The organism is Chitinophagales bacterium (genome assembly GCA_040877935.1).
Lineage (GTDB): Bacteria > Bacteroidota > Bacteroidia > Chitinophagales > CAIOSU01 > JBBDNB01.
In genome coordinates this window covers 1-115343 of record JBBDNB010000021.1, presented here as the reverse complement: position 1 = coordinate 115343, position 115343 = coordinate 1, and the positions used below count along the sequence as shown (strand labels likewise).

Sequence of the window (115343 nt, the reverse complement as noted above, 5' to 3'; positions counted from 1 at the left end):
TTTGACTATGAGCGCCCCATTGGCATTCAAATATTTGGGGGCAATCTCGATTCAATGCGCAAAACAGCCGAAATTGTAGAAGCTGCCCAGCCAGATATTCTTGATATCAATTATGGCTGCCCGGTAAAAAAAGTAGTGTGCAAAGATGCAGGGGCAGGAATACTAAAAGATATTCCAAAAATGGTAAGGCTTACAGAAGCGGTAGTGAAATCCACAAAACTGCCCGTGACTGTGAAAACCAGATTGGGCTGGGATGACAATAGCATTTTAATAGAAGAAGTAGCAGAACGCTTGCAAGATGTTGGCATTAAAGCTATATCTATACATGGACGTACACGCAAGCAGATGTATAAAGGGGAGGCAAACTGGGAACCGATTGCACGAGTGAAGGATAATCCAAGATTGCACATTCCTGTTTTTGGAAACGGTGATGTTAACAGCCCTGAAAAAGCACTGGAAATGAAAAACAAATATGGTGTGGATGGCATTATGATTGGCCGTGCAGCCATTGGCTATCCCTGGATATTCAGGGAAATAAAACACTTTTTAGAAACAGGAACACATCTTGCGGCACCTACTGTTGAGGAAAGGGTTGAAGCAGCCAGAAAACATCTGGAAATGTCGCTGGAATGGAAAGGAGAAAAGCTGGGAGTGCTGGAAATGCGCAGGCATTATACCAATTATTTCAGGGGATTTCCAAATATTAAACCTTTTAGAACTAAGCTTGTCACTGAAGATAACCCGATATTGCTTTTTGAGCTTTTAGAACAAGTCAAAATGACCTATTCTCCCCTGCTGACAGAACAAAATGTCACTTGTTGAATTGGGCAAGGATTTTGATAAGCTTCCATTGAAAAACAAAATAAATAAACGAAGATGAGTATTGGATATATAGTATTAATGGTAGTGATTTTTGCCGCCAGTATGGGCGCAAGCTGGAAACTGAAAAGTAAGTTTAAAAAGTATTCTCAGGAACCGCTTAGAAATGGAATGAGTGGAAAAGAAATTGCCGAGCGTATGCTCCATGACAATGGTATTGGCAATGTCCAGGTAGTTTCTGTTCCCGGGAAATTGACAGACCACTACAATCCAATGAATAAAACCGTAAACCTGAGCCCTGATGTTTACAGCGGAAGAAATGTAGCTGCTGCGGCAGTTGCCGCGCACGAATGTGGCCATGCTGTTCAGCACGCACAAGCTTATGCATGGCTCACTTTGCGCAGTAAATTGGTTCCGGTTCAGGCAGCCAGTGGAAAAATCCTCAATGCAGTTATGTTGATGATGATCTTTGGTGGTTTTTTCCTTTTTAGTGCTTTCCCAATTGATCTGGTTCTACTGGTATTGATTGCTTGTTATGGCGTATTGACAACCTTCAGTTTTGTCACACTCCCTGTTGAGTTTGATGCTTCAAATCGCGCATTGGCATGGCTGGAAAACACTGGAATCACAAGCGGGCAAGAGCAGAGTAGTGCCAAAGACGCACTCAAATGGGCTGCTATGACCTATGTAGTTGCTGCACTTGGTTCTTTGGCCACATTGCTGTATTACCTTTCTATTTTCTTGGGTAGGAGAGATTGATTTTTAGAAATAGCCTAAAAAAAGAGAACCCTTACGCAAATAAAGGTTCTCTTTGGCTGTTGAATTTCAGTTATATAACCCGTCAGAACCACTCATTGTTCATTTGCTGTCTTAGGAGGTATGCTTAATGCTTTAATGGAATTACATGTAAAGGTTTTTGCTGAATAAATCAGTTCACTAAAATCTAGTAAATCATTACAAACTATTGTTTTATAAATTCATATATTTATGCGGTAGCCTAATTTTTATAAGTAATTAGGTAAGGGAGTGTCCACTCCTTAAAATCTATTTTGGTAACTGCCTTAAATGCATAAATAGTTTGTTGTATGCTGTCTCTCTTGAAGAAAAGCATTCTCTGCATTATACTTTATTTGAGTTGTATTTTCCAAGTATCAAGTCAAAATTTCTCTACGCTTGGGGATCGGTTTTGGCTTGGGTTTATGGAAAATTACTCAGGTCCAACGCTCTATGTTTACATCAGTTCTGATGTAAACACTACGGGCACTATATCTATTCCTTTGCAGGGCTGGACACAAAATTTCAATGTTACGGCTGGAACAACCACCGAAATTCAAGTTCCCACAGGGCAGGGTCAAACCATTGGCTCAGGAATATTTCCCAATGGTATTCTTGTAGAAACAGAAGAAAATGTAGCTGTTTTTGCTTTAAATTATGAGGGTTATACATCAGATGCTACTGTGGTTGCTCCGGTAAATACTTTGGGGAACCATTATTATGTGATGGCATATAAAGACAATCAAACCTTTTCCAGCTCTTCAGAATTTTTGATAGTAGCAGCCTATGACAATACCACTATTGAAATTGTTCCGAGTGTAAATACACTCAATGGAAATGCAGCAAACGTACCTTTTCAGGTGACATTAAATGCCGGACAAGTTTATCAGGTGCAGTCAAATGGAGATTTAAGTGGTTCTCTTGTTACTTCATTCGATTCAGGTGATGGCTGTAAAGACTTTGCATTATTTGCCGGAAATATTTGCACAGGTGTTATTTGTCCATACTGTGACCATTTAAATGAACAAATGTTTCCAACATCTACATGGGGCATGACCTATGTGCTTCCCCCGCTGCTCACTAGGGCAAATGACCGCTACAGGGTTCAGGCTTCTGTTAATGGCACACAAATTTCTATCAATGGTGGTGCAGCCATTAATTTAAATGCCGGACAACATCATCAATTTAACACCGGGCAAGCTACTGTTGTTACTTCAAACAATCCCATTTCTGTGTATCAGTTCAGTATGGGAAGTGATTGTGATGGCACCAATTCCGATCCATTTACCATAAACCTCAGCCCTGTAGAACAAACACTTAAAGTCATTACATTCAATGCTTTTACTTCAAATGTTATTACAAATTACTACCTGAATGTTGTGACCACAACAGCCAATACAAATCTGGCTACTTTAGACGGCAATAATATTGGTGGCCAATTTACTCCATTCCCTTCTAACCCTACCTATTCCTATGCCCGCTTAAACATTACCCAGGGCAACCACACGCTTGCATCTGACAGTGGTGTTGTTGGATATGTTTATGGGTACGGCAATGATGAATCCTATGGTTATTCGGCAGGTGCAAATCTCAGTGACCTGAGGGCGTTGATCAGGTATCAGGTGGGGGAATACACTGAGCAGGATAGTATAGTATTTATTTGCCCGGGAGATACCATTAATTTTATTGGGGAAGGCGACAGCTCAATTATTTCCTGGGAATGGTTTATGGGGGATAGTCTAAACACCTATTATACAGAGGACACTATTTCGCATGTATATGATGATTACGGTATTTATGAAGTCAAACTCATAGTAGAACGACTGAATATGTGTTCTAAAGATACAGTGACACAAGTAATGGAAGTCACAGGCCCAAGGGTTCATATAGTAGAACAGGACAGTTTCTGTTATGGAGCTGGTATTAATATCAATGTCAGTGGAGGCGAAACATACGAATGGAGTACGGGAGACACTACGGATAATATTTTTGTAAATCCGGAAAACGATACCCTGTATTGGGTTTATGCCATTGACAGCTTATGCCCGGGAATGCCGGACACCGTTCATATAAGTGTTGTGAATACAGCAACAGACTTTTACCAGGCTCCGGTCTGCCCCGGTGAGGTAACATCATTTACAGACCTGTCAATTTTGGGAAATGACACAATATCAAATTGGTATTGGGATTTTGGAAACAACAATACAGATACGGTTCAGAATCCAACTTTTACGTTTGATTCAAATGGAGTTTATCCCATAAAACTTGTGATAGAAAGTGGAATTGGTTGTAAAGACAGTATAGAAAAAACATTGGACTACAACCCGCTACCAATTGCCGCTATGCAACTGGACAGTGCCTGCCGAAATGAAGATTTGGTGTTTCTGGATTCCAGCCGTGTAGATTCAGGCAGTATAATTGCCTGGCAGTGGGATTTGGGGGACAATACAATTTCAACTGATCAAAATCCGGTTTACAGTTATGACAGTGCCGGATATTTCGATATACAACTTGTTGTATGGACCGACAGTGCCTGCACTGATACGGCTTTTGGCCAGCTTAGGATTTATGAATTGCCCGATGCAGGATTTTATGCCGATCCTGTTTGTTTTGGCCTTGAAAGCATTTTTACAGATACCTCAAGCAGCAATGACGGAACACTGGATTACTGGCAATGGAGCTTTGGAGATGGTGATACACTTACCGGGCAACAACAGCAGCATTTATACGATAGTGCAGGGATTTATAATGTGCAATTGATTGTAAACAATTCTTTTCTTTGTGCTGACACCATACTCCAGCAGGTAGAAGTTTTTGCTCGTCCTGATGCTGATTTCAATGCAAGTGATGTTTGTTTGAACGACAGCACTGTTTTTAACAGCCTCTCAAGCATTGATATTGGCACTTTGGCCAACTGTACTTACAATTTGGGTGACGGCAATTCTTCAAATGACTGTGATTTCAGCTATGCTTATCTTTCACCGGACATATACGATGTGGAGCTAATTACCGTATCTGACAGCGGCTGTGCTGATACTACAGTTAAAGCGGTGGAAGTATTTCATTTGCCCGAGGCTGCTTTTGGTTTTGACGATCACTGTTTTAATGATACAACACAATTCAGCGACAGCTCCCAAATTCAAAGCGGTAGTATCCTTGACTGGTATTGGGAATTTGGAGATAACTCCACTTCAATATCAAGCTCACCCGATCATTTTTATGCAGCACCCGACACCTATTCTGTAAATCTTGTTGTCAGCAGCAATCATTTGTGCACCGATACAGCTACTGAAGAAATCGTAATATTCCCATTGCCTGTAGCCGATTTTGAAGTTGACCCGGTTTGTTTTGGAGATACTTCCATATTCAATAACCTTTCATCAATCAGCAGCGGCAGTATTATTGCCAATGAATGGGATTTTTCTGAGGGCAATGCTTCAAGCCAAAGCGACCCCAATCACAATTTCACAGAACATGGCACCTACCCCGTGACATTGCAAATTGAGAGCGATCAGGGATGTCGGGATACCATTAGCAAAGACGCAGTAGTTTATAGTCTGCCCGATGTAAATTTTACTTTTAATAATGTTTGCCTTGAAGATTCTGCCTTCTTTATCAGTGAAAGCGCTGTAGAAGACGGGCAAATCATTTCTTATGAATGGGACAATTCGGGAATGCATTTTTCTTCTCAAACCGATTATTCATATCTGTTCCCTGATTCAGGGCTTTACAATATTAAACTTAGAGCCCAAAGCAGTTTTGGTTGTGTGGACTCCAGTGAAGCCGATATAGAAATTTATCCTTTACCTAAGTTTAGTCACTATATAGAGCCTGCCTGTTTTGGGGAAAATGATGGTGAGATTATTATTATTCCAAAAGGAGGCACTTTCCCATATGAAATTAATTGGACCGATGGGGAAAATATCTTTGTCCGGGAAGAATTGTATTCTGGCACCTATAGTTTTACCATATCAGATAAATATTCCTGCGCTACGGACAGCAGCCTTTATGTTGATCAGCCCGATCACCCTGTAATTCTACAGGTAGAACCCGACAGCACTGAAATTATTTTTGGAACTGAGGTGGAGCTTTACGTTTCAGGCAATTACGACCCCCATCTTAATTACGAATGGCTTAATCCAGAGAGATTGACCTGCAGCGACTGCCAGGATCCTGTTGCCGATCCCCTGGAATACATTCTATATACAGTAGAAGCCACCGACACACAGGGCTGCAAGGGAATAGCCAAAGCAGAGGTTTTTGTCAAATTTGATTATATCTTTTTTGCGCCAACAGCTTTTACTCCTAATGGAGATGGCAACAATGATACTTTTAAGGTATACGCCCGGGGGGTTAAAAATATTGAGTTAAACATCTTCAACAGATGGGGGGAGTTGCTTTTCGAAACCCATGATATCGAAAATGGATGGAATGGCTTATATCGTGGTGAATTATTAAATCCGGATGTATTTGTTTATCACGTTGTTATTGAATACCTCAATGGCTATAAAAAATCTCACAGAGGCAGTTTTACATTGATAAGATAAATGTATTTAATATAATACGCTGCTAAAAAACAATAGCATAAGCCCGATTTAACAGTATTTATGCATATTAGACCTGTTCAAAACTGATAAATTACTTCCTCAGTCTTGTTTTTTAAATTCTTTTTGCTACATTATAGGCCTAACCAAAATTTTATAAACCAATGGCTAATTGTTTTGCATTAATGGGATGGAGCCTCCCTGTGATTGAAAGCGTTCAAAAATTAAACAAACCCTATGTAGTTGTATCCTTTCCGGATTTTGAATCCTATGCGAAGGAACACGATATTCCCTTTCTACCCTATCAGCTTGATGAATGGAGCGATCGTTCAAATGCAAGAGACTTAGAAGAAAAGCTAAAAGCTTTTGGTGTTGATGTGGCTGTTCCGCTGTTTGAAGAAACTGTAGAATGGGCTGGAGCTTTAAATTCAATCTACCGGGACGATCCTCGTGTTTTAAACCGCGCAATGTTGTTTCGCGACAAAGCTATGATGAAAAGAAAAGCCCTGATAGAAGGTCTGCGCGTAGGTTATTTTGAAATCGTTTACAACAATGAAGATGTACACCGCTTTATTGATCGCCTGAATGTAGCACAGCTTCAATTGCCCAATGAGGAAGATGCATGGGCGCACATGAAACCATTTAGTGCTGCCGGTACAGTTGGGCACCGCTTTATTAAAACCCATGCTGATGTTGAGGAAAAAGTTAAACCTGAAGATTATCCTTGCCTGATTGAAAGCCATCTGGCGGGTAAGGAATTTTCCTGTGAAGCATTTATTCATGGCGGTGAATTGCGCTTCTTGAACATCACGGAATATGTAAAATTGGGCTATTCTAATTTTATTCCTGCCGGTCCCGAATTACAAGCCAAAAGACCTTTGATAGAAGATGCCATAAACCGACTGATCAAAGCATTTGGAATAGAATACGGAATGATCCACCCAGAGTGGTTTCTCAATGAAAAAGACGAATTGTTCTTTGGAGAAGTGGCCTGTAGAATTCCCGGAGGGCATATTCTCGAACTGGCTTCCAAAGCCTATAATTTTGATGCACTGGCTGCCTTTGTATTATGTCATGATCCCAATGCTACTGAGCAAGAATTAGCAGCAATATTTCCTCCTAAAGATTTTGAAATAGATGATTATGTGGGAAATGTAATGGTATTTCCAAAAAGGGGAAACATTTCAAAACTTGAAATTCCTGAAGAACTATTGGAAGAATCCTATTTTGAAGACCACAACCTTCAGCCTCCTTATGCTTCACAAAAAGTTAGTGATCGGGAAGGATTTGGAAACCATTTTGGAACTATAAATTTTAGAGGTAAAAACCCAGAAAAAATCAAAACACTACTTGAACATTACCAGGACGTTCCGTTTTATGTGTAGTATTGCCAGAATAAAAAGAAGTGAAAGTATTTATGAATGAAGTATTAGAGAAAGGGCAAAAGTTGCTTGACAAACACTTGAAAGCCCTAGAGGAAGCCAGTTCGCTTACCAAAAAAGATAAGGCGCTGAAATTGCTGAGCCAAGCCGACAGGCTGATGCGCTCAGAAAAAGGTGTCGCGTATATCTACGAACAAATAGACCGCATTGTAGCTGCCGGAGTTTTTGCCGATACAGCTTGGGAAAAGACAGATCAGCTCGTTCCCAAACTGGTAGCAGGCACTTTAAAAGCCGGAGCCCCGCTTACTGATTATGAATTATTGAGTGAATTGAAAATTCTGGCTATTAGCAAAGGTGTTTTTTCTGACTCAGGAATTTCATCTGAAGAAGCAGAGTTTTTTCTTGAAACAGTGATCGTTGATAATCTCGATTTGATCTATGGCCAGCTGAATGAAGACCAGCGTATCAGAATTACACCCGAAGAATTGGGTAAAATCCAATTGGTATTTCGCTTTATTCTGGAACGACTCTCTGTTGAAGGTATAAAAAAACAATTGGCGGAAGAGCTGAAATTGCTCACAGCACAAAGACCCGTTTTCACAGGGCATATCCGCGATATTATACGCCTGCTCAGCGACAGTGTAAAGCTCGATGAAAGTGACACCAAAAACAGAGCGCTGCTTAGCTACCTGTATGCAGTGAAAGGACCAACAGAAGCAGCTTTTGAGCGAAATGCAAGTGAGTACAAAAGCTTTCTCGAAAATTTAAGCGAAGAAGATTTGGGCGAAGAAGCAGAAACTTTTGGCAAAAGCCTGGATTCAAAAGGTCTGGTATCGGAACATCATGTTGAATTGATTAAGTTTCTGATAAAAGGGGATCACAAAAAATTTCTAAACCTTTCGCTTGCACTCAATAAAATTGGCAAAGCAGAAATCGATGCACACCGAACCTTTGTCTATCAGCTTATTAATGAGCATTTTGAGCACTATTACAGCCAGGCAGTTTACGGCCTGTCTTCTATGCTCAACCGCTCACTTTTATCCAGACCGGCAGTTAAAAATGCCCTGGAGCATCTGTGCCAAATGAAGTTGCACCCCACTATTTCCAAAAGGCTTGTGAAAACTGCAGCTACAAAAGCTACAAATGCCGATGCATTGAAATTATTGATCGGAGGCACTCTAAACACACTGGGACAACCGCTTGGTGTCGGACAGGGCATGAATCCCACCTGTCAGTCTGCACGAGGTATAAGTTTGTGGAGCGACCATGCCCCTGCAAAACTGATCAATATGATCATTTCAGTAGCGGCATCCAATAATCTTGAAATGCGCTTTGAAGGTGATATAATTGCTTCAAAAGACATTTTAGATGGATTAACCCAGGAGTTTGACTATAAAATGGATCCGCTCTCCGTAGTACTGGTTCCGCATCTCGATAAAATCTACAATGAAATGATGAAGCGCGCATCTATGCGCACAGATGATCCACATAAATGGGTGAATCCTGCATTTTATGGACACTGGATCCCTACCGGTTTTTCATCAGCCTACAGCTACATTATGCTGTCAATTCATCAATACGACAACTTCACAGCATGCTTTTTTGCAGCTTTTCACCCCGATTATAATGAAAACAGAAAGGTTGCCTATCCTATTCCAATCGGGCTTTTCATTACTTCATCGAAAGCAGAAATGCTGGGTTTTCATGCCGTTTCGCTTTTGCGTGTAGCTAAAGATGAAGAGGGTGTGGTACGCATTTATTTCCTGAATCCCAATAATGAGGGTCGGCAAGACTGGGGACAGGAAATTATCCCTTCGGTGCATGGAAAAGGCGAAGAAGCGGGAGAATCTTCTTTGCCTTTTGAGGAATTTGCATCCAGGGTATATGCCTATCATTATATTCCCACGGGAATTGAAGAACGCATGAAAAAAGTACCCAAAAAATTGCTGGAAAAAGTTAAAAAACTGGCAGAAGAAAGCTGGGGTAAAAAATATATCTGGACTTAAAACAAAAAAAATGGTACGACACTCATCCCGAATAGAGCTGAGTCAATCTGCACTGAAAAAAAACATCAATTTTATTCACAAAAAGATCGGTCAGAAACCACGAATTTGTTCTGTGGTAAAAGCCAATGCTTATGGCCACGGCACACATGAATTTGTGCCCATGGCTGAAAAATGTGGCATCGATTATTTTGCCACTTCTTCCTCATTTGAAGCGGAAGAAGTCCTGGAGGTTAAAAACGAAAAGTCCGATATCATCATCATGGGTATTTTGCACGATGAGGACATTGACTGGACATTGGAAAACGGCATTGAGTTTTATGTTTTTGATTACAATCGCCTTGCTTTGATTTTACAAGAATCAAAAAAAACCGGAAAAAAAGCCAAAATACACCTGGAAGTTGAAACAGGAACCAATCGCACCGGAATGAATCCGGAGGATGTGGGCAAGTCCATTACTTTTCTAAAAAAACACAGCAAGCATTTCGAGTTGATAGGAGTTTGTTCACATCTTGGAGGTGCCGAAAGTTTTGCCAATCGCTTTAGGATCGATCGGCAAATTAAAGTGTTCAACGATTTTAAAAGACTTTTTAAAAAGCGGAAATATTTGCCAAAATATTTCCATTTGGCTTGTTCTGCTGCTGCGCTGGCCTGGCCTGAAACCATACTGGATATGGTGCGCATCGGAATTTCGCAATATGGTTTTTGGCCCAGTCCCGAAATCTATTATGATCATTTGAGTAAAAATGGCAAGAAAAAAGACAGTCCGCTTTTCAGAGTCATTACCTGGAAAACCAATGTGATGGATATAAAGCAGGTGCGAAAAGACGATTTTGTAGGCTATGGCACTGCTTTTCAGGCATACCAGGATATGCAAATTGCAGTACTGCCTTTGGGCTATACCAATGGGTATTCCCGCAACTTGTCCAACAAAGGTTTTGTGCTGATAAAAGGCAAAAAATCCCCTATTGTGGGACTGGTAAATATGAACCTTTTTATGGTGGACGTCAGCCATATTAAAAATGTGGTAATAGGTGATGAAGTGGTCCTGATCGGCAAACAGCAAAACAACACCATTACGGTCAGTTCATTTTCAAGTTCCGCCAATTTGATCAACAATGAAATGATCGCACGGCTACCGGCAGCGATACCGAGAAAGCCGGTGAGGTGATTTTGGTTAGATGGTAGAGGCCCTTCTCAACCTATCGTTCACAGCCCTGCCAATTCCTTCCTCGGGCAAATATTCGGCAAGAATTAAATCCACATGGGCAGCATCCAGATTGCGCAGTGCAGAAAAGAAATTTGCAGCCGCTTCAGATAAATTTTCTTTACTGCTTAAAATCTCCTGATGTAAAATATTTTCAGCAGTATATTTTTCCGAATAAGACAAAATGCCCAGTTTTTTATCGCTGTATTTTTCAATTAAATCAGCAATATTTCCGATCAAAATTTTACTATTTGGCGCATAGTGTGTAGCTAGCATTCCCGGTGCTTCGGGTTTTTCATTGTCCGTTTTTACTTTTTCAGCTTTGATACCGGTACAGGCCTCTATTTCTTCTGCTTGGATTTTTCCTTCGCGCAAAAGCAGGATTTTATCGTCCAGGCATTTTACAATGGTACTTTCCACACCTACTTTGCAAGCACCGCCATCGAGGATATAGCTGACTTTATCGCCCATTTGTGCCGCTACATGTTCGGCAGTAGTGGGGCTGATGTACTTAAAGGGATTGGCACTTGGTGCTGCCAACGGGAATTTTAAGGATTGTAACAATTCAAGTGTCATTGCATGATTGGGCATTCGTACTGCTACCGTATCCAGTCCACCGCTTACAATATCGGGTACTTTGTTGGATTTGGGCAAAACCAATGTCAAAGGCCCTGGCCAAAAGTCCTCGATCAATTTATCTACGTAGGCGGGTTTTGAATTGGTGAGCTCATCCAAATTTTCCGCCAAACCAATGTGTACGATCAGCGGATTGAAAAAAGGACGATTTTTGGCTTCGAATATTTTCACCACCGATTTTGAATCCAGCGCATTTGCTGCCAGACCATAAACCGTTTCTGTGGGAATGGCCACCAATTCGCCAGCTTCCAATGCTGCCTTTGCTACCGCAATGTTTTTGCCTATCTTCAATTCGGGATTTTATGCAAAAATAACCTTTGAACGGCACAAAAATGGGTTTTCAAAATCAAGTCGGTAAATACGGACTTTACATCGCCATGTTCGGTGCGCTTTTGGGCGGCATAGGCGATGTGTTGCTCTTGTATCATCCCGATGGGAATTACGAAGCGGGCGATTATCTTTTTCTGGCAGACATACCTCCGCATAGGCTTTTGATAGGGGCGTATTTGGGCATTTTATTTATTCCCTTTCAGGTATTTGGCTTGGCAGTTTTGTATCAAAAACTCAAGCCCGCTATAGAAGGGAAAAGCTGGCTCTTTTTCTTTGCCATTATTTTAACTTTGTTTCCCGGCATTGCCTACCATGCCACATGTGCTTTCACGGGCATGTACTTGCGCATAGCCCAGGATTTACCTGCCGATCAATCGGACTACATGTTTCAGCAATTTGACTTTATTAAATTACTATTTGAGCCATTGGGCGCTTTTTTGGCCCTTGGTTTTTTTGTGCTTTCTTTTTTATATTCTTTCCTGATTTGGAAAAGGGAAACCCAACTGGAGAAATGGAAAGCATGGTTTAATCCGGCCTTGATTTATACATTTTGCATTGTTGTTTATCTTGTTTTTCCACTTATTGGAAATGTATTGGCACCCGCAGGATTCAATCTTTCCTTATTTTTGTTTTTTGCAATCATCGCTTATGAAAGAAAAAAATAAACCACATATTATTGGCAGGAATGACATTATAGACCTGCCCGATCTGGGTCTCTATGATTTGCCTGCAAAGGTTGATACAGGGGCGTACACCAGTGCACTGAGCTATAAGAATTGGGAAATAAAAGACGGTGAACTGCACATTGTTTTCGAGGTAGAAAAGGGCAAAACCAGTACTTTTAAAACGCGGGAATATTATCAAAAAGTCATTCGCAACAGTTTTGGTCAGGCGGAAAAGCGCTACATCATAAAGACTACGGTAAAAATATTTGGCGATAATTACCCCACAGAATTTTCGCTGAGCAAGAGAAAAGCCCTAAGGTTTCCCGTATTGCTGGGCAGAAAATTTTTAAAGGAAAATTTCATGGTGGATGTGAACCGCTATAAATTGTCTTATAAGAAGAAGATGAGAATTAGTTAAATTCAAGAATCAAGTGCAATTTTTAGAGAAGCGAAGTTTTCTTTGACAATCTATTAAGGACAGATTCCCAATCCTCGGTTTCTCCATTTTCAACTTGCTTTCTTGCAATTTCAATTTCTAATTTTTGATTGTTTGTTAACTGGAACAAGAAATCCTCCTTTTCCCCATACTTTATAGCGGTATAGATTTTAGCTTCTTTCATTTGCATTTGTCAAAATTAAACCCAAATTCAATTCCATTAAATGTTAGCGCATGACAATTTAATGCTTCTGTTCTAAAATTTTAAAAACACTAACTTTAATCTTTGGTGAAAAGATCTACAGTATCTAATTTAAATATCTTTTCCCAGGTCAAAATTTCAATTTAACGAAACCAAAGCACATAAATGAAACTCGGAATATTATCAAGAGACGCTACTTTATACTCCACCAGAAAACTGGCCGAAGTAGCTGAAGAAAAAGGACATGAAGTACAAATAATCGATCACCTGAAATGCAACTTGATCATGCAGGAAGACAGGCCCCAGGTGCATTATAAAAATGAAAATTTAGAGGGTTTTGACGCCATCATCCCCAGAATCGGTACTTCGGTAACATTTTTCGGTGCGGCAGTGGTGCGCCAATTTGAAATGATGAATACCTTTTCCGCTGCCGATTCCAATGCCATATTGCGCTCACGGGACAAATTGCGTAGCCTACAGGTGCTTTCCCGCGAGGGTTTGGGCTTGCCAAAAACGGTTTTTACCAATTTCTCCAAAGAAAAAGACGATGTGATAAAATCCGTGGGGGGTGCGCCATTGATCATTAAATTATTGGAAGGTACGCAAGGTTTGGGCGTGGTTTTGGCAGAAACCAAGAAAGCGGCCGAATCGGTATTGGATGCATTCAATGGATTGAAAGCCCGTGTGATCGTTCAGGAATACATCAAGGAAAGTAAGGGCTCTGATATCCGTGTATTTGTAGTGGGCGGAAAAGTGGTAGGTGCCATGAAACGCACCGGAAAGGAAGGCGAATTTCGCTCCAATTTACACCGGGGCGGCAGTGCACAGGTCATTAAACTGAGCAAAGAAGAAAGACTGGCGGCTATAAAAGCCGTAAAGGCCATGGGACTGGATATAGCAGGTGTGGACCTTTTGCAATCGGAGCGAGGGCCGCTAATTCTTGAGGTGAACTCCTCACCCGGATTGGAGGGCATTGAAAAAGCCACGGGCAAAAATGTAGCCGGAGCCATTATCGAGTTTATAGAAAATGCCATTAGCAAAAGAGCTGTTTCAGGAAAATTTAAGGGTTAGATCGCATGTATCCCAAAAGAAAAGTAATGCACATTTACGGGCAGGAAATCCTTCCCGGTGAGCAAAAGCAGATCAATCTGGAAATTGCAAAACTGCCGAGCAGAACACCCATTAGTATTCCCGTATTTGTAAATCGTTCTACCGAGCCTGGGCCATCCCTATTAATTATGGCCGGGATGCACGGGGACGAGATCAACGGGGTGGAAATTGTACGCAGGATTATGAAGCAAAACCTGCACATTCCCGAACGCGGCAGCATCATTTGTATTCCCATTTTGAATGTTTACGGTTTTATCAGCCAAGCGCGCGAACTGCCCGATGGCAAGGATATGAACCGTTCCTTTCCCGGTTCTGAAAAAGGCTCTTTGGCTTCCAGGGTGGCCTATATTATGATGCACGAAATTATACCCAATATCGATTTGGGGATTGATTTTCACACGGGTGGGGGCATTAAAACCAATTTCCCACAAGTTCGCTGCAAGCTGGAAGATGAGCAAAACAAGGAACTGGCGAAAGCCTTTAATGCACCTTTTACGCTGAATAGTCCTTTTAGGGCTGCCTCCCTGAGAAGTTCAGCGGCCAAAAAGGGCATTTCTATTTTGGTCTATGAGGGAGGCGAATCCTTAAGGCTCGATTCCTTTGCGATAGAACAGGGCATCAAAGGTTATCAAAAGGTTTTGTGCCATTTAAAAATGGGCAATGTCCATATGAACCCGGATGATAAAAACATAGTGCTTATGAACAGTTCCTGGATCAGGGCCAGGGGTTCGGGCATATTTCAATCCAATGTTAAGACCGGGGATTATGTCAGCAAAGGACAGTTTTTGGGCAGGATTTGTTCGCCCTATACCGAATTTGAAATAAAAGTAAAAAGCAGCAAAACGGGACATGTCATAGCCCTCAATCACCAAGCGGTGGTCAACCAAGGCGATGCGCTGATGCATATTGGGTTTGAGGAGTAGGGGATTAATCACAACTTTGTAAGTAATATTATATATCCTCCGCTCTAACAAGAATAAGCGCAGCGGTTCTTGTTCGCCAAAATTTAAAACAGGCAACATAAACAATCTTTGGAACAGTTCATTTTTATAAGTTATATTTACCAAAGGGGTACAAATTTACACAGTATGTTTTTTGGAAAATATAAATAAGTACTATGGATAATAAACTGAAACGATATAATCAAAAACTTCTTGCAATTATTGGCACACTTGTTCTTGTTGGGATTGGAATGATATTCTTGACTGGTGGATACTTCCTTGTTGACAGGGTAATCCGAGATACTCAGAGAAGAAACGCACAAGACAATGCTTTGACTGTTGACGGCCAAGTGGAAACAGATGGAACAACTACTAAGATCAGAAAACAAGAAATAAGCTTTGCCAAGCCTCGGCTGATCGACACATTACAAAGCATTTATCTTATCCCTGTATCTCAAGTCAATCTGGAAAATCCTGAAATTATTGAAAATGAAGGGTTTAAGAAGGGGTCAAATGCTTACGGTTCTAGAAAATATTCCTATTACAGATATTCCGGCTCCTATAATAACATCATTATCTACAATCAGAAAAACAATCAGAAGACGCCAGTATTTGAAGTAAAAGTGAATATTAATTCATTCCAGAATTACATAATCCAAAATAAGCAATATCTATTTATAAGCGGAACAACTTATGACTCGAACAAGGACGGAAAGCTGAAAGATTCAGACTTGCAATCTTTTTTCATCTACGACATCCATGAAGACAAACTTGAAACCGTTGAATTTGAAAAAATGGGACTTGTGGACTACTATATACTTTATAACACAGATGAAATAATTCTGCGATTCGGTAAGGACAAGGACGAAAATGGAGAATTTGACAGATACAAAGAACCGATATACATGAAAAAATATTCCATTTCAGAAAACAAAACTATTGATCTTATAAACAAAGAATTAACTAATAAGCTACAAAAGCTGATTGAATAGAAATATATTGGACACAATCAGGTTAGATGATGATTAATATTCTCGCTTTTGCAAAAATAAGCACAGCGGTTCTTATTCACCCTAAGAAAATGCCCCAGAATTATTTCAGAAAATTTCTAATATTGACATTATAAATGACTTCCGAAAAATTCAAAGACTTACTGCAAAAAGGTGAAGGCATAGAAGTCGAGTTCAAAAGGTCTCAGTTTGAACTGAACAAAAATGCCTTTGAATCCATTTGTGCCTTTCTCAATCGCAGGGGCGGTCATTTAATGCTGGGTGTGAAGGATGATGGGACAGTGGAGGGCATTTTGGAAAATCATGTTCAGGATATCGTCAATAATATTGTCACCAATGCCAATAATCCGCAAAAGCTCAGTCCTCCATTTTACCTTTCAACACAAGTAATCGACTTTGAAGGCAAGAAAGTAATTTACGTGTATGTACCGGAAAGCTCGCAGGTACACAGCACCAAGGGAAAGATTTTCGACCGGAATGAAGATGGGGATTTTGACATTACCCGGCAAACCGAACAGGTCACGCAAATGTACCTTCGAAAACAAACCACCTATTCCGAAAACCGGATTTATCCCTATCTGAAACTTTCGGACTTTAAGCCAGAATTATTCAGCCGTATCCGCACCTTGGCCAAAAACGAGCGAGCAGATCATCCCTGGCAAAACATGACAGATAAAGAGCTGCTGCGCTCAGCAGGATTGTTCAAACACGACCACCAAACTGGAAAAGACGGCTATACGCTGGCTGCAGTGTTGTTGCTCGGAAAAGATGAAGTGATTCAAAGTGTGCTGCCGCATCATAAGACGGATGCTATTCTCAGGGTGGAAAATATGAATCGCTATGATGACCGGGATGATATTAGAACCAACCTGATAGAAAGTTACGACCGGCTGATGGCATTTATGCGAAAACACTTGCCCGACAAATTTTATCAGGAAGGCGAACAACGCATCAGTCTGCGCGACCGTATTTTCAGGGAAGTAATTGGGAATTTGATTATTCACAGAGAATTCGCCAATGCTTTTCCAGCTAAATTCATTATCGAAAAGGACAGGGTATTGGCCGAAAACTGGAACCGCCCACATGATGGTGGAATAATTGACCCTTCTAATTTTTCTCCTTATCCCAAGAATCCTGTAATCGCCAAGTTCTTCAAAGAAATCGGTCGTGTGGACGAGCTGGGGTCAGGGGTTCGGGTTACCTTTAAATACTGTGGCATATATACGCCCGGTACCAAACCAGAGTTTATTGAATCGGATGTTTTCAAGATAATTATTCCGCTTAAAAGCGAAATGTCATTGATAAACAAAAATGATTATGATGCCGTAAGTGATGCTGTAAATGATGCTGTAAATCCAGGAATAACTTCATCAGTTAAGTCAAGATTAGTTGGTATTGTTAAGTATATTTCATCAAATAAAGGAACAAAAGTTAATGATTTAGCGAGTTATTTTGATGTATCAGAAAGAACAATAAAAGAGAACTTAAAATTATTAACAGAAGGAAATTTGATAGTTTATTCTGGAAGTAAAAAGACAGGTTTTTATTTTCTCACCAAGGATTTGCACGATAAACTGCACGATAAACTGCACGATAAACTGCACGATAAAAAGTAAGTGATGTGACTGAAACAGAAACAAAAGCTTAACTAATGTATTCCCCACCCAAGCAAGAATAAGCGCAACGGTTCTTGTTCACAAAAAACAAACCCGCCTAATCCATCTTTTTGAAAAAATTTAATGGAAACTTTAAAACTTTTTGCAGTTTCCATAGTTTTTGTGTTTAACTTTGCACATCAATTATGGATCAGAAACAAAAAATATTTTGCCAGGCCGAAGAGCTGTTCCTAAGATATGGCGTAAAAAGCGTTACCATGGACGACCTGGCTTCGCATCTTGGTGTTTCCAAAAAAACACTGTACCAGCATTTTGACAATAAATCCGACTTGGTTGAAAAAACACTTTCAGCGCATTTGGATTTAGAAAAAGAAGCTGTACTTGCTATTAAAGAACAATCTGCCAATGCCATAGAAGAGATTTTCAAATTGGGGCAACATGTCAGCGGGCATCTGCAAACAATGAACCCTTCCATTTTATTTGATCTTAAACGCTATTATCCAAAGGCATGGGCAATTATGGAAGCGCACAAAAATGTGTTTATCTACCAGCATATTCTCAATAATATTAAAAGAGGGAAATCAGAAAACCTTTATAGACAGGACATTGACCCTGAGATAATTGCCCGTATTTATCTCAACATGATCAATATGATTATTCAGCCCGAACTTCAGGTCGAGCAGCAGGAAGTTGTTCGGCATTATGAAGAATATTTGAGCTATCACGTGCGGGGCATTGCCTCAAAAGAGGGTTTTAAAGTTTTAGAAGCATTAAATCAACAACAGTCATGAGTATATTAAAAAACAGTATTGCTCTCTGTGTTTTAGTTTTTATCGCTGTATTAGCTGTAGCACAGGAATATCCCGAGCAAAAAGACATACAAACATTTTCACTGAAGGAAGCACAGGAATATGCCTTAAAGCACTCCAACCTGATGAAAAATGCAGAACTCGATTATCAGATCAGCAAAAAACAAACCCTGGAAGTGATCACTGAAGGGCTGCCAAAAATATTGGGAGAGTTCAATTACCAGAACAATTTCAACTTGCCCGAAACGGTAATTCCTGCCGGAGCCTTTCCCGGTCTGGACGAAGAATTTGTCACCTTTTTTGGTGTGCAGCATCAAGCTACTGCAGATATTTCTGTAAACCAATTAATAGTAGATGGGCGCTATTTTATTGGTTTGAAAGCCAATAAGGCTATTTTAAGTGTTGCCGATGGGCAGGTGCAGTTGAAGGAAATAGATTTAAAAAACACCATTGCGTCCACTTATTATTCAACATTGGTGGCCATTGAAAGCAAAGCACTTTTAGACAGCAATTTTCAAACACTGGAACAATTGCTTGCAGAAACAGAGGAATTATACAAAGAAGGTTTTTCAGAAGAATTGGACGTAGATCGCCTGAGGCTTAACCTGGCCAATCTCGAATCGGCAAAAACCAAAGCCGATCTTCAGGCACAACTCAGTTTGAATGTGCTGAAATATCAAATGGGAATGGAATTAAACAGTGAAATCGAATTGACAGACAATTTAGAGGAGTTGCTTTCTGAAACTGAGGCAATAGAAGTTAACGCACCATTTGACCATACGCAACGCGTTGAACACAATTTATTGCAAACACAACACGAGCTCAGGGGCTATGAGGCAAAAAGTATCCGGGCTGGCTATTTCCCTTCCGTATATTTTTTCGGAGGCTATAGCTATTTCAATCAGCGCAGTAGTTTTGAAGAGATCTATCAGGAAGACTGGTTTGAAAGCGGCTTCTACGGGTTAAATATTAAAGTCCCTATTTTTGATTCTTATAAAAGAGGTGCTCAAGTTCAACAGAAAAAACTCGATCAGCTAAAAATCAAAAACAACCTTGAAAACTTTGAGCAGCAGGCAAAATTGGAAGTAAAGCAGGCTCGCACCAATTACAGCAATGCCCTGAATGAATACAACAACCAGACGCAAAACCTGGAATTGGCAAACAAGATTTACAATAAGGTACAGGAGAAATACAAAGAAGGGGTGAGTTCAAGTATGGAACTGGCCAATTCTGAAACAGACCTGACAGATACTCAGACCAATTATATCAATGCATTATACAATTTGCTTTTGAGAAAAACAGAATTAGACAAAGCTTTAGGAGAATTATAAATACATAAAACAATGAAAAAATTTATTTGGATCAGCAGTATCCTTTCAATTTTAATTTTTTTGCAGGCTTGCTCTTCACCTAAAAAAGGCAGCGAACTCGATCAAAAAAAAGCTGAATTAGAAAAGCTAAAGAAAGATCGTGGCGACCTCAGTACCAAGATATTTAACCTGGAAGAAGAAATCAGGGAAATTGACCCAGGTTATTTTGACCAGGGAAAAGGAAAACCGGTGACAGTAATCCCAGTAAAGCAAACCACTTTCAATCATTACTTTGAAGTGCAAGGTACAGCAGAATCTGAAAACAGTATTGCTGTAAGTACCGATATGGGCGGCCTTGTTACAAAAGTTCTTGTAGATGAAGGTGATAAAGTCAATGAAGGCCAGCTCCTTGTTCAGCTTGATAATTCAGTGGTTGTCAAAAATATAGATGAACTGGAAACCTCTTTGGAATTGGCCAAAAAGCTATACGAAAAACAAAAAAGGCTTTGGGAAAAAAATATCGGTTCAGAAGTGGATTATCTACAAAGCAAAAATCGCAAAGAGCAGCTGGAGGGACAGTTGGCTTCTGCGCAGGCGCAATTGAACAAAACCAAAATAAAAGCACCATTTTCCGGTACAGTTGACAGAATTTATGTGAAAGTGGGCGAAGTAGCCAGCCCGGGAATGCCTGCGGTGCGTGTAATGAATTTAGAGCAAATAAAAATTGAAGCCGATGTATCTGAAAATTATCTTGGCAGCATGGTTGAGGGGGATAGCGTAGATGTCCATTTTCCTGCTATAAAAACTTCCAGAAAGGGAATCATAAAATCTGTAGGTCAATATATTGATCCTGCCAACAGAAGCTTTAAAATATATGTGCGCATTCCCAATACAGACCGTGTTATTAAGGCAAATTTATTGGCCACCGTTTCTATCAATGATTATACAAAGAAAGATGCCCTGGTGATTCCTACCCGGTTAATTCAGTTTAGCAGAGATGGAGAATACATTTATGTGGAGTCTGAAAATGAGCACGGACATAAGATTGCCAAAAAAGTATTTATCCAAAAAGGCAAAACCTATAAAGGACATTCAGTAATAGAAAAAGGACTGAATCCAAATGATAAAGTAGTTGATGAAGGCCACAGAGACCTGGCCAATGGCGATAAAATTGAGATCGTAGAATAAGAAAAGCAGAAGCAATGACAAAAGATCCTAATAAAAAGAAAAAGGGCATAATTCGCGAATTTGGTTTATCCAGCCTATCGGTTGACAATCAGACAAGTGTTGTCGTGTTGCTCTTTATTATTCTTGTTATGGGCATTAGCTCCTACAAGAATATGCCTAAAGAAAATTTCCCTGAGGTGAATATTCCTACCATTTATGTAGGTACGCCCTATCCCGGGAACTCACCACTGGATATAGAAAATTTGATCACACGCCCGCTTGAAAAAGAAATAAAAACCATTACTGGGATCAAAGAACTTACTTCTACTTCTATCCAGGATCATTCCACTATTGTAGTAGAGTTTGGTTTTGATGTAGATGTACAGGTCGCCCTTAGTGAAGTGAAAGATGCCGTGGACAAAGCAAATAGCGAATTGCCCACAGATTTAGACAAAGAGCCGAATGTATTTGAGATGGATTTCTCTGAAATGCCGGTAATGAATGTCAATCTCAGCGGTGAAGATTTTTCGGCAGAAGATCTAAAGTACTATGCCGAATATTTGCAGGAAAAATTTGAAGATGTCAATGAAATATCAAAAGCAGATATCAAAGGCGCTCACGATAAAGAAGTGAAAATCAATGTAGATCGCTTCAAAATGGAGGCCATGGAAATTTCCTTTAAAGATATTGAGGATGCTATTGGCTATGAGAACCGCACTATTTCCGGAGGTGATCTTTTAGTTGACGATTTCAGGAGAAGTATCAGAATAATTGGTGAGTTTAAAAACACTGAAGAAATTGGAAAAATTGTTGTCAAAAACAGAGATCAAAAAATAGTTTACCTCAAGGATTTTGCAGAAATAAGCTTTGCGTATGAGGAGCCCGAAAGCTATTCCAGATCCTATTCCAATGATGTAGTTACACTCGAAATCAAAAAGAGAAGTGGCGAAAACCTGTTGATCGCTACCGATAAAATCAAGGAAATACTTCAAAAAAATATTGATACCAAACTTCCGAATAATTTAAAAGTAGATATTACCAACGACACTTCCAGGATGACCAGACTGCAAGTATCCAACCTTGAAAACAGCATTATTTCAGGGGTAATACTGGTGGTTTTGGTACTCTTGTTTTTCCTCGGTCTGCGCAATGCCATCTTTGTAGGAATTGCCATTCCTATTTCAATTTTGTTGGGAATATTTGTGCTCCACGCAATGGACATTACCCTCAATATGATGGTATTGTTCTCACTGGTACTTGCACTGGGAATGCTGGTGGACAATGGCATAGTAGTAGTAGAGAATATCTACCGGCTGATGCAGGAAGGCAAAAGCCCTGTTCGGGCAGCCAAAGAAGGTGTTGGTGAAGTGGCCTGGCCCATTATTAGTTCTACGGCTACTACCCTGGCCGCTTTTATGCCCCTGCTTTTTTGGGATGATATCATGGGAGAATTCATGCAATACCTCCCGCTCACGTTAATCATAGTTCTGTCCTCTTCCCTTTTTGTAGCATTGGTGATCAACCCGGTGCTGACTTCGCTATTTATGAAAGTGCAGGAAAGTGAAGAAGATGAATTAAAAACAGTAAAAAAGCGAAAATCAAGAAGAAAATTACTGTTGGCCTTGGCCCTCGGGTTTGTAGCGGCTATTGGGCTTTATTTTATGAAAAACATTTTGTTTGGAAATATATTGATGGCAGTAGTGCTGTTGGTATTGCTCAATCTTTATGTTTTGACCCCGCTTTCAGTCCGTTTTCAGGATGTGTTTTTGCCAAGACTGGAACGTTTGTACCACAGAACCATCACTTTTGCCCTTGATGGTTGGAAACCGGCTTTCTTTTTAATCGCTACTTTTTTAGTGATGATTGGCTCTATGATTTTCTATTTCTCCAAAGATCCCAATGTGATCACTTTCCCGGAGAACATTCCCAATTATGTCAATATTTTCATTGAAATGCCAACGGGTACTGATATTGAAAAAACGAATGCACTTACCAAAAAAATAGAAAAAAGAGTTTTTGATTATTTGGAGCAATACAAAGATGAAACACTCATAGAATCTGTGGTGAGCAATGTTGGAAAAGGCACATCCGATCCAAATAGCGGAAAAATAGAAAGAGGGGCATCGCCCAACAAGTCGAGAATTACAGTATCATTTGTAGAGTATCAGCACCGAACTGTAGTTCCAAATACCCAAGTCGTTTTAGAAGATTTGCGAAATTTAGTGGAAGATGTACCTGGTGCGCAAATTACGGTAGATAAAGATGCCAATGGCCCACCACTTGGCCCGCCAATATCAGTGGAGGTGAGTGGTGAAAATTTCGATGAATTGATTGCACTCTCAAAAGATGTGATGCAACATATAGAAGATGCCAATATCCCGGGAATTGAAGAACTAAAAACGGATTTGGATGTGGGGAAACCTGAATTGATCGTAGATATCGACCGTGCTGCAGCTAGGCGCTACGGCTTGAGCACAGCACAAATTGCATCAACTATAAGGACAGCACTTTTTGGAAAGGAAGTGAGCAAATACAAAGAAGGAGAAGATGATTTTCCCATCATGTTGCGCCTGAGCGATAAATACAGGTACAACCTTGAAGACCTAATCAATCAAAAGATTACCTATCGCAACCAAAACAACGGTAAAATTGTACAGGTGCCCATTTCTGCCGTTGCTGATGTGCGTTATTCTTCTACTTATGGTGCTGTAAACAGAAAGGATGCCGACAGGGTCATCACCATTTATTCAAATGTAATAACCGGGTATAACCCCAATAAAATAATTGCCCAATTGGGTGAAATTTTTATGGATTATAAATTGCCCGATGGATACACGATCAAATACACTGGAGAAATAGAAGAACAGCAAAAATCTATGGACTTCCTCACACGAGCGTTTATGATTGCGCTTTTTGTGATCTTCCTAATTTTGATCACACAGTTTAACTCTATTACTGCTCCATTGATTATTATGCTCTCGGTACTTTTCAGTACTACCGGTGTTTTTCTCGGCCTGGGTATTTTCAACATGGATTTTGTGGTCATTATGACCGGTATTGGTATTATTTCGCTTGCCGGAGTAGTGGTCAACAATGCCATTGTACTCATTGATTACACCGACCTTGTGCGACAACGCAGGCGCAAGGAACTGGGCTTAAATAGTAAAAGGTTGCCCAAAGATGAATTGGTTTCGAGTATTATTATTGCGGGTGAAACGCGTTTGCGTCCGGTGTTACTCACCGCCATTACTACAGTACTGGGACTTATACCGCTTGCCATAGGTTTTAATATCAATTTCAATACGCTGTTTAGCAATTTCGATCCCCAGATATTTATAGGGGGCGACAATGTTGTATTCTGGGGGCCTATGTCATGGACCATTATTTTCGGATTGACTTTTGCCACTTTCCTCACGCTGGTAATAGTTCCGGTGATGTACCTGACTTTCGATTTTGCAAAATACAAACTGGGCAAGTTGTTTGGGAAGGTTTAATAGACTTGTAGCCAATGTATATTATGCGGAGATGAATTTTTCCCGGCAAAAAGCGTTTTTCTTCCCAAATAAAAAATTATCTTTGCCACTCCAATTTAATAGGAGCTAATGGTACCATAGCTCAGTTGGTAGAGCAAAGGACTGAAAATCCTTGTGTCGCTGGTTCGATTCCAGCTGGTACCACAAGAAAGCTGGCTGAAAGGTCAGCTTTTTTTGTTTTGATCGATGAGCTGGTATGTTTACATATTGCAGAACCCATCAGGCCGACTATACAAAGGTATGGCACAGGATTCCGATGCACGATTGGGAGATCACAATGCCGGAAAGGTAAAATCCACTAAAGCTTTCGTCCCATGGAAAATAATTTATGTTGAGGAAATGGAAAGTAGGACGGCTGCCCGGGAAAGGGAAAAATATTTCAAGAGCGGAGCGGGAAGGAGGTATATCAAAAAGTATATTTTGGACTGAAAATCCTTGTGTCGCTGGTTCCCTGCCCGATCTGGGACAGGCGGGGATTCCAGCTGGTACCACAAGAAAGCTGGCTGAAAGGTCAGCTTTTTTTGTTTGAATTTATCTCTCGCAAAGACGAAAGGGAGGTTGTTTCTCGCAAAGCCGCAGTGGCACTAAGTTTTTTCTTTGCTACTTAGCGACTTTGCGAGCAATTTGTTGCGGTCTGCAAATTATCTGACTTCAAATTAACATTTTATAGCCACTTGCTGTTAACTTATTTCTGTAATAACGCAACCTGAATTTGTTCAATTCCGGGAAATAAGTTATTATATGTAATCTCTGCAAACAAGCGTATTTTTGCCTATTCCCTATGGCTCCAAGAAAATTATTTAAAGGTCTACTAATACTGCTCCTGGGCATAATTTTGCTCTCAGGGATTGCATTGATTAGTTTCCTGGCTTCTGAAGATTTTCAAAAATGGACAGCCATAAAAGCGAGCAGTTTACTTTCAAAAGAATTGGATACGGAGTTCAGCTTGCAATCGCTTAAAATAGATTGGGGAGCCGAAATAGAACTTTCTGAAATTCTGATTAGAGATCAGGAGAACGACACTTTGCTCTATATCGAAAAACTCAATTTAGATGCCGGCCTGCTCAGTCTTTTAGAAAAGGAAATTCATGTAGAAGCACTGCTGCTGCAAAATATCAAATTGAATTTGCGGCAAATCGATTCAAGCATCTATAATTTTTCATTTCTATTTCCTCCTCCCGATACCAGCAAAAAAAACAGTTTCGACTGGCCTATTTATTTGGACCAGGCTGAGCTCAACACAATTGATTTTAGCCTTGTTAGCGAGCAAAGCAATATAAAAATCAGCAATAAAAACCTATTGCTTGATGGCAGCTTACTCTTAAAAGAAAGAAAAATAACTGCCGGAAATTTATCACTGCTTCAGCCCGATGTGTACATAAATGTATTCCCGGACAGCACTGAAACCACAGTAAATAATGATTCAATTGCCAACATCCTGATGCCCGATATTGGTTGGCACATAACAAATGAAACACTTGAATTGACCGAAGGGCATTTTGTGCTCAACTCAGTTGGAACATCCAGAACTGAAGGGAAATTTGATCCAAAACACATGAATTTCTCAGACATCAATATCAATATTAATTCTGTAAATTGGGAAAAATCTGCACTACAGGCTGATATTGAAAAAGTGGCATTTGCCGAGCACAGCGGCATAGCAATGCATCATTTAAAAACCCGGGCAGAACTTTCAGACACCGCCATCAGGCTTCAAAATTTCGAAACCAAAACTGCACATTCTGAACTTTCACTCAACGCACATGCTCAATTTTATTCACCGGCAGACCTTTATCAATTGCACAAAGACAATGCATTTCAGATTGAGCTCATCAACTCGCATGCGGGTATAAATGACCTCAGCCTTTTTATAGACAGCGCAATATTAGATCAATTGCCGGATTATAAAATTGATGGAAAAATAAACGGCACCCTCGCAGCACTCAATACTGAAAACCTAAAAATTAAAATCGGTAAAAAAAGCCATCTACACTTAAACGGCAAACTGAAAAATCTACTCCATACTGATTCCATAAGCTGGGAAGTAAACAGCATTGATCTTGCTGCATACAAAAGCGATATAAACACTTATCTCAAAAATCAACTGGGGGAAGAAATCTTTTACTACACCCACTATACTCTAAAAGGCAGGGCTTCTGGAAATCTGAGTACTGTGAATTTGCAAAATACCGTGCTGCAGGCCGGCAACGCACTTTGGCTGAAATTGGACGGAAACTATACCCACTCTGCAACAAGCACAGGACGCAGCGGAAATATCTCATTGGATCTCAGGCAATTGACCAATGCTGCTTTTCGCCCTTTTGCAGGAGAAAATGAATGGCTCAGCGCTTTGGAAAAATTCAGGCTGAAAGGCAATATTGAACTGCAGAATGACAAAAGCAACACCGACCTCACCTTACAAAGCAGTGCCGGAATTCTCAACATAAAAGGCAATGCATTGATCAATGATGCTTTTATGCCTGAAGAATATGCGTTTTCATTAGACAGTGAAAATTTTGACCTGGCTAAACTGCCACTCGATACCGCATTGAAAAATATAAGTTTCTCGGCAAAACTCAATGGAAAAGGTTTGCACCCAGATACCCTCGCAGCAGATTTGCAAATGGCCATTCATCAATTGCACTACAAAAACCACAAGTGGAAGCAAATCGACCTGGAAGCCAAATGGCAAAACAATCAACTGCAGAGCAAGCTGAATGTAAACGATACTATGGCCGGGCTGCAACTTACTGCCTTTTGGAAACCTGGAGAATTGGACAGTATTGCCCTCAACTGGAATGTTGATTCTTTCTTAGTTGCTTCTGTGAGTGAGGCTTACGACAAAATGCGGGTTGCAAGCAAAGGCGAAATCAGCTACAGTGGTGATTTCAATCAAAAGCATGCAGCAAGGGGAAATATCCAAAACTTTTCTATTGAGGACAGCGCCATTACACTCCATCAAAAAGACACAAAATTCTGGTTTGAGCAGACCGATAGCAGTCGTAGCAAAGGCAATATTAATAGCGAAATTCTGAGTGCCAACTGGGATGGCCCCGGAACGCCCTACTGGAAAAAATTGCCAAATATGGCCATAGCAATGGCAGATAAATATTTTCCCATAAGGGATTTGCTCGGGGTTAAAAGGGTGGTTTTTGATAAACAAATACTGGATGCGCCTTTGCAGCTCAAGCTCACTTTCAGCCAGCCAGCCAAATGGGCTTCATTGTTTTTGCCCGAACTCAATCAATTAGACACTTTAGGCCTTGAAATGAATTGGCAGCCGGGAGATACAGCATTTACACTGAATTTATTCACCCCTGATTTGGACTATTCGGGTATGGGCTGGCAGCAAATGAGCATTAGAAGTCTGGGACAAAAAACTGATTTCAATTTTTTACTTCGTTTAGACTCCGTTTTTGTCAAAGACAAGATCAGCCTGAATCGTTTTGAATTTGAATCAAATGTGTTGAACGACTCTCTTTTCAGTGCCATAAATATATGGGACGACAGCAGCAACAACACCCTTAGTATTAATAATCTTTATACCAAAGAAAAAGAAAGCAATCGTTTCAAACTTTATTTCCGAGAACCTTTTGTGTTAAATCAAAAGGAATGGAATGTAGATCCGGGCAATTTTATTTACCTCGGTGCAGAAGATTTTGATTTTGAACCTTTAATACTGAGCAGAGAAAACCAGCAATTTAGTATTGGCAAACAAAAAGGCAAGTCCAATGCATTAAACATGAACATGCAAAACATTTCAATTCGGGAGATTACAAAGATATTGTCCTTTGAAGAACCCGATCTGCAAGGCAATATCAATGCATCTGTGGTATTCACCTTCAGTCCGGAAATAGAAGTGGATGGAGATATTAATATCACCAATTTATTCATTGAAAACAGCGATGCAGGAAGCCTGGATATAACGGCTTCACTCATTGATAATCTCGCGACTTTCGATGCCTCACTTCGGGGGCCAAATGGCCAAATGCAGGCTTTTGGGGAGTACAATGTTTTAGACAATACAATTAATGCCTCAGCAGATGTACCAAAATTACCTGTGGCTTTTATTACCGCATTTTTACCTGAATATGTTGACAGCAGCTCTGGCCATCTCTCTGCCAAAGCAAAAATAAAAGGCAGTATTACTAAACCTGTATTTTCGGGCAAATTGGATTTGAATGAAGTGAGAAGTTGGATAGTGCCTCTGCAAACTTATTATACATTGGATGGAAAAGGCATTGAAATAGACAACAAGCAATTTCTTGTAAAAAACCTGGATTTAAAAGACCGTTACGGATCTACAGGAAGTATTCAGGGCAGTGTTCTGCACCAGAATTTTTCAAAGCTGGAGCTGTTCTTGCAAATGAAAGCCAAAGATTTTACCTTCTTTGAAATTCCCAAAAATGACAAAGAATTTTTGAGTGGCACCTTGCGGCTTGATTTGGATGCCAAAGTGCGGGGAAGCCTGGAACAACCCGTTGTAAATCTCAATGCCAAAACCCGTGAAACAACCGATCTGCTCGTCAGTCTGATTGATGAACAGCAGGCCATTGCCCAGGAAGATTATGTGTTTTATTACGATCCTGAGCGGGTGGATTCCACCACAAAAGAAAAACTGCTTTTCAGCGAAACCGGATTTAGCCTTTTTATGAATTTACAGGCTACCAATGAAGCCCAATTGCAAATCATTGTTGACCCGATAAGCGGTGATTATCTCGAACTCAATGGAAATTCAAATTTAAGCGTTGAAATTGAACCCAATAAAACACCTGTAGTTACCGGCACATACACTGTGAAATCCGGTTCGTATCGATTCAGCTACGAGCAGGTTCTGAAAAAACGTTTTAATATCCAGGAAGACAGCAAGATCAATTTTACAGGAGACCCGATGGAAGCCCAACTGGATATCAATGCGATATATAGCACCGAAACCACTACCTATGAGCTTATAGAGGATCAAAGTGCTACGCTCAGTAGTTCGGAAAATGAAGCTGCGCGTAAAAAAAGCAAAGTGAATGTGTTCCTAAAAATTGGGGGCGTATTATCCAAACCAGAACTGTCTTTTGACATTCAAATACCCGGGGGACAATCAAATATTGCCAGTGCTGTTACCCGTAGATTGACTCAACTCCGCGAAGATGAAGCAGAGCTCAACAAGCAGGTTTTTGGGTTGTTGTTGTTTAACAGCTTTATCAGCAGTGGTGGGGGTGGAGATATCGGCAGCTCCGGGGAAGCAGCAGCATTAAATAGTGTGAGCAAATTGATCAATAATCAGCTGAACAACCTGGCCGGAAAACACGTGAAAGCCATTGATATTTCCTTTGCATTTGATGCCTATAAAGACAGATTTGCCGAAACAGACAAAACCATTGCCGAGGTCGGTCTTGATCTTTCAAAAAGCTTTCTGGACAATCGCTTGTCTGTAAAAATTGGGGGAAATTTAAACTTGGAAAATGAATCGGTTTCAGCCGAGGAAGCACAAGCCATGCAGCAGGTCAGCAATGATTTTGTGGTAGAATATAAACTCACCGAAAATGGGCGATACAGAGTAAAAGTATTTCAGACTGCTAATTATGATTTAATCAACAACAACAATGTTTTCCGTACCGGTGCCGGTGTTAGTTTCCACGAAACTTTCGGAAAAATTTTCAGGGACGAGCAGGAAAAAGAGGCTAAAAAAAAGACAAAGGAAAAGGAGGAAGCGGATGAGGAAGATTAGAATTTCAATTTTAGCAGCATTCTGCCTTGCCCTGTTTTTTGCATCCTGCAATGTGACAAAAAACCTGCCTGAAAATGAACGGCTCTATACCGGTGCAGACCTGGAAATCAAGCGAGAAAGTGCTATTCCTCAAAGGCAGGAACTCTATGCTCAATTACAAAATCAGCTGAGACCTGCGCCAAATAAAAAATTTCTCGGCATCACTTATACACGGCTTTGGTTTAGGCAGAATATAAGGGAGCCTAAAAAAGAAAAAGGCCTGCGCAGATGGATTAAATACAAATTAGGTAAAGCCCCGGTACTTTATTCATCGGTAAAACCACAACAAATTACTTTACTATTGAAGAAAAAACTTCAGGACAATGGCCATTTTCATGCTGAGGTCAACTATGAAGAAATAGAAAAGGGGAAGAAAACCCATTTACAATATAATATTGATCTGAAATCGCCTTATAGAATTCGCTCGGTAGTAGCACCTGAACCCACACAGCCCATAGATAGCCTGATTGGATTGTTTCACAAAGAGGAAAAACTTGATAGTGAAAAAGGAAAGGTCTATCGATTGGAAGAATGGGATGAAAAGCGCAGTGAATTGATGGCTTTTATTCGAAATCGGGGCTATTACAATTTCTCCAAACGCTACCTTTATTTTTATGTAGATACCAGCCTTGGCAGCCGACAGGTAGATATACATATCAGAAGTTCTGCCTCGTTGGATTCCACAGCATTTATCAAATATTACTTGCGCAATATTTCTGTAAACGCAAATTACCGGGTAGGAAAAAACGGGGAACAAAAACCCGAAATATACAATGACATCACATTTTATCAGGATCGAAAATATATCAAACCAGGAGCATTGGCACCATTTATTGCTCTTGAAAAAGGAGCTGTTTTCAGTCAGAAAGACCACAGCTATACACTCAATCAACTTTTGCAGCTTAATATATTCAAGTTTGTAAACATTCAATACGACAAAACAGGTAGCGACTCACTGGATGTTAAGATATTGCTTTCACCCACTCAATATCAGGATGTAGAGCTAAACCTGGAAGCAAGTACCACAAACACTAATTTTCTGGGCACCAATTTTCAAGTCAAATACCTGAACCGACATCTTTTTAAGAGGGCCCATCAATTTGAATTGGTATTAAATGCAGGTTCTGAATTTCAGATTACCGGAGAGCGTTCACTGCTCAATATTTTAGACCTTTCAGGACAGCTCAATTATTATTTGCCGAAAATGCTGGGTTTGCCGGGCTGGCAAAAACGCAGGCAATTGCTATCGCCCAGAACCAGGTTTAGTTTCACCAATAATTATCAAAGATGGTTTGAGTTGTACACGCTCAATAGTGTTAAACTGGGCTATTCCTACGATTGGACAGGAAAGAACAAATGGCGGCATCGCCTTTCTCCATTTACATTTACCCGGGTAAATTTGCTTAATTCTGATGAAGAATTGGACGAATTGCTGGAATCTAATCCGATTTTGCGAGCCGGATTTGAAGAAGTGTTGATTGTGGGACAGGAATATTCATTTCAGTTTGATACCAAAGATCCCAAACGTGCCTTAAGAGAATACTGGTGGCTGAATTTAAAACTGGAAAGTGCAGGCAATCTGTTGTATGGTGCCTATTCAGCTTTTGGATCTGGCGAAAAACCATATAAACCTGTCAATGCGCCATTTTCTCAATTTGCACTTGCAGATATGGACATAAGACATTACTGGATTATCAATGAAAACAATTCTTTTGTAAGTCGCTTCAATGGCGGAATAGGTGCGGCCTATGGCAATAGCGAGGTTTTGCCTTATATCAAGCAATTCTACCTGGGCGGCCCCTCTACTTTGCGCGCATTTCGTTTTAGAGGTATTGGGCCGGGCAGGTATAGAAATGAAAGCCTTGACAACATCAATTCCATCGATCATGCCGGAGATATAAAATTACTGCTCAATCTTGAATACCGCTTTACACTTTATCGTTTTTTCAAAGCCGCAGTATTCGCTGATATTGGAAATGTTTGGTTGCTGAGAGCTGATCCCGATAGACAGGATGGCACATTCCAGGCCAATGAATTTTACCGACAATTGGCTGTTGGCTCCGGGCTTGGCTTGCGTCTTGATTTTGATATTTTCGTAATTCGACTTGATATAGGCGTGCCATTGAGAAAACCCTTTTTGCCGGAAGGACAGGAATGGATCAATGATTTTCCTGAAACAGGATTCAAAGACTGGCGAAAGAAAAACCTGGTTTGGAATATCGCTATTGGTTATCCTTTTTAACTCATGTGGAGTTTATAAACCGAAATAATTTTCAAATCGGATTTTACTCCACCACCACACACCTGGAAAGCTCTATATCTATCATTTCAATGCCCATTTCATCCATCTTATTGACTCCGTTTAGTCTTCCTTTGATGGTTACTTCATCACCGGATTTTAAATCTGCTGCCTTACCTGCCGATTCTTTTTGAAGGCCTGCTTTTACATTGCCCATACTCGTTCCGCTACTGGCAAATAGAATAGTGATCCCACCATCATCGGATTTATTGATTCCCTGAACTGTTCCGTTAACTTGAAGCAATTTGTCTTTGTATTTTTCTTTTGCTTCTTCTTCTGTGGTTTCAAATTCTGCCATCAGATCGTCAGTGCTGAGCGTATAGGTGGCTTTTTTATTTTCAATATTTTCATGTGGTTTATTGTACATGTAATAGCCAATGGCGCCACCGCCAATGCCAAGAATGATCAGCACGATTAAAATTTTGATTTTATTGTTCATAGCTCTGGTGTTTAATATTGGAAACTTACAATTTTTTTTCTTAAAATTTAATTTTTATCAATGCTAAGTTAATCAATGTTCTATTGATGTTTTTATTTTATACGTAATAAAAAACCCGGCATAAAAACCGGGCTTTAATAAATTTCATACGAAAAAACTTATTGTACCATAATTTTTTGAAAATAAGTGTCTTCCTCTACTTGAATACGCACAAGATAAATACCACTGTTCAATGATTCACCGATATTGAATTGTTGATTGTAGGTTCCAGGTGCCATATCAGTTTCAAAAAGCCTGCTTACAGTAGCCCCTTTTAAGTCAACAATATCTGCACTTGTGCGGCCACCTTTGTTTAGGTTAAATTGCAAATTCAGTTCGCTTTGCACTGGATTGGGGAAAATATTGATCTCGCTTACATCGGCTGCGTTGATGGCGATACTAACGGGGTCTTCATTAATGCCAAAATCATTTTTTGAAAGGCGGTATTGGGCGATATAGATATCATCAGCTGAACTTGCAATAGAATCATCATTACCCCCATTAGCAGCAATATAAAAAATGATGTCCCGATCTATTGTTTGTGGGAGCTCATATTGAAAGAACCAATTTGGTGTACTGGTTGCATTCTTGTGTCCAACATATTGTCTGCTGCCCGATGATTGAGTACTAACATTGCTTTGATTGCTTGAAAAGCTACCTGCAGGTGTACCGTTTTCAAACAATGCTGTCATAGAAAACCCATATACATTGTATGTTGGGGAAGTTTGTTTGAAAGCTACACTCAAACCAAAACTTTGTCCTTCATTATTAGAATAACCATTTGCAAAAGTAGTTGGTGATAGTTCTCGTAACTCAATTTTAGGATTTTGAGTTGTTACATCAATAGTCCCTGTACCATGGCAACCGGATCCATTGGCACAAGTTAGATCATTAGGAGCGCCCGTAAAACCTGTCTGAGGCTGGATGATATTTGTGTAAACATCACTTTGCTGAAAGACGAGGATGAATAGAGTTACAATAAAAAACAGGCTTAAGGATAAGTGTTTCATGGTTTTTTTAAGGTTTGATTTTAAAAGTCGATAAAATTGAAAAAAAATTCGCAGTAAACAAAAAAATAGAGGCTGCGAAAAAATTTAAAATTAACAATTCAATTTTGCCATACCAGTTAGGCAGATTTAATTAGAGCCTGTCTATAAAGTCGAGGGTCTGCTTCAGAATGTTCGAGTTCGAGGCTTGTGCAGTACTGAAATCAGGAGTTTACTTATGTAAATGACGGTTTTCAGGACAAGCATAACGAAGAAATCGGACATTATGGACAGATACTAATTAAGAACCCTCAAGCGCAGCAGCACCACTTACAATCTCTGTAAGCTCTGTGGTAATGGCCGCCTGACGTGCCCTATTGTAAGATATCTTAAGGTCTTTGAGCAGTTCTTCTGCATTTTCAGTGGCATTGTCCATCGCTGTCATTCGGGCACCGTGCTGTGAGGCATTGGTGTCCAACATGGCTTTGAAAAACTGTGTTTTCAAAATTTTGGGAACCAGTGTTTTGACAATACTTGTTCTGTCCGGCTCAAAAATAAAGTCCACACTTGTAGCACTTTTTTCGTCTTCAGGTGCTTCAGCAGGCATTACAGGCAAAAATTGCTCGGAAATAAAAAACTGAACAGCGGGATTTCTAAACTGTGAATAAACCAGTTCAACTTTGTCGTATTGCTTTTCTTCAAAGGCAGTCATCACTTTCTGCGCTACTTTCGAAACACTTTCAAAATCAAAGTCAGTGATCAGTGGGGCGTGTTTGTCGATCAGTTTATAATCCGTTTTGGCAAAAGCCTGTGCTGCTTTTTTGCCCATGGCCATCACGGTGACATCAGAATTGGCATATTGTTCAGCAATAAGGGCTTTGGCTTTTTTTATAATATTGGTATTAAAAGCTCCGCACAAGCCCCTGTCGGAAGTAAAAACTACCACAAGCACTTTTTCATCTCCTCTTTGATCTGCCAGCTTCATTTCCATTTCATCTGAAGCAGAAGCACCGAGGATATTACCAAGTATTACAGAAAGTTTTTCGGAATAAGGGCGCATTTGCACAATAGCATCAGTAGCTCTTTTGAGCTTGGCAGCAGAAACCATTTTCATGGCCTTGGTAATCTGTTGCGTGGATTTTACCGAGCCTATTCTTTCTCTTACTTCCTTTAACTGTCCTGACATGCGCTTTAATTTTTAAGCTTTATACTGTGCAGCTATTTCAGCAGCTACTTTTTCCAAAGTGGCAGTTACTTCATCTGTTAATTTACCGTCTGCCAATAATTTCATCATATCGCTATGATTGGAATTCATTTCTGTAAGGAAAAGCGATTCAAATTCCTTGATCTTATTTACGGGCACAGCTTTAAGCAATCCTTTTGTACCGCAGTAAATAATAGCAATTTGATCTTCTACAGAAAGTGGTGAGTTCAAACCCTGTTTCAGGATTTCCACGTTTTTGGCACCCTTGTCCAAAACTGCTTTGGTTGCATCATCAAGGTCGGAACCAAATTTAGAGAATGCTTCCAATTCGCGATATTGTGCCTGGTCCAGTTTCAATGTACCTGCAACTTTTTTCATAGACTTGATCTGTGCATTACCGCCTACACGTGATACAGAAATACCAACATTAATCGCAGGACGTACACCTGAGTTGAACAGGTTGTTGTCCAGGAATATCTGTCCGTCTGTAATAGAAATTACGTTGGTAGGAATATAAGCGGAAACGTCACCGGCCTGTGTTTCAATAATTGGCAGTGCAGTTAAAGAACCGCCACCTTTTACTTTTCCTTTAAGCGAATCGGGCAAATCGTTCATTTGCTGTGCAATTTCATCCTTGTCGATGATTTTTGCAGCGCGCTCCAATAGACGAGAGTGCAAATAGAAAACATCACCGGGATATGCTTCACGGCCCGGAGGTCTTCTGAGCAAAAGCGAAACTTCACGATAAGCTACGGCTTGTTTTGAAAGATCATCGTAAATGATCAATGCCGGACGTCCTGTGTCGCGGAAAAATTCGCCAATAGCAGCTCCTGTAAAAGGAGAGTAGAACTGAAGTGGTGCCGGGTCAGCAGCCGAAGCTGAAACGATTACAGTATAATCCAGTGCGCCTTTTGCTTCAAGTGTTTTGGCCACTTGTGCCACTGTAGAAGCTTTTTGACCCGATGCTACATAAATGCAGAAAACGGGCTCGCCTCTGTCGTAAAATTCTTTTTGATTGAGAATAGTATCAATGGCAATGGATGTTTTACCTGTTTGACGGTCGCCAATGATCAGCTCACGCTGTCCTCTACCGATTGGAATCATCGCGTCAATTGCCTTGATTCCTGTTTGCAGCGGCTCATCTACCGGCTGACGGTAAATTACACCCGGTGCTTTTCTTTCGATAGGCATTTCAAACATTTCGCCTTCTATCGGTCCTTTTCCGTCAATAGGAATACCCAAACCATTTACAATGCGTCCCAGCATTCCTTCACCTACTTTTACAGAGGCAATTTTTCCTGTTCTTTTTACCGTATCGCCTTCTTTTATTTCATCAGAGGCTCCCATCAAAACCACGCCCACATTGTCTTCTTCAAGGTTAAGGGCAATGGCTTTTACACCGCTGGGGAATTCTACCAATTCACCGTAACGGACTTTGTTCAATCCGTAAACACGGGCAATTCCGTCACCTACCTGGAGCACGGTACCTACTTCTTCAAGTTCGGCAGCTGTTTTAAAATTGGTGAGTTGTTCTCTTAATATTGCTGATATTTCATCAGGTTTTACATCAACCATTTTCTGTGAAATTTATAAGGTTTTAATAAATTCTTTATCGTCAATCAAAAGCTTGAGCTCTTGCAATCTGTTAGATATACTTGCATCAAATAGCTTGTCTTCGTATTGCAGCACAAACCCGCCTATTAGGTCTGAGTCTATTTGTTTTTCTACTGTTGTATTTTCCAAACTTGCCACTTCTTTCAATTTGGAGATCAGTTCCTCTGTTACTTTATCGCTGAGTGCCACTGCTGATTTTATTTTCACAGGAGTGATTTTATTCAGCGTATTGTATTGCTCCGTATAAGCTTTAACCACATCGACCAGGTAGGGTTCTCTTCCTTTCCTGATAAGGATTTCAATAAAGCTGTCAGTGAGTTTGTCCAATTTTCCGCTAAATACGGCATTGAAAATTTTCTGCTTTTTAACGGCATTGATCACCGGGCTTTTAAAAACCAGCTCAAGTTCGCGCACAGCTTTAATACTGGAACCGAGATATTGCATATCCTCATAAATGCGGTCGAGCTTGTTTTGCTCTTGTGCAAGAACGATTATTGCTTTGGCGTAGCGGGAAGAAAGACGTGATGCTGACATGCTTAGTTCAATTTAAAGTCTTCAACCAATTTAGATGCGAGTTCTTCCTGCGCACCTTTGTTTTCCAATTCTTTGCGCAACAATTTTTCTGCTATTTCCAGGGCCATAGTTCCCACTTCTTTCTTCAGTTCAGCTTTTGCAGCATCTTTCTGATTTTCAATTTCGCGTTTGGCGTTTTCTATATTGCGCTGACTTTCCAGGCTGGCTTTTTCTTTGGCTTCGCTAATGATTTTTTCACCGGCAGCTTTTGCCTCCTGTATCATCCTGGTTTTATCCTCGCGGGCTTCTGCCAGTATGGTTTCATTTTTAGCATTGAGCTTTTCCATTTCTGCTTTGGCTTGCTCGGCAGATTTCAATGCGTTTTCTATGGATTCTTCTCTTTCTTCTACAGCTTTGAGAATGGGTTTCCATGCAAAAACCCTCAAAACGATCAGTAGAAGTATAAAGACTACCGTAGTCCAAAACACAAGACCAATGGCGGGAGTTACTAATTCCATTTGGTTATTTTTTTATTTAGTTATTTATTCATTTTGCTTTAAAATCAATTTTTGGGAAAAACCGGGCCTGCAGCCAACCGCTACATGACCCGGTTTAAAGCTTTGTAAAGCTGGGCTTTACGATTAGCCTCCAAAGAAAGCAGCAGCAACAACACCGAAAAGAGCCACACCTTCAACCAATGCTGCAGCAATAATCATTGCAGTTTGGATTTTGCCTGAGGCCTCAGGTTGTCTTGCCATTGCTTCTACTGCAGAACCACCGATTCTACCAATACCTAATCCGGCACCGATTACCGCTAGTCCTACTCCGATTGCACCTACTGTACCTGTCATAATTGAAACAATTTGATGAAAAAAAATATTTTAGTGGTGCGCCTCTTCCGTGGCCATACCTATAAACAATGCTGAAAGCAAAGTAAAGATATAAGCCTGCAAAGCCGCTACCAGTAATTCCAAACAATTCATAAATAGCATAAATCCCGCAGATATCGGAGATACTGCTACTGATTCAAAAATAAATATCAATGAAACCAAACTCAGAATAATGATGTGTCCTGCCGTGATATTGGCAAACAGACGAATCATCAATGCAAAGGGTTTGGTGAAAATTCCTATAATTTCAACCGGAATCATAATAGGCCAGAGCGCTACAGGCACAGGTGGCATTAAGGTATGTTTCCAGTAATGTTTATTGCCGTTCAAGTTGGTGATCAAAAGCGTGAAGGCGGCCAAAACCAGTGTAAAGGAAATGTTTCCGGTCAGGTTGGCTCCACCAGGGAAAAAAGGCACCAGCCCGAGTAAGTTGTTCAACCAAATGAAAAAGAACACCGTAAGTAAATAGGGCATGTATTTTTCAGGGTTGTTGGAAATATTTGGCCTTGCAATATCATCGCGTACGAATAATATTAATGGCTCCATAAAAGAAGCCAGCCCTTTGGGCTTTGATGGCCCTCGTTTGTAGTTGGAAGCAACTCCTACAAAAATCAATATTGTAAGAAAGGCTGAAAAGAAAAGGCTGAATACATTTTTAGTAATGGAAAAATCCATCACGTACAATCCGTTGAGTTCTTTAACATGGCCGTGATCCAGGGCGTATTCCCTGTCGCCTTTTGTAACAGTACTTTTACCATGATCGAATTCAGAGGACATAAAGATATCCAGATTGCCTTCTGTGTAAAGGATTACCGGTAATGGAATGGATACTGCGTGTTTTTTGCCGTCTTCCCCTGTCACATCCCAAAGATGCCATTCATGTGCATCGGCAATGTGGTGCATAATCATACTCACCGGATCAAAACCGGATTCTTTGGCTTCTTCATTTTTATGATCTCCGTTCCCATGCCCTTCTTGAGCCTGTATAGGAGCAATCATAAACAGAAAAAACAGCGAAGAAATTGTTAGAATTTTACCCAATTGAAAAGCAGCACCCATTTATAAAGCGTTTAAAGCTTCTTTTAGAAAATCGGTGCAAAGCTACTCACTTTTAATTTTATAGAAAAGAAAAAAAGAGTTTTGTTTCGCTCAGTTATCTGATGACTATGCTTCATTGGCTGCACAGGTAAGCCTGGGGTTGCACAAATTCCACAAACAGCAGTCATTGGGTGACTTGTGTTTTCTCGTTTTCAAAGAGGTATAGCGGTCAGACGGTTTTCTCACAGACTGCAAAACAGATTCAAGCATATCAACAAATTGATAAACAAACCGTCAGACCGCTTTTCAAAGCCAGACTAAACTTTATTCAATTGACAGCCATCCCTTTTTCCTGGACAGGAGTTGCTTTGCTCAGTCATCCGATGACTATGTTCATTGGCTTCACATGTAAGCTTGGAGTTGCACAAATACCGCAAACAGCAAGTCATCGGATGACTTGCCTGGCATAGAGATGCATCCCACACTTGTCGCATGAAGCCAGGCTACCTCAAATGCCTTTTTGTGCCTTCCAACTTCTCTACCTAAGGCTCCAAAACCACTTTAAAAACCTTCTGCTCTTCTTTTGAAATCAACTGAAGAAAATACAGGCCCGTGGCATAGTTGCTTACATCCAAACTGTTGGTGCCTTCCTTAAGCCTAAGGCTTTGAAGGAGCTTGCCTTCTAAGGAGTAAATACCTCCCGACACATCCCCACTCAAAAGGGGTGTTTTGATTTGTACAATCAAGACATCTTTTGCTGGATTTGGAAAAATGCTTACAAAATCAAATAAACTTTTTGCCTTGATGCCGATGCAATTGTCTAAACTTACGCTAAGCGTGTGGACGCTATCGCAGGTGTATCTATTTGTTTCGCTGAATACAAACACGCCCGTGTCTGATGGAGTACAGGTTACTCGTGTTTCAAAAGTTGAATCAACAGGATTTACCGTTAAATCTACCGTAAACGAAATACTATCACAGCCGCTTAGGTAAAAAAGTGTGTCCTTATAAACACCTGTTTGGTTATAGTCAAAGCCTTGCACAACATATACATCTCCTTCACAGATAGTGCCTGTATAATTTTCTATATCTGCTTCTTTTACAGTTAAATCCACAGTAAATACAATACTATCACATCCACTTTGATAATTAAGCGTGTCATAATAAACGCCTGTTTGGTTGTAATCATAGCCGTGCACAGAATATACATCGCCTCCACAAATGGTGTCCGTGAAATTTTCTGCTGTTGCACTATCAACCGTTAAGTCAACTGTAAACCTTATGCTATCACATCCGCTTTGGTAGAAGAGCGTGTCTTTATAAACACCTGATTGATCATAATCAAAGCCATGCACGGAAAATACATCGCCTTCACAGATGGTTTCTGTATAAGTTAGTTCTGTTGCACTATCCACTGTTAAGTTTACGGTGTACCTTATGCTATCACATCCGCTTTGATAGAAAAGTGTATCATTATAAATACCTGTTTGATCGTAAGTAAAGCCATGCACAGCATATACATCTCCTTCACAAATGGTTTCGATATAGCTTTCAGTTGATGAACTGTAAACTGTTAAGTTCAGTGTTATGATACTATCACAACCTTGCTCATTTTGTAAAGTATGTGTAGCGGTGTTATTATTGGCATAATAGGTATTTTCATCTATCCAAATAAGACTATCGCAGGCGATAATGCTGTCTGTACCACTTGTGGAGGTGTTGAAACTCAGCCTTAGCCTTACTATACTGTCAATGCCGGAAGCTGCTGCTCCGGGCAATGTGTAGGTAGCGGAAGTATTATTGGTATAATAGGTATTGCCATCTATCCAGGTGTATTCTGAGCTATCGCAGAGCAAAATTTCATCAATGCCAATAGGTAGTAGATTAAATTCACTAATGGTATGAGCTGAAGTATTGGTAATAACCGGAGCTTCAAAATCAAAATAAATGCCTGCCCTATTTTTCAAAACAGTACCGAGTGGCAAATCAGGGTTTTGCTCTACCTTGAACATCACAAAACCGTTTGAATTTGGCTGGTCTATAGTGCTGTCGGGCAACATGATATTGTTAAATCTCCAGGTTAATTCTCTTTGACCTGAAATGCTAAATTCATAGGGGTGGCTACTGACCCCACTTTGTAAGGTGAAAATATTAAAGTCTTCGCTTAAGGTATCTTTGATTACGATGTTAACAGCCGTATCTGTTCCTACATTCTGAAAGCGAATCATATACTCCAGATTCTGATTGGCGCGAATAATTTTTTGTTCACCCACGCCCAGGGGAAAGCCGCGTTTGTCATTTGGATCGAGTGGAGCGGTAACCTGACCGCAGAAAACATCCACAACAGGGTCAATATCATCTGTGGGCATTTGAGGGATAATACCGGGAGTCCAGGTGCCATTGCCACAGTTTTCTATATGGGCATTGGGACGGGAATGTCCAGGATGAAGCGGATGTTGATCTACTTCTATGCTAAAAGTTTCACCTGTTCCTGCATAAGCAAGTGTGGTAGTTTCCTGCCCTTGCAGCATTACCGAATCAAATTTGACGAGAATACCGTCAATATAAAATCGCATGGGTGAATAACAATCCATATCACCGCTCCCAATATCTCCTGTATTGCTAATGATAAAATACACCGAATCCTGATCGCACCAAGCTTCTATGCTAATGCTTGATTTGTCCCAGGGGAGTGTACAGGGCGTAAAAGTAGTGTCGATAATATAAGGTGTTTCTGTGCTGTCAAATACGCATTCGGACTGAGGAAAAAGCTCTGCTTCCAGACAAAGTGTTTGTAGAGCCTGAGCACTTAGCTCAACCGTAACATTAAAATAAAAATTGACACATTCCCCGGGCAATAAATCACCCAATTGCACTTCAAAAATATTATTACCCAAATTGGTATAGACCAATGAAGCATTCTGTACCGAAATATTGGAGTCAAGTTCTAATAATGCATAAGCACTAGTGAGGGAATCTGTTGCAGAATTTAGATTACAAGCCTGTACATAAATTTCTTGATCAGAAAAACCGCGCCTGATTTGCGGCATAGCAATGCTAATATTGGGTGCAGGGCAGGGATATTTTGCTACAAAACCAAAATCGGGTACCAGGGTACAGCTATCGGGATGCACTACTGTAAAACTTTGCGTGGGAGGGCAGGTCAACCAATTGGCATTACTTGTATCAATAGTAGCCGTATAATTGCCCGTAGGTAGAGAATCTATTTCCCAACGCCCATTGGCTGCTGTTTGGACAGTATAATCACCTGGCTGAATGCTTATTAAAAGCGTGTGCGTTAAAGTTGTTTCCCCTGCATCTTTGATACAATTTTCATTTACATCCCAAAACACTTCTCCTCTTGCTCGTGAAATACATTGGCTCATTTTATGCACAAAAATATCATGAAATAATCCTGAAGTAAGGTTAAATGTGTCCGACCCCGGGTCAAAATCGGCTGTACCCCTAAAATGTCCGGTGGTATAAACAGCGCCTCTGTTGTCTATGGTGATCGAGTTTCCATAATCATATTGTGCGCCTCCCATAGATTTTATCCATAGAAAATTGCCATTGACGTCCAATTTGGATATAAAAATATCATAGCCTACCGAACTAATGATAAATGTGTCCGACCCCGGATCAAAATCGGCTGTACCTAGAAAATACCCAGTGGTATAGACATTGCCACTGTCGTCTATGGCAATGGAGTTTCCTTCATCCCGACTTGTACCGCCCATAGCTTTTGCCCATATAAAGTCACCATTGGCATCCAATTTGGAAATGAAAATATCTCTGTCTCCTGCCGAACTGAGGTTATAGGTTCCAACACCCGGGTCAAAATCGGTTGTGCCTTCAAAATACCCAGTGGTATAGATATTGCCACTGCCATCTATGGCAATGGAGTGTCCCTTATCATTACTTGTACTGCCCATAGCCTTTGCCCATAAAAAACTTCCATTGGTATCTAATTTGGAAATGAAGATATCATCCCCTCCTATAGTAGTGAGATTAAAAGTGTCTATACCAGGGTCAAAATCGGTTGTGCCTCCAAAAGAACCGGTGGTATAAATATTGTCGTTGTCGCCTATGGCGATGGAGTATCCACTATCAGTACTTGTACCACCCATAGATTTTGCCCATACAAAATTGCCATTGGCATCCAATTTAGAAATAAATATATCATTCCCCCATATCGAAGTGAGGTTAAAGGTGTCCTGTCCTGGGTCAAAATCAGCTGTGTAACTAAAATACCCTGTAGTATAAACATTGCTGTTATCATCTATGGCGATTGAATATCCCTCATCATCACCTATGTCGCCAATGCTTTTTGCCCATAGAAAATTGCCATTGGCATCCAATTTGGAGATGAAAATATCCCAGAATCCTGCCGAAGTGAGATTAAAGGTGTCCTGCCCTGGGTCAAAATCAGCTGTATTCCTAAAATACCCCGTGGTATAAACATTGCCACTGCCATCTATGGCGATGGAACGTCCTTCTTCATCTCTTGTGCCTCCCATAGATTTTGCCCATAAAAAATTGCCATTGGCATCCAATTTGGATATAAAAATATCATAACCTCCTACCGAAGTAAGGTTAAAGCTAGTAAAAGGATCGGGATCAAAATCAACTGTGCCATGAAACCTCCCAGTGGTATAAACATTGCCGCTGTCGTCTATGACGATGGAGTTTCCTTCCTCCCTGTTTGTGCCACCCATGGCTTTTGCCCATTCAAATTCGGGTTCCTGGGCATAAGTACCCATAAAAAATAAAGTGCTTAAAAGGGTGAAAAGTGTTTGTTTCATTTTTTATTTCTTGCTTTACAGTAAAAGTATATAAAAATTTTGGAATAGCGGGGGCAAGGAGAGGGTTAATAGTGGTCAGACGGTTTCATAGTAGGCTTCAAAACAGTTTCAAGCATACCAACAAATTGATAAACAAACCGTCAGACCGCTTTTCAAAGCCGACCCAAACTTCATCCAATTGACAGCAATCTTTTTTCCAGGACAGGGGGGATGACTTGGCCCAAAGCTGTCGTAATCAACTGTGTATTTTGCCTGTTTTCCTCTTCGAAGCACCCAGACTTCCAAAGTCTCAAAGACTTTGGAAGTCTTTCAAGTTAAATTCCCTTCTGGAGTGCATTCAGCCAGATAGCCACGCCCTTCAGGCTCGCAACGTCCTTGATTTGGGTTTTAATAACAACAGAAGACAAAATATTTTCGTCATTCCCAAAAAAGTATTGAAACACATCAAAGACCAGGAATTATTTCTTTCGATTTTTTTTGAATTATAATTAAGCACTAATATTATTACTATATTCGATTTACTTTTTTAACTTGCAATGGCTTTAAAATAAATCAAGGTTATGAAAAATATAATGAGTGTTTTTGTTTTAATATTAATTGGGCTTTCAGGAATTGAAAAAGCTGCGGCCCAGGAATATTTTGGTTTTTTGCACGACAACTGGGCAGGTGTCAATGCCATTGACCTCAATCCTTCACTAATTCAGGACAATCGCTACAGATTTGACATGAACCTGGTGAGCACCGATTTTAACCTTTACAACAATTACGTGGGGGTAAGGAGGCAATTGATCCGCGATCTGAGAAATGACGAGGTGAATGAAACCGATGATTTCATGGATACTTACCTGATCGAAAACCAAAGTAGGGACAACAAATTCCTTGATATCGGCACTACTGTTCAGGGGCTCTCTTTTATGTTTAATCTGGGCAGAAAAAATTCCCTGGCGTTTACAAGCAAGGCGCGTTTTAAGGTGCAAATGACCGACCTGAGTCCTGACCTTGCAAAACTGGCCTGGGAAGAACTGAACTATCCATTGCTTTGGGAGACCAGCCTGAACAATGAAAATTTCAGCATACAGGCCATGGGCTGGACAGAATATGGAATAGCCTACGGACGCGAAATTTTTGACATGGGCGATCATTACCTGAAAGGGGGCATACGTGTGAAACTGCTTCAGGGACATGGTGCTGCTTATATTTATGCAGACAATTTACAATACAATTTCAAAAATGACGACACCCTATCTCTATTCAGTACGGATATAGAATACGGGCACTCAGACAACCTGATCTACGAAGACGATGAATTTGAATACCAACATGAATTTGTTTCCAACCCCACTTTTGGGTTTGATTTTGGATTCACCTATGAATGGCGGCCCAACCACGAGGATTATACCTATGAGATGGATGGAGAAACCGGGCTGTATCGCAGGGATAAAAATAAGTACAAAGCAAAAGTGGGTTTTGCCGTGAATGATCTCGGTCGCCTACGCTTTCAAAAAGACCCCCGCAGTGCCAACTTCACTGCCGATATCCGCGACTGGGACATTACTGATCTGGGTATTGAGGATCTGGAAACTTTTGACCAAATGATTAATGAAACATACGGACAAGATGCCAATGACGATGGTGAATTTCTAATGCAACTGCCCACTACATTGGTGATTCATGCAGACTATAATATCTGGAAAGGGTTTTATGTGAATGTATCACCTTATATTGCGCTTCAGCGTAGGAATGATGCACATAAAATTGCAAACCATTCTGTAGTAATGTTGGCCCCCCGCTACGAACACAAATGGGTGGGCGTTGGGTTGCCATACACTTATAATACATTTGGAAGTGGTACCCATCAATTGGGTTTTCACCTGAGGGTAGGGCCATTGTTTGTAGGCACCAATGATTTTCTGGCACTTGGTTTTAAAGAGGAAATGTATGCGGCCAATGTATATGGTGGCTTGAAAATTCCGATTCCGTTCGGAAAACCAAAGGACAAAGACAATGATAGAGTTTCCAACAGAAAAGACAACTGCAAAAAAACACCAGGCACCTGGGAAAACGGGGGTTGCCCTGATAGCGATGATGACGGGTTGCTGGACAATGAGGATGATTGCCCCGAAGAATTTGGCCCTGTTGACAACAATGGTTGTCCTTGGCCTGATACGGATGAAGACGGTATTCCCGACAAAGATGACGAATGCCCTGAAGAGGCAGGCCCCGTTGAAAACAATGGTTGCCCCTGGGGTGATGCTGATGGAGATGGAATTTTAGACAATGTAGATAAATGCCCTGATGAAGCAGGCCCCGAAGATAACGATGGCTGTCCATACGGTGACCGCGATGAGGATGGTGTGCTGGACAATGAAGACGAATGTCCTGACGAAGCAGGTCCGGCAGATAACAACGGCTGCCCATATGGCGACAGGGATGGCGATGGTGTAATGGATGATGTGGATCTTTGTCCTGATACACCCGGCCCGGCTGATAATGACGGCTGCCCCTGGGGAGATGCTGATGGTGATGGTGTACTGGACAATGAAGACCGCTGTCCGAAAACACCCGGCCCGGCAAGTAATGACGGTTGTCCTGAGCTGGAAGAAGAGGAGAAAGAGATCATGCAAAAGGCATTTGACAACCTGGAATTTGAATCCGGCAAGGCGGTAATAAAAGCAGGATCCTTAAAAGACCTTGATAAAATAGCGGATATCCTAAAAGACAGACCGGATGCCATTCTCAAAATAGAAGGACATACGGATGCTACAGGCAGTGATGCGCTGAATATGCGTTTGTCAAAAGAGCGGGCAATGGCTGTAAAAGATCGCCTGACGGAAAAGGGTGTGGGAGATGACCGTTTCTTTGTAAACTGGTACGGTGAAACCCGACCTATAGAAGACAACAGCACTGCCGAAGGCCGCAAAGCCAACAGAAGGGTGGAATTGCAGATTATTTATGAATAATAGACCTAATTCTATTTATACTGATTTAATTGGACTGCCTTTGTTGTAAAGACAGGTAAATGCCACTTAAATTCCCAGCTTGTAGGCTATACCTTATTGCGGACAGGTAAAAAGCTCTGCATTATATTTTTATGGCAATCTTATGAATCATTAAATATATTGAAGCCGTACAATAGCCGTTACATTTCATTATTGAGCATTATAGCAGGTGCTCTGCTTTTTATGCTTGCCGCTTTTTATAATGGCTATCCACTGGTAACTTCCGATAGTGGTGCATATATTGGAAATTTTTACGTGAATATGTTGCCTCACGATCGCCCTATTGTATATTCCCTGTTTATTTTTTTTAGCTCTTTTCACTATTCTACCTGGACAGTCATTTTTGTACAATCTCTTTGGTTGGCAGTACTCATCAGGTTTTTTGCAGAAATATTTTTTGATGCCAAGAGATTGGAATTACTCAGCTTTTGTTTGTTTATAATACTTGCATTGTTTACTCCACTAAGTTGGTACAGTTCACAATTGATGGCAGATATTTTTACGCCAATCGGGTTTCTGGCAGCTTTCATCTATCTTTTTAATCATAAGCTTTCTTACCCCAAAAGATATTTTCTCTTATTCACCTTTTTTATAGCCGGAATTATGCACAACTCAAATGTGCTGATTCATTTGGGGCTAAGTATTGGGCTTTTTTTGCTGTATTATTTTCGGGTTATTAATGGCATTAAGCAGCGCTTTCAGATACTAATAGCAATAAGTATATTTTCTATTGTACTATTTTTTGCCGCACATTATATTGGTGGTTATGGACTTACTATGAGCAGATCGGGGCATGTATTTCTTATGGGAAAAATGGCGGAGAATGGAATATTGGATTATTATCTGGAAAAGGAATGTAAAGACAATCCAATACTCCTCTGTGCTTATCGGAATAAATTACCAATGCCTGGCTGGGAGTTTGTTTGGTCGAGTGAGAGCCCGCACATGAAAACCGCATCATGGGCAGATACTAAGCCTGAATACAATGCAGTGTTAAAAGATGTTTTTTTTAGTGCTGAATATTTATTTCGCTTCCTAAAAGTGTCTGCCAGAGACAGTTATATTCAGTTTTTTATGTATAAAATAGGCAGTGGTTTAAATCCTCATTTAGAATCGTCTAGTGTTTACAACAACATCAAAAAATTCTACCCCAATGAGCTGGATGCTTATATGAGTTCCAAACAAAGCAGGGCAGTGCTCCATGTAGATTTATTCAATACTTTGTACTTTTATTTTATGCTGTTGTCGGCTATACTTTTAATTCTGATAGCTATATTTTTAAAAATAAAACCTCAAGAAAAAGAAGTGTCGATGTTTGTGGGCCTATTCCTTTTTTTGGCATTGAATGCTGTTATTACAGCGAGCTTTGCCAATATCCTGTCGAGAATGCAATCGAGAGTTGTTTGGCTTATACCTTTAGCGTTCTATATAATATTGATCCGTATATTCATTTCTAAAAGAAAAAACAATGAATATTGAAAGCTTCAGAGATTTTTGTCTTTCACTCCCCGACACTACAGAATCTATGCCTTTCGGTGGAGATGTGCTGGTATTTAAAGTTTCGGGAAAAATGTTTGCACTTACTGATATTGATCTTTTTAAGAGCATCAACCTGAAATGCGATCCCGAAAAAGCCATTGAGCTGCGCACAGAATATACAGAGGTAAGCCCGGGTTATCACATGAATAAAAAACACTGGAATACTGTGGATATGGATGGAATGATTCCAGATAAGCAGATTATAGAATGGATATTGGATTCTTACAAATTGGTGGTACAAACATTAAAGACCACAGATAGGGAGGTACTTATGAAAGAACTGCAAAGCTTTAAAATAGAATAATCACTGTTCTAGCTCAGCTATCAGCTCATCACTCAATTCCAAATTGTGATAAACTGATTGCACATCATCATCGTCTTCCAGTTTTTCAATCAGGCGAAGTACTTTTTTTGCTTCATTTAATTCAAGTGCTGTTGTAGTTTTAGGGATGTACTCCACTCCTGCTTTTTTCACTTCTATATTCATTTTCTCAAGTTTGTCCTGCACATTTCCAAAATCCTCGAATGCACAGGTTAGCGTAACATAGTCTTCATCCACCTCCACATCTTCAGCACCAGCATCAATTAAATCCAGCATCAGTTCATCTTCTGAATAATTGCCCAGCAAGAATTCAAAAACACCTTTTCGCTCAAATAAAAAAGCTACAGAACCACTTGTAGCCAGACTACCACCAGATTTGGAAAACAGGCTGCGCAAATTGGAAACGGTTCTGTTTGTATTGTCAGTGGCTACTTCTACAAAAACAGCTATTCCACCGGGGGCATAAGCTTCGTAAGTCAATTCTTCATAACCTGCACCACCGCTTTCTTCCGCTTTTTTAATCGCCCTTTCCGTATTTTCTTTTGGCATATTAATGCCCTTTGCATTGGCAATTGCTAATCTAAGCCTGGGATTCATTTCAGGATCGCTGCTGCCTCCTTCTTTTACAGCAACGGTAATCTCTTTAATGACACGTGTGAATTCCTTTCCGCGTTTTGCATCTGCAACTCCTTTCTTACGTTTTATTTTAGACCATTTATTGTGTCCGGACATAGTTCTATTGACTTTAGATTTTATTACTGCACAAACAAAATTAATAAATAGGGTATCTCTGCACGAATTCCTTTAAATTTAGCAAATGGCTAATTGACAAACTATTAACAAACATGAAAAGGCATTTCACTTTATTACTCAGAGTTATTTTATTGCTTTTTTTCGCATACCATCTTGTTACACTTACCGAGGACGATTTACTTTCAATGGCTGTTACTAAATCATTATTAATGCCCTTGCTATTGATCTACTATCTTTTGCGCAGTAAGGATGTTTCAAAACATAAAACGGACTATTTACTCATCTCTGCATTGTTTTTTTCCTGGCTGGGAGATTTAGCTTTACTTAAAGGCCACAGTGAAACCAATTTTTTTATTTATGGATTATTGGCATTCCTGGCAGCTCATATTTTTTATAGCATTAGTTTTTATAAAGACTTAAGTCGCACTGCTATAACATCGTTGGTGGTTTCAAAACCTCATTTTGCCTTGCCATTTGCTGTTTTTTCTATTTTGTTTATTTACTTTTTACTGCCTGGGCTTGGTGATATGAAAGCACCGGTAATGCTGTACACACTTGTTATTACCAGCATGTTGATTTTTGCACTTAACCGCTGGAAAAAGGTGAGTACAAAAAGCTTTTACTTTGTAATGTTTGGTACCATATTGTTTTTTATGTCAGACGCCATGATTGCTTATAATAAATTTTACCAGGTCTTTGAACACGAGCGAATAGCAATAATGAGCACCTATATTTTTGGGCAGTGGTTCATTGTGGAAGGAATACTTTTTAGAAAGGGTTAAGTTAGTTCAGTATTGCTATATTTACGAATCCAAAACGAAAGATTAATCCGTCTTATATTTTCGCTCTATGATGATTTATTTTTTACCGGTTATTGCCGCGGTTATCGGTTGGTTTACCAATTATTTAGCAGTAAAAATGCTCTTTCATCCCAAAAAAGAAAAGAACTTTATATTATTTAAATTACAAGGGATTTTTCCTAAACGCCAGAAAGAAGTAGCTGAGAACATAGGAAGAATGGTGGCAAAAGAATTGATTTCCGCAGATGATATCAAAGATCAGATAAGTGGAGGCGACAGTGTTACTTATATAAAGAATATTGTGGAGGCCAAAGTTGATGATTATCTGAGCAATAAATTTCCTGAAAAATATCCTTTCACCTCGGTTTTGTTCAGTGCCAAGCGCAAAATGAAGATTAAAGAAGATCTGATAGCAGAAGTAGAAAATGCAGCTCCTGCTGTATTGAGCGAATACTTCACCAATCTGGAAGATGCATTTGATGTAGAGACAATAGTCATTGAAAAGATTGAAGCTTTTCCACCGGACAAATTAGAGGAAATGCTTAACCACATACTCAAAAAGGAATTCAAATTTATTGAGTTGATTGGTGCCGTAATTGGCTTTTTAATTGGCCTCGTGCAAATTTTGATTCTAAAATTGTAGCGTTTGTTTTAAAGACTCACGAAAAAAAGGTGAAGCCACTTAAGACCTCACCTTTTTTATTATCATTTTATCCAAAAAAATTAATCCATTCTCAGGATGTATTTGAATCCGATTTCAACACCTCCGGTCACCTGGGTGGTACTTCCTCTTAATCCTCCGTTGTTCTCTTTAGGAAAAGCGAATTGTATATCGCCAGGAGAAGCAGCACCAATTGAATTGGTCATATCCGTATCTTCAGAAGTAAAACCTGCATCAAAGCGCAAGCCCAGTGAAGCCTGCAAATAATCGGTAATATTAAAGCCAAGACCAAAGCCAAACACAATCCCTATATCTACTTTATAGTAGTCTTTTATATCTCTTTCATTGGAATATGTGCCAAAAAAGGTCGTACCATTGGTTTCCAGTGTTCCTTTAATTGGGAAGGCAAACTGCGGTCCTAAACTACCTTTGAACATGACAACCGATTCTGAGCTGGTATTAAAATTCAACAAAATTGGCAGCTTTAAATAAGTCAGTTTTCTAAAACCTTCAGCTAATCCCCCATCACTTCTGAATTTTTGACCCTGACCTGAAAAAAGCAGGTTGATTCCAGCACCAACCCCATCAGTGAAGTGATAATCCACATCCAGACCAAAAGCAGAACGAAAAGTAGAACGATAGACAAAATCTGAGTTGTCGGCATCAGCATTGTTAAACATCCAGGTAGATTGAGGAATAGCTTTAACACCAAGGTGTAATCCTTTTTGGGCATAGGTGGACATGCCTAACGCAATAAATACGCTTAATACAATTAGTTTTTTCATAATGTTGTTTTTTTTAAAATCCGCTGCTAATTTATGAAATTAATTGTGCTGTTTGCTTTTTATTGAATAAAATAAGTCACTTATTGCTTATTTCTGCTTAAATTTCTGCAACAGAAACGCCTCTAATCCGTATAGTTATAACCGGTATGCCAAATACAAGTCAAACAAAAAATACAGTAATTTTCCTGTTGATATTTACTGCAATGCCTTTCTTGCTTAAGGCAGATGCTGTCACGAAATCATTGAAATTGATTCGTGCCGGATCATACGAACAGGCGCGCATTAATCTTGAAGATGCCTATAATGATGCTGAAGACAATTTTGGTCTGAACTACGCACTGGCACTCTATTTCTTTATGGAAGACCATTCGGGTTTTGATATATTTAAAGCCAACAAGTACATGCTCAAATGCACTGAAACCTACCCTACCTCATCTGATCGGGATAAAAACCGCTACAAAAAACACGGAATCCGTCCCTATACTATAGACAAATTGCAGAGCCGCATCAATACCCATGGCTATCAATTGGCCGATAGTATAAATACACTTGAAATTTGGGAGCGTTTTGCAGCAGAATTTTTAAGTGCTCCCCAGCTTGCTGAAGCCAAAGAGCGCAGAAATGAAATGGCTTTTAAAGCTGCGCAAAGCCAGGATTCCTATAAAAGCTTTCAGGATTTTATGAAAAAATATCCCAATGCCAGTCAAATTGAATATGCTCAGGATTTGTATGAAAAATCGCTCTATGAGCAGGAAACAAAAGGAGGAAGTTATCGAGATTTCAAAACCTTTGCTGAAAAATATCCTGAAAGTCCTTATGCTGAAAAAGCAAGAGAACAATATGAATACACGTTGTATAAAACCGTTACTTCATCAGGTACCCTTGAAGCCTATGTAGATTTTATCAATAATTACTCCAACAGCCCCTATTCAGAAGAAGCTCAGGATAGTGTTTACATCCTTTCAATTACTGAAGGATCAATTGAGAAATACACAGATTTTGTGCGCAATTTTCTCAACAATAAGAATGTAAATATGGTCTGGCAATTGTTGTACGATGCTTATAACTTCAATAAAGAAACCGCTACCTACCTGAATTTTCAGCGTGAATTTCCCAATTTCCCTTTCAAAGAACAATTGGCCAAAGACATTCGCATTTCCAAAAGAGCATTAGAACTTTATGAAGATGAGAATGGGCTTTTTGGCTATAAAGACATTCATTCAGAAACCATATTAATTCCCGCACAATATACAGATGCCTATGAATTTTCAGAAGGTATGGCTGCTGTAACTACATCGGAATGTTTGGATGAATGCAACTATGGCTATATCGATAAGGAGGGAAAAATGGTGATTCCTGAAAATTATTCAGAAGTTAGTCCTTTTGAAGATGGGCGAGCTCTGGTTTCCACAGGCAATTGTGATGATATTCCCTGCAAATGGGGCTATATTGACAGAAAGGGCGTTGCTGTTGTCCCGATAATTTATGATGATGTCTATCCTTTTTCAGAAGGCATGGCTTTGGTTGGCAATGATGAAAAAGGTTATGGCTTTGTACATATTGGCGGAAGGGAAGTCATCAGCTTACAGTTTGATGATGCTGAATCCTTTAGCGAAGGACTGGCACCAGTTTCAAAAGGTGGTCGATGGGGCTTTATTGGTCAAAACGGAGGATTTATAATTGAAGCAACTTATGATCAGGCCGGTAGATTTAAAGAAGGTTTAGCACCTGTACAAGATCCTGAAACAGGGCTTTGGGGCTATATTGACAAAGACGGGAATTACAAAATTCAACCGCAATATAAATTTGCCAAAAGCTTTGAGAACAGCAAAGCAACTGTAATGGTGGAAATTGAAAGCAATGGCATGCAGTTGATGACTGAAAAACAGATTGATGCTACCGGAAAATTAATCAATTGAGAAGTCGAAATGCTGGGATTGAAAACAAAATCCTTTAGAAATCACCAACTGTCTGACAGCTACTATATAGCTGCAAAAAAGCTGTCTGACAGTTTTCACGGCACTAAAATGAGGACATTGAGCTAAACCAAAAGGTTTGTACCTTTGTTGGCAAAAGAAATTTTTGCCATGAACATTGAAATTTATACAGAATATACACCCAACCCGGATTCCCTGAAATTTGTCGCCAATAAAGTAATTGCGCCCAACAGAAGCCTGGATTTTAAAGAAGTAGCTGATGCCGAAGAAGCACCTTTGGCGAAAGCGCTTTTCGATTTTCCTTTTGTGAATGGGGTTTTTATAGCCAATAATTTTGTGACCATTAAAAAGGTGGAAGGCCCGGAATGGATAGAAATTATTCCTGAGATCAAAGCTTTTCTAAAGGAATACATCACTGAGGAGAAAGCCGTTTTAAGTCCCGACTTTGACAAAAAACGCCAGGAAAAAGCTGCTGCCGAAATGGGTGCAGATGCTTCTGAGCTCGACCTGAAAATCACGGAATTGCTCAATACCTATGTGAAACCAGCCATTGAAATGGACGGGGGCAATATTGTTTTCAAATCTTTTGATAAAGGCGTGGTAACACTTGGCCTGCAGGGAGCCTGTAGCGGCTGTCCATCTTCTACCCAAACACTAAAACAAGGCATTGAAGGATTATTGAAAAGAATGGTGCCCGAAGTAGAAAGTGTGGTGGCTGAGAATGAGGAGTGATTTAATGTTGCTCTACAAAATACGCTATATAGGCATGTAATTGCGTTCCCAAATAATAAGGTAGGTTCATCAATAAATAAGGCTTTCCTTTTATTGTCTGATGTTTTTCAATTTTAAATGTCCCAAAATAAATACGTATGGCATAGGAATGCTCTGACGTATCTATAAAAGATTGTAAAGACTTTAGTGTACCTGTACTACCCGATTTTATTTCTACTGGAATAAGTTTGTCTTTATATGGAATTACCAAATCTACTTCAGCAGAAGATTGTCGTTTATCCCTAACCCAGAAATGTGGTTTTTTATAGGCAAATATATTTAGTGAAATCAGCTCCTGTGTTATTAAATGAGGAATAAGTGCACCTTTATAAGCATTGCTTAAATCTTTTACTTCCATTAATTGTGGTAAAATACCTAAAGCATAGTTTACCAAACCAGTATCAAGAAATTGTAATCTTGGGGATTTTCTGTAATTAGTTTTCGGTGGAACCGTTCTTTCAGTTGTCGGGTATATAAGCTGTATTACTTTTGCATCATCTAAGCTTTTCATGGCTTCACTCACTTCTCTTGACCTGTAATTGGAGTGTCCAAAATTTTGAAACTTCACACGCTGATCCAAATATTCCGGTGCAGTTTCCATAATGTGTTTTATGATTTTCTTTTCAGTACTACTCCGGCCATATTTTTCGATATCTTTTTTATAGGTTTCCCAAATGCTTTCAAATACCCTGGGTAAACTGATCATGCTTTTCTCGAGAGTGAATGTTTTAATCAACTCAGGCATACCCCCTGTAATAGCATATATGTGGAATTCTTCCAAAAGAGCTGCATGTGCTATATCTTTTACGGGAACAGTGCGCAGTTCATTTGCAAGGTTTTTCTTATTTCTGGCTGCAAGAAATTCCGGGAAATTCAAAGGGAAAAGATAAAGATACTCAACTCTTCCTACGGGAAAAGATTTTACTTCTCCTAGGGCAAATTCAAGCAAAGACCCTGCTGCAACCACGTGTAATTCAGGGATATCTTCATAGAAATAGCGTAAAAGTTGTATGGCTTTGGATGATTCTTGTATTTCATCAATAAACAGTAATGTTTGAGGCAGCTGAGCAGAAAATCCATTTTTGATAAAAAGTGCTTCAACAATCTTTTTGACATCTTCAAATTTTTCAAAATAATATCTATCTGACTTTTTTTCGAGGTTAAGATGAATAAATTGTTTATAAGATTGGGCAAAATATTCAATGAGCGTAGTTTTGCCAACTTGTCTTGCCCCCCTGAGAATCAAAGGCTTTCTATCAACTCTTGATTGCCAATCCTTTAACTCTTTTTCAACTTGCCTTGTAAACTTCATTTCAATCCATTTGTAACAAAGTAAGGGTAATTTTCACAAAATATTGTAACAAAGTAAGGGGTGTTTTTTGATTATTTTGTAACAAAGTAAGGGCAGATTGAAGTTTTCCCGATTTCAAGCTTATCTGTTTGACACTAAGCCAGGGTCTTATTTGCCAATTGACCACAGGCAGCATCAATATCTTCACCGCGCGAACGCCTTACAGTTGCTGTGATTCCGGCCTTTTCAAGCAGTGCAACAAAACCTTTACGTCTTTTCTCCCCGGCCTTTTCAAATTCCACATCTTCTACTTTGTTATACTCTATGATATTGATTTTTGCAGGCACTTTGCTACAGAGTTCTATCAATTCCTGTGCATCCTTTTTAGTATCATTGAATCCTTTGAAAAGGATGTACTCAAAGGAGATTTTGGATTTTGGGTTTTTCTCGTGAAAATATTGCAGGGCTTCTGTCAGCACTTCAATATTATTGCTTTCGTTGATGGCCATAATCTTATCGCGCTTTGTATCATTGGCCGCATGTAGGGAAAGCGCCAGGTTGAAACGCACTTCATCTTCTCCCAGCTTTTTGATCATTTTGGCAATGCCTACAGTAGAAACGGTGATTCTTTTTGGGGAAATATTCAGCCCATCTTCAGCAGTAATTCTGTCAATGCCCTGTAATACATTTTTATAATTGAGCAATGGTTCGCCCATGCCCATAAAAACAATATTGCTCAATGGAGCGCTATGATGCTCCAACGATTGCCGGTTGATCATGCATACCTGGTCGTAGATTTCATCGGCTCGCAAATTGCGCTTTAGATCAAGAAAACCTGTAGCGCAGAATTTACAACTCAAACTGCAGCCCACCTGAGAAGAAACGCAAGCCGTAAAGCGGTCTTCAGCGGGAATCAAAACGCCTTCCACCAAATGCCCATCGTTGAGTTTAAAACGGCTTTTAATGGTGCCGTCTTTGCTTTTTTGTTGTAAATCCAGTGTGATATGTGGCAATTCAAAATCCGCCTCAAGTGCAGTTCTCATTTCTTTGGAAAGATTGCTCATCTCCTCAAATGACAGTGCAGATTTTTGCCAGAGCCATTCCCAAACCTGTGTGGCACGAAATGCTTTGTGGCCATTTTCCAAAAAATAGCTTTTCAACTCGGCTTTGCTTAAAGCCCTGATATTGGGAAGTTGTTGAGGCATAGGATGCAAAGTTACCCAAATAATTACAGCATTTAAGCAACAAACACTTGCACTGCCCAATCCCAGATACCGAGCAATTTAACTGCTGCAACTATCAGAATCACCATCAACAAATAACGAATCCAAACTTGAGCTGCATCATTCTGAAGGAGATAACGGCTTGCTATAAATGCACCAAGCATTTGACCCGGAGCTATTGCCAAACCCAATACCCAGTCAATCTGGCCGCTGAAGGCAAACACAAAAAATGCAGGCGCAACCAGAGCCAGCACCAAAAACTGTTTGATGATATTGGCATCCTTCAGACTGTATTGCGCCACCAGTATCATTATAGAAAGAAAAATCAGCCCCATGCCCATTTGTACAAAACCGGCATAAAAACCCAGGGCGAAGAACAGCACGAAATTCAGAGGTGTTTTTTTCTTTTTGTCGCTGGTAGCAGCCGCCCATCTTTTAGGACTGAAAAACATACTCGCCAGTATCAAAAGCATCAACACACCAATGGTGATAGTCAGTATATGTTCATCTATATCTATAGCAACTACTGCACCAAGTACAGAACCTATAAATGATGGAATTAAAAACCAGGCGCCTTCCCAAAAAAGTTTTTTTGTTTGTTCGTTTTTCCTGAGAGACAAAACGGCAACAATGGTTTGCAAAAACACTCCAACCCTGTTGGTAGCATTTGCTGCATGGGCAGACAGCCCAAAGAAAAACAGTAGAGACAGGGTAATGGCCGAACCATTTCCCGCCAGCGTATTGATTATTCCGGCCAATAAGCCCCCTAAAAAAAGCAGAAAAAGATCGAAGAGTTCTAAAGATGCCATTTTGCTCAATGAATAAGCTGCAAAATAAAGCTTTGCCGGGCAATTAATTAAACTAAACCCTTTTGTTTAAAATAATCAATGCTGCCAATACTCCGGGAATCCAGCCCATAATGGTGAGAATCAAAACAATTACGATAGAACCACAACCCTGGTCATATACGGCCAGCGGTGGAAATAAAATTGAAAATATTACACGTATTAAACTCATGGGAGCTAAAATAGTGAATGTTTTTTTACAATTTCAAAGGTAGGGGCGCACGGCCGTGTCTCTACCTTTGAAAAAGCTTTGTATAAGCAAAGTCATTAATTCAAACAGCAGTTTTTTATCCAAAAAAAGCAATTGTATAGCTTTGGGGTTGATTACCAATTTTTTAATAAATGCAAGGACACCGGCACTTTATTTTAAATAAGCCCTACGGATACCTCTCTCAGTTTGTCAACAACCAAAACAAGCGGAAAAACAAAAAGCTGCTGGGCGAACTGCACGATTTTCCGGAAGGCACCATGTCCATTGGCCGCCTGGATGAAGCTTCAGAAGGCCTTTTGTTGCTCACAACCAATGGAGTAGTAAGTACACAGGTGCGGAGCAAAACAGTTGAAAAGGAATATTATGTGCAGGTAGATGGTAAAGTCACGGATGATGCAACCGCTCAATTAGAACAAGGAGTGGAAATAGGCATCAATGGTAAAAAATACCAAACCCTGCCTTGCAAAGCCTTTCGATTGAAAACAGCACCGGATCTGGCACCACGACCAACAGGCCAAAAAATCAGAAACGAAAAACACGGGCCTACAAGTTGGTTGTCCATTACCATTACGGAAGGCAAATTCAGGCAGATCAGAAAAATGACCGCAGCAGTTGGCTTTCCTACTTTGAGATTAATACGGGTAAGAATTGGAGGAATTACTTTAGGTGAATTGCAGCCGGGCGAGGTTTTGGAGGTGGATGGGTTTGGGATTGAGAAGTGATGATATTATCGATATTTTCATGCTTTAATTCTTACATAGGCACAAGCAGGCTCTTTCACATTGGCTAAACCTCATGCTTTCGCCAGATTAGGGGGGGGTCTTTCGCAGTTTGATACATTGGCACACGCTTTTTATTTAGCATGAACTTAAAAAATTATTTAGCTTTCTCAAGCTTATGGGGCTCATGTGCTAAAAACAAAATAGCCTCAACAATTTAGCGTGGTTTGTTTTCTGAAATAGTATCAAGCTATTTTAAAAAAACTACTTATTTCTAATGCCGTTTTTTAGTCATTTCCATACCACCTATTGAAAACCACACAGGCCGTCAGGTCTCCACTAACATTTACAGCAGTACGAAACATGCCCAAAATACGATCGATGCCAATAATCACCAGTAAACCCTCTGTAGGAATGCCCGTGCTTTTGAGTACCGAGGCCAAAATAATAACTCCTCCGCCTGGAATGGCCGGGGTTCCAATGGAAGCAGAAACAACAGTAACGGTGAGCAGCACTACATTCATAATCCCCAGCTCAATACCATAGGCCTGCGCCATAAACAATACCGTAACACATTGAAACATAGCCGTTCCATTCATATTGATGATGGCACCAATGGGAATCACAAAATCGCTGACCTTGGAAGAAACGCCCAGTTTTTCATCCGCTATTTTCATAGACAAAGGCATCACAGCAGCAGAACTGGCTGTGGAAAAGGCCAACAAAAGGGCATCCTTAATATTGGCGATAAAAGAGAAGGGGTTTTTTCTGACTACCAGAAAATAGATCAGCATATAAAAAATAAGAATGAGCAAAAGCCCCAGCATGATGACCATCATGTAATAGCCCAGACCTAGAAATATCTCTACGCCCGTAGTAGAAATCAGTGCAGCCATCAGGCCGAAAACGGCATAAGGTACCAGGCGCATCGCCCAGCCTACAATAATCATGGATATTTTTTGGATGGATTCAATGAAGCGAACGACTGGGCGCGCACTTTCCTGCTCAATTTGTGTCAGTGCTATACCGATAATCACAGTAAAGATTACTATGCTCAGCATTTCTCCACTCAGGATTGATTCCAGTGGATTGGCAGGAACCAGGTTTGAAATGGCTTTTGGTATGTTTAAAACCAATGCCTCTGGATTTTCACCAGATTGAACCGCTAATTCCTGTCCAGAAAAACCACCCTGTGAGCGTATGAATTCTCCGGGCTTGAATTGGTAAGCCAGGATTATACCGAAAATAATAGCGACAACGGTAGTGAAAATGAAATACAGAAAAAGCTTGAGCCCAAAGGATTTGAGGTCTTCAGAAACATTGCTCACCAGCCCCGAAATGATGGAGGCGAAGATCAGCGGGATCATCACCATTTGCACCAGCTTCATGAAAATATCTCCCGGTAAGTTGAGCCAACTTCCAAGCGTTTGACTGAGCTCTTTAGAGACCCAGCCCGTTGATGGATTGATTGCCAAGCCAGCCAATGCGCCCAATATCAAACCAATAATTACCTTTAACCATAAGCGGTTCTTGACCAGGTGGCGAATATGTACCGTAAGTTCATTGAGGGGCTTGGTGATTATCATGATTACAACTTTACAAAATATATGCGTAATGTTGAAATATCATGAGCTGATGTTGAAGTCTTGGTCGTCTTTTTGTTGCGAAAAAGTATAGATCAAAAACTTCAAAAGAGTATTGTGAAAAACAAACTGGATTTCCCAAGACTAAGCTTCGCAATGTTTTTTCAGTGCTTTATTCATCTCTTTGAATCCCTCTTTGGTTTTTTTGATCTCACTATCGATGACGGCAGTCAGCAAACCTTCAAAAGTTTCGCTTTGTGTAAATAGTGTAGTACCATCGTCTTGCGCTGCAAACTGAAAACAATGCTCAGCTTCCAGCATACTCTTAAACCCCGCATGGCCTTTCCAGCATAGCTTCTCGTTTTCTTTCACACTATTGATCTTAGTTTTAAAAGAGGTGCTTTTTCCTTCCGCTGATTTTACTTTGATCTCTAGTTGAGCGCCTTCTTTTGGCTCGCCTTTGATATATATTATAAAAGGATTCCAATTTTTGTGATTTTCAAAATCGGTAAAGATTTCCCAGACTTTTTCTACCGATGCGTTAATGCTTATAGCTTCTTCAATTGATTTCATTATTCTCCTTTATCTAAATAAACAATATAAAGGGCAAAAGTTGATTTTTCTATTAGAAGATCTGTTTAGATCTTGACGAGTCTATGGTCAGTAACTCAGCGAAGCAATTGTAAATAAAGCTTAGATTAATGCTCTTTTAAAAGCTCTGGAAATTCCTTTCGCACTTTCTTAATCTTAGGCAAAGACACATTTTGGATATAAGAATTATCCGGGTTTTTTTCTTCGTAATCCTGATGGTAAGGCTCGGCAGGGTAAAAAGTTTTTAGCGGCTCTACCAAGGTTACGATGGCTTTGTCAAAACGATCGGAATCCTTGAGTTGGCCAATGGTTTTCATGGCGCTGTGTTTCTCCTCAGGTTTGGTATAGAAAATAGCCGAGCGGTATTGTTTGCCCACATCCGCTCCTTGGCGATTGAGCTGTGTGGGATCATGTGCGGTAAAGAAAATGGCCAACAATGTATTGTAGTTTATCACATCTGGATTGTATAAAACCATTACCGTTTCTGCATGGTCGGTCATGCCCGAGCTCACCTGCTGGTAGCTTGGGTCTTTCTGCTGACCGCCAGCATAACCCGAAATGGCTTCTTGCACCCCTTTGATTTGCTCAAAAGCCGCTTCAATGCACCAAAAGCAACCTCCTGCAAAATAAGCGGTGTCCAGTTTGGAAGGATCTAATTGCTTTTCGGCTGTTGTGCTGCTAAGTGTTTCTTTGTTCTCAGAATTATTATTTCCAGTGCAAGCCAGCCAAAAAAAGCAAGCGATAATCGTGAGCCATTTCATAAGTAAGGATTTTTTAGAACAAAGCGATCAATAGCGAAATTGTTCGGAAGATAATATTTTACTGCTTTTCTTTTCTAGTTAAGACTGCCCGGCTTTGAGTTATTCTATAGATAAAAATTAATGTGTCTTTGTTGGAGATGAATAATGTGTAATTTTAGTTGCTGATGTATCTATTCATTTCCATCTTGGCATTGGGGGCATTTCTACTCTACCTAGTTTATCGAAAAAAGAAAATCAATCCTCCACTTGCATTTCCTGCTAAGTGGAGAATCGTTCTGCAAGAGAAAGTAGATTTTTATAGAAAATTAAATGCAGAACAAAAGCTCCAATTTGAATCTGATATTGCGCATTTCCTGGCCAATATCAAGATTACAGGAATCAATATAGATATTACAATAGAAGACAGGCTGCTAGTTGCTAGTAGTGCTGTCATTCCTCTTTTTGGTTTCCCTGCCTGGACTTACAAAAACCTGGAGGAAGTTTTGCTCTATCCCGCTTCCTTCGACCGCAATTTCAATATCGGGAGTAAAGCAGAAATTATTACCGGAATGGTGGGGACGGGCCCCATGGAAGGCAAGATGATTTTATCCAGACCAGCATTACATATGGGTTATCAAATCAACAATGACAAGCAAAATGTGGGTATCCATGAATTTGTACATTTATTCGATAAAGAAGATGGGGTGGTAGATGGGATACCACCTGATTTTATAGACAAAACATACACACTCCCCTGGATACAATTGATTGAAACCAAAACCAGGGAAATAATCAATGAGGATACGAAGATAGATTCCTATGCTACCTACAATCGCAATGAGTTTTTTGCAGTCACCAGTGAATATTTTTTCGAACGCCCACATTTGCTCAAGGAAAAAGAACCGGAACTCTACAAGATACTTTCAAAGGCATTTAATCAGGACTTAGCAGCAGTAAATTTCTCTTCTTATTCTCCACCAAAATCTATTGGGCGGAACGACCCTTGCCCTTGTGGTAGTGGCAAAAAGTATAAGCATTGCTGCCTTCAATAATAAGTCCTAATGCTGTGCTTCGTGCTTATAGGCATATTTTTCAGACCTGAAAGATTTAGAAATTTGAGGTACAAGCAGGTTCACTCATGTTGGCTTAACCTCATTCTTTCGTCAGCGGGGGAAATTTTGCCCAAGCTATTCAAGTGCTCAAAATTTTAGTCTTCCTTCGTTTGATTCCAAAAATGCATTTGTTCTTTCGAGATACAGTTGCATTTCTTCCATTAAAACTGAAAAAAGGAAGCTAATGGTAAAATATTTTCCATTAAATAAAGTGATTTGGAAAAATAATTCCATTATAAAGCAATTACAACTAATGATTTCTTGTCTAAATATCCTTTAAACAAACAAGAGCCGCTTCGAAAATTCTTGATTTAGAAAATCTCATACTTTTAAAGTCCCATCCACAAAGAAGCTCTTTCACGTTGGCTAAACATCATGTTGCGCCAGATTAGGGACTAATTTGCGTATATTATTAGGTTAGAATAGTTCTAATTGACCTGACTTTATTTCTCGATACAACATATTTTGAACTTCGTAAAAGCTGTTGCATTCATGTATTTTATTAATAAGCATTTTCTTGCTTTTAGAAGTGCTGTCTTTGTGAGTACCAGCAAATAGATGAACCCCTTTATATCGCCAATAGTTTGCATATCCAATAAAATAATCAAAATCAGTTCTAATGAAAAGTTCAATTGGAATCATATAATTTTTAAAATTCCAAAAGGCATAAGAAACTAAGCGGTTTATGTGCCATTTGTTTGAATATGAAGGTCCATAAAATATCTCTAAAGGATACTCCTCTTTTAGCTTTTTATTAACGCTCTTATATTTTGATTTTAGACTTCCTAAATTTCTAGTATGATCAGACTTAATTGATAGCTGAATGGTTATGGCAATTAAATCAGGAACAATCCACATTACCTGCTGTGTATCATAACTCTTAATATCTTCAACATGATCATTTAACCTTATGCAAACATTTTCTTCAAATGTTTGTAAAACACCAGTAATGCCCTTATAAACCTCATCACTTTTTTTCTTTGGTTGTTTGTCGTGTATTTTGAATCTAAATAGTTTATAATAAATAGAGAATATTTCTTTTACACGTCCATAGCTATGCCATTCATCATCTAATTTTGTTGAAAATTTGCTTAAATCAAAAACAATTTGATTTTCTAAAATTTTTAATCCGCTATATCTAATTTTAAATGATTTGAATATTAGATTTTTTATTTCATCTGAGATGCTTTTGGAAAGTTTTGGGTTTTCTAACCTGAAAATTTCTGTATTTATCTTAGAGGAAATCCTGTAATCACTCGAAGTATCATCAAGCGACAACCTATATGATATAGGTAAAGCCACACTCCTAGCCTCATCAATCACTCTCGTTTTTCCAAATTTTAAATCTCTTAAAATATCATCTAAATATTCCTTTACTTGATACACTTCAGTTGTGTTGAATATTAATTTTCTACAGGCTTCTATATCTACCTTCTTATTTATTTCAATATCATGTAAATATTTCCAAATATCCATTAGATCGAGCTAAATAATTTTTTAAAAGCTTTTTGTCTTTGAGAGATAAGATTTTTCTCAGCAACAGACATTTCACCGTATGTTTTAGTTTGACCGTCTGGAATAAAAATAGTATCCCATTGAAATTTTCTTGAACCTTTTGGAGAACTTGATATTTTTCCTGTAACCTGTGCTTCTTCTGTGTGTATCATTTTCCCGTCACAATAACCTATTGTACAAATAGCCTTTGCTGTAGGCATACCTAAAGTCATAGAAATATTACATAAATCACCTTTTAGCCTATCCCAAAACAATTGAGTAAGCGGTCCAGGCATTCCATTTAATGAATCAATTTCCAGAGAAGCATGGTCTACAATAACGGGGATTTTGATTTCCTCAAATGCCTTTAAAACCTTATTTTTTATTAGATTAAACCTATTATCAGTTTGTAATTCTTCTATTTTACAATCATGCCCTATTATTTTAATATTATAGGGTTTGGCTATTTCAGAGATTTCCTGAGTTTTATATTTATTACTTGTAACTAAAGTAATTTCTTCCATCATTGAACATTTAATGCTATTTCCTCGAGTATGCTAATTAGTGATTTTTGCCTATCTCTTGGGTCTAAATAAACTACCTCCATATTTCTGGAATTCTTAAATATCGTTTCAAGTATTGGATTAGGAGTGGCTAATATAATATATGCTAATGGAGGTCTAGCTTTAGTGCTTATTTGGTTAGAAATTAGTTTTTGTAATTTATAGAGCATATATCTAATGTTGAAATCTGAAAGACTATAACCAATAAATAACATGGTATTGCTTAACATATCTGAACGCAGAGTTATATCCAATGGAGATTCAAACGATAATCTGTCAAAATAACTGGTTTCAGTAAAAACTATATCCTCATCTCTAGTACTAAGATCGCCATGAAATTTTATAATATGTGTTGAGTCGGGATTGGAATTAACTAGATCATTAATATTGACAATTTTATTATAAGGTAGGTTTTTATAATCATAGGCTTCTTCTATCCAGTTATCCCAATTTGTTGTATAAATTTTTTTTGCTTTCATTTTTGTTAAAAGCATATGAGGCTGAGATTTTGAGATATCTATAGTATCGTTATTAAAGCTTCTATCAAGTTTACTTTGGAGTTTCCCAATCCCGTTTTTTTGGATATAGAGAAACTCAGCTATCTGGATATAATCTCCATAAGATTTCAAGATTTCAGAGTCATATCCAAGTTCACCTGCAATTTCATCAATTAATATTGACCAAGAAGGTAAATTTAGAGAAAATGAAAACCCAGCTCCAATAAATGGGATTAATTTTTGATTTTTAGCAGCTTCTATTAAATGGGAAGGCAATCTCATAATTCAGCTTTAATTAATTCAACGACATCTTCAGGTTTTTTGCAACTTGTATCTATGATACTGTTCCATAAATTTTTATTTCGCGAGAAGAAATCATATGCTTTTTTATTGTGAAATTTATTTAATTCGTTATAGTTTATCCGATTTGCTTCTCGTTTTATTCTATCCTTAATTCTATTCTCTAGCACATGTAAATCAGCAGTTATAAGTATGAAATACATGTTGATCCCAAGTTTCTTAAGTTCTTCAAATGTTTGGGTTAAGCAATAAAGCAAATAATCCTCACCTTTAGATACATAAGCACAAGTATCAATAGGACATCTGTCAGTTAATAAATGCTCTATTCCGTTCCTTTTTGATTCAAGAATGCTACTAAACCAATAATCAATATATTTCCACTTGGCTACCATCAGACGATTATCAAGATTGAAGGTATTCAGTTCCATATAATTTAAATCTAGAACATTATATTCAACAGATAGTTTCTTTATTGCTGTAGATTTACCTGCAGCACTAGGTCCAACTAGACTATATACTTTCATGTTTACAAATTGATTATTCTAAATTAAGTAAGTTTATATTCTCTACTATTTCATTTTCCTCTCTGAATCCTACCACAATACTTCCAACAGCCTTATTTTCAGCAACAAAGTTTAATGCTTCTTTCCTTAAATTAATTTCGTTACCATATTTCTCTTTTAATCCTTTAGCTTTTTCAAGAATTTGAGCCACTTTATCTTTAGAATAGTTAATGTTCCATTGCCAGTAATTGTCTTTCAATGGTAAATCTTTAATTGAATCAAACTTTCCTGTAAGATACCCTCTTTTAAATGGGCCTCCAGTGAGAATACCAATACCCTTTCTCTCGGCTATGGGGAAAATGTTGGCACACTCTCTATCAATTAGGTTATACTGTAACATTAAAATATCTATTTTTTGATTCAATATCAATTCAGCATGATTTGGCTCTGCCTCAATGCTATAACCTAAAAATCTAATCTTTCCACAGGCCTGTAATGTTTTAAGTATTGTAAGAGCAATTTCATCTTCTATTTCTTTTAAGCTTGGAGCATGTATCAAACAAATATCAATATAATCGGTTCCTAATTTTTTTAATGCCTTGTCAACTTGTGTTACTATATTTTTTGGAGAATAATTTGAGCGATGACTATATTCATCAACTTGACCTACTTTGAGGTTTATAATTATTTCAGATCTAGCCTTTCCTTTAAATGCTTTGGAAATAAATTCAAGTGATCTGCTATTTAAATCATGGTTTTCCCCTCGATACTGACCATAAACTAAGGCTATGTCAAATATATTTATGCCGAAGTCCTTTGCTGTATTCAATAATTTTAAGGCCTTTGAATCAGTAATTCCTTTCCACCTCCCACCACCAATTTGCCATGTTCCAAACCCTATTTTTGAGCAATCTAATCCTGTTCTACCTAATTTATTATATTTCATAGTGCTTTATTCATTTTTCAAATTGCCTATACAATAGTTATATCACTCAATTAGTCTGGCTTTGAATGAAAATTACCACGCTTTGTTTTTAAAGATATCACTAATCTGAAAAACATCAAATTAACTTTTGATGTTTTTCAAATACATAAGAACAAGCTCCCCCATTTTTAAATCCAAAATCTTAATTCTATTTTAAGGGCAGGAAAAAAACGGAAAAAACATGATACCAAAAATCAACTCAAAAGCGGAGTACGAAAAAGAATACGAAAAGAGTGTAAATGACCCAAAAGCCTTTTGGGCGGAAAAAGCAGAACATTTCACCTGGCGCAAAAAATGGGACAAAGTCCTGGACTGGGAATTCGATACCCCTAGCGTAAAATGGTTTGAAGGCGCAAAGCTCAACATCACCGAAAATTGCATCGACCGGCATTTGGAAAGTCGGGGTGACAAAACCGCCATACTCTGGGAAGCCAACGAACCCGGAGATTCTCCTGTAAGTCTGAGCTACAGGGAAATCTACCACAAAGTCTGCGCCTATGCCAATGTGATGAAAAAACACGGAGTCGGAAAGGGCGACCGTGTCTGCATTTACATGCCCATGATTCCCGATTTGGCCATTGCCGTATTGGCCTGCGCCAGAATTGGAGCGGTGCATTCAGTAGTTTTTGCGGGATTTTCCTCCAAAGCCTTGGCCGATCGCATCAATGATTCGGCCTGTAAAATGGTCCTGACTTCCAACGGAATGTACCGAGGCAAAAAGCAAATGTCGGTAAAATCTGTGGTCGATAAAGCCCTGGAAAATTGCAGTTCCGTAACAGCCGTATTGGTCTCCGAGCGATCGGATGAAGCTGCCGATATGAAAGCCGGACGCGATTTTTGGATAGAAGCCGAATTAAAAACCGTAAGCGATGAATGTCCTGCCGAGGAAATGGATGCCGAGGACATGCTCTTCATCCTTTATACATCTGGCTCTACAGGAAAACCAAAAGGCGTGGTCCACACCTGTGGCGGTTATATGGTTTTTGCCAATTATTCCTTTGCCAATGTTTTTCAGTACGAAGAAAAGGACATTTACTGGTGCACGGCCGATATCGGCTGGATTACCGGACATACCTATATTGTTTACGGGCCATTATTGGCAGGCGCTACCACCATGATGTTCGAGGGCGTTCCCACCTATCCAGATGCGGGGCGTTTTTGGCAGGTCTGCGAAAAGCACAAAGTCAATCAGTTTTACACCGCCCCGACTGCCATTCGCGCCCTGATGAAAGATGGAACAAGTTATGTGGAAAAATACAATTTGGAAAATTTAAAAGTACTGGGCACCGTGGGCGAACCAATCAATTACGAGGCATGGCAATGGTACCACAAATATGTGGGCAAGGAAAAGACACCCATTGTAGATACCTGGTGGCAGACCGAAACGGGCGGCATTATGATTTCCTCCCTACCCAATATCACGCCACAAAAACCCAGTTTTGCAGGATTGCCACTGCCGGGCATCCAACCCGTTTTGCTGGATGAAAAAGGCAAGGAAATTACGGAAGCCGATGTGGAAGGATACCTCTGTGTAAAACATCCCTGGCCATCTATTTTGAGGACTACTTATGGCGATCACGAGCGTTGCAAGCTCACTTATTTCTCACACTACAAAGGCTATTATTTTACGGGCGATGGCGCTAAAAGAGACAAAGACGGATTGTTCAGGATTATCGGCCGTGTAGATGATGTAATCAATGTTTCGGGCCACCGCTTTGGAACGGCAGAAATAGAAAATGCCATAGATGAGCACAAAGGCGTGGTAGAATCGGCAGTGGTCGGTTATCCGCATCCGGTGAAAGGACAGGGCATTCACGCCTATGTCATTTGCAATGATTCAGTGGACGACAGCAATAAAGATGAAAAACGCGCTGAAATCTTAAGCATTGTAGAAGATGAAATCGGGAAAATTGCACGCCCAGAGCGCATACAGTTTGTAAGCGGATTGCCCAAAACCCGCTCGGGAAAAATCATGCGCAGGATTTTGAGAAAAGTGGCAGAGGGAGAAACTTCTAATTTGGGAGATACATCAACCCTGCTCGATCCGGAAGTTGTAGAAGAGGTGATTGAAGGGGCAAAGGAGTTTTCAAAATAAGAAAAGCCATTTCAAGTGCTGCAATCAAAAATAAGGCACTGAAGTGGTGCTAAATTTCACCTCAAACGGACGGCTATTTGCAGAGATATTATAGCCGAGACCGTTATTTGTTGGTTGACACGATACTAGTAGCAAAATGAACAAGGGCCTCTGCCTTTGCTTTCAGCGGCATCTTTAGAGATTTTAGACATTTCTCCTTTACAACTTTTCACCCCTTTGCAATTGCTTGAATTATGGTATTTAGTGGCACTGCTTCCCCCACAAATGAGTACTGTATTTTTATCAGTCAAAGTGTTGCTCTCATTTTCAAAAAGCGGAATTTCTGTTTGGGTAGATTCTGCAAAAGCAATTTTTTCTTCCTTGCTTATTTTTCTCCAGTCCCATGGCGCCATTGGCTCATCCTGACTCCAAAGCCCGATCTTGGCGGCTTTGGCTTTTACTTCCAGTTTATCAAGTGAAGCATCATCCTAATATTTTTTATAATGCCAAGCATATCCGTTTTCTACCAAAAGGGCATTGATGCTTTTTTCACCGAAATATATATCAGCAATTACTCTTTTGTATTTATCTTCTCCAAAAGACTCAAATTTAATTTCCTGATAAAGAAACTGCATTGCAAATTCAGTGGCTTCTGCGCCATAAGCCTGATCGTATTCAGGACAATCAATTCCATTTAACCTGACTTTGAATTTTTCGCCATTGGCAATTATTTCAAAAGAATCTCCATCTGTTACTTTTGCGATTACTCCATTTTGTTTTTGGGCAAATACTGCAGTAAATTGAAGAACAAACAGGGCAATAAATAGCACAGATTGAATTGATTTTTTCATTATTAGGTTTTCAGGAATTTTTAAAATTTCAATTTAAGGAAGTATCAAAATAGTGCATGCATCTGATTATCAACACATTGTTATTATCAGAGCTGGAAGCATTAGAAAGTCCATTAGAATAACATTAATCAAGGAGCCAACCTGCCGTACATTCTCGGGAAAGGAATGGTTTCTCGGACATGGTGCAACCCGCAGATATAGGCCACCATTCTTTCCAGTCCCATGCCGAAACCGGCATGTGGCACGGATCCAAAACGCCTTAAATCCAAATACCACTCAAAGGCCTCAATGGGCAATTCGTGTTTGTGAATTTGCTCTATCAGATAAGTTTTATCTGTTTCACGCTCTCCGCCACCTACAATTTCTCCATAGCCTTCCGGTGCCAAAACATCCACCCCTTTTACATAATCCGGATTTTCTTCATCCTGTTTCATGTAAAAAGCCTTGATGGCTTTGGGCCATTTATAGACCATCACAGGGGTTTCAAACAATCGGGTCAAAACCGTTTCATCAGAACCGCCAAAATCATTTCCCTGAACAAAGTTTTTGGCCGATTCAATCCATTGCGGGATATAATCTGCTTTTTCCTTCAGGTCTTTTATCTGCACTTTCAACTGGTCAATTTTACTCTTGTTGAAATTCACAGCGCCTTTTTTCATTCCGCCTTTGGCAATATTGGCTTCTCTTTCAGCAATATCAGCTTCCGCCTCAATTATTTGCGCATTGATCAGTTTGAGGTCATTTTCAAGCGTTTCAATGGAGTTTTTACCATTCACATCTTTTTCCCCTTTTATGATTTTCACTGCATCATCATAGGTGATGCGCGGGAATGGTGCATCGGCAGCTTTCAGACGTTCAGTATCGCGCTCGATAAGTTCAAGTTCCTGGGCACAGTTTTCTACCACATCCCGTACAATAAATCTGAAAAAACCCTCAATCAAATCCATGTCCTGATCCAGATCGAAAAAGGCCATTTCCGGCTCTATCATCCAAAATTCCGACAAATGCCTTCTGGTCTTTGATTTTTCTGCACGAAAAGTAGGGCCAAAAGTATAGATCAGGTTGTGTGCCATTGCCATAGCCTCACCATACAATTGACCTGATTGAGAAAGGTAAGCCGGTTGTCCGTAAAAATCTGTTTCAAACAGTGTTGAAGTTCCTTCACTGGCATTGCTGGTAAAAATGGGGGGATCCATTTGTATAAAATCCCTTTCCTGGAAAAAGCGGTGAATGCCAAATATAATCCTGTTGCGAATGCGCATAATAGCCCATTGACGCGTAGAACGCAACCACAAGTGCCGCTTGTCCATCAGGAAATCTACACCGTGTTCCTTTTTAGAAATGGGATATTCTTCCGCTTCGGAAATGATCTGCAATTCAGAAACCTGAAGTTCATAGCCTCCAAGCTGACGCTCGTCTTTCAATACTTTTCCTTTCAGCTGCAGAGAACTCTCCTGGCTTAGTCTTTTAGCATCTTCAAATTGTGCTTCTGGCACATTTTCTTCATTGACCACGCACTGGCAAAAACCACTGCCATCTCTCAATATGATGAAAACCAAACCCTTTCCTGTTCTTTTGTTTGCTACCCAGCCTTTCAGAGTTACTTCCTTCTGCTCGTGCTTTTCCAGCGCTTTAATCAAAACATCCATACTTTCTGCTACTTTAAATACTAAAAAGAATGTGCTAAATTAATTATAATTTTGGCACAGGCCTTAGAATATAAGGCTAAAAGCAACAGAAATGTTACATCAAAAACTTTCACAAAAGCAATTACAGCGGCTCTCGCCTCAGCAAATTCAACTGATGAAATTGCTGCAGGTGCCTACAGCTCAATTGGAGCAGCGCATTAAGGAGGAATTGGAGTCCAATCCTGCTTTGGAAGAAGGTTCAAATGAGCAGGAAGAATTTGATGCCCAGGAGCCGGAAAATACAAAAGCAGAAGAAAAAGATGAACAGGTTGCTACCGATGAATTAGAAGATATTGACTTGTCAGAGTATTACGATGATGACGATATTCCGGACTATAAAACCCGTAGCAACAATTATTCTGCCGATGATGAGGATAAGGAATATCCTGTTTCGGTTCAAAGTACCTTTCACGAATATTTGGTTGACCAGGTTGGTCTGCTAAACCTGGATGAACAGGAAGAAAAAATCGCTTTGCAAATAGTTGGCAGCATAGATGACGATGGCTATCTGCGTAGAGATGCAGCGGCCATTACCGATGATCTGGCTTTTGGTCAAAACATTATAGTAAATGCCGATGAAGTCAATGAAATAATTCAGCAAATTCAACAATTTGACCCGCCCGGAGTGGCAGCGCAAAATCTTCAGGAATGCCTGATGATTCAGCTTGAAAAAGCAAATGAGAATATCATTATTAAAAAAGCAAAACAGGTAATTGGTAAATATTTTGAACTGTTTTCTAAAAAACATTACGACAAACTTCAAAAACAATTGGACCTGGATGAAGACGAGTTAAAAATTGTATTGGATGAAATTCTAAAGCTGAATCCCAAACCCGGAAGTGCCTATGCTTCTTCATCAAAAGAACGACAGTACATTACCCCTGATTTTTTCCTCAACAACAAAAACGGGGAGCTGGAACTGACCCTAAATGGCAGAAATGCACCCGAGCTTTCTGTAAGCCGGGATTATAAAGATATGCTGGAAGCTTATGATAAATCGGAAAACAGCAAAAACAGCAATGAAAAACAGGCAGTGCTTTTTATCAAGCAAAAAATAGATGCAGCCCGCTGGTTTATCGATGCCATTCAACAACGTCAGCAGACGCTTTTGAAAACCATGCAATCATTGATGAAAAAGCAGTACGACTTTTTTATCAGCGGGGATGAAACCAAGCTAAAACCCATGATCCTAAAAGATATCGCTGAAATGACCAACCTGGACATTTCTACTATTTCGAGGGTGGCCAATAGCAAATATGTACAAACAGAATTTGGCATTTACCCGCTGAAATATTTTTTCTCGGAATCCATTTCTACTGACAGTGGGGAAGAAGTTTCAACCCGTGAAGTAAAGAGCATACTTTCAGATATGATAGAGGCTGAAAACAAAAAGAAACCACTTTCTGATCAAAAACTAATGGAAGGACTGAAGGAAAAAGGCTACAATATTGCCAGAAGAACAGTAGCTAAATATCGCGAACAATTGGGCATTCCTGTTGCCCGCTTAAGAAAAGAACTCTGAGATGAAGGCTTTTGCATACCTGCTTTCCGTGTTTTTTCACCCCATGCTGCTGCCTTCCTACGCACTTTTGTTGATCGCTTTGGTTTACCCGCATTTTTTGTCCAATCTTACCCGCGAGGAAGTAGTAAGACTATTGGCAACCATAACCACCAATACGCTCATTTTTCCCATATTGGTGATCTTCCTAATGAAGAAATTGAATTTTATCAATTCATATGAAATGAGCGATCGCAAAGAACGTATCATCCCATTTATCGCCATTTCCATTTTTTATTTCTGGACATTTATGGTGGTTAAAAGCCTGGGTATAGGTGGCTTTATCAATGATATTATGCTGGGAGCCAGCCTTTCCGTATTTGCCGCTTTTTTCTTCAATCTTTTTATAAAAATAAGTGTGCATACCCTGGCTTTTGGCAATTTTATTACATTGCTTGTTGCGCTCACTTTTATGTCGAGCTATAACCTGGAATGGCCGCTTGCACTTGTTATAGTTGTTGCCGGAATGGTGGGTACTTCCCGACTGGTACTGAAAGCGCACAATAATGCTGAAGTATTTATGGGTTATGCCATTGGCTTTGCCTGTCAGTTTATAGCGTTCAATATTGATTTAAATTTTTTAAACTAAAATACCATGTACGATACACTTATCTTAGAAATTAAAGAAGGCGTAGGATACATTACCTTAAACCGCCCCGATGTCTATAATGCCTTTAATGATGCGCTGAGTTTTGAACTGCAAAAAGCCCTGAAAGAAGTAACAAAAAGCCCTGATGTTCGGGTGGTAGTGCTTACGGGAGAAGGCAAAGCATTTTGTTCAGGGCAGGACCTTAAAGATGTGCAGGGTGCTGAAAACAGAAACCTGGGCGAATCGGTGGTGAAACGCTACAATCCCATTATCCGCCTGATGCGCAATATGCCCAAACCTATTGTTTGTCGCCTGAATGGCGTGGCAGCAGGTGCAGGTTGTTCGCTGGCATTGGCTTCTGATGTAGTGGTGGCTGCCGAAAATGCGAAATTGATAGAAGTATTTGTCAATATCGGTTTGGTGCTGGATTCCGGCTCTTCTTACTTTCTGCCCAGAATTGTGGGCTCCAACAAAGCTTTTGAGCTGAGTACGATGGGCACCAAAGTTAGCGCAGCAGATGCACTGGAATTGGGTATGGTCAATAAAGTGGTGCCTTCCGAAGAATTGGATGCTGCGGTAAAGGAATACACCGATTATTATGCCAAAGCGCCTACCAAAGCCATAGGCATTATGAAAAAAATGCTGAACAAATCCTTTCACTCCGATTTGGATACCATGCTACAGGAAGAAGCCTACGGACAGGAAATGGCTGGTTATTCCAAAGACTACAAAGAGGGCACTACGGCCTTTTTGGAAAAAAGAAAACCTGAGTTTAAAGGGGAATAATTGGAGAGTTTTATTGATTCGTAGCGAGGGCGCTATGAATAGAGGAATTCTGGCGAATTTTGGAAATCAAAAAAAACGCCAGTAAATTAAAATACAGACAAATATTGGATTCTTGAAAGGATGGGAGGAAAAATAATATGCCTAAGACCATACTAATTCTCCAGGCAACTAATCTACTGGTCAACTAAATCCTACAATCCATTAAACGATATCCCCAGCGAAAATGGGGTAACAATGGGGCCGCGATCTTTCTTAAAAAGGTTGGTCAGGTTGTACACTGCAAGTACGTTAAAGGGGCCATAACCAATTCTGAAAGTAGCTGCTGCTCTGAATTTCAACAAATCCTTTTGGTTGATGTCCTTAATTTTTTTGGTATCGCCAAAGCTATCTGTAAAGCGTGTTTTAGTATGGCTCTGAACCAGTACGCTACCTTTTACTCCAATGGCCATTTTAAAAGCCTTGTTATTGTTGTTTGGTTTAGCCCTGTAGCGCAATTCCAATGGCACATCCAGATAAACCAGTGTGAGTTTATTGCCCTTGAGTTCATCCATAGTATAACCACCTTTTTGGTCGCCATCGCCAATAGGTCTGAAAAAACTCGTTGAATCGGTTTTTACGATTTCTGAATTGTTGTAGATATGGCTGGTACCAATACCGATACCAGGCGCAAAACTGAACCTGGACTTTTTAATGATCATGTCATACATGAAATGAAAATTAAATCCAAGGGAATGCCATTTGGTCTGCAGGCTATCGACATTGTGAAACCAGTTGTCAAAGGTCAATTCCACAACCACTCGGTCGCGGCTGGCAGTTTCATTAATGGTAGTCTGAGCTTTTTCCTTTGATTTGGAGAAATCATCTTCTGCTGTATCTTCCTGGGCAAAAGATGGCGCGATGCTAATACAAGAAAAAATTAAAAGAAGAAAATATTTCATAGCTATGTTTTTCAAGCCACAAATTTAGCTTTTATCCGCAAATAATAAAGGCTTATAGATGATGGGGCTTAATGATTACCGATAAAAAACAGAACTTATGGTGCCAAGGGTGGATAATTTTGCCTGGTCATTGCCTTTTTCCTGCTTTTTCTAATCCGCATTTTGCCGTTATTCACATAGTAGCTGCGCACTTTTCTTTCCTTGAATATGCGTGTCTTTATCCTGTTGGCAAAAAAGTAATCGGCCTGCACACTTTCTTTTCTGATATCTAAAATATAATAGCCGTGGGCAAAAAGGTCCAAAAATTTAATATTGGGATTGAAGCTCCTTGTAAGTAATTTAAAGAGCAGCATTCTTTTTTCCAGGTTTCTTGATGAGATAGAAGGTGTAACAAACTCCACACCCCAATTATTGGCCAGTCTTCCGCGCCTGAAATTGCTTTTGGGCAAATGACTGACTATGGCCGTATGGATGTCTCCGCTCAGCACCACCAAATTGTCAATATTGTTTTGCTCAACAATGCTGCGAAGCCTATTTCTCTCTTGTGGATAGCCATCCCATTGATCGCTGTTGCCAACTTTGGTTTTGTCGAAAATCGGGTTTTTAATCAAAAGGGGCGCCATCATAATTTGCTGCCCCAGGATGGTCCATTCGCTCTCAGAATTTGCCAGCGTATTTTCTATCCATTGCATTTGCTCCAGACCCAATAAATACCGATTTTCTTGATTGAGCAGCGTATCTTTTATATCAATTCTTCTACTCACAGGTTTGTCTCTTCCTATTATTCTCGCATCTAAAATCAGCAAATTGAAGAGCTTTCCAAATTCAAAATTCCTGTAAATTTTTATGGGCTTGTCTTCTTCCGGCAGTCGTATGGGCAACCACTCGTGATATACCTTTATGGAACGCGCCAATCTTTCTTCCCAATCTCCTTCTGTTTCGGGTTGATGGTTTTGAGCGCCCGTTCGCCACGCATTGTTGGCATGCTCGTGGTCGTCCCACACGCATATCCAGGGAAATTGGCGATGGGCTTCCCTTAAATTTGAATCGAGCCGGTAGAGGCGATAACGGTTTCTGTAATCTTCCAGGCTTACAATTTCATGTTCGGGATAGTTGTACCTCACCCGTCTTTTTCTAAACTCTATGGTGGGTTCTTTGAGTGCATAGCTGCCATATTCATAGATATAATCTCCGAGAAAAACCACAGCATCTGCTTGATTTCTATCGACCATGCTTTTATAAGCATTATAGTAGCCAAATTCATAATCCTGGCAACTTGCCACAGCCAACCTAACGGCATCTACTTCTCCATCAGCAGGGAGGGTTTTCGTTCTGCCTGTCAATGAATATGTTTCCTCAAAGCTGAATCTATAATAGTACCAGGTATTGGATTGCAGCCGGTTGGCATCTACTTTTACGGTGAAATCATTTGCTTTATGGGATATGGCAGTACCGCTGTTGGCAATGTCTTTAAAAGCGGTGTCCCGGGCAATTTCCCAGAAAACAGAAATACTGTCCGGGCTGTTTTCAACATCTACTTTTGTCCAAAGAATCACACGATCCTGAAGCGGGTCGCCCGATGCTACGCCATAATAAAATGGCGAGAGTTCTGGATTTTTTAGCGCATCCAGCGGATTTTCTGCCTGTAAGTGAGAAAGACTGATTAATATCCAGGAAATTGAAAACAGAAAATGCAACAAGTACAATCTTAAGGTCTTTTAATTGGCCTTACAATGTACATGTTTTGCTGGAAAAGTGCTCATTTCACATGAGTAAATTTATGTGAAAAAATGCGTAATTGTTTCAGGATTGCTGATTACAAATCCATTGTTGTTGAATTAGTACCTTAGGGTTCAATTTCAACCATTTTTTAGCAGAATATTTTTCATGCCCCATGAAAAGCCTTGTAAACATTGGTCATTCAGAAGGAAATTATTTTATCCCACATTATGCAATTGCTTTTCAATTGCATAATTTGACGAATGAAAATCAATAGCTTATCATGAAATGGTGATTATCATTGTCAGGGCTTACCAAATTTAAATTTTAGGTCTGTTTAGGTAGCCAATGTAGCCACAAGGCAATCCCGCAGTAGCCACAAGGCATGCCTTGTGGCTACTGCGGGATTGTGCTACTGCTGGGTTATGGTTGACAATTCTTTTGATCTTACCTCTTTGGTTCTGGCTTGTCCAGGTTAGGATACTAAAAACCTATCCCAACTCCATCATCCTTTTAATGGTCGCATCAATAGACGCTGCAATTTCCGCCACACTGGTATCCATCATATAACAGGGCGTGCTGACTATTTTCAGCTTTTCATCAATCACTTGTTCCTGTACTGTTTTCATTTCTGCTACAGCTCCGGCAGTTTCCATGCCCTGGCTTATGGCTTTAATATCGTATGGAGATTTTTCCTCCGTAGTACCCACGGTTAATTTGGCTTTTAGCTTGCTGCCTTGCAGGGCTTTTGCAATTACGGTTGGCCCCATGCACATGGCCGCAATTGGTTTTCTGGCTTCAATTGTTTCATTGATAATGCGCTTTACTTCCAGGTCAATTTCTCCTTCGGGACCGGAAAATGCCCATTTGGTCAAATTTTTTGCAGCGCCAAAACCTCCGGGAATGGCCAATGCATCAAAATCATCGGCTGAGACTTCTTTTAAATCTTTCACATTGCCACGCGCTATTCGTGCAGATTCTATTAATACATTGCGCTTCTCGTCCATTTCCTCGCCATTCAGGTGATTCACCACATGGTGTTGATTGATATTGGGCGCAATGCCAAACCATTCTGCACCATTTTTCTCTATGGCCAAAAGCGTTAAGACCGTTTCATGGATTTCAGAACCATCATATACGCCACTGCCTGATAATAATACTGCTACTTTCATTTTTAATGTTGATTTGGTTTCTCGGGTATGATATCAATATTTTTTTGAACGACCAAGTCCATATTGCCTAAATTTAAAGCGCAAAGATGTCCCATGCCTCTTCTGTTTTTATACACACAACCACCATCAATGCTTATCACCATCTCCTCGTTTTCAATTTTCTCTTTGATTTCAGTATAAGGTGTGGGCGTATGTCCATGGATTACTTTCTTGCCTTTTAACAAGGCCGCATCATATTCCATATTTCTTTTCCAAAGCAACATGCGCCTGTTTTCAAAGGGGTTTTTATCTGCTGTTTCAAAGCCGGCATGTACCAGCCAATAATGCTCTAGTTCAATGAATAATTGCGTGTTTTGAATGAGCTGAAAATAAACTTCACCAATATCATTAACGCTCCACTCATTGAAACTGTCCAGCGTTATTTCACCGCCATTTTTCATCCACAGTTCAAAATCCTCTGGAGATTTCACTGAATCCAACATCAAATCTTCGTGATTGCCCATAAGGCAATGTACGGGCAGTCCTTTTCCCCTTAATTCAAAAATATAATCAAAAACACCTTTCGAGTTGGGACCACGATCTACATAATCGCCCAAAAGGTAAAGCGTTTCGATATTTGAAAGGCCGATTTGTTCTTCCACCAATGCCCTAAAAGTATCGGCACATCCGTGAATATCGGAGATGGCCCATTGAGATTTTCTGCTGGTTTTTGAGGGGTTCGGCATAGGCTTTTATTTAGCTTTCCCTTGATTGGCCACACTTTCCATAGCAGCTTTTATTGCATCTTGATCGCCCAGGTAATAATGTCGAATGGGCTTTAAATCATCATCCAATTCATAAACCAAAGGCACGCCCGTGGGTACATTTATTTTCAGGATTTCCTCCTCGCTAACATTATCCAACATTTTAATAATGGATCGTAGGCTATTTCCATGCGCGGTAATCAAAATGTTTTTGCCCGATTTAATATCCCTCAAAATTTCTCCTTCCCAATAGGGCTGCGTTCTAGCCACATTGTCTTTCAAGCATTCTGCCACGGGAATATCTTTTTTGCCCAATAATTTGTAGCGCGGATCATTTCCGGGATATCTTTTGTCGGTCTTTTTCAAAGCAGGAGGTGGGGTGGAATAACTTCTGCGCCAAACCAAGACTTGATTTTCACCGTATTTTTTTGCGGTTTCAGCTTTGTTCAATCCCTGCAAAGCCCCGTAGTGCCTCTCGTTCAGTCGCCAGTGTTTGATAACGGGAATCCACATCTGATCCATTTCCTCTAGCGTAATCCACAGTGTTTTAATGGCTCTTTTCAAAACTGAAGTATAGGCCATATCAAATTTGAAACCTTCCTCTTTAAGAATCTTTCCGGCTTGTTTGGCCTCCCTTTCTCCTTGCTCGGTCAGCCCTACATCTTTCCAGCCCGTAAATCGGTTTTCCTTATTCCAGGTGCTCTGCCCGTGTCTCAGTAATACTAATTTTCTCATCTTTTGTGCTTATCATGCAAAGTTAAAAACAATCAAGTGTTATCTATGGAAAGCATGTAATGATTAAATAATTATCTAACTCAGGTTACTAAAAATAGAATAATTGTCCCACAGTAGTTTTCGCATTAACTTTGAGCCTAAATAAGTTTTAGATGATTCAATATAAATCAAAGGAAGAAATAGAATTGATAAGGGAAAGTGCGCAATTGGTTTCTAAAACACTTGGAATTATTGCCAAAGAAGTAAAACCAGGAGCCATTCCTTTGAGTATAGATAAGTTAGCGGAGGAATTTATTCGAGATCATGGAGGCGTACCCGGTTTTTTGGGTTTGTACGATTTTCCAAATTCTTTGTGCATGTCGCTGAACGAACAAGTAGTGCATGGCATTCCCAGCGAAAAACCCTTGATAGAGGGCGATATTATTTCCATTGATTGTGGCGTAAAAATGAATGGCTATTATGGCGATCATGCCTATACCTTTAAAGTGGGCGAGGTGTCAGATGAAGTAAACAAATTGCTGGAAGTAACGGAAAGAAGCCTTTATCTGGGCATAGAGCAAATGCGCGAGGGCAATAGAGTAGGTGATATTTCCTATGCTATTCAAAGCTACACCGAGAGTTTTGGATATGGAGTGGTTCGAGAATTGGTAGGACATGGTTTGGGTCAGAAAATGCACGAAGATCCGGAAGTGCCCAATTACGGCAAGCGCGGAAAAGGCAAAAAACTACAGGAAGGATTGGTTTTGGCCATAGAACCAATGATCAATATGGGAACGCACCGAGTGGTGCAACTTTCTGATGGCTGGACCATTGTAACTGCCGACAGAAAACCCTCTGCACATTTTGAGCACAATGTGGCTATAGTAAATGGGAAACCTGAAATATTATCTACTTTTGATTATGTAGAAGAAGCACTGGGGATAGTGAAACATGAAAAAGCATGAATTACAATATTGAATCAAAAACCATTGCCGTTGATTTTGACGGGACTATTGTAGATCACGAGTATCCAAAAATTGGTAAAGAAAAACTCTTTGCTTTTTCATCCTTAAAAAAATTGCAGGAAGACGGGCACAAATTAATTCTCTGGACATATCGTGCCGGTCCTCTATTAGAAGAAGCTGTAGAATTTTGCAGAAAAAATGGCATTGAATTTTTTGCTGTTAACGAGAGCTATCCAGGTGAAAAATTAGATGAAAATACAAGCCGTAAAATTCATGCAGATCTCTTTATAGATGACAGAAACCTTGGGGGATTTCCCGGTTGGGATAATATTATACAGCAAATCAGAGGAGAAAACTCAGAAAGCAATAAGCAGCGCAAAAAGAAAAGCTTCTGGGACAAACTCAGGGGCAATTGATATAACTTTATAGTATGAACATGGGGCTTTCAATCACAGAAGAAAATTATATCAAAGCCATTTTCAAACTCTCTGAAAATAGCCTTGAAAACATTTCCACCAATGCAATAGCAAGTGAAATTAAAACAAAAGCGGCTTCTGTAACTGATATGCTCCAAAGGCTTGCCGATAAAGATTTGCTGCGCTATAAAAAATACAAAGGTGTAAAGCTTACTTCAAAGGGTAATGATGTAGCAATTGATTTGGTGCGAAGACACAGACTCTGGGAAGTGTTCCTGGTAGAAAAATTAAATTTTAACTGGGATCAGGTGCACGAAGTAGCCGAAGAGCTGGAACATGTAAGTTCTCCTTTGCTCACATCAAGACTCGATCAATTTCTCAACTTTCCTCGCTACGATCCGCATGGAGATCCTATTCCCGATAAAGATGGGAACATCCCTTATTTCGAAGAAAAAAAATTAAGCGAACTGGAAAACGGTGACAAAGGAATTATAGTAAATGTAAATGAGCAATCCCCTGAATTTTTACAATACTTAGACAAACTCAATATTGCCATACAATCCAAAGTCGAAGTACTGGAGAGCAATGATTACGATGGATCCAGGCAAATAAAGATCAATAATGATACCAGCGTCTTCACCAGCCACAAGGTTTGCAAAAATCTGATAGTCAAAAAAATTAAGTAAAAAACTTATCCTATTGTAACTCTTTGTTCTGTTTCGCGTATTAGGGAGGGTATTCCTTAAATCAAAAAAGCACAAACAATGAAGAAATCAGCTTTCGCCTTAATCGGCATTATTTCCGTAAGTTCACTTGGCTTTCTCGCCTTTAAAAGCAGCGATTCAGATAAAGCTTCTTATCAGGTAGAATATAAAGTGGAATGTGACAAATGTACAGTCTCCTACAGAAACAAAGATGGTGAGTCTGAAGTGGTAAAAAATGCTGAGAACTGGAACCTTAAGTTTAATGCCCCTAAAGGCAACTTTGTATATGTATCAGCAACAAATACCAAAGGAAAGCAAGTTAAAGTAACCATTCTAAAAGATGGTAAGCTTGAAGTCTCTGACGAGAGTGTTAAAGAATTTGTATCAGCTCGTGTAGGGACTATTTTATAATATCTTTTTGCAAATCACTAAATAACTGAGCAGAGTTGTCCTATGGACGCTCTGCTTTTTTTATTTCTGTTCTGCAGTAATTCATAGCATGAATAATTTGCTTATATTTATTTGAATTATCAATAGCTATATCGAGTTTTCAAAAAGCGGAAAATGAATACGACAAGCCTTCCTGCTTTCAGCGACCTGCTCAATTTGTTTTTCCCGGACAATTGTCGTGCTTGTGGTCATCGCTTATTGAATGGAGAGGAAATAGTTTGTTTGCACTGCTGTGACCAATTGCCGGAAACAGATTTTCATTTGCACGAACCCAATATGATGTCTAAACTGTTTTGGGGCAGAATTGACATTCAATATTGTTTGGCCGCATATTTCTTCTTTAAAAAAAGCAGCATTCAAAAGTTGATGCATCAATTGAAATACCACGGCAAAACAGAGGTCGGGATGTTTGTAGGCAAAAACTATGGCCTAAAACTAAAACACGTAGATTTTCACAAAGCATTTGATTTGATAATTCCCGTTCCCCTGCACAAGAGAAAGCAGAAAATAAGAGGCTACAATCAAAGTGATTTTTTTGCAGCCGGACTATCAGAGGCTATGGGCATTCCCTGGTCGGGTGAGGTAATGAAAAGAAACATCTTCAGCCAGAGCCAGACCAAAAAAAGCAAGTACCAGCGCTGGGACAATGTCAGTAAAATATTTTCAGTAGAAAAAACAGACAAAGTAAAAGGCAAACACATTTTGCTGGTGGATGATGTTGTTACCACAGGCTCAACTTTAGAGGCTTGTGCACTGCAACTGCACCGCGCAGAAGCTGCCAAAGTCAGCCTTGCTGTAATTGGCTATGCCCATTCCTGATTTTCACGGCTATTAATCCTATTTTTGTGCAATAAATACGCCAGCAAAGGCGTAATTAAAATTTTCTATCAATACTTAATATGTACTCCTTCGCTTGAAGACTTTCATAAAATACACCTTGTTTTCTGTTTTGGCTTGTGTGCTTGTTTTTTCAAGTTCCTGCCGTAAAGATCGCTTTTTCACAGAAGGAGGAGAGGTATTGCGATTTTCTGAAGATACCCTGAGTTTCGATACGGTATTTACAACCCTGGGTTCTACTACCAAAGCGTTGAAAGTATTTAATGACAATAAACTTTCGGTAAAAATAGCTGAGATTAATCTTGTAGGTAGCAACAGCTCAAATTTTAGATTGAATATTGACGGAGTGTCTGGTAATCAGGCCAGGGATGTGGAAATCGGGCCGCGCGACAGTATTTATATTTTTGTGGAAGTAACGGTTGATCCCACTAATTTGAACAATCCCTTTATTATTGCCGATGAGGTGGAATTTCACACCAATGGCAGTAGGCAGACAGCAGTGCTCAGTGCATGGGGGCAGAATGCCAATTTTTACAAAGCAGCTGAAATCTGCGATGAAACCTGGACCAATGACAAACCCTATGTTTTGCTAAACAATACTTTGGTTCCTGAGGATTGCTTCTTGAGAATTGAAGAAGGCGTGCGCATTTATGTGGGGCCCAATTCCGGCTTTTTTGTTGAAGGCACCCTCCAGGTTGAAGGAAACAGGGAGAATCCTGTCTCATTTCAGGGAACTCGACTGGAGGAGTTTTATGATGATCTGCCCGGGCAATGGCCGGGCATCAGTATTTTGCGCGGCAGTGAAAATTCTTATATCCGCCATGCGGAAATCAGAAATGCAAATTTTGGCGTTTCAGTGGGTTCCGCTGCATTAGACAGTGCCTGTCGTTTTAGCGAAGTGTTCAGAGCAGATAACGCTCCGGATCTTATGATAGAAAACACCATTATCAGCAATAGCCTTAGAACAGGCATAGCAGGATTTTTTTCTGCTATATCTGCCAATAATCTGCTTGTTTATAATAGCGGAGATTATTTGGTATCACTGGGTTTTGGAGGTGCTTATGAATTTGTACATTGTACTTTTGCCAATTATGGAAGCGCAGCTATTAATCACCAAACGCCTTCTGTTTTTATGAGCAATGTAGCAGGAGTAGAATGTGAAGGACAAACACAAATATTTCCTGCAAGTTTAGATGCTAAGTTTTACAACTCCATTATTTACGGATCGCTTGAAAACGAAATAGAGTTTGGAGATATTGGCCAGGGGGTGCCTTTCGATGCACTTTTTGACCATTGCCTGGTACGTTCGGAAATTGATACGCTGCCACAATTTTTTCCAAATACTATTTTTAATGAAGATCCTCAATTTGTTGATCGCCCTGAAGGAGATTATACTTTAAACCCCGGATCCCCTGCTATAGATGCCGGGGGGGATAATTCTCCACAAATAATCAGTGAGGATTTAGCAGGAAATATGCGCGGAAGCAACCCGGATATTGGCTGTTATGAAAATCAAAACTGACACAAAACTTTTTACTTTTTAAAAACTGTTTTATTTTGCTCCAAATCACTTTGAATTTTGAGCATCTTAAAAAGCTTTTATCAATTCTTTCCTGTTCAATTGCTGATTCTGCATGTGAAAAAACATCAGATATTGCTGTTGTTTTGGGTGATGCTCTTTCTTTTTATCAGCAATCAGCTCGGCAATGAATTTGGCATTGCCTATCTTTTCTTAGATCCCGAATATTTGGGAGAAGTGAGTTTTCTGAGTTTTGCCCTACTGGGCTTTGCAATTGGGGGGTTTTTTATGGTGTGGAATATCACTACTTATATCCTCAATAGCAATTACTTTCCATTTCTCGCCACTTTTAAAAGACCTTTTGCTGTTTATTGCCTTAACAATGCGTTGCTTCCCCTTGCATTTATTATCACCTACATCATCTTGGTGTACAAGTTTCAGATGAAGAGCGAATTTATCAAATACCAGTTTATCCTCATAGATATCTCGGGTTTTCTTGCAGGGATTGTTGCCAATGTGGTTTTTTCTGCCATTTATTTTCAAACCACCAACAGGAATATTTTCAGCATGTTTGGCAATAAAATTAAAGAAGTAGCGCAGTTTGAAAATAAAATGAAAATTCGCCAAAATTTGCTTTGGCAGGAAAAAAGCAAGGAAGCAGGTGAGTTTTCAGTCAGGACTTATTTAAGCACCTCATTAAAAATACGGACAACGAGAGAAGTGCAACATTACAATAGTGATTTGATTAAAAAAGTATTTGAGCAGAACCACTCCAATGCACTAACAATCCAGATAATCTCTATTTTGCTTTTGCTCGGTTTTAGTTTTGTAGTGGACAATCCCTTGTTTCAAATTCCGGCAGGTGCAAGTGCACTTTTGGTTGTTACTATTTTAATATCCCTGTCGGGCATTCTTGAATTTTGGTTTTTGAGATGGCGTGCCTTTATTATAATCCTGCTATTAGTAGGACTTAATTTTTTGATAAAAAACGAGGTTATCAATCAAAACAGCCAGGCTTTTGGAATTGATTACAATCAAGCTCCTGCAAATTATTCCCTTGGTGTTTTGGATTCCATAGCTTCCAGGGAAAATATAGAATTTGACAAAGCCAATACCATAAAAACACTGGAGGCCTGGAAGAAAAAAACCGGGGAGAAAAAACCCAAAATGATCATCACCAATTTTAGCGGTGGCGGGTTGAGCTCTACAACATTTGCTTTTAGCCTGATGCAAAAATTAGACAGCGTTTTTAATGGAAAAATCATGGACCACAGTGCCCTGATGTGTGGTGCGTCTGGAGGAATGATGTCTGCTGCATATATCAGGGAAATATATCTGCAAAAGCAAATGAACGACACCATAAAATTATATGACAAGAAATACACCAATAACATCTCAAAGGATATGCTCAATCCTATTGTTTTCACTTTTGCTGTAAACGATCTTTTTTATCCCTTTCACAAAATCACTATTGGCAACAAAAAATACAAACTCGATCGTGGCTATTCTTTTGAAAAACAATTTCACATCAACACCAATTATGCCATAGATAAAAGCCTCGGAGATTATAAAGAATATGTTGAAACAGGTGTTATTCCTATGCTTATTACTTCCCCGACTATCATTAATGACGAGCGCAAAATCTATATTTCCTCAACACCTGTGCGCTACCTGATGCGCCCATTCAACAAGCACTATCAGCCTGATTACAAAGATGTGGACGGAGTGGACTTTCTATCGCTTTTTGAAAAGCACAAGCCTCTTGATCTCCGGCTTAGCACGTCTATAAGAATGAATGCAAGTTACCCCTATATTCTGCCAAACATTGCACTGCCCAGCACACCTGAAATTAAAGTTTCAGATGCCGGATTTCGCGATAATTATGGAATAGAAACCTCTATTCGATTTATCCAGGTTTTTAAAGAATGGATAAAAGAAAATACAAGCGGTGTGATTTTACTGCAAACAAGAATTGTGGGGAAAAACATAGAAGTAGAGAAATATGACCGTAATACCATTACCAATCTATTCCTCGACCCGATCAGCAATTTATACACCAATATGTTTAAAGTACAGGACTATCAGCACAACTACTTGCTGAGCTTTGGTGAGGAATGGCTGGATGGCAAACTCGATTATATTGTTTTTGAATACCGCCCAAAAACCAAAGAAGAGGAAGCATCGCTCAATTTACACCTCACATCCAAAGAGAAAGAAGATATTCTTACAACGCTCGAACAACCGCATATACAATACGGTATTGAAAGGTTGAGAAAGCATTTTAGCCCGGATAAAAATTGAATTTTAGAGATTGAAAAATAATGCTGTAGCGATTTGCTAAAAAAGCATTGTTTCAAAACCTGATGCATTACACTTACACTCCTATAATTGCTTAAATTTACGGCAGTAATTTTTTTATAAATAAGCACAAAAGAAGAAAATGGCAAGAGATCAGCAATTGTTCGATATCATTGAAAAAGAAAAAAAGCGACAGATAGAAGGTATAGAACTGATCGCATCTGAAAATTTTACCAGCAAGGCTGTAATGGAAGCAGCCGGGAGTGTTTTGACCAATAAATATGCAGAAGGCTATCCGGGAAAAAGATACTATGGTGGTTGTGAATTTGTAGATCAATCGGAGCAACTTGCTATTGACAGGCTTTGTGAACTTTTTGGCGCGGAATATGCCAATGTACAACCGCATTCGGGCGCACAGGCCAATGCAGCTGTAATGCTTGCAGTTTTGAATCCCGGAGATGCCATTTTGGGTTTTGACCTTTCTCATGGGGGTCACCTGACACACGGATCTGCCGTGAATTTTTCAGGAAAATTATACCGGCCAAATTTCTATGGAGTTGAAGCAGACTCAGGAATCATAGATATGGATAAAGTGGAGGAAAAAGCAATGGAAGTAAAGCCAAAACTCATCATCTGTGGAGCATCAGCTTATTCGCGCGACTGGGACTATGAGCGTTTTAGAGCCATTGCCGATAAAGTTGGTGCAATCTTGCTGGCAGATATTGCACATACCGCAGGTTTGATTGCTTCTAAGCTATTAAAGGATCCCATGCCGCATTGCCATATTGTAACTTCCACTACTCACAAAACGCTGCGCGGACCAAGAGGTGGTATTATTATGATGGGAAAGGATTTTGACAACCCATTTGGTTTGAAAACACCAAAAGGAAGCATCCGAAAAATGTCGGCAATACTCAATTCAGCAGTATTTCCAGGCACACAGGGCGGCCCCTTAGAACATATTATTGCCGCTAAAGCTGTGGCATTTGGCGAAGCACTGAAGCCGGCATTTAAAGATTATACACTTCAGGTAATTAAAAATGCCAAAGCGATGGCCGCTTATTTCACTTCAAAAGATTACAAACTCATTTCAGATGGTACGGACAATCACCTGATGCTGATTGACCTGCGAAATAAAAATATTACCGGAAAAGAAGCTGAAGCACTGCTCGGTGAAGCCGATATCACGGTAAACAAAAACATGGTGCCTTTTGATGATAAATCTCCATTTGTAACATCAGGCATTCGCATTGGAACAGCAGCCATAACTACACGCGGCATGAAAGAAAATGAAGCAGAAAAAGTTGCCGCCTGGATAGACCTACTGATCTCAAATCGGGAAGATCGTGAGCTGACCGAAAAGACCAAAGCAGAGATCAATACTTTTGCCTCAAAATTTCCATTATTTCCTGAGTTGTGAAATGGCTGATCACATGCATGTTTTTTTTCGTGCTGCTTTTCAGCAGTTTAAATACACTTGCATCTGAAGCACCCTCGACTCTTTTTAAAAAAGGAGAAAATGCATTAAAAGCAGGTGACTTCGAAATTGCAGCAGAATATTTCGCTCAATTTTTAGAAGCAAAACCCGATAATCAGGCTGCGCTGTACAACCTGGCATTGAGTCATTATAATGACAGCAATCCAAGATTGTGTTTAGAAAACATAAAGCAGATCAAATACTGGAAAAAGCAAAAACGCTTATTGAGCCTGGCGGTGTGGTGTGCCTACAATTCGGAAATGAAAGACAGTGCCCGCCTGTGGTTAAGTACTGTTCCCGATGGAGAAAAAAATGCCGATATGCTTTTGCTCAAAGGCCGATTATTACTCCCGGAAGATCCTGGGCAAAGCAAGCTGATTTTAGACCAGGCTTTGCTTTTAGATCCCGGATTATTGCAAACACTCTACTATCGCTCAAAAGCCAATTTAGCATTGAATGATACCGCTGCTGCTCTCAAAGACCTAAATATTTTGCTTACCCATCGCAAAGCAGCAGAAGCATATGGCTTGCGCGCAGCTATCAAAAAAAGCAGAGGAGATACAAAGGGAGCAATGGAAGATTACCAATCGGCTTTTGATTCCGATCAACAAGTACAATGGAAATATGCGCAATTAAACCTGATGACAGAACAGGGAAATTACCGGCAGGCCAGAGAAATTGCTGCAATTATTGAAAAAGATTTCCCCGAAGAGCAAGCTAAAATCCAGCCCATTGAAAATAAACTCATGTATCTCGATTGGATCAACAGTTATTGGCTGTATGGTCTTTTAGCTTTAATACTGCTGCTTTTACTGCTCTTTTTATTCCTGTTCAGGAATTGATCAGCTGATAACTTTCTTCCCCAAATTTTTCCCGCAAATAGTAGATGCTGTGAGCAATCCGCTTAGAATTGCAGCTCCAATTCCGGCAGTTACAATATCCTGTCCGGTAAGGAAAAGGTTTTTTATCGGAGTTTGTACACGCAAAAATTTCAATTCAAAACGATCAGGACTGTGCGCAATACCATAAATTTCACCGTGCTGATAATTGGCAAAATGCTTTGTGCTCAATGGCGTTGACAATTCATAGGTATCAATCTTGCCTTTGAGTTGTGGTTCAAAGCGGTAGAGCTCTTTAAGCATGCGTTGGGCAATTTCTTCTTTAAATGCTTCATACTCAGCTCCTCGCTTTTTCCAGCGGGTGCCTTCCCATTTTTCAAACCACTCATAAGGGGCAAAACCAATTATCTCAATGGTACATCTGCCCGGAAATCGATTGGTAAAATCCGGGTCTTTTGCACCCGGAAAAGAAATATAGGTCACCGGAAATGGCGCAGCAGGGTCTTTTACAAAATTCTGCAGATTTTCATCGTGATTATAATTGTCAGGATATATCCAATAATTGGCTTTGGGAATTTTCAATTCTTCGGCTGTATGCTTAAGTCCGATATACAGGCTCATGTGCGAAGCAGAAGGCCGTACTTTATCCAATTGCTTTTTCATCCCGTTTAGCTGCGCAATTTTTCCAGGTATTAATTTTTCATAAGTGTTTTCAATGCCGGCATTGCTCACAATTTTATCTGCAAAAATTGATTTGCCATCTGCCATTTTCACACCAACAGCTTTGCCCTTTTCAATAATGATTTCTTTTACCTCTGCATTGCTGAACATTGCGCCATCTGCTTTTTCAATTACAGGCAATATGGTTTCTGCAATTCTGCTCGAACCACCTACGGGATAGTAACCTCCATTGAAATAATGCTTTACAACCATTGCATGCATAGCAAAACTGCTTTCAGAGGGAGTCAATCCATAATCTCCGTATTGACCTGTCAACACACCAATTAGTTTTTTATTGTCGGTGATTTCGCGCATGACTTCCAAAGTTGTTCTGCGGGCGTATTTCAGGTATTTTCTGCGCATAAAATAGCCAAATAAAAAACTTAGCCATCCGGGAAGAGCCTTTTCTTCATAAAAGCTGCGAGCTGCTACTGAAGCTTTGTACACGGTTTCTGTATATACATCAATTGCTTTCTGATCTATTGCATCGGGAAAATATGTTTTAAGCTTTGCTTTAAAATTATCGACTCCTTTTACCAGTTGGTACTCTTTATCTCCAAATACAATACGGTCATATACTTCTCCCATATCTGCCCATTCCAACTGCTCATCTGTAATATAGTCAAAGAGTTTGCGCAATGCGCGTTCCTTTTTTTCTACATTTCCTATGTAGTGGATACCTACATCCCATTCGTAATCTTTTCGGGTAAACATGTGTGTAAAGCCACCCAAAGTATAATGTTTCTCAAGGACCAGGACTTTTTTACCTTCTTTGGCCAAAATAGCTGCTGTGGACATGCCTCCTAAACCGGAACCAATTACAATTACATCGTATTTGCCGTTTATTGGTTGTTGTTTGTAAGAAACACCTGTTCTCATTTGTGCTTGATTAAGCCCCTGAAAATAAGGATTTATATGGAAATGAATTTATCTCAACTTAAATATAGCGCATTGGGCCAATTACTATTGAAAAATCCTTGGTAGGGTATGAATATTTCCTTCAAGTGCCAGTTCTGTATTTTCAAATACTTCTCGACATTCATTCTGCAGTGGAGTCAGGTCTTCATAGCGGCTTGAATAGTGGCCAATCAGCAATTTTTTGACCCCGGCTTTTTTGGCTATTTCTGCCGCTTGAACTGTTGTTGAGTGATAGGTTTCCAGTGCCCGTTCAGCTTTGTCTTTTTTAAAGGTGGCCTCGTGGTATAAAATATCCACTCCTTCTATAAATGGAATGATCTTCTCATTGTAGGCCGTATCGGTACAATAGGCATATGTTCTTTGTTGAGGTGGCGGGTCGGTCAACTCATCATTGGGGATGCGCTTGTCGTTTTTGTCGATATAGTCTGCCCCCTCTTTTAACTTGATGTACCATTCGTGTGACATCTCCAGTCCTTCAATTTTTTCTTTGTTGATCTTTCTTTTCTCTTTTTTCTCCTTAAAAACAAACCCGCAGCAAGGAATTCGGTGGATCATTTCAAGGCTCCGCACTTCAATTTCTTCATCTTCATAAATCAACAGTCCATTTTTAGGTACTATTTCCTGGAATTCCAATGAATAATTCAGCGAAGATTTTGTGTGGCTGAACATGGTCTCAATAATCTCCTTGAGTCCGGGAGGAGCAAAGATCATCAAGGGGTCAGTTCTCCTGTTGAGATTGAATGAAGACAAAAGCCCCGGAAGCCCATAGAAATGATCTCCGTGAAGATGGGAGATAAATATTTTATCAATTTTTGAAGACTTTATTTTGTACTTGTTGAGCTGAATTTGCGCAGCTTCCCCGCAATCTATAAGTATATGATTGTTGCGAATGTTTAAATATTGAGATGTAGGGTATCTGTTTTGGGCAGGAAGTGCAGAATTACTCCCCAAAACAGTAAGCTCAAATTGCATCTAATCCTTGTTTTCTTTCAGGCCACGTTCCAGTTCTTCCATTAAAATATAATCAACTGCCTCATCAATTGTAGGGAAGATATTTAAAATAGAATCCAGTTGAGAAATTTTCACAAGTTTAAGCACATAGTCATTGAGATTAACTGCGGCAAAGGTGCCATTGATGTTTTTGCACAATCTGTTGCCGATCAATATTGCGCTAAGACCGGAAGAATCAACAAAAGTAACTTCTCCCAAATCCAGAATAATATTTTTCACACCACCCGCATTTAAAATCACCAACTCGGATTTAAGCTTGGGAGCGTTTATTGTGTTTAACTTTTCATCTTCTAATTTGAAAAGCGTGTATTTCTCTTTTTTTTCGAATGAAAACTTCATATCCTGAGATTATATTTAATTAAGCACTGAGCCTAAAATAAAATTTTTTTGTCTTTGAGCAAAGCTAATTATTATTTAAGCAATAATAAACGCAATTTTACTAAATTAATCCCCTAATTATTAAGTTATAGGATAGCGTTTGCTATTTTCATGTTTAATTGATTACTTGAAGGATCAAATGTAGAGGATCATTTATTGATCATTTTGATAAAAATTTTGTTGAACAATTATTATGGATTCTAAATTTTCACCCAGAGTTAAAGAAGTTATTTCCTTTAGTAGAGAAGAAGCACTGCGTTTAGGCCATGAGTATATCGGTGTAGAGCATCTATTGCTTGGGCTTATTCGTGAAGGAGATGGATTGGCTATTAAGGTATTGAAATCTCTGGATGCGGAAATTCCGCTTTTGAGAAAAAACATTGAAGAAACGATTAAAGATAAGATCACTAAAACAACTTATCATTCAGGGACTTTGCCCCTGACCAAACAGGCAGAAAAAGTTTTAAAGATTACAGTATTAGAAGCCAAACGGCACAAGAGCGATACCATAGGTACTGAGCACTTAATGCTGGCCATTTTAAAAAACAATGACAATATTGTCACTAAAATACTTGCAAAATTTAATGTGGATTATACTACATTTAAAGGAGAACTTGACTTTATGAAACACGATATCACAAACGAACTGTCAAATGATCCCGGTGACGAGGATTTTGACGAAGAAAAACGCAGTGCTTTCGGTGGATCATCATCTGCTAAAAAAGGAGCTACAAAATCAAGAACTCCAGTTCTTGATAATTTTGGCAGAGACATTACAAAGCTTGCTGAAGAAGACCGCTTAGATCCAATTGTAGGGCGCGAAATAGAAATTGAACGTGTCTCTCAGATTCTTAGCCGCAGAAAAAAGAACAACCCAATTTTGATTGGTGAACCCGGAGTTGGTAAAACAGCCATAGTTGAAGGACTGGCTCTGAGAATTATCAAAAGACAAGTTTCAAGAGTATTGTTTGGCAAACGCCTTGTTATGCTCGATCTGGCTGCGCTTGTTGCCGGTACTAAATACCGCGGACAGTTTGAAGAGCGCATGAAAGCTATAATGAACGAACTGGAAAAAAACAGGGATGTCATTCTTTTCATTGATGAGATTCACACCATTGTTGGCGCAGGAGGAGCAACAGGCTCTTTAGATGCTTCCAATATTTTCAAACCTGCATTGGCAAGGGGCGAGTTGCAATGCATAGGAGCATCAACCCTTGACGAATACAGGCAACATATTGAAAAGGATGGAGCATTGGACAGAAGGTTTCAAAAAATTATTGTAGATCCACCATCTGCTGAAGAGGCCGTTACAATATTGACCAATATCAGCTCTAAATACGAGGAGTTTCACAATGTGACCTATTCACCTGAATCAATAAAAGCTTGTGTAAGTCTGAGCAATCGCTATATCACAGATCGTTTTTTACCGGACAAGGCCATTGATGTAATGGATGAAGTGGGCGCTCGTGTTCACCTTAAAAATATTTTTGTTCCCAAGAATATTCTCGAACTGGAAAAACAGATTGAAGAAATAAAGCTGGAGAAAGTAAAAGTAGTCAACAGTCAAAAATACGAAGAAGCAGCAAGGCTCCGCGATACAGAAAAGAGATTGCTGGAAGATCTTGATACAGCTAAAGCTCAGTGGGAAGAAGATTCCAAAACAAAAAAATATCCAGTTACTGATGAAGATATTTCAGAGGTAATTGCTATGATGACCGGTGTTCCTGTAAAAAGAGTAGCGCAAAATGAAAGTATAAAACTCTTGAATATGGAGAAAGACCTGCGCGGCTCAGTAGTTGGACAGGATCATGCGCTTACTAAAATCACCAAAGCTATTCAGCGCAATCGCGTAGGGCTAAAAGATCCTAAAAAACCTATTGGTTCATTTATATTTTTAGGTCCTACCGGTGTTGGAAAAACAGAATTGGCACGTGCACTTGCGCGCTACCTTTTCGATACAGAAGATGCTTTGATCAGAATTGACATGAGTGAGTATATGGAGAAATTTTCTGTAAGCCGACTCGTTGGAGCGCCTCCCGGATATATTGGCTATGAAGAAGGTGGTCAGCTTACTGAAAAAGTGAGAAGAAAACCATACTCTGTTATTTTGCTGGATGAAATAGAAAAAGCACATCCCGATATTTTCAATATTTTACTGCAAGTATTGGACGATGGTGTTTTAACAGACGGACTTGGAAGAAAGGTGGATTTCAAAAACTCACTTATTATCATGACTTCCAATATCGGAGCACGCCAATTGAAAGATTTTGGAACCGGAATCGGATTCAGTACCGGAGCGCGTCAGGCCAATGAAGATGAACAGGAAAAAGCGGTAATCGAAAGAGCACTGAAACGTACTTTTGCCCCTGAGTTTCTAAATAGAATTGATGATGTTGTAATCTTTAATTCACTCAAAAAAGAGGATATCATTAAGATTATAGACATTGTAATGGATGATGTTTATGCCCGATTGGACAATCTGGGTTATAATGTGAAGCTGACAAAAGCTGCAAAATCATTTCTCGCGGAAAAAGGTTTTGATCCACAGTTTGGAGCACGACCATTGCACAGAGCTATTCAGAAATATTTGGAAGATCCCCTGGCCGAAGAAATTTTGAATAAAAAAATCAAAGAAGGAGAAGAATTTCATGTTGATCTGGATAGTGATAAAAAGGCTTTGAATATCTCTATAAGAAAACAAAAGGCTTCCTCACAAAAAGAAACTCAGTCTGATACAACAGATAAGAAGTAATTGAAAAGCGGTGTCTATTTATTAACTGACACCGCTTTTTTTTATTTCTTGCGAGAGCTTTTAAGCGATTTATTCATCTTTGTTGACCGGATTATACTTCTCTCAACAGCGTTCTGAATGCCACAAATTTATCTTTAAAAAGTGCTGTATGCTCTTCCTGTAGTGCTTTGGCAAAATCATTTTTGTAAGTGAAATAATCCGTAATGTTTTGCAAATGGTATTGAACGGAATAGGTCACGCCATCCTGTTCATCTTCTTCCATAATTCTGTATAGTTTATGGCCATGGAACAATCCTGTATTTAACATATCTGGGATGTGTTTCTCACGCATAAAAGCCAACCATTTCTGGTGAACATCCCACTCTATTTTGATCGTAATATTATAAACAATCATTTACAGTTGATCTCCTCTTAATTTTCTGAAACGCTTTCTGGCTTCTATAAGAAAAATACTCTCTCTAAATTCCAGAATAATTTTTTGATAGAGTTCCATCGCTTTTTCGGGCTGATTGAGCTGATTCTCGTATAGCCCGGCCAAATTAAATAAAGCATTGTCTAAAAGCAGGTTTGTAGGATCAGACATTTCCAGCATTTTTTCATAAAAATCTTTTGCTTGGGAATAATTCCTACGCGCTTCACTGATCTCTGCTTTTTTGTACAGTATATCATCTTTCAAATTGTGATCGGGATAGAAATAAGTAATGGAATCGAGCAAATCCCATGCTCGGTCGTGTTTTTTCTGATAAGAGAGCAATTCAGCCCTTGCATACAATTCCATAGGATGTGCGGAGGTGTCCAGTCCCATATTGTCCATTATAAAAACACTGAGCTCGATGGCATCATTGGAAATAAGGTCTGAGGTGGCTCCTTTTAAAACGCTCAATTGTGTTTGCGCCCAGCCAAAATCACCGATATAATAACTGAGTTGTGCATTTTTATAGCGTGCCAATTCACCAAGCGGTTCATCGTCCATAGATTTATCTACCTGTGAATAGAGCAGTGTAGCTTCCCATATTTCCTCTTTCATTAGGTAAAAATCACCGAGATCGAGTTTGCATTCTGCTACCAATTTTTTATCGATTTGTGGATTGTTGATCAATTCTTCAAGCATGCTAATGGCACTATTATAATTATCCATGTACAATGCATGTAATTGTGCTTTTTGCCGAAGAGTCTTGGCAGTGTTCCTGTTCAGTCCAAATTCATCGAGAAAAGCATCATAGGCCTGATCGAGTTCAAGCAAATCATTTTCATTGAAATTACCTGTTGTTATTCTCTTTTGGCGAGTTTCCAGCATTTCCTGTTTGGCTGTTAAGTAATAACGGCCTGAACTGCCTTTTTCTAAAACATACTCATAGCAATCAATTGCAGCATCGTATGCTTCTTGTTTACTGGCAGCACGTGCTAAATTAATCATGCGCTGACCATTTTCATTGAGTCTTTTATCGAGTGCACGGGCCTGTATAAATGCTGCTTTAAAATTGTCTGCCTGGGTGAAATACCAAATCAGCAATTCTGTATACACTACAGCAGAGCCACTTTTTTGAATACGTTCAAGTAAGGCTGTTTTTAATGCTTCGGAATATTCCGGAGATTCCAGGTGTGTTAATAATTTGCTTTCTACTATCTCTTTATTGCCGGAATTAAAGCCTAAATAATTCAGATAATGAGGAATTGCCTTTTGAGCCTCCCTATTGTTTTCATATGCTGAAGCAAGTTCCATGCTAAATGAGTGTTCATCATTTCGAAGGGCTCTTGCTTTTTCATATGTTTTAATTACATATTCCCATTCATTGTAGCGAGAAAAAGCATTTGCTATTTGTACAACATGGCTATTATCAGGTTTTAATTCATCAATAGCTTGCTGAAATACCTGGTTGCCTTTTTTTAAATCCCCTTGTTTTTTGTAGAGCATCCCAAGATCAATAATCTGACCGTATCTCTCAGGAAATTTTTTAATTGCCTTTTTTACAATCTTTTCTGCTTTGTCAAATTCTTTGATCTGAATGAGTGCATTAAAAAGGTAATTGTAAAATATAGTGGAGGACTGATCTTCATCATAGAGTTCTTCAAATACTTCAGCTGCCTTTTGAAATTCTCCGTTTTGGTAATATTCAAAAGCAAGGTTTTGCCGATTGTCTTGTTGAGCAAAGGTACTACCTGCAATAAAGCAAATCAGTACTAGGGTAAACAATGTCCGGTAAATAAGGAAGGATATTTTTATTGGTTTTAGCATATTATTTTAAGAGGGCATTCATTTTACAGATTCTGTATAAAGTTAGTTCAATTGATTAAGAAAGCTATAACTATAGCGGATAAACGCGGTGTATAAAAACAATATTGCCCAACTGTACGAGTCGGGCAATGATTGTTTTAAAAGAATGAAATGCTTATGAAAGCCTGAATTTAATGGGGACAACATACTGCACTTTCACGGCCTTTCCCCTTTGTTTGCCCGGTGTCCATTTGGGCATTTTTTTCACATGTTTCAGTGCAGCTTCATTTAAAATTTTATCTGTTCCTTTTGCTATTTGCACACTTGTTACATTCCCCTCTTTATCTATCACAAAGCGAATAAAAACCGATCCTTCAATGTCATTTTCTTTCGCAATTGCAGGATAGGGGATACTCGCAAGGTATTTAAGCAATGCTTGCTCACCACCAGGAAACTGAGGCATATCTTCTACTACTTGAAATATCTCATCTTCATTAACTTCTTCCTCTTCGATTTGCTCTGGCATTTCGATTTCAGTATCTTCCTCAATCTCTATGTCGATCTCAATTTCTTCCTCGATAATTTCTTCATCTTCTACCACTTTAATTTCTGGTGGTGGAGGAGGAGGTGGCGGAGGTGGTTCTCGTTGGGTTTGTGGTGGCTCGATCTCAAATTCATCCAATGCCACTACTTCTCCAAGAGACTTCACTTGCTTTTCATAAGTAGTCCAACTAAAAGCTAAAATCACAAGGCCAAGTGAAAAAATCAATCCTACTCTTAAGAACAGGCCGTGGTATTTGTTGAGGTTAGCCTCTTCATATTTTTTTACAAATACAGACTGACTCTCAGGTTTACCCTGGTTTTCTTTTATTATATCTTCAGTGGATTTGCGGTTAAAAAAGAGCTTAATGATGAATACCATTAAGAAAATAACCGCTATCAAACCTCCCAGAACTGCTAATATCGGTAACATATCAATGTTCGAATTTTATGATAAATGAGCTTAAAGATAAGCATTCCGTTTAAAGATGCGTTGTGAAGCATGAAAATATCACAACTTACTTTATAAAGTTACAATTCTTGACACAGTACTACAAACGCAATAAACCAGTGATAATTATCGAACCCTGGTTTTTCTTTAGATTTTGCGGTAAACGAATGCAAAAATCAATACTCCTACCATACAACCTACAGTATTTGCCAATATATCAAGCAACTCAAAAGATCGGTTTGAAGTAAAGAGATGCTGAATTAATTCCATCAAAAAGCCATAAAGAAAAGCAATTGTCACAGCGTAGTATTTTACCCTATAACTTCTGTAGCTATATACAAACTGCTTGTGCAGTGCAATTTTCAACAAGAAGCATAAAACTGCATATATAGAAATATGCACGATTTTGTCAAATCCTTTGAAACCGGTCTCTGGGATTTCATTGCCAGGTAATATAGCACTGAACAAAATCAACAGCAGCCAAATAATTACCGGGGTGAAATGCCTTAATGAAAAAATCAAAAATAGGGGCTTATGCTTCTACTAAATCCTTGTAGTCGGTCGCACTTAATAACTCATCTAACTCATCGGTATTGGATAACTCTATTTTTATCATCCAGCCTTTATCGTATGGAGATTCGTTTACATCTTCAGGAGTGGCTTCCAAATCCTCGTTAACAGCTACTACTTTTCCGGAAACAGGCATATACAAATCAGATACTGTTTTTACTGCTTCAACTGTGCCAAAAACTTCACCTTGTTCCAGTTCAGTATCTAAAGTTTCAATTTCTACATAAACAATATCACCCAATTCGCGCTGTGCAAAATCAGTGACACCAACAAAAGCCGTGTTGCCTTCAACTCTTACCCATTCGTGTTCTTTGGTGTATTTTAAATTATCCGGAAATTCCATATTGCTTTTTATTTTGCCGCTAAATTACTCGAATTTTTGGTCTATGAAAAATTATTGTGCTAAAGAGAAGCGCAATGTAATACCTGCCTTGGTATTGGTGATTGGATATGAGGCTGAAGTAGCTGGAATAGTACGGTTTCTATCGAAAAACAAACGAATATTGAGTCGCTTATTTATCACATAATCTATTGATGGCGATACCCTGATGGTTTTCATGCCTTGTGTAGGTTGAGAAATATCCTGATCGAGTATATAATTGGTAGTGACATTATCACGAATACTGAATTCAAAATTGAAATTAATGTCATTGTTAAGAGAACGCTTCTTGCCGCCAATCTTAAATGGTAGTGTCAGGCCTTTCATACGATAGCCAAAGCTAAAGCTGAACTCTGTAGTATTTGTTTCGCTAAGGCGATAGTCTATCATGCTCATACTCAGACTGCGCGATTTTTTATAATCGAAGCGTGTGGTAATATCATTGGCCCAGGTAATATCTATTCCAATTAGAGGAGAAAATTGTTCGCTTATAACCACCTGCGCAATGGCCAATTGAGGATTGTAGTTGTTAGATAGCGTATCGATAACAGATGGAGATAAATAACCGTCCCCTTCATAATTAAGGTCTGAAATATAACCGCTTAGAGTGAAATTGGAGTTATAACCGTGTGTAATGTTTACATTCTTAAAAATGTTTTCAAAAAGTTTCATTCTGCCCAGTCCATTGTATGTGACCCGCCAATTGGGCAGTGGAGTTTGTTTAAAAGGATTGAGTTTAACTTCTTCTGTATTCTTGCCGGTATAAGCTGCTATGAATGCCGGAATTATTACATCCTGCGAATAGGGGCCATAACCTTCTTTGTAGCCCTGCGAAGATACAGTGTCGTTCACAGGAACGTATTCTCCAGTTGAGTAGGGGTTTTCGTCTCCTATTCTTTGAGATACAGGCCTGCGGTAATTTTCCAGATTTTCAAACAACTCCTCGCTGCTTTTAAACATTGTACCAATAGCCATGTAAGTAATATTGTAGCTTCCTGAGGTCATTGGGTTTAGGTGCTCATAAGGCCCTCCTTCAAATTGTCGCTTGAAATATTCCGAGAAATTTTCAGATTCGGTTTTAGATAGAGTCAGGTCAACTCTAAAATCCCGGAATGGCTCCAGGGTTGCTTTTATATTTAGGTTTTTAGATATGCTTTGTGTGTATTGATAATTCAAATTTGTGTCAGGAGTAATCCAGCCATCAGAAGCAGCTTCATCCAGCCACTGTTGATTAGGTTGGTAACCAAATATAAAATCGGCTCCCGGTTTATCGAATCCTGCATCTTGTCCCAGAAAACGCGTTTTTGGCAAATAACCCGGCAATGTAGTGGAGCGATTGTCCGAATAATTTACTGATACTCTTTTAAGGGCAATTAATGGCCGTATAAATGGGCTTGCATAGGGGCTTTCAACGGGTGTTATACGTTTTTTGTCTTTGCGCAATTTTTTTACTCTTTGTTTTTGAGTGCGCTTTTGTTTTTTCAAATCTTTTATTTTGCTTTTTTTATCCTCTTCATCTGAGCGTTTCATTTCTTTTATTTCTTCCTTGGTATCACTTATTTCATCTTTGGTTTTTTCAATGTCTTTATCAATACGATCTTTTCTTCTGTCATTGGCCTCTCTTTTCTTATCTCTTTGGTCGGCTGTTTCGTTGGTACGTCTACTTGAATTATAGGGTTTAAGTACATTCCATTTATTGTAGAGATTTTTAAAATTTAGATCTCCGTTAATCTGTACGTTTTGTGTATTGGAGATTGTATTCCCAAATGGGTTTTCAACTATTTGCCCGTTGACATCGCGCACAAGTCGGCCCGCCACCCATGTGTAACTTGTGTTATATGATGCTCGAATTTGCGTCCAATCCAGCATAGGTATTTTATCAATAGGTGCAGTATAGCTCAAATTGGTAGAGTGGGTATAATTGGTAGTTCTTCCAAAACGGTAAATATTACTCCATACAGAATCCTTTTTCACTTCAGCATCATCTCCATCAAATGCTCCGGGAGGTTCATCTATTCGTGCATTATTGGCGGCAGTAAAATCAAAACTAAGGGACTGGAAAGGATTGTATTTTATGCCATAAAAACGGTCCCAGGTAAAGTATTTGTCAAATGTAGGGTCAATAGCTATTTCTTCACCACCTATTTTTCGCAGCTGTGTTCTGCCAAATTGCCTGTTGAAATCTGTGCTAAAACTCAGGTTTGAAGGGAAGAAATTGACGTTTACATCTTTTATAATATCGAGCCATTTACTCCTGGATTTGATGAGTTTTTTGAATGGATACAGGTACTTGGTCTGTGGGGAGTGATTGTAACCGAGCGAACCCCGGTATCTTTTGATCACATCGCTTTCTGTCAATGGGTCGCTGCGTTGTGTGATGGTATATGCATAAGTAAAATTCAGGTTTTCAGGATCGTAAAAGCGGGGTTGGGCTTCTTTTTCTTCAGGCCCCATATAGCGCACATTGGTAAAATTGAAACTCTTTATTGTGATAATGTCCTGTGTTGTTCTTTTGTAGTCTCGTGCTTCATCATTACCTAAGAGGTTTAGTTTGTCGCTAAGCTTTATATCTAAATCATATGGATCGTATTCAGGAGTTGAGAATGACTGGGATATACTGGCATAAAAAGGTAATCTTAGGTTTAATTTTTTAGGCAATAGCTTGCCGAGTTCAAGATTTGTGGCAAAGTCATATTGCCAGAAATTATCCCTAAATCGCTCCTGAACCTGCTGCTCAAGCTGTCCATATCCAATGGTATGCATATTGGCGGCCACAACGATATTACCCAGATCAGCCAATTGTGTTTCAGCACGTCCCATTGCAGCCCAACCCCCTCCATCTTCAAAACCTTCAAGTCTCAACTCATTAAACCAAACTTCCACACATTTTGTAAGCCCATCATCGCCTGTTTCTCCTGTTGCTTTAGGGTTTCTGATACCGAGCATTATGCTGCGTACTTTTCCAATATCAGGATTTCCAACTATACTGATATTATTTCCTTTTGAATCGGTAATGGTATAGGGAGATGTGGTATTGACTGTATTCAAATTTCGAATTTGCTTGACCAGCACCAGGCTGTCAAGATTTATATTTAACTCATTGTTATCTGGCCAAATGAGGTCTGCATCTTGATCACTCACCCCATAATCTGTTACTTCAAGCGGGATTTCATATTCGTAATAATTGCTTTTAAAATCCCGCCCAATTCTTATAAAAGCGGTGAGATCACCATCTTGCAATTCGGGTTCACCAACAAGTGACTCGGCATGCACAAACATTTTGAGCCGCTCATAAACCCTAATATCAAGATTCACATTTTTAAATACAGCACGTGAATCTCCATCCTGTAGATCACAGATACGAACCGATAGCGATTGCTCATTAAGTAAGGCGGCAGTATTTTGTGTTGCAATATTTTGCTCTCTCTGAATGCCTTCGGGTAATACATATGGAATTGGATCGCGTTCAGAATTTTCCTCAATATTTACAGCAGAAACATTGAAAAGTGTTTCGTCAAATACATCATCCGGTACATATTCTCCCGGCTCGAGCAATGAATTCAAATACCTTCTCCACTGATTTCTTACCAATTCCAAACGTGCAAAGCGCATTACTACCGGTTCATTGAAATCGGTCATAAACATTCTTATAAATCGAATAGAACGAAAGTCCTGTATTGTTCCTACTTTTTTATCGTATTCATTAATGGGGATTTTAAACTGGTACCAGGTAACTGTTTCCGTATTTCCATTGGCCAACCGCACAGTTGCTTCTGTAGTATTGGTAATATAGGAATCTCCCACTTCCATTCCGGGAAATATGGGAACGCGATACTGAAAATAACTTTCAGTTTCATTCAATGTATTGTCACGATTCAGGTCTTCAGAATCGGGCAAATTGGTTTGGGCTGAGGCAAAATCACCACCCTGGGAAACAGGAGAGTTGCCATGTGGGTTATTAAAATCTTTATAACGATCAATAATAGGCACTTCTTGGTCATCAAAATTATCATCTCTATAGTAGCGATAATTGTCACTTGAAGGATCATCCTGTAATTGTTGAAAGGCATCTGCATTCAGTACATTTTGTACATCATTCAAAAAATCTGAATAATGCTCCCTTTCATCACCATCATTTAAGCCATCATAACCAACATCCTGATAGGCACGTGCATCGGGGTCATTATCAAAGGCATTTACAATAGGCTGTGTTCGTGGCACTCGGCCCCAAACCGTTTCGTCCATTCTGGAAGGATCGGAAGGATCTGTAAGTCCGTTTTCATAAAAGTAGCGATTATCTTTGAGCGCATCTTCTGAAATATTTCCAAGGTTGAAATAGAGATCCCCTCTATTTCTGTTTAGGGAGTCATATATAAAAGGATCCAATACCCAAAATTCAATGAATTCAATATTGGATTGTTCAAAATTGCTGTTGTCGATATTGCGCATTACGCCAGCCCAACGAGTACTTGGATCTTTTAATTTGCCATCCGGAGCCACTCCTCTGGAAACTCCCGGGGCTCCATTTGCTGTACTTTCAAAATTATAAGGGCCTCTTTCCTCGGGATAATAAGCCATATCAAGTGTTACAAGATTGGAATTGAAACCCTGGGTAGGGTTTGTAAATTGTGGAAAAACTTCCGTTTGCAACACTTCTCGCACATAATGATTGGATTGTAGGTCGGAATTGTCTCGGATATAATCCGGTGTGCTTACATTGTTTCTTAGGAAAAGCGGGTCAATATTGTACCAGGCTAATTTTGCGCGATTGTAATTGTATTCAAGCTCTCCTGTTCTTGAAGCTTCGGGAAAAAGCTCATTGCCTCCCGGCCCTGTTGCACCTTCAGGTGTACTCGCCAACTTCCAGTTGTTGGCCGGGAATTTCAGGTCATAGGCACTTCTAACACCTTCAAAATCATCAACATAAACGGTTCCTTCATCACCTATCGCTTTGGAGTGTCCGGGTTTGAGGCGCGCCATTTCACCGGCAAGCGTAAAAGTTGAAGTTTGTGTGGTTTCATAAAAAGGCAATTTATCAACAAGCCAGGTCAGAAATTCTGATTCTGTATTGTAGTTAAAGTCAAAGCCGATGATTGAATTGGAAATTGGGTCGTCACCTACATTTACTTTTTGCGTGAAGGGTCTTTCTTTCATATGCATGAATGTGCTACCGAAGGAGAGCTTTTCATTCACCCGATAATCCAAACGATTGCCAAAAAGACTTTTTTGTTGAAATCCGAAAAGCGCATTGTTTTCGAACTGTACATTTACCGGTGCTCCTGAATTGAGAATTCCTTCATTTAGAATTTTCACTCTTCCGAGTTGATAATCTACATCATAATCCTGCCCTTCTACTAATTGCCTGCCACCGGCAGTAACAGTAACCGACCCCTCAGGAATATTAAAGGCTCCCAGTGAAATTTCTGAAGACACACTGGATTTATAAGTTCCCGAAATCACATAGCGATTAAATTCAGGGAATTGTTGGGCTATAATTTTGGTAGAATCATACAATAAATCATAAACGTAGTTATTCGCCAGGTCTTCTTCGCCCGAAGCAAAGGCATCTCTTAAATTGTCGCCAAAAGGTTCAAGCACAGGAAAAATGATCCGTCCATTTTGCGGGTTGATGGTAACGCCCGGATAATAATCAAAAATACCATCGGGCTGCGGGTCAAGCTGATTGTTGAGATTGTCTAAGTTTAATACGCCTATAAGTGGTTTGCCCTGTAGGCTACCTTCAGGGATATATCTTTTTTCACCTCCTCCGGGATCTTGATAAAGGACATTGAGTTTAAAATCTTCCGAATTGATCTGAAAAGCCCCAATGGAGTATATGTTTTTCATCATCAAATCCCACATGGGCTGTGTGGGCGCAACAGTAGTGCTTTTCAATAGTTTTAAAAATAATATCTTATTTGGAGAAATCGAATCTTGTGGCAAATCCTGTCCAAACTCACCTACTCGGTGTACTTCTCCATTAAAAGTATATTCATAAGCTACGGCCAAAACATCATTTGGATTGAGTTGTTGATTGAGTGAAATATAACCCAGTTGGGGATTAAAAGAATACTCAGATTGAGTAAGTTTCCTGGCATAAGTTTTTTCAAAATCCAAAGAGTTTTCCAAACCAAAAGCTGGAGAGGATAAAACTCTAACCGAGTTGTCAATTGACCTGGTTGCAGGATCGGCATTTAGCTTGCTGTACAAATCATTTGCATAGTTGTCTGCCTTATCGGCTCCGGCTCTAACATTTATCACATCGGGACGCGCAATTCTTTCCGGTTCTCCAAGATCTTGAAATGCAACTACATCCCGCACCCCGTTTTGTGTAACTCCTCTGCTGTTTGTTACCCATACTTCTACCCGTGTTACATTGTAAAGGGAATTAATGTTGGGTAAACTGGATAAAGCCTGATTGTAACTGTCGCGAAATTCCTGCGCAAGGAAAAAGTGCCGGTTTTCATCGTAATCATCAGCAAAAACTTCATATTCCTGAATTTGTGCACCATCCTGTATACTGAGGTTTTGCGACTGGGATTTTTGCTGAGAATATACCGTACTGATGGTCAATCGGCCAAATTGAAGTTGGGTTCTCACGCCAAAAAGGCTTTGAGGGCCATTGATGAGCGAGGTAGGTAGCGGGAAGCTTACATTTCCGGCCTCTATCTTCTTAATGATATCATCTTCTTCGCCTTCGTAGTTCAGGTTTATTTGATTGTCGAAATCAAAAGTAGCTTCAGTATTGTAGCTCAGATTGAGTTTTAGCTTATCACCGATTTTTCCAACCACATTCATATTGATGTTCATGTCGAAATCAAAACCGCCCTGCTTGCGCTGTCTTTCTGTGAGTGTTGGATTGTCAATTTTTTGGACATTCCCGCCAAAGGTAATGTCAACATTTCCAGAGGGTTTGATGTCAATTTTTGTACCCCCGAACAATCGATCAAAAAAGCTGTTATCAACATAGAGTTCAGGTACAACTCCCTCTTTTTCGACAAGGTTAATGGCTTCTGAGCGTTCTTTCCAGTAATCCTGTTGAGCTCTTTGACTTTCATACCTGCGGTATTCCTCAAAGGTCATGTAACTTGGGGGGCGTACATTTTGCCCATTGATGGTTTCAGTAAGAATGTAGCGGTCGGTTTCGGGGTCGTACTCTACATTTTTCTCAATAATAGAAGGATCATCAACTGCCAGTGTATTTCTATCTTGATCACTCATGAAATCTCCATCACGATCTTGCATGGGGTATTGCAGTTCGGGGGGTGGTGTTTCTTCTTCCTGATTTTGTTCTTGCTGTTGTTGTGTGGTGTCTTGTTGCAGGTAGTTCATTACCGGCCATAATATACCGGCCGGCTCACGAGCATGAGTAGCCGTTAGTAAAAACAGAAAATAAACAATCCATTTAGCCTTTAATATGTTGCTATCGCTCCCTGACACTAAATACCCAAATTACAATGATTTAAGGGCCTGCTTAACTATCGATTCAAGTTCTTGAGGCTCCTGGCTTCTTCCCATTACCTGATCTATGGTTTTCTCAGCCTGACTTCTGTTTATTCCCAATGCGATCAGGGCACTTAACGCCTCACTTCTCAATGTATTGCCTGAGCTACCGGAAACTTTTATGCCCGTTTCAAGCTTGCCCAATTTGTCTTTCAGCTCGAGTATGATCCTTTGAGCTGTTTTAGGACCAATGCCCTTGATTTTTTTGATAAAAGCTACATCTGAGCTGGCTATGGCCTGAATCAACTCCTCTGGTTGAGAGGATGACAATGCTAAAATAGCAGTGCTTGGCCCTACTCCTGAAATGCTGATAAGTTGGATGAACAGTTCACGTTCGCTTTCCTGTGAAAAACCATAGAGTGCCTGCGAATTTTCTGTCACATGGAAATAGGTAAATAAGGTGCCCTCTTTTTCAACCTGAATAGAAGTGTAGGTATTTAAGCTAATATTGAGGTAATACCCAACTCCATTGCAATCTACAATAACATGAGCAGGACTTTTCTGCGCATATTTCCCCCTTAAAAATGCAAACATAAACCAAAAATTTTCTCAAAAGTATATCATTAATCCGACAAGTGAGGTAGACTTATTCACAGATATTAAAAAGAGTGTGTTGTTTTTTGATAATAACCTGAGCTCTTAAATAATTATCGAGCTCAGGTTAAGCTTTAGCAAGGTTTAAAGTGCATTGTGTCAACTAAAAAGATAGATATATTAAAAATAACTGGTATAAACCCTTAATCACAACTCAACCTTAAGCCCATCATAAGCCAAAAAAATGTTTTCTGGTAAAGTCTTTTGAATATCTGCATGTTTGCCCATTTGATGACTGATGTGGGTGAAATATGCTTTTTCGGGTGAAAATTCATTGACCAGTTCCACCGCTTGATCCAGATTGAAATGCGAGAGGTGCTTTTCTTTTCTCAGCGCATTCAGCACCAGGGTCTTTGTGCCTTTTATTTTTTCCTTCTCTTCATCGGAAATATAATTGGCATCGGTGATGTATGTGAAATCGCCAATTCTGAAACCGTAAACTTCCATTTTATGGTGCAAAACCAAAATGGGTTGCCAAACAGTATCAAAAACTTTAAAGGGTTTGTTTTCAATAATATTCAGATCCACCTTTGGAACACCGGGATAGGGATTGGGCTCAAAAATATATTCAAACTGCCTTTTTAGGATTTTCAGTGTTTTTTCGTTCAGGTAAAGCGGCATGTCTGCTTTTTGCAGAAAATTGTACGAACGAATATCATCCAGCCCGGCTGTGTGATCGCGGTGGGAATGCGTGAAAACGATTGCATCTAAATAGCGCGCATCCTCGCGCATCATCTGTTCCCTGAAATCGGGACCACTATCCACCACTACTCTTTTCTTATCCCATTCCAGCATAATAGATGTTCGCAGGCGCTTGTCCTTAGGATTATCCGATCGGCAAACCTCACATTGGCAGCCCAATAGTGGCACTCCTCCTGATGTTCCAGAACCTAAAAATGTAAGTCTCAAAATAATTTTGTTTTTCCCAAACTGATTTTATCCAAAAATTCTTTTTGTGCCTGGTCTAAATTGGCACGATCCAATTGCACATTTTGTAAAATTTCTACCAAACAATTGATTTTTGCTTCCGTGTCGTAATATTTATTGATAACGATCACACGCTTACTTTCCAAAATACAATAGCCAGCATTAAAATTTCCCTTTTCGTAGCGAATGATGAAATCGCTGGACTCAAATACCGATTCCAATTTCTTTTGTGTCTTTGTGTTATATTTGAGCATCATCTAAAAGGGCAGTTTTGCCGATGTCTGATCAAAATTACAGTTATTATGTTAAAAAGCTTCTCCATTTTATTTTGCCTGATTTTTTGTTTTAATATTTCAAATGCACAGGAAGAATCAACAGAAAGCACACCGCAAATCAAAGAAAAAGAATCCATTTTTCAACCAATAATTATTGCGGGGTTCAATGCCGCACAGGTAGAAGGCGATGATATAAAAGGATATCGTAAGCTCGGAGCCAATGTGGGCGGTGGAGTTTTAATATATCTGCCCAAGGATTTTTCACTGGGTTTTGAAATTTTGTACTCTATGAAAGGCGCCCGCTCCTCCACCAATCAAGCTGTGAATTTTGGCGATATTAAAATTGACATGGATTATATTGATGTACCTATTTTTGCAAATTACACCATTGAAGACAGGTTAATCCTGGGTGCTGGCTTTATAGTAAACACGCTGGTCAGGTACAGGGAGCGGGTCAATGAAATCCCTCAGAATTATGAAGCCAATCCGCTCGCACTTGAAATTATGGCCAATGCCACTTTTAAATTTACCGATTGGTTTGGCATCAATGCTCGCATCTCTTATTCCCTTACAAATGTAAACAAAGGGAACGTACAGTTGATATCGGGAAGAAGTGTTAGAAAACGCAGCCACAATGTGCTTTCGCTTAGGGCCATTTTCTTTATCTGAAAAATCATTTTAAAATGAAAAAGCTAAAAACCGGAATTTTTGTTTTGCTGGTACTGTCTCTTTTTTTGCAATGCAAAAAAGACAATAAAAATGATGATGATGAAAACAAGGACAAAACCGATCCTTCAAAAATTGAAAACACACTGGGGTTTTCCCTGCTCAGCAAAATAAAAGGCATCTGGAACGGCCCGGTCACTTCATCCACAGCGCTGGGCAGCTATCCGGAGTGGATTATAGATTTCAGGCCGGTAGCTGAAAACCAAATTTCCTCCATGAATGAGCTGGACACTGCCAATAATATCCATATGAGTTTCTTCACGGCAAAATACAATGGCGAATACCGACTTTGCTTCAGGAATGGAGGAATGTTTGCCGGAATGACCCGTGTATCCTATTTCCTGGCAGACAGTGTTTCAGAAACTTCGGCTCAAGCTTATTATCGACTTTCAGAAATTGTTAAAGGCAGCAGCAGGGCATATACAGAAGTAGTGTTTCGCAGCGATAGTTTGATCATCCGTTCTTTCACCAACAAATACAATACACTGAACAAAGCGGAATTGCACATGACCTGGCGTGCCAAACTACAGGACAGAACTTCTTCCCAACCTGCTGTGGACCACTTTGGTTTTCCGCAAAAAACACTCGCCAAAGATTTTTCCAATGACTTTGAAGACATTCAGGAAGCCATTTTTTATTCCATCAGTGGTGGCGATCCTTATCCCGAAAGCGAACAACCCTACCTGGGAAATACAAACATCACATACAGCTTCGCTTCCAATTATACGCCCGACCCCAACAACAAGGTTTTTTTGGTGATTACCACAGAGCCTTTGATAAATGGTTTTACATTTGCTTTTAACAACATGAAATTCCGTTCGCGCTATGTTGTGCTTTCAGCCAGCGATCAGGACTTCACATTCACTTCAATGCATCCGGGCACTTATTATCTCTACGCCATTTACGATGCAGATGGCAACAATACTTTCAGCAGTGGCGATTGGGTGAGCAGTTCTAACGCTTCTTTTACACTGAATGAAAAGAGCAGCGTATCGGCCTCCACTGAAATCAATTTCACCATTCCATAAAATAACCAGAAAGCTTCAAAATTGATGCAATAATTGTATATTTGGTTAAATCTGAAAAGATTTTTCCTAACAATTTAAAACCCAGTAAATTATGAATTGCCTTAAAGAAATCAAGATTTTTACATTGGCAGCATTGCTTGTCAGCTTTTTGTTTGTTGCACCCTTGAGTTCCTGCAACAACAGTGGAGGTAACGGCCAGGAAACCGAACAAAAGGAGGAGCACCCTGAAAAAGATGACAGCGAAAAAGCCGAACACCCCAATGATCAAGAAGGGGAAGAGCATCCTAATGGAGAAGAAAGCGAGCACCCGGAAGGAGAGGGCGAGGATGAGCATCCCAAGTAATCTTATTGAAAATTTATGAATGAAAACACTGTGTTGATTAAATATTGGCACAGTGTTTTTTTCAGACTTCCCCCTACAAAACAGCTTTTCTTTTGAATGAAAAAGTTGTTTTGGCCGCAGCCGGGACATCGCCTATTTCCAGTACGGGATAGGCAAAAAAGTTGATCGGGCCAGAAGCGAGGGGTATTTCAGGTTCAATGTCCCTGCCGCTGCTCAACTCAATACGGTTGGCCGGATGCCTGCCAAAATAATAGGTGGCAAGTGCTGTGTATTTATTGCCTTCACTGATATCCACCGGCCACCATTTTCCTTCTGCATAAAATTCGGCCCAGCAATGGTATCCGTCAATTCCGCCTTCATTCCTTTCGGATGGAATGGCAGCACCTATGGAAAAGCGTGCCGGGATTTCGGCAGATCTTGCCAGTGAAATAAAGAAAGAATGAAATTCTGTACAATTTCCACTCTTTGAATCACAGGCGTGGGCAGCGTCTCCGGTGCCATATTCGCCAACTTTCCGATAGTGCATATTGTCAATGATATAATCGTACAGTGCCCTGGCTTTCATCAGATCGCTGTCGTCTCTCTTATCGCCTATGGCTTCTGCTGCAATGGCTTTAAATCGATTGTTTACCGGTAAAAGCGAAGTGGAATCTAAGTATTTTTCAGAGGGTTTTTCAGCAGCATAGGGCGCTTTCTCTTTTCTTTCAACTTCATAAACCAACTTCACGGTTTTGCCACTGTGTTCCGGTTCCAGTTCCAAATATAAAATTGAATTGGCGTATTCATCATCTGAAATAATCTTGTGTTCGGCAGGGGCCTGAATAGAAACCAACTCAATTTTTTGAAAGCTGTCGCTCTTTGCAATTGGAAGCCATAACTTAGCTGACTTGTCAATTTCGGGCAATTCAGCCTCATAATAGAATTCAAATTTATCGGTGCCTTCCACTACGCCCAGCAGGTCGTTTGAAGCCTCTTCAACGGCAACCCTGTGCCAGGTTTTGTCTTTGCGCTGCTTCCAGGTATAAAAAGGTTTTCCATTGAGTTTGTGCACTGTGGTTTGGGTCACTTCCATTGCCCCCGGATCTCCTTCCATAAAAAAATCCACATCATAAACATCACCACTTACATCAGCAAGGTCCACACAGGCAAAATGACGGTTTGGCCCCAGGTTTGATAAATATTCGGTGTGTACACGCACCAATTTTAAGCGCAGCTCCTGGTCTTCCGTATTGATATGAAAATAGCCGTCCCCTTCTTTTGTTTTTGCCTCAATCCAGTTTTTAATGCCCGCTTCGATATCTGCAATATCTACTTTGGCAGTTTTTTCTTTTTCTGTGCTTTGCTTTTCTTCTTTATTCCCATTACCTGATTGACAGGCAGTCAGGATCAGTATAATTGCTGTAATAATTTGAAGCTTTAACATGTATAATCTGATTTTTTCTATTCAACAGAATCAGTAAAGTTAGACAACTAATTGTGTAGTCTGCTTATAATCATTTTAAAAACACTTACCAATAGAGAGTCTAGCGCAGGTAAAAAACGTGAGCAAGACCCAGTATATATGTAGAATATAGAGACATTAGGATATGAGCATAAAAATCTTTGTTAATACAAAACTTCTCTTCCATATAATAAAAGCTGTAGGATTACCGAGTTCAATGTACTTTTATTGCTCCAGTGGTGTAACCCTCATTATTCATTTGAAAAGTAATTGCATAATTTGACGAATAAAAATCAGTAACGTATCGTAAAATTGAGAAAACCAAAGTGGTGATTTTCATTGTCAGGGTTTGACTGAAATATAATTACACCGTTGGAGCTAAACAAGACTGCATGTCTTTTTGTATATTTATCAGCAGAAATAATGGATAGTTCCATCTAATTTATAATTTTAAGCGTGGCTAAGACAAAAGCAGAAAAAATAAAAAGTGATGCGCTCTTTGAAAAAGAGTTTTTCCCGCATATTGATGCCTTGTACAATTTTGCATTTCACCTTACCTATAATGAGGACGATGCAAATGACCTGGTACAGGAAACCTATTTAAAAGCATACCGCTTTTCGCATTCCTATGATGAAGGCACCAATGCCAAAGCCTGGCTTTTCAAGATTTTGAAAAATGCCTTTATCAATGAATACCGAAAAAAATCCAAACGCCCAACTCGTGTAGATTACGAGGATATTATCCACTATCACGATAAGGAAGATGATAAAAAAGGCAGCGACAGCCAAGATATGCGCCAGGATTACTTCCAGGATATGTTGGGCGATGAAGTTACCCGCGCCATTAATGTGCTGCCGGTAGATTTCAAAACTGTCATTCTGCTTTGCGATATAGAGGGCTTTACCTACGAAGAAATAGCCAAAATTATAGACATCCCGATTGGAACCGTTCGTTCCCGCTTGCACCGAGCCCGAAATATGCTTAAAGATCATCTTATGGAGTATGCCAAAAAAATGGGTTTCAAGACGGATTAAGCACAATAAAAAAACAAAATATTTTTTTGTTACATTCATGCTGTTCACCGATCTTTTTGCTTATGTTCCGCTTCTGTTTGCTTCCTGCACTTTTACTTTCTGGAATTTCCCTAAATTTTATTCATGCTCAAACTCCTTGTGACCGTGCCAATGCAAGAACCGTTTTGGATGCTAATAACGCGCGGGTAAATTTATCCCACCTCAGTTACTTCTGGACTAAAATAGACACTCAGTTTGGAGATCCAGACAATTTTGAAATGAGCGCTGGTTATGAAATACCCAAATTACCTGAGGGCAGTGGAAACGATGTGCATTCAATTTTTAGCGGAGGATTTTGGATAGGTGCTTTGGACAAAGATGATTCCATTCGCCTATCAAGAACCATATACGAATATGAAATTGAAAACTTTTGGGCAGGCCCTTTGAATTCAAATGGAAAAACCGACCTAAGTATTTGCAATGCTTATGACAAATACTGGGAAACCAGTGATACGGAAGTTCAGAAGCAGATAAATAATTACAGGTTTTCCAATTATCAAGACATTCCATTGGCCAATATTCCCGAATCGGTTTTGAAATGGCCCGCAAGAGGAAATCCTTATGCAAAAGGAAAGAATGGGCAAAGCATAACAATTAATGAAGAATTGGCTCCTTTTGTGGATGTGGACAGCAATGGCGTTTATAATCCTGTAAAAGGTGATTTTCCGGATATACGGGGCGACCAACATATTTTTTGGGTGTTCAACGACAAGGGAGATACCAGCCATCCTTTTTTTGACCACAATCCACTTGGTATTGAAATACATGCCAATGCTTATGCATATAGCAGCAACAATACAGCCATTGACAATGCTACCTATTATTCCTTCAAATTTTTGGCAAAAGACACTATTGAGCTAAGGGAAATGAACATCGGTATTTTTGTGGATATCGACTTGGGTTGCTTTAATAATGATTTTGTAGGCTGTGATACCTCAAGGGATATGGGTATAGGCTACAATGGAACTGCAACAGACCCTGACTGTGCTTCTAAGGGTTATGGGGCAAATCCACCTATTACTGGAATAAAAATTTTAAAAGGACCTAAAGACAATAATGGGGATAGAATGGGTATGTCTGTTTTTAAGTATTATAATGGTGATTTTTCAGTAATGGGAACACCATCTTCTAAAGAAGACCTTTACAATTACATACGTGGGTTTTGGAAAGACAATACCACTCAAACAATTGGTGGAAACGGATATGGAGGCAATGTTCCTACTAACTTTATGTTTTCGGGCAACCCTGCAAACCCCAATGAATGGTCGGAATGTTCGGAAAATAACACCCCTGCTGATAGGCGCTTTATAATGTCCGTTGGTCCTATGGATTTCATGCCGGGCGAAGTGAAAACAATGGACATTGCAGTGGTATGGACACGTCCCGATAGCTTTCACTGTGGTGATTTTAATTCCACTATTGGGGCTGCTGCCGATCAGGTACAGGCATTCTGCGATTCCGTAATAGATGTACCAAAAGAAGTCCCAGTCGTGTCTTCCATAAATGAAAATATGAAGGGCGACCCATTCTCCGTTTTTCCCAATCCTTTTGATCAAAACATTAGGGTTCAGGTAAACAAGCCTATTGAAAATGCGCATTTGACCCTTTTGGATATTTCGGGTAAATCATTGAAAAGCCATACATTTTCAAATCTTGATACTCAGATTGAAATTCAAACAAGTGAGATTCCACCCTGTATTTATTTCTTGAATTTGTTTGAAAATGGAAAATCAGTTGGAGTAAAAAAGCTGATAAAAACAGAACCTTAAAAAACAAGTGTTTTTTCAATAAAACCAGTAATAACAATATTTAGTGTTTGGTCGAGACCTCCAATCACTATACTATCATTGAATTTCTG

94 protein-coding genes and 1 tRNA gene (1 of these 95 running past the window's edge) are annotated in these 115343 nt (G+C 39.6%); 48 read left to right on the top strand and 47 right to left on the bottom strand.

The window, feature by feature from the left end:
• The 6 genes from dusB to alr form a co-directional block, all read left to right on the top strand.
• Positions 1–822: the 3' portion of a tRNA dihydrouridine synthase DusB gene (gene dusB, locus WD048_05420; protein ID MEX0811637.1), read on the top strand. Its footprint begins 186 nt before the window's first position; the window shows 822 of its 1008 coding nt (coding positions 187–1008); its start codon lies off the left edge, out of view; it ends in the stop codon at positions 820–822.
• Positions 823–876: 54 nt separating this feature from the next.
• On the top strand, positions 877–1578 hold the full coding sequence (locus WD048_05415) for a zinc metallopeptidase (protein MEX0811636.1): 702 nt from the start codon (positions 877–879) through the stop codon (positions 1576–1578).
• A gap of 326 nt (positions 1579–1904) precedes the next feature.
• Positions 1905–6140 (top strand): PKD domain-containing protein, encoded by a 4236-nt coding sequence (locus tag WD048_05410; protein ID MEX0811635.1) that lies wholly within the window; start codon positions 1905–1907, stop codon positions 6138–6140.
• A gap of 161 nt (positions 6141–6301) precedes the next feature.
• Positions 6302–7522, top strand: coding sequence for a hypothetical protein (locus WD048_05405; protein ID MEX0811634.1), 1221 nt, complete (start codon positions 6302–6304; stop codon positions 7520–7522).
• 32 nt (positions 7523–7554) lie between these two features.
• The gene (locus WD048_05400; GenBank protein MEX0811633.1) at positions 7555–9525 is read left to right on the top strand and encodes a hypothetical protein; all 1971 of its coding nucleotides are present in this window, start codon (positions 7555–7557) and stop codon (positions 9523–9525) included.
• A 10-nt stretch (positions 9526–9535) separates the two neighbouring features.
• Complete coding sequence (alr, locus tag WD048_05395; protein MEX0811632.1) at positions 9536–10693, top strand: alanine racemase; 1158 nt, start codon at positions 9536–9538, stop codon at positions 10691–10693.
• Positions 10694–10699: 6 nt separating this feature from the next.
• Here alr and WD048_05390 read toward each other — a convergent pair whose 3' ends face one another.
• Positions 10700–11656, bottom strand: a complete 957-nt coding sequence (locus tag WD048_05390; protein MEX0811631.1) for an L-threonylcarbamoyladenylate synthase — start codon at positions 11654–11656, stop codon at positions 10700–10702.
• Positions 11657–11682: 26 nt separating this feature from the next.
• Here WD048_05390 and WD048_05385 point away from each other — a divergent pair, with 26 nt between their 5' ends.
• A complete protein-coding gene (locus WD048_05385) occupies positions 11683–12360 on the top strand; it encodes a DUF6796 family protein (GenBank protein MEX0811630.1) in 678 nt (225 codons plus the stop codon).
• Entirely contained in the window at positions 12344–12778 is a 435-nt protein-coding gene (locus tag WD048_05380; GenBank protein MEX0811629.1) for a RimK/LysX family protein, read from the top strand. Before WD048_05385 ends, WD048_05380 begins: the two co-directional genes overlap by 17 nt.
• Positions 12779–12800: 22 nt before the next feature.
• On the opposite strand, the gene WD048_05375 is transcribed toward WD048_05380, so the two are convergent.
• Positions 12801–12980 (bottom strand): hypothetical protein, encoded by a 180-nt coding sequence (locus WD048_05375; protein MEX0811628.1) that lies wholly within the window; start codon positions 12978–12980, stop codon positions 12801–12803.
• A gap of 183 nt (positions 12981–13163) precedes the next feature.
• On the opposite strand from WD048_05375, the gene rimK reads away from it, so the two are divergent.
• The 4 genes from rimK to WD048_05355 all read left to right on the top strand — a co-directional run bounded on the left by rimK (position 13164) and on the right by WD048_05355 (position 17675).
• Positions 13164–14069 (top strand): 30S ribosomal protein S6--L-glutamate ligase, encoded by a 906-nt coding sequence (gene rimK / locus WD048_05370; GenBank protein MEX0811627.1) that lies wholly within the window; start codon positions 13164–13166, stop codon positions 14067–14069.
• Positions 14070–14074: 5 nt separating this feature from the next.
• Positions 14075–15031 (top strand): succinylglutamate desuccinylase/aspartoacylase family protein, encoded by a 957-nt coding sequence (locus tag WD048_05365; GenBank protein MEX0811626.1) that lies wholly within the window; start codon positions 14075–14077, stop codon positions 15029–15031.
• A gap of 194 nt (positions 15032–15225) precedes the next feature.
• On the top strand, positions 15226–16041 hold the full coding sequence (locus WD048_05360; protein MEX0811625.1) for a hypothetical protein: 816 nt from the start codon (positions 15226–15228) through the stop codon (positions 16039–16041).
• A gap of 134 nt (positions 16042–16175) precedes the next feature.
• On the top strand, positions 16176–17675 hold the full coding sequence (locus WD048_05355; protein MEX0811624.1) for an RNA-binding domain-containing protein: 1500 nt from the start codon (positions 16176–16178) through the stop codon (positions 17673–17675).
• Between the two features lie 32 nt (positions 17676–17707).
• On the opposite strand, the gene WD048_05350 is transcribed toward WD048_05355, so the two are convergent.
• On the bottom strand, positions 17708–17830 hold the full coding sequence (locus tag WD048_05350) for a hypothetical protein (GenBank protein MEX0811623.1): 123 nt from the start codon (positions 17828–17830) through the stop codon (positions 17708–17710).
• A 30-nt stretch (positions 17831–17860) separates the two neighbouring features.
• On the opposite strand from WD048_05350, the gene WD048_05345 reads away from it, so the two are divergent.
• The 8 genes from WD048_05345 (at position 17861) to WD048_05310 (ending at position 32497) form a co-directional block, all read left to right on the top strand.
• Positions 17861–18466 carry a TetR/AcrR family transcriptional regulator gene (locus WD048_05345; GenBank protein ID MEX0811622.1) on the top strand — a complete coding sequence of 202 codons (606 nt, stop codon included), beginning with the start codon at positions 17861–17863 and terminating at the stop codon, positions 18464–18466.
• Complete coding sequence (locus WD048_05340) at positions 18463–19815, top strand: TolC family protein (protein ID MEX0811621.1); 1353 nt, start codon at positions 18463–18465, stop codon at positions 19813–19815. Before WD048_05345 ends, WD048_05340 begins: the two co-directional genes overlap by 4 nt.
• Positions 19816–19827: 12 nt before the next feature.
• Positions 19828–20982 carry an efflux RND transporter periplasmic adaptor subunit gene (locus tag WD048_05335; GenBank protein MEX0811620.1) on the top strand — a complete coding sequence of 385 codons (1155 nt, stop codon included), beginning with the start codon at positions 19828–19830 and terminating at the stop codon, positions 20980–20982.
• Between the two features lie 14 nt (positions 20983–20996).
• Positions 20997–24455, top strand: a complete 3459-nt coding sequence (locus tag WD048_05330; protein MEX0811619.1) for an efflux RND transporter permease subunit — start codon at positions 20997–20999, stop codon at positions 24453–24455.
• 110 nt (positions 24456–24565) lie between these two features.
• Positions 24566–24638, top strand: a tRNA-Phe gene (locus WD048_05325).
• A gap of 42 nt (positions 24639–24680) precedes the next feature.
• Complete coding sequence (locus WD048_05320; protein ID MEX0811618.1) at positions 24681–24923, top strand: GIY-YIG nuclease family protein; 243 nt, start codon at positions 24681–24683, stop codon at positions 24921–24923.
• 406 nt (positions 24924–25329) lie between these two features.
• On the top strand, positions 25330–30216 hold the full coding sequence (locus WD048_05315; GenBank protein MEX0811617.1) for a translocation/assembly module TamB domain-containing protein: 4887 nt from the start codon (positions 25330–25332) through the stop codon (positions 30214–30216).
• Complete coding sequence (locus tag WD048_05310; GenBank protein MEX0811616.1) at positions 30203–32497, top strand: BamA/TamA family outer membrane protein; 2295 nt, start codon at positions 30203–30205, stop codon at positions 32495–32497. The genes WD048_05315 and WD048_05310 overlap by 14 nt, the downstream gene beginning before the upstream one ends.
• A 43-nt stretch (positions 32498–32540) precedes the next feature.
• Here the strand turns inward: WD048_05310 and WD048_05305 are convergent, their stop codons facing one another.
• The 9 genes from WD048_05305 to WD048_05265 form a co-directional block, all read right to left on the bottom strand.
• A complete protein-coding gene (locus WD048_05305) occupies positions 32541–32993 on the bottom strand; it encodes a hypothetical protein (protein MEX0811615.1) in 453 nt (150 codons plus the stop codon).
• Between the two features lie 158 nt (positions 32994–33151).
• Entirely contained in the window at positions 33152–34042 is an 891-nt protein-coding gene (locus WD048_05300) for a T9SS type A sorting domain-containing protein (GenBank protein MEX0811614.1), read from the bottom strand.
• Between the two features lie 277 nt (positions 34043–34319).
• On the bottom strand, positions 34320–35204 hold the full coding sequence (atpG, locus tag WD048_05295; GenBank protein MEX0811613.1) for an ATP synthase F1 subunit gamma: 885 nt from the start codon (positions 35202–35204) through the stop codon (positions 34320–34322).
• Between the two features lie 12 nt (positions 35205–35216).
• A complete protein-coding gene (gene atpA, locus WD048_05290; GenBank protein ID MEX0811612.1) occupies positions 35217–36797 on the bottom strand; it encodes a F0F1 ATP synthase subunit alpha in 1581 nt (526 codons plus the stop codon).
• A gap of 12 nt (positions 36798–36809) precedes the next feature.
• Positions 36810–37370 carry an ATP synthase F1 subunit delta gene (gene atpH, locus WD048_05285; GenBank protein MEX0811611.1) on the bottom strand — a complete coding sequence of 187 codons (561 nt, stop codon included), beginning with the start codon at positions 37368–37370 and terminating at the stop codon, positions 36810–36812.
• Positions 37371–37372: 2 nt separating this feature from the next.
• Positions 37373–37867 carry a F0F1 ATP synthase subunit B gene (gene atpF / locus WD048_05280; protein ID MEX0811610.1) on the bottom strand — a complete coding sequence of 165 codons (495 nt, stop codon included), beginning with the start codon at positions 37865–37867 and terminating at the stop codon, positions 37373–37375.
• Between the two features lie 123 nt (positions 37868–37990).
• Positions 37991–38200 (bottom strand): ATP synthase F0 subunit C, encoded by a 210-nt coding sequence (gene atpE / locus WD048_05275; protein ID MEX0811609.1) that lies wholly within the window; start codon positions 38198–38200, stop codon positions 37991–37993.
• 30 nt (positions 38201–38230) lie between these two features.
• Positions 38231–39298: a F0F1 ATP synthase subunit A gene (gene atpB / locus WD048_05270; protein MEX0811608.1), complete on the bottom strand. Its 1068-nt coding sequence runs from the start codon at positions 39296–39298 to the stop codon at positions 38231–38233.
• A gap of 521 nt (positions 39299–39819) precedes the next feature.
• The gene (locus WD048_05265; protein ID MEX0811607.1) at positions 39820–44079 is read right to left on the bottom strand and encodes an SBBP repeat-containing protein; all 4260 of its coding nucleotides are present in this window, start codon (positions 44077–44079) and stop codon (positions 39820–39822) included.
• A 560-nt stretch (positions 44080–44639) separates the two neighbouring features.
• Here WD048_05265 and WD048_05260 point away from each other — a divergent pair.
• From WD048_05260 to WD048_05250, 3 genes are all read left to right on the top strand, one after another.
• A complete protein-coding gene (locus WD048_05260) occupies positions 44640–47039 on the top strand; it encodes a DUF5723 family protein (GenBank protein ID MEX0811606.1) in 2400 nt (799 codons plus the stop codon).
• Positions 47040–47231: 192 nt separating this feature from the next.
• Positions 47232–48557, top strand: a complete 1326-nt coding sequence (locus WD048_05255) for a hypothetical protein (protein MEX0811605.1) — start codon at positions 47232–47234, stop codon at positions 48555–48557.
• The gene (locus tag WD048_05250) at positions 48547–48921 is read left to right on the top strand and encodes an MmcQ/YjbR family DNA-binding protein (protein MEX0811604.1); all 375 of its coding nucleotides are present in this window, start codon (positions 48547–48549) and stop codon (positions 48919–48921) included. Before WD048_05255 ends, WD048_05250 begins: the two co-directional genes overlap by 11 nt.
• Here the strand turns inward: WD048_05250 and WD048_05245 are convergent, their stop codons facing one another.
• Positions 48922–49671: a YebC/PmpR family DNA-binding transcriptional regulator gene (locus tag WD048_05245; GenBank protein ID MEX0811603.1), complete on the bottom strand. Its 750-nt coding sequence runs from the start codon at positions 49669–49671 to the stop codon at positions 48922–48924.
• A gap of 113 nt (positions 49672–49784) precedes the next feature.
• Between WD048_05245 and WD048_05240 the strand changes: the two genes are divergently transcribed.
• The gene (locus tag WD048_05240) at positions 49785–50474 is read left to right on the top strand and encodes a lysoplasmalogenase (GenBank protein ID MEX0811602.1); all 690 of its coding nucleotides are present in this window, start codon (positions 49785–49787) and stop codon (positions 50472–50474) included.
• A gap of 67 nt (positions 50475–50541) precedes the next feature.
• The gene (locus WD048_05235) at positions 50542–51135 is read left to right on the top strand and encodes a DUF445 family protein (GenBank protein MEX0811601.1); all 594 of its coding nucleotides are present in this window, start codon (positions 50542–50544) and stop codon (positions 51133–51135) included.
• 80 nt (positions 51136–51215) lie between these two features.
• Here WD048_05235 and WD048_05230 read toward each other — a convergent pair whose 3' ends face one another.
• Positions 51216–51938, bottom strand: a complete 723-nt coding sequence (locus tag WD048_05230; GenBank protein MEX0811600.1) for a porin family protein — start codon at positions 51936–51938, stop codon at positions 51216–51218.
• Positions 51939–52084: 146 nt separating this feature from the next.
• Between WD048_05230 and WD048_05225 the strand changes: the two genes are divergently transcribed.
• Both WD048_05225 and WD048_05220 read left to right on the top strand, forming a co-directional pair.
• On the top strand, positions 52085–53857 hold the full coding sequence (locus WD048_05225) for a WG repeat-containing protein (GenBank protein ID MEX0811599.1): 1773 nt from the start codon (positions 52085–52087) through the stop codon (positions 53855–53857).
• 168 nt (positions 53858–54025) lie between these two features.
• Entirely contained in the window at positions 54026–54607 is a 582-nt protein-coding gene (locus WD048_05220) for a NifU family protein (protein ID MEX0811598.1), read from the top strand.
• A gap of 1 nt (position 54608) precedes the next feature.
• On the opposite strand, the gene WD048_05215 is transcribed toward WD048_05220, so the two are convergent.
• The 4 genes from WD048_05215 to WD048_05200 form a co-directional block, all read right to left on the bottom strand.
• Entirely contained in the window at positions 54609–55958 is a 1350-nt protein-coding gene (locus WD048_05215; GenBank protein MEX0811597.1) for an AAA family ATPase, read from the bottom strand.
• Between the two features lie 134 nt (positions 55959–56092).
• Positions 56093–57142 carry a 23S rRNA (adenine(2503)-C(2))-methyltransferase RlmN gene (rlmN, locus tag WD048_05210; GenBank protein ID MEX0811596.1) on the bottom strand — a complete coding sequence of 350 codons (1050 nt, stop codon included), beginning with the start codon at positions 57140–57142 and terminating at the stop codon, positions 56093–56095.
• 32 nt (positions 57143–57174) lie between these two features.
• Entirely contained in the window at positions 57175–57969 is a 795-nt protein-coding gene (locus tag WD048_05205) for a sulfite exporter TauE/SafE family protein (GenBank protein ID MEX0811595.1), read from the bottom strand.
• Positions 57970–58021: 52 nt separating this feature from the next.
• On the bottom strand, positions 58022–58177 hold the full coding sequence (locus WD048_05200; protein MEX0811594.1) for a YqaE/Pmp3 family membrane protein: 156 nt from the start codon (positions 58175–58177) through the stop codon (positions 58022–58024).
• A gap of 170 nt (positions 58178–58347) precedes the next feature.
• On the opposite strand from WD048_05200, the gene WD048_05195 reads away from it, so the two are divergent.
• Positions 58348–58938, top strand: coding sequence for a pseudouridine synthase (locus tag WD048_05195; GenBank protein ID MEX0811593.1), 591 nt, complete (start codon positions 58348–58350; stop codon positions 58936–58938).
• A 284-nt stretch (positions 58939–59222) separates the two neighbouring features.
• Here the strand turns inward: WD048_05195 and WD048_05190 are convergent, their stop codons facing one another.
• From WD048_05190 to msrA, 3 genes are all read right to left on the bottom strand, one after another.
• On the bottom strand, positions 59223–60521 hold the full coding sequence (locus WD048_05190; GenBank protein ID MEX0811592.1) for a dicarboxylate/amino acid:cation symporter: 1299 nt from the start codon (positions 60519–60521) through the stop codon (positions 59223–59225).
• A 141-nt stretch (positions 60522–60662) separates the two neighbouring features.
• Positions 60663–61091: an SRPBCC domain-containing protein gene (locus tag WD048_05185; GenBank protein MEX0811591.1), complete on the bottom strand. Its 429-nt coding sequence runs from the start codon at positions 61089–61091 to the stop codon at positions 60663–60665.
• Between the two features lie 125 nt (positions 61092–61216).
• Positions 61217–61870 carry a peptide-methionine (S)-S-oxide reductase MsrA gene (gene msrA, locus WD048_05180; GenBank protein MEX0811590.1) on the bottom strand — a complete coding sequence of 218 codons (654 nt, stop codon included), beginning with the start codon at positions 61868–61870 and terminating at the stop codon, positions 61217–61219.
• A gap of 164 nt (positions 61871–62034) precedes the next feature.
• Between msrA and WD048_05175 the strand changes: the two genes are divergently transcribed.
• Positions 62035–62901 carry a zinc-dependent peptidase gene (locus tag WD048_05175; protein ID MEX0811589.1) on the top strand — a complete coding sequence of 289 codons (867 nt, stop codon included), beginning with the start codon at positions 62035–62037 and terminating at the stop codon, positions 62899–62901.
• 477 nt (positions 62902–63378) lie between these two features.
• On the opposite strand, the gene WD048_05170 is transcribed toward WD048_05175, so the two are convergent.
• Genes WD048_05170 through WD048_05150 form a run of 5 tightly spaced genes read right to left on the bottom strand, consistent with a single transcriptional unit; the run spans position 63379 to position 67264 of the window.
• Entirely contained in the window at positions 63379–64437 is a 1059-nt protein-coding gene (locus WD048_05170) for a hypothetical protein (protein ID MEX0811588.1), read from the bottom strand.
• Complete coding sequence (locus tag WD048_05165; protein ID MEX0811587.1) at positions 64437–64982, bottom strand: non-canonical purine NTP pyrophosphatase; 546 nt, start codon at positions 64980–64982, stop codon at positions 64437–64439. Before WD048_05165 ends, WD048_05170 begins: the two co-directional genes overlap by 1 nt.
• Positions 64979–65797 carry an SIR2 family protein gene (locus WD048_05160; GenBank protein ID MEX0811586.1) on the bottom strand — a complete coding sequence of 273 codons (819 nt, stop codon included), beginning with the start codon at positions 65795–65797 and terminating at the stop codon, positions 64979–64981. Before WD048_05160 ends, WD048_05165 begins: the two co-directional genes overlap by 4 nt.
• A complete protein-coding gene (locus tag WD048_05155) occupies positions 65794–66339 on the bottom strand; it encodes a hypothetical protein (GenBank protein ID MEX0811585.1) in 546 nt (181 codons plus the stop codon). The genes WD048_05160 and WD048_05155 overlap by 4 nt, the downstream gene beginning before the upstream one ends.
• 13 nt (positions 66340–66352) lie before the next feature.
• Positions 66353–67264, bottom strand: coding sequence for an aldo/keto reductase (locus tag WD048_05150; protein MEX0811584.1), 912 nt, complete (start codon positions 67262–67264; stop codon positions 66353–66355).
• Positions 67265–67484: 220 nt separating this feature from the next.
• Between WD048_05150 and acs the strand changes: the two genes are divergently transcribed.
• Positions 67485–69398 carry an acetate--CoA ligase gene (gene acs / locus WD048_05145; GenBank protein MEX0811583.1) on the top strand — a complete coding sequence of 638 codons (1914 nt, stop codon included), beginning with the start codon at positions 67485–67487 and terminating at the stop codon, positions 69396–69398.
• Positions 69399–69523: 125 nt separating this feature from the next.
• Here acs and WD048_05140 read toward each other — a convergent pair whose 3' ends face one another.
• The 3 genes from WD048_05140 to WD048_05130 all read right to left on the bottom strand — a co-directional run bounded on the left by WD048_05140 (position 69524) and on the right by WD048_05130 (position 71877).
• Positions 69524–69790, bottom strand: coding sequence for a hypothetical protein (locus WD048_05140; GenBank protein ID MEX0811582.1), 267 nt, complete (start codon positions 69788–69790; stop codon positions 69524–69526).
• Positions 69791–69865: 75 nt separating this feature from the next.
• Positions 69866–70228: a thermonuclease family protein gene (locus tag WD048_05135; GenBank protein MEX0811581.1), complete on the bottom strand. Its 363-nt coding sequence runs from the start codon at positions 70226–70228 to the stop codon at positions 69866–69868.
• 128 nt (positions 70229–70356) lie between these two features.
• A complete protein-coding gene (locus WD048_05130; GenBank protein MEX0811580.1) occupies positions 70357–71877 on the bottom strand; it encodes an asparagine--tRNA ligase in 1521 nt (506 codons plus the stop codon).
• A 91-nt stretch (positions 71878–71968) separates the two neighbouring features.
• Between WD048_05130 and rpoN the strand changes: the two genes are divergently transcribed.
• From rpoN to WD048_05115, 3 genes are read left to right on the top strand one after another with little or no spacing between them, the layout of a single operon-like run.
• Positions 71969–73438, top strand: coding sequence for an RNA polymerase factor sigma-54 (rpoN, locus tag WD048_05125; protein MEX0811579.1), 1470 nt, complete (start codon positions 71969–71971; stop codon positions 73436–73438).
• A 1-nt stretch (position 73439) separates the two neighbouring features.
• The gene (locus WD048_05120) at positions 73440–74063 is read left to right on the top strand and encodes a hypothetical protein (protein MEX0811578.1); all 624 of its coding nucleotides are present in this window, start codon (positions 73440–73442) and stop codon (positions 74061–74063) included.
• Between the two features lie 6 nt (positions 74064–74069).
• Entirely contained in the window at positions 74070–74849 is a 780-nt protein-coding gene (locus WD048_05115; protein ID MEX0811577.1) for an enoyl-CoA hydratase-related protein, read from the top strand.
• A 191-nt stretch (positions 74850–75040) separates the two neighbouring features.
• Here the strand turns inward: WD048_05115 and WD048_05110 are convergent, their stop codons facing one another.
• The 5 genes from WD048_05110 to gpmA all read right to left on the bottom strand — a co-directional run bounded on the left by WD048_05110 (position 75041) and on the right by gpmA (position 80156).
• Positions 75041–75787: a porin family protein gene (locus tag WD048_05110; GenBank protein MEX0811576.1), complete on the bottom strand. Its 747-nt coding sequence runs from the start codon at positions 75785–75787 to the stop codon at positions 75041–75043.
• Positions 75788–75882: 95 nt separating this feature from the next.
• Complete coding sequence (locus WD048_05105; protein MEX0811575.1) at positions 75883–77484, bottom strand: alkaline phosphatase D family protein; 1602 nt, start codon at positions 77482–77484, stop codon at positions 75883–75885.
• A gap of 513 nt (positions 77485–77997) precedes the next feature.
• Positions 77998–78678: an isoprenoid biosynthesis glyoxalase ElbB gene (gene elbB / locus WD048_05100; protein MEX0811574.1), complete on the bottom strand. Its 681-nt coding sequence runs from the start codon at positions 78676–78678 to the stop codon at positions 77998–78000.
• A 2-nt stretch (positions 78679–78680) separates the two neighbouring features.
• Complete coding sequence (locus WD048_05095; GenBank protein MEX0811573.1) at positions 78681–79403, bottom strand: metallophosphoesterase family protein; 723 nt, start codon at positions 79401–79403, stop codon at positions 78681–78683.
• Between the two features lie 6 nt (positions 79404–79409).
• Positions 79410–80156 carry a 2,3-diphosphoglycerate-dependent phosphoglycerate mutase gene (gene gpmA, locus WD048_05090; protein ID MEX0811572.1) on the bottom strand — a complete coding sequence of 249 codons (747 nt, stop codon included), beginning with the start codon at positions 80154–80156 and terminating at the stop codon, positions 79410–79412.
• A 152-nt stretch (positions 80157–80308) separates the two neighbouring features.
• Here gpmA and map point away from each other — a divergent pair, with 152 nt between their 5' ends.
• The 9 genes from map to WD048_05045 all read left to right on the top strand — a co-directional run bounded on the left by map (position 80309) and on the right by WD048_05045 (position 89643).
• Positions 80309–81100 (top strand): type I methionyl aminopeptidase, encoded by a 792-nt coding sequence (gene map, locus WD048_05085; GenBank protein MEX0811571.1) that lies wholly within the window; start codon positions 80309–80311, stop codon positions 81098–81100.
• On the top strand, positions 81097–81516 hold the full coding sequence (locus WD048_05080; GenBank protein MEX0811570.1) for a hypothetical protein: 420 nt from the start codon (positions 81097–81099) through the stop codon (positions 81514–81516). The genes map and WD048_05080 overlap by 4 nt, the downstream gene beginning before the upstream one ends.
• Positions 81517–81536: 20 nt before the next feature.
• Positions 81537–82202: a metal-dependent transcriptional regulator gene (locus WD048_05075; GenBank protein ID MEX0811569.1), complete on the top strand. Its 666-nt coding sequence runs from the start codon at positions 81537–81539 to the stop codon at positions 82200–82202.
• Between the two features lie 78 nt (positions 82203–82280).
• Positions 82281–82631, top strand: coding sequence for a hypothetical protein (locus WD048_05070; GenBank protein MEX0811568.1), 351 nt, complete (start codon positions 82281–82283; stop codon positions 82629–82631).
• A gap of 153 nt (positions 82632–82784) precedes the next feature.
• On the top strand, positions 82785–83489 hold the full coding sequence (locus tag WD048_05065) for a ComF family protein (protein MEX0811567.1): 705 nt from the start codon (positions 82785–82787) through the stop codon (positions 83487–83489).
• Positions 83490–83583: 94 nt separating this feature from the next.
• Positions 83584–85029 (top strand): choice-of-anchor Q domain-containing protein, encoded by a 1446-nt coding sequence (locus tag WD048_05060; GenBank protein ID MEX0811566.1) that lies wholly within the window; start codon positions 83584–83586, stop codon positions 85027–85029.
• Between the two features lie 57 nt (positions 85030–85086).
• A complete protein-coding gene (locus WD048_05055; GenBank protein MEX0811565.1) occupies positions 85087–87327 on the top strand; it encodes a hypothetical protein in 2241 nt (746 codons plus the stop codon).
• A gap of 139 nt (positions 87328–87466) precedes the next feature.
• Positions 87467–88744, top strand: a complete 1278-nt coding sequence (gene glyA / locus WD048_05050; GenBank protein ID MEX0811564.1) for a serine hydroxymethyltransferase — start codon at positions 87467–87469, stop codon at positions 88742–88744.
• Positions 88741–89643, top strand: a complete 903-nt coding sequence (locus WD048_05045; protein MEX0811563.1) for a tetratricopeptide repeat protein — start codon at positions 88741–88743, stop codon at positions 89641–89643. The genes glyA and WD048_05045 overlap by 4 nt, the downstream gene beginning before the upstream one ends.
• On the opposite strand, the gene WD048_05040 is transcribed toward WD048_05045, so the two are convergent.
• From WD048_05040 to WD048_05030, 3 genes are all read right to left on the bottom strand, one after another.
• Positions 89644–91239 (bottom strand): NAD(P)/FAD-dependent oxidoreductase, encoded by a 1596-nt coding sequence (locus WD048_05040; GenBank protein ID MEX0811562.1) that lies wholly within the window; start codon positions 91237–91239, stop codon positions 89644–89646.
• An 84-nt stretch (positions 91240–91323) separates the two neighbouring features.
• Positions 91324–92250 carry a ribonuclease Z gene (locus WD048_05035; GenBank protein MEX0811561.1) on the bottom strand — a complete coding sequence of 309 codons (927 nt, stop codon included), beginning with the start codon at positions 92248–92250 and terminating at the stop codon, positions 91324–91326.
• The gene (locus WD048_05030; GenBank protein ID MEX0811560.1) at positions 92251–92628 is read right to left on the bottom strand and encodes an STAS domain-containing protein; all 378 of its coding nucleotides are present in this window, start codon (positions 92626–92628) and stop codon (positions 92251–92253) included.
• 232 nt (positions 92629–92860) lie between these two features.
• On the opposite strand from WD048_05030, the gene WD048_05025 reads away from it, so the two are divergent.
• Entirely contained in the window at positions 92861–95419 is a 2559-nt protein-coding gene (locus WD048_05025) for an ATP-dependent Clp protease ATP-binding subunit (GenBank protein MEX0811559.1), read from the top strand.
• A 91-nt stretch (positions 95420–95510) separates the two neighbouring features.
• Here the strand turns inward: WD048_05025 and WD048_05020 are convergent, their stop codons facing one another.
• From WD048_05020 to WD048_04980, 9 genes are all read right to left on the bottom strand, one after another.
• Complete coding sequence (locus tag WD048_05020; protein MEX0811558.1) at positions 95511–95813, bottom strand: DUF4286 family protein; 303 nt, start codon at positions 95811–95813, stop codon at positions 95511–95513.
• Positions 95814–97655 carry a tetratricopeptide repeat protein gene (locus WD048_05015; GenBank protein MEX0811557.1) on the bottom strand — a complete coding sequence of 614 codons (1842 nt, stop codon included), beginning with the start codon at positions 97653–97655 and terminating at the stop codon, positions 95814–95816. It lies immediately after the preceding gene.
• Between the two features lie 154 nt (positions 97656–97809).
• Positions 97810–98607 (bottom strand): TonB family protein, encoded by a 798-nt coding sequence (locus WD048_05010; protein MEX0811556.1) that lies wholly within the window; start codon positions 98605–98607, stop codon positions 97810–97812.
• Positions 98608–98772: 165 nt separating this feature from the next.
• A complete protein-coding gene (locus tag WD048_05005) occupies positions 98773–99147 on the bottom strand; it encodes a VanZ family protein (GenBank protein MEX0811555.1) in 375 nt (124 codons plus the stop codon).
• 10 nt (positions 99148–99157) lie between these two features.
• The gene (gene gcvH, locus WD048_05000) at positions 99158–99538 is read right to left on the bottom strand and encodes a glycine cleavage system protein GcvH (GenBank protein ID MEX0811554.1); all 381 of its coding nucleotides are present in this window, start codon (positions 99536–99538) and stop codon (positions 99158–99160) included.
• A 51-nt stretch (positions 99539–99589) separates the two neighbouring features.
• Positions 99590–106906: a cell surface protein SprA gene (sprA, locus tag WD048_04995; GenBank protein ID MEX0811553.1), complete on the bottom strand. Its 7317-nt coding sequence runs from the start codon at positions 106904–106906 to the stop codon at positions 99590–99592.
• 120 nt (positions 106907–107026) lie between these two features.
• Positions 107027–107611, bottom strand: a complete 585-nt coding sequence (ruvA, locus tag WD048_04990) for a Holliday junction branch migration protein RuvA (protein ID MEX0811552.1) — start codon at positions 107609–107611, stop codon at positions 107027–107029.
• A 207-nt stretch (positions 107612–107818) separates the two neighbouring features.
• Positions 107819–108580, bottom strand: a complete 762-nt coding sequence (locus WD048_04985; protein ID MEX0811551.1) for an MBL fold metallo-hydrolase — start codon at positions 108578–108580, stop codon at positions 107819–107821.
• Positions 108577–108855, bottom strand: a complete 279-nt coding sequence (locus tag WD048_04980; protein MEX0811550.1) for a hypothetical protein — start codon at positions 108853–108855, stop codon at positions 108577–108579. The genes WD048_04985 and WD048_04980 overlap by 4 nt, the downstream gene beginning before the upstream one ends.
• A 45-nt stretch (positions 108856–108900) precedes the next feature.
• On the opposite strand from WD048_04980, the gene WD048_04975 reads away from it, so the two are divergent.
• The 3 genes from WD048_04975 (at position 108901) to WD048_04965 (ending at position 110970) form a co-directional block, all read left to right on the top strand.
• Complete coding sequence (locus WD048_04975; GenBank protein MEX0811549.1) at positions 108901–109542, top strand: outer membrane beta-barrel protein; 642 nt, start codon at positions 108901–108903, stop codon at positions 109540–109542.
• A gap of 14 nt (positions 109543–109556) precedes the next feature.
• Positions 109557–110627 (top strand): hypothetical protein, encoded by a 1071-nt coding sequence (locus WD048_04970; GenBank protein MEX0811548.1) that lies wholly within the window; start codon positions 109557–109559, stop codon positions 110625–110627.
• A 91-nt stretch (positions 110628–110718) separates the two neighbouring features.
• Positions 110719–110970: a hypothetical protein gene (locus tag WD048_04965; protein ID MEX0811547.1), complete on the top strand. Its 252-nt coding sequence runs from the start codon at positions 110719–110721 to the stop codon at positions 110968–110970.
• Positions 110971–111043: 73 nt separating this feature from the next.
• Here the strand turns inward: WD048_04965 and WD048_04960 are convergent, their stop codons facing one another.
• A complete protein-coding gene (locus tag WD048_04960; protein MEX0811546.1) occupies positions 111044–112393 on the bottom strand; it encodes a transglutaminase domain-containing protein in 1350 nt (449 codons plus the stop codon).
• 474 nt (positions 112394–112867) lie between these two features.
• Between WD048_04960 and WD048_04955 the strand changes: the two genes are divergently transcribed.
• Together WD048_04955 and WD048_04950 are read left to right on the top strand one after the other, a co-directional pair.
• On the top strand, positions 112868–113446 hold the full coding sequence (locus tag WD048_04955; GenBank protein MEX0811545.1) for a sigma-70 family RNA polymerase sigma factor: 579 nt from the start codon (positions 112868–112870) through the stop codon (positions 113444–113446).
• 62 nt (positions 113447–113508) lie between these two features.
• Positions 113509–115254, top strand: a complete 1746-nt coding sequence (locus tag WD048_04950; GenBank protein ID MEX0811544.1) for a T9SS type A sorting domain-containing protein — start codon at positions 113509–113511, stop codon at positions 115252–115254.
• Positions 115255–115343 lie beyond the last annotated feature (89 nt).

Excerpts from the sequence above, each read along its gene's own strand:
- WD048_05380 (MEX0811629.1), top strand. The coding sequence starts at position 12,344 with ATGAAAGAAAAAAATAAACCACATATTATTGGCAGGAATGACATTATA.
- msrA (MEX0811590.1), bottom strand. The coding sequence starts at position 61,870 with ATGAAATGGCTCACGATTATCGCTTGCTTTTTTTGGCTGGCTTGCACT.
- WD048_05405 (MEX0811634.1), top strand. The coding sequence starts at position 6,302 with ATGGCTAATTGTTTTGCATTAATGGGATGGAGCCTCCCTGTGATTGAA.
- WD048_05345 (MEX0811622.1), top strand. The coding sequence starts at position 17,861 with ATGGATCAGAAACAAAAAATATTTTGCCAGGCCGAAGAGCTGTTCCTA.
- WD048_05095 (MEX0811573.1), bottom strand. The coding sequence starts at position 79,403 with ATGCCGAACCCCTCAAAAACCAGCAGAAAATCTCAATGGGCCATCTCC.
- WD048_05040 (MEX0811562.1), bottom strand. The coding sequence starts at position 91,239 with ATGAGAACAGGTGTTTCTTACAAACAACAACCAATAAACGGCAAATAC.
- rlmN (MEX0811596.1), bottom strand. The coding sequence starts at position 57,142 with ATGCCTCAACAACTTCCCAATATCAGGGCTTTAAGCAAAGCCGAGTTG.
- WD048_05020 (MEX0811558.1), bottom strand. The coding sequence starts at position 95,813 with ATGATTGTTTATAATATTACGATCAAAATAGAGTGGGATGTTCACCAG.
- WD048_05115 (MEX0811577.1), top strand. The coding sequence starts at position 74,070 with ATGTACGATACACTTATCTTAGAAATTAAAGAAGGCGTAGGATACATT.
- WD048_05030 (MEX0811560.1), bottom strand. The coding sequence starts at position 92,628 with ATGAAGTTTTCATTCGAAAAAAAAGAGAAATACACGCTTTTCAAATTA.
- WD048_05220 (MEX0811598.1), top strand. The coding sequence starts at position 54,026 with ATGAACATTGAAATTTATACAGAATATACACCCAACCCGGATTCCCTG.
- WD048_05205 (MEX0811595.1), bottom strand. The coding sequence starts at position 57,969 with ATGGCATCTTTAGAACTCTTCGATCTTTTTCTGCTTTTTTTAGGGGGC.
- WD048_05075 (MEX0811569.1), top strand. The coding sequence starts at position 81,537 with ATGGGGCTTTCAATCACAGAAGAAAATTATATCAAAGCCATTTTCAAA.
- WD048_05200 (MEX0811594.1), bottom strand. The coding sequence starts at position 58,177 with ATGAGTTTAATACGTGTAATATTTTCAATTTTATTTCCACCGCTGGCC.
- WD048_04980 (MEX0811550.1), bottom strand. The coding sequence starts at position 108,855 with ATGATGCTCAAATATAACACAAAGACACAAAAGAAATTGGAATCGGTA.
- map (MEX0811571.1), top strand. The coding sequence starts at position 80,309 with ATGATTCAATATAAATCAAAGGAAGAAATAGAATTGATAAGGGAAAGT.
- rimK (MEX0811627.1), top strand. The coding sequence starts at position 13,164 with ATGAAACTCGGAATATTATCAAGAGACGCTACTTTATACTCCACCAGA.
- WD048_05165 (MEX0811587.1), bottom strand. The coding sequence starts at position 64,982 with ATGATGGAAGAAATTACTTTAGTTACAAGTAATAAATATAAAACTCAG.
- gcvH (MEX0811554.1), bottom strand. The coding sequence starts at position 99,538 with ATGGAATTTCCGGATAATTTAAAATACACCAAAGAACACGAATGGGTA.
- WD048_05305 (MEX0811615.1), bottom strand. The coding sequence starts at position 32,993 with ATGAACAATAAAATCAAAATTTTAATCGTGCTGATCATTCTTGGCATT.
- sprA (MEX0811553.1), bottom strand. The coding sequence starts at position 106,906 with ATGAACTACCTGCAACAAGACACCACACAACAACAGCAAGAACAAAAT.
- WD048_05335 (MEX0811620.1), top strand. The coding sequence starts at position 19,828 with ATGAAAAAATTTATTTGGATCAGCAGTATCCTTTCAATTTTAATTTTT.
- WD048_05175 (MEX0811589.1), top strand. The coding sequence starts at position 62,035 with ATGTATCTATTCATTTCCATCTTGGCATTGGGGGCATTTCTACTCTAC.
- WD048_05135 (MEX0811581.1), bottom strand. The coding sequence starts at position 70,228 with ATGAAAAAATCAATTCAATCTGTGCTATTTATTGCCCTGTTTGTTCTT.
- WD048_05245 (MEX0811603.1), bottom strand. The coding sequence starts at position 49,671 with ATGTCCGGACACAATAAATGGTCTAAAATAAAACGTAAGAAAGGAGTT.
- WD048_05070 (MEX0811568.1), top strand. The coding sequence starts at position 82,281 with ATGAAGAAATCAGCTTTCGCCTTAATCGGCATTATTTCCGTAAGTTCA.
- WD048_05025 (MEX0811559.1), top strand. The coding sequence starts at position 92,861 with ATGGATTCTAAATTTTCACCCAGAGTTAAAGAAGTTATTTCCTTTAGT.
- WD048_05160 (MEX0811586.1), bottom strand. The coding sequence starts at position 65,797 with ATGAGATTGCCTTCCCATTTAATAGAAGCTGCTAAAAATCAAAAATTA.
- WD048_05225 (MEX0811599.1), top strand. The coding sequence starts at position 52,085 with ATGCCAAATACAAGTCAAACAAAAAATACAGTAATTTTCCTGTTGATA.
- atpB (MEX0811608.1), bottom strand. The coding sequence starts at position 39,298 with ATGGGTGCTGCTTTTCAATTGGGTAAAATTCTAACAATTTCTTCGCTG.
- WD048_05120 (MEX0811578.1), top strand. The coding sequence starts at position 73,440 with ATGAAGGCTTTTGCATACCTGCTTTCCGTGTTTTTTCACCCCATGCTG.
- WD048_05340 (MEX0811621.1), top strand. The coding sequence starts at position 18,463 with ATGAGTATATTAAAAAACAGTATTGCTCTCTGTGTTTTAGTTTTTATC.
- WD048_04965 (MEX0811547.1), top strand. The coding sequence starts at position 110,719 with ATGAATTGCCTTAAAGAAATCAAGATTTTTACATTGGCAGCATTGCTT.
- glyA (MEX0811564.1), top strand. The coding sequence starts at position 87,467 with ATGGCAAGAGATCAGCAATTGTTCGATATCATTGAAAAAGAAAAAAAG.
- WD048_04970 (MEX0811548.1), top strand. The coding sequence starts at position 109,557 with ATGAAAAAGCTAAAAACCGGAATTTTTGTTTTGCTGGTACTGTCTCTT.
- WD048_05150 (MEX0811584.1), bottom strand. The coding sequence starts at position 67,264 with ATGAAATATAATAAATTAGGTAGAACAGGATTAGATTGCTCAAAAATA.
- WD048_05015 (MEX0811557.1), bottom strand. The coding sequence starts at position 97,655 with ATGCTAAAACCAATAAAAATATCCTTCCTTATTTACCGGACATTGTTT.
- WD048_05410 (MEX0811635.1), top strand. The coding sequence starts at position 1,905 with ATGCTGTCTCTCTTGAAGAAAAGCATTCTCTGCATTATACTTTATTTG.
- WD048_05240 (MEX0811602.1), top strand. The coding sequence starts at position 49,785 with ATGAAAAGGCATTTCACTTTATTACTCAGAGTTATTTTATTGCTTTTT.
- WD048_05130 (MEX0811580.1), bottom strand. The coding sequence starts at position 71,877 with ATGGATGTTTTGATTAAAGCGCTGGAAAAGCACGAGCAGAAGGAAGTA.
- atpG (MEX0811613.1), bottom strand. The coding sequence starts at position 35,204 with ATGTCAGGACAGTTAAAGGAAGTAAGAGAAAGAATAGGCTCGGTAAAA.
- WD048_05195 (MEX0811593.1), top strand. The coding sequence starts at position 58,348 with ATGCAAGGACACCGGCACTTTATTTTAAATAAGCCCTACGGATACCTC.
- WD048_05215 (MEX0811597.1), bottom strand. The coding sequence starts at position 55,958 with ATGAAGTTTACAAGGCAAGTTGAAAAAGAGTTAAAGGATTGGCAATCA.
- WD048_05300 (MEX0811614.1), bottom strand. The coding sequence starts at position 34,042 with ATGAAACACTTATCCTTAAGCCTGTTTTTTATTGTAACTCTATTCATC.
- WD048_04960 (MEX0811546.1), bottom strand. The coding sequence starts at position 112,393 with ATGTTAAAGCTTCAAATTATTACAGCAATTATACTGATCCTGACTGCC.
- atpF (MEX0811610.1), bottom strand. The coding sequence starts at position 37,867 with ATGGAATTAGTAACTCCCGCCATTGGTCTTGTGTTTTGGACTACGGTA.
- WD048_05415 (MEX0811636.1), top strand. The coding sequence starts at position 877 with ATGAGTATTGGATATATAGTATTAATGGTAGTGATTTTTGCCGCCAGT.
- WD048_04975 (MEX0811549.1), top strand. The coding sequence starts at position 108,901 with ATGTTAAAAAGCTTCTCCATTTTATTTTGCCTGATTTTTTGTTTTAAT.
- WD048_05320 (MEX0811618.1), top strand. The coding sequence starts at position 24,681 with ATGAGCTGGTATGTTTACATATTGCAGAACCCATCAGGCCGACTATAC.
- WD048_05350 (MEX0811623.1), bottom strand. The coding sequence starts at position 17,830 with ATGGAAACTGCAAAAAGTTTTAAAGTTTCCATTAAATTTTTTCAAAAA.
- atpH (MEX0811611.1), bottom strand. The coding sequence starts at position 37,370 with ATGTCAGCATCACGTCTTTCTTCCCGCTACGCCAAAGCAATAATCGTT.
- WD048_04950 (MEX0811544.1), top strand. The coding sequence starts at position 113,509 with ATGTTCCGCTTCTGTTTGCTTCCTGCACTTTTACTTTCTGGAATTTCC.
- alr (MEX0811632.1), top strand. The coding sequence starts at position 9,536 with ATGGTACGACACTCATCCCGAATAGAGCTGAGTCAATCTGCACTGAAA.
- WD048_05310 (MEX0811616.1), top strand. The coding sequence starts at position 30,203 with ATGAGGAAGATTAGAATTTCAATTTTAGCAGCATTCTGCCTTGCCCTG.
- WD048_05265 (MEX0811607.1), bottom strand. The coding sequence starts at position 44,079 with ATGAAACAAACACTTTTCACCCTTTTAAGCACTTTATTTTTTATGGGT.
- elbB (MEX0811574.1), bottom strand. The coding sequence starts at position 78,678 with ATGAAAGTAGCAGTATTATTATCAGGCAGTGGCGTATATGATGGTTCT.
- WD048_05375 (MEX0811628.1), bottom strand. The coding sequence starts at position 12,980 with ATGAAAGAAGCTAAAATCTATACCGCTATAAAGTATGGGGAAAAGGAG.
- WD048_05155 (MEX0811585.1), bottom strand. The coding sequence starts at position 66,339 with ATGAAAGTATATAGTCTAGTTGGACCTAGTGCTGCAGGTAAATCTACA.
- WD048_05235 (MEX0811601.1), top strand. The coding sequence starts at position 50,542 with ATGATGATTTATTTTTTACCGGTTATTGCCGCGGTTATCGGTTGGTTT.
- WD048_05035 (MEX0811561.1), bottom strand. The coding sequence starts at position 92,250 with ATGCAATTTGAGCTTACTGTTTTGGGGAGTAATTCTGCACTTCCTGCC.
- WD048_05080 (MEX0811570.1), top strand. The coding sequence starts at position 81,097 with ATGAATTACAATATTGAATCAAAAACCATTGCCGTTGATTTTGACGGG.
- atpE (MEX0811609.1), bottom strand. The coding sequence starts at position 38,200 with ATGACAGGTACAGTAGGTGCAATCGGAGTAGGACTAGCGGTAATCGGT.
- WD048_05185 (MEX0811591.1), bottom strand. The coding sequence starts at position 61,091 with ATGAAATCAATTGAAGAAGCTATAAGCATTAACGCATCGGTAGAAAAA.
- WD048_05110 (MEX0811576.1), bottom strand. The coding sequence starts at position 75,787 with ATGAAATATTTTCTTCTTTTAATTTTTTCTTGTATTAGCATCGCGCCA.
- WD048_05260 (MEX0811606.1), top strand. The coding sequence starts at position 44,640 with ATGAAAAATATAATGAGTGTTTTTGTTTTAATATTAATTGGGCTTTCA.
- WD048_05065 (MEX0811567.1), top strand. The coding sequence starts at position 82,785 with ATGAATACGACAAGCCTTCCTGCTTTCAGCGACCTGCTCAATTTGTTT.
- WD048_05355 (MEX0811624.1), top strand. The coding sequence starts at position 16,176 with ATGACTTCCGAAAAATTCAAAGACTTACTGCAAAAAGGTGAAGGCATA.
- WD048_05330 (MEX0811619.1), top strand. The coding sequence starts at position 20,997 with ATGACAAAAGATCCTAATAAAAAGAAAAAGGGCATAATTCGCGAATTT.
- WD048_05365 (MEX0811626.1), top strand. The coding sequence starts at position 14,075 with ATGTATCCCAAAAGAAAAGTAATGCACATTTACGGGCAGGAAATCCTT.
- WD048_05230 (MEX0811600.1), bottom strand. The coding sequence starts at position 51,938 with ATGAAAAAACTAATTGTATTAAGCGTATTTATTGCGTTAGGCATGTCC.
- WD048_05400 (MEX0811633.1), top strand. The coding sequence starts at position 7,555 with ATGAATGAAGTATTAGAGAAAGGGCAAAAGTTGCTTGACAAACACTTG.
- WD048_05190 (MEX0811592.1), bottom strand. The coding sequence starts at position 60,521 with ATGATAATCACCAAGCCCCTCAATGAACTTACGGTACATATTCGCCAC.
- gpmA (MEX0811572.1), bottom strand. The coding sequence starts at position 80,156 with ATGAGAAAATTAGTATTACTGAGACACGGGCAGAGCACCTGGAATAAG.
- rpoN (MEX0811579.1), top strand. The coding sequence starts at position 71,969 with ATGTTACATCAAAAACTTTCACAAAAGCAATTACAGCGGCTCTCGCCT.
- WD048_05170 (MEX0811588.1), bottom strand. The coding sequence starts at position 64,437 with ATGGATATTTGGAAATATTTACATGATATTGAAATAAATAAGAAGGTA.
- WD048_05250 (MEX0811604.1), top strand. The coding sequence starts at position 48,547 with ATGAATATTGAAAGCTTCAGAGATTTTTGTCTTTCACTCCCCGACACT.
- WD048_05140 (MEX0811582.1), bottom strand. The coding sequence starts at position 69,790 with ATGGCGCCATGGGACTGGAGAAAAATAAGCAAGGAAGAAAAAATTGCT.
- ruvA (MEX0811552.1), bottom strand. The coding sequence starts at position 107,611 with ATGTTTGCATTTTTAAGGGGGAAATATGCGCAGAAAAGTCCTGCTCAT.
- atpA (MEX0811612.1), bottom strand. The coding sequence starts at position 36,797 with ATGGTTGATGTAAAACCTGATGAAATATCAGCAATATTAAGAGAACAA.
- acs (MEX0811583.1), top strand. The coding sequence starts at position 67,485 with ATGATACCAAAAATCAACTCAAAAGCGGAGTACGAAAAAGAATACGAA.
- WD048_05010 (MEX0811556.1), bottom strand. The coding sequence starts at position 98,607 with ATGTTACCGATATTAGCAGTTCTGGGAGGTTTGATAGCGGTTATTTTC.
- WD048_05360 (MEX0811625.1), top strand. The coding sequence starts at position 15,226 with ATGGATAATAAACTGAAACGATATAATCAAAAACTTCTTGCAATTATT.